General features: G+C 65.6%; 104 protein-coding genes and 2 tRNA genes (1 of these 106 running past the window's edge). 43 read left to right on the top strand and 63 right to left on the bottom strand.

Going from position 1 to position 115,343, the window contains the following annotated elements; genetic code table 11:
• From obgE to ccmA, 28 genes are all read right to left on the bottom strand, one after another.
• Positions 1-728 carry the 5' portion of a GTPase ObgE gene (gene obgE, locus LDN95_RS08355; protein WP_226017201.1) on the bottom strand. Its footprint begins 328 nt before the window's first position, so 728 of the gene's 1,056 nt are visible here — the first part of the coding sequence; the start codon lies at positions 726-728; its stop codon lies off the left edge, out of view.
• 118 nt (positions 729-846) lie between these two features.
• Positions 847-922 (bottom strand) — tRNA-Ala (locus LDN95_RS08350).
• A 154-nt stretch (positions 923-1,076) separates the two neighbouring features.
• Positions 1,077-1,946, bottom strand: coding sequence for a hypothetical protein (locus LDN95_RS08345; protein WP_226017200.1), 870 nt, complete (start codon positions 1,944-1,946; stop codon positions 1,077-1,079).
• Between the two features lie 204 nt (positions 1,947-2,150).
• Positions 2,151-2,906 carry a Bax inhibitor-1/YccA family protein gene (locus tag LDN95_RS08340; RefSeq protein WP_226017199.1) on the bottom strand — a complete coding sequence of 252 codons (756 nt, stop codon included), beginning with the start codon at positions 2,904-2,906 and terminating at the stop codon, positions 2,151-2,153.
• A 143-nt stretch (positions 2,907-3,049) separates the two neighbouring features.
• A complete protein-coding gene (locus LDN95_RS08335; protein WP_226017198.1) occupies positions 3,050-3,871 on the bottom strand; it encodes a pyrroline-5-carboxylate reductase in 822 nt (273 codons plus the stop codon).
• Between the two features lie 62 nt (positions 3,872-3,933).
• Positions 3,934-4,440 (bottom strand): YbjN domain-containing protein, encoded by a 507-nt coding sequence (locus tag LDN95_RS08330; RefSeq protein ID WP_370631670.1) that lies wholly within the window; start codon positions 4,438-4,440, stop codon positions 3,934-3,936.
• Between the two features lie 288 nt (positions 4,441-4,728).
• The gene (locus LDN95_RS08325) at positions 4,729-7,293 is read right to left on the bottom strand and encodes an SPOR domain-containing protein (RefSeq protein WP_226017196.1); all 2,565 of its coding nucleotides are present in this window, start codon (positions 7,291-7,293) and stop codon (positions 4,729-4,731) included.
• A gap of 269 nt (positions 7,294-7,562) precedes the next feature.
• A complete protein-coding gene (ftsZ, locus tag LDN95_RS08320; RefSeq protein ID WP_226017195.1) occupies positions 7,563-9,095 on the bottom strand; it encodes a cell division protein FtsZ in 1,533 nt (510 codons plus the stop codon).
• 24 nt (positions 9,096-9,119) lie between these two features.
• On the bottom strand, positions 9,120-9,263 hold the full coding sequence (locus LDN95_RS08315) for a hypothetical protein (RefSeq protein WP_226017194.1): 144 nt from the start codon (positions 9,261-9,263) through the stop codon (positions 9,120-9,122).
• Positions 9,263-10,546, bottom strand: coding sequence for a cell division protein FtsA (gene ftsA / locus LDN95_RS08310; protein WP_226017193.1), 1,284 nt, complete (start codon positions 10,544-10,546; stop codon positions 9,263-9,265). The genes LDN95_RS08315 and ftsA overlap by 1 nt, the downstream gene beginning before the upstream one ends.
• 3 nt (positions 10,547-10,549) lie before the next feature.
• On the bottom strand, positions 10,550-11,593 hold the full coding sequence (locus LDN95_RS08305) for a cell division protein FtsQ/DivIB (RefSeq protein ID WP_226017192.1): 1,044 nt from the start codon (positions 11,591-11,593) through the stop codon (positions 10,550-10,552).
• A 1-nt stretch (position 11,594) separates the two neighbouring features.
• Positions 11,595-12,554 (bottom strand): D-alanine--D-alanine ligase, encoded by a 960-nt coding sequence (locus LDN95_RS08300; protein ID WP_226017191.1) that lies wholly within the window; start codon positions 12,552-12,554, stop codon positions 11,595-11,597.
• Between the two features lie 25 nt (positions 12,555-12,579).
• Positions 12,580-13,488 carry a UDP-N-acetylmuramate dehydrogenase gene (gene murB, locus LDN95_RS08295; protein ID WP_370631669.1) on the bottom strand — a complete coding sequence of 303 codons (909 nt, stop codon included), beginning with the start codon at positions 13,486-13,488 and terminating at the stop codon, positions 12,580-12,582.
• Positions 13,485-14,909 carry a UDP-N-acetylmuramate--L-alanine ligase gene (murC, locus tag LDN95_RS08290; protein ID WP_226017190.1) on the bottom strand — a complete coding sequence of 475 codons (1,425 nt, stop codon included), beginning with the start codon at positions 14,907-14,909 and terminating at the stop codon, positions 13,485-13,487. The genes murB and murC overlap by 4 nt, the downstream gene beginning before the upstream one ends.
• A complete protein-coding gene (gene murG, locus LDN95_RS08285; protein WP_226017189.1) occupies positions 14,906-16,120 on the bottom strand; it encodes an undecaprenyldiphospho-muramoylpentapeptide beta-N-acetylglucosaminyltransferase in 1,215 nt (404 codons plus the stop codon). The genes murC and murG overlap by 4 nt, the downstream gene beginning before the upstream one ends.
• The gene (locus LDN95_RS08280) at positions 16,117-17,316 is read right to left on the bottom strand and encodes a putative peptidoglycan glycosyltransferase FtsW (RefSeq protein ID WP_226017285.1); all 1,200 of its coding nucleotides are present in this window, start codon (positions 17,314-17,316) and stop codon (positions 16,117-16,119) included. The genes murG and LDN95_RS08280 overlap by 4 nt, the downstream gene beginning before the upstream one ends.
• Before the next feature lie 38 nt (positions 17,317-17,354).
• Complete coding sequence (murD, locus tag LDN95_RS08275) at positions 17,355-18,698, bottom strand: UDP-N-acetylmuramoyl-L-alanine--D-glutamate ligase (RefSeq protein WP_226017188.1); 1,344 nt, start codon at positions 18,696-18,698, stop codon at positions 17,355-17,357.
• A 7-nt stretch (positions 18,699-18,705) separates the two neighbouring features.
• Positions 18,706-19,770 (bottom strand): phospho-N-acetylmuramoyl-pentapeptide-transferase, encoded by a 1,065-nt coding sequence (gene mraY / locus LDN95_RS08270; protein WP_226017187.1) that lies wholly within the window; start codon positions 19,768-19,770, stop codon positions 18,706-18,708.
• A complete protein-coding gene (murF, locus tag LDN95_RS08265; protein ID WP_226017186.1) occupies positions 19,771-21,255 on the bottom strand; it encodes a UDP-N-acetylmuramoyl-tripeptide--D-alanyl-D-alanine ligase in 1,485 nt (494 codons plus the stop codon).
• Entirely contained in the window at positions 21,252-22,715 is a 1,464-nt protein-coding gene (locus LDN95_RS08260; RefSeq protein WP_226017185.1) for a UDP-N-acetylmuramoyl-L-alanyl-D-glutamate--2,6-diaminopimelate ligase, read from the bottom strand. The genes murF and LDN95_RS08260 overlap by 4 nt, the downstream gene beginning before the upstream one ends.
• Positions 22,712-24,460 carry a penicillin-binding protein 2 gene (locus LDN95_RS08255; protein ID WP_226017184.1) on the bottom strand — a complete coding sequence of 583 codons (1,749 nt, stop codon included), beginning with the start codon at positions 24,458-24,460 and terminating at the stop codon, positions 22,712-22,714. Before LDN95_RS08255 ends, LDN95_RS08260 begins: the two co-directional genes overlap by 4 nt.
• Positions 24,457-25,377, bottom strand: a complete 921-nt coding sequence (locus tag LDN95_RS08250; RefSeq protein ID WP_226017183.1) for a hypothetical protein — start codon at positions 25,375-25,377, stop codon at positions 24,457-24,459. Before LDN95_RS08250 ends, LDN95_RS08255 begins: the two co-directional genes overlap by 4 nt.
• The gene (gene rsmH / locus LDN95_RS08245; RefSeq protein ID WP_226017182.1) at positions 25,374-26,390 is read right to left on the bottom strand and encodes a 16S rRNA (cytosine(1402)-N(4))-methyltransferase RsmH; all 1,017 of its coding nucleotides are present in this window, start codon (positions 26,388-26,390) and stop codon (positions 25,374-25,376) included. Before rsmH ends, LDN95_RS08250 begins: the two co-directional genes overlap by 4 nt.
• Positions 26,387-26,884 (bottom strand): division/cell wall cluster transcriptional repressor MraZ, encoded by a 498-nt coding sequence (locus LDN95_RS08240; RefSeq protein ID WP_226017181.1) that lies wholly within the window; start codon positions 26,882-26,884, stop codon positions 26,387-26,389. The genes rsmH and LDN95_RS08240 overlap by 4 nt, the downstream gene beginning before the upstream one ends.
• Before the next feature lie 570 nt (positions 26,885-27,454).
• Positions 27,455-27,880: a hypothetical protein gene (locus tag LDN95_RS08235; protein ID WP_226017180.1), complete on the bottom strand. Its 426-nt coding sequence runs from the start codon at positions 27,878-27,880 to the stop codon at positions 27,455-27,457.
• 17 nt (positions 27,881-27,897) lie between these two features.
• A complete protein-coding gene (locus LDN95_RS08230; protein WP_226017179.1) occupies positions 27,898-28,896 on the bottom strand; it encodes a cysteine synthase A in 999 nt (332 codons plus the stop codon).
• A 59-nt stretch (positions 28,897-28,955) separates the two neighbouring features.
• The gene (gene ccmB, locus LDN95_RS08225) at positions 28,956-29,624 is read right to left on the bottom strand and encodes a heme exporter protein CcmB (RefSeq protein ID WP_226017178.1); all 669 of its coding nucleotides are present in this window, start codon (positions 29,622-29,624) and stop codon (positions 28,956-28,958) included.
• Entirely contained in the window at positions 29,621-30,232 is a 612-nt protein-coding gene (gene ccmA / locus LDN95_RS08220) for a heme ABC exporter ATP-binding protein CcmA (RefSeq protein WP_226017177.1), read from the bottom strand. The genes ccmB and ccmA overlap by 4 nt, the downstream gene beginning before the upstream one ends.
• A gap of 69 nt (positions 30,233-30,301) precedes the next feature.
• On the opposite strand from ccmA, the gene LDN95_RS08215 reads away from it, so the two are divergent.
• Positions 30,302-30,601: a 4a-hydroxytetrahydrobiopterin dehydratase gene (locus LDN95_RS08215; protein WP_226017176.1), complete on the top strand. Its 300-nt coding sequence runs from the start codon at positions 30,302-30,304 to the stop codon at positions 30,599-30,601.
• 134 nt (positions 30,602-30,735) lie between these two features.
• On the opposite strand, the gene LDN95_RS08210 is transcribed toward LDN95_RS08215, so the two are convergent.
• Complete coding sequence (locus LDN95_RS08210; protein ID WP_226017175.1) at positions 30,736-31,536, bottom strand: SDR family oxidoreductase; 801 nt, start codon at positions 31,534-31,536, stop codon at positions 30,736-30,738.
• A 62-nt stretch (positions 31,537-31,598) separates the two neighbouring features.
• Positions 31,599-32,216, bottom strand: a complete 618-nt coding sequence (locus tag LDN95_RS08205; RefSeq protein WP_226017284.1) for a DNA-3-methyladenine glycosylase — start codon at positions 32,214-32,216, stop codon at positions 31,599-31,601.
• A gap of 187 nt (positions 32,217-32,403) precedes the next feature.
• Between LDN95_RS08205 and LDN95_RS08200 the strand changes: the two genes are divergently transcribed.
• Complete coding sequence (locus LDN95_RS08200) at positions 32,404-32,721, top strand: 2Fe-2S iron-sulfur cluster-binding protein (RefSeq protein WP_226017174.1); 318 nt, start codon at positions 32,404-32,406, stop codon at positions 32,719-32,721.
• A 224-nt stretch (positions 32,722-32,945) separates the two neighbouring features.
• The gene (locus LDN95_RS08195; RefSeq protein ID WP_226017283.1) at positions 32,946-34,352 is read left to right on the top strand and encodes an ectonucleotide pyrophosphatase/phosphodiesterase; all 1,407 of its coding nucleotides are present in this window, start codon (positions 32,946-32,948) and stop codon (positions 34,350-34,352) included.
• Positions 34,353-35,342: 990 nt separating this feature from the next.
• Here LDN95_RS08195 and argC read toward each other — a convergent pair.
• Genes argC through LDN95_RS08180 form a run of 3 tightly spaced genes read right to left on the bottom strand, consistent with a single transcriptional unit; the run spans position 35,343 to position 38,122 of the window.
• On the bottom strand, positions 35,343-36,272 hold the full coding sequence (gene argC / locus LDN95_RS08190; protein WP_226017173.1) for an N-acetyl-gamma-glutamyl-phosphate reductase: 930 nt from the start codon (positions 36,270-36,272) through the stop codon (positions 35,343-35,345).
• On the bottom strand, positions 36,269-36,697 hold the full coding sequence (locus LDN95_RS08185) for an SH3 domain-containing protein (RefSeq protein WP_226017172.1): 429 nt from the start codon (positions 36,695-36,697) through the stop codon (positions 36,269-36,271). Before LDN95_RS08185 ends, argC begins: the two co-directional genes overlap by 4 nt.
• Before the next feature lie 30 nt (positions 36,698-36,727).
• Positions 36,728-38,122 carry a M17 family metallopeptidase gene (locus LDN95_RS08180; RefSeq protein ID WP_226017171.1) on the bottom strand — a complete coding sequence of 465 codons (1,395 nt, stop codon included), beginning with the start codon at positions 38,120-38,122 and terminating at the stop codon, positions 36,728-36,730.
• Positions 38,123-38,172: 50 nt separating this feature from the next.
• Between LDN95_RS08180 and LDN95_RS08175 the strand changes: the two genes are divergently transcribed.
• The 8 genes from LDN95_RS08175 to LDN95_RS23235 all read left to right on the top strand — a co-directional run bounded on the left by LDN95_RS08175 (position 38,173) and on the right by LDN95_RS23235 (position 48,366).
• Complete coding sequence (locus LDN95_RS08175; RefSeq protein ID WP_226017170.1) at positions 38,173-39,060, top strand: PdaC/SigV domain-containing protein; 888 nt, start codon at positions 38,173-38,175, stop codon at positions 39,058-39,060.
• A 62-nt stretch (positions 39,061-39,122) separates the two neighbouring features.
• A complete protein-coding gene (gene map / locus LDN95_RS08170; protein WP_370631668.1) occupies positions 39,123-39,953 on the top strand; it encodes a type I methionyl aminopeptidase in 831 nt (276 codons plus the stop codon).
• 274 nt (positions 39,954-40,227) lie between these two features.
• On the top strand, positions 40,228-40,566 hold the full coding sequence (locus tag LDN95_RS08165; RefSeq protein ID WP_226017168.1) for a P-II family nitrogen regulator: 339 nt from the start codon (positions 40,228-40,230) through the stop codon (positions 40,564-40,566).
• A gap of 144 nt (positions 40,567-40,710) precedes the next feature.
• Positions 40,711-42,120, top strand: a complete 1,410-nt coding sequence (gene glnA, locus LDN95_RS08160) for a type I glutamate--ammonia ligase (protein WP_226017167.1) — start codon at positions 40,711-40,713, stop codon at positions 42,118-42,120.
• A gap of 127 nt (positions 42,121-42,247) precedes the next feature.
• Complete coding sequence (locus tag LDN95_RS08155) at positions 42,248-42,607, top strand: helix-turn-helix transcriptional regulator (RefSeq protein ID WP_226017166.1); 360 nt, start codon at positions 42,248-42,250, stop codon at positions 42,605-42,607.
• The gene (locus tag LDN95_RS08150; RefSeq protein ID WP_226017165.1) at positions 42,591-43,082 is read left to right on the top strand and encodes an SRPBCC domain-containing protein; all 492 of its coding nucleotides are present in this window, start codon (positions 42,591-42,593) and stop codon (positions 43,080-43,082) included. Before LDN95_RS08155 ends, LDN95_RS08150 begins: the two co-directional genes overlap by 17 nt.
• A gap of 140 nt (positions 43,083-43,222) precedes the next feature.
• Positions 43,223-43,705 carry a CHAP domain-containing protein gene (locus tag LDN95_RS08145; protein WP_226017164.1) on the top strand — a complete coding sequence of 161 codons (483 nt, stop codon included), beginning with the start codon at positions 43,223-43,225 and terminating at the stop codon, positions 43,703-43,705.
• A gap of 488 nt (positions 43,706-44,193) precedes the next feature.
• Positions 44,194-48,366: a LamG-like jellyroll fold domain-containing protein gene (locus LDN95_RS23235; protein WP_305082579.1), complete on the top strand. Its 4,173-nt coding sequence runs from the start codon at positions 44,194-44,196 to the stop codon at positions 48,364-48,366.
• A 27-nt stretch (positions 48,367-48,393) separates the two neighbouring features.
• Here the strand turns inward: LDN95_RS23235 and LDN95_RS08125 are convergent, their stop codons facing one another.
• Entirely contained in the window at positions 48,394-50,640 is a 2,247-nt protein-coding gene (locus LDN95_RS08125; RefSeq protein ID WP_226017163.1) for a bifunctional diguanylate cyclase/phosphodiesterase, read from the bottom strand.
• 259 nt (positions 50,641-50,899) lie between these two features.
• On the opposite strand from LDN95_RS08125, the gene LDN95_RS08120 reads away from it, so the two are divergent.
• Both LDN95_RS08120 and LDN95_RS08115 read left to right on the top strand, forming a co-directional pair.
• Positions 50,900-52,327 carry an aldehyde dehydrogenase family protein gene (locus LDN95_RS08120; RefSeq protein ID WP_226017162.1) on the top strand — a complete coding sequence of 476 codons (1,428 nt, stop codon included), beginning with the start codon at positions 50,900-50,902 and terminating at the stop codon, positions 52,325-52,327.
• A 233-nt stretch (positions 52,328-52,560) separates the two neighbouring features.
• Positions 52,561-53,358 carry an MIP/aquaporin family protein gene (locus tag LDN95_RS08115; RefSeq protein ID WP_226017161.1) on the top strand — a complete coding sequence of 266 codons (798 nt, stop codon included), beginning with the start codon at positions 52,561-52,563 and terminating at the stop codon, positions 53,356-53,358.
• A gap of 40 nt (positions 53,359-53,398) precedes the next feature.
• Here LDN95_RS08115 and LDN95_RS08110 read toward each other — a convergent pair whose 3' ends face one another.
• From LDN95_RS08110 to LDN95_RS08090, 5 genes are all read right to left on the bottom strand, one after another.
• Positions 53,399-57,628 (bottom strand): translocation/assembly module TamB domain-containing protein, encoded by a 4,230-nt coding sequence (locus LDN95_RS08110; protein ID WP_226017160.1) that lies wholly within the window; start codon positions 57,626-57,628, stop codon positions 53,399-53,401.
• Entirely contained in the window at positions 57,628-59,853 is a 2,226-nt protein-coding gene (locus tag LDN95_RS08105; protein ID WP_226017159.1) for an autotransporter assembly complex family protein, read from the bottom strand. Before LDN95_RS08105 ends, LDN95_RS08110 begins: the two co-directional genes overlap by 1 nt.
• 51 nt (positions 59,854-59,904) lie before the next feature.
• Positions 59,905-60,705: an arginyltransferase gene (locus LDN95_RS08100; RefSeq protein ID WP_226017158.1), complete on the bottom strand. Its 801-nt coding sequence runs from the start codon at positions 60,703-60,705 to the stop codon at positions 59,905-59,907.
• Between the two features lie 244 nt (positions 60,706-60,949).
• Positions 60,950-62,245: a threonine ammonia-lyase gene (locus LDN95_RS08095; protein WP_226017157.1), complete on the bottom strand. Its 1,296-nt coding sequence runs from the start codon at positions 62,243-62,245 to the stop codon at positions 60,950-60,952.
• A 41-nt stretch (positions 62,246-62,286) separates the two neighbouring features.
• A complete protein-coding gene (locus LDN95_RS08090) occupies positions 62,287-62,679 on the bottom strand; it encodes a hypothetical protein (protein ID WP_226017156.1) in 393 nt (130 codons plus the stop codon).
• A gap of 141 nt (positions 62,680-62,820) precedes the next feature.
• On the opposite strand from LDN95_RS08090, the gene LDN95_RS08085 reads away from it, so the two are divergent.
• From LDN95_RS08085 to LDN95_RS08075, 3 genes are all read left to right on the top strand, one after another.
• Positions 62,821-63,744: an NAD(P)-dependent oxidoreductase gene (locus LDN95_RS08085; protein ID WP_226017155.1), complete on the top strand. Its 924-nt coding sequence runs from the start codon at positions 62,821-62,823 to the stop codon at positions 63,742-63,744.
• Entirely contained in the window at positions 63,741-65,456 is a 1,716-nt protein-coding gene (locus LDN95_RS08080; protein WP_226017154.1) for an amidohydrolase, read from the top strand. The genes LDN95_RS08085 and LDN95_RS08080 overlap by 4 nt, the downstream gene beginning before the upstream one ends.
• 85 nt (positions 65,457-65,541) lie before the next feature.
• On the top strand, positions 65,542-66,231 hold the full coding sequence (locus LDN95_RS08075; RefSeq protein WP_226017153.1) for a hypothetical protein: 690 nt from the start codon (positions 65,542-65,544) through the stop codon (positions 66,229-66,231).
• 5 nt (positions 66,232-66,236) lie between these two features.
• Here LDN95_RS08075 and tatC read toward each other — a convergent pair whose 3' ends face one another.
• The 9 genes from tatC to LDN95_RS08030 all read right to left on the bottom strand — a co-directional run bounded on the left by tatC (position 66,237) and on the right by LDN95_RS08030 (position 73,802).
• Positions 66,237-67,046 carry a twin-arginine translocase subunit TatC gene (gene tatC, locus LDN95_RS08070; RefSeq protein WP_226017152.1) on the bottom strand — a complete coding sequence of 270 codons (810 nt, stop codon included), beginning with the start codon at positions 67,044-67,046 and terminating at the stop codon, positions 66,237-66,239.
• Positions 67,043-67,543, bottom strand: coding sequence for a Sec-independent protein translocase protein TatB (gene tatB, locus LDN95_RS08065; RefSeq protein WP_226017151.1), 501 nt, complete (start codon positions 67,541-67,543; stop codon positions 67,043-67,045). The genes tatC and tatB overlap by 4 nt, the downstream gene beginning before the upstream one ends.
• Positions 67,544-67,569: 26 nt before the next feature.
• Complete coding sequence (locus LDN95_RS08060) at positions 67,570-67,851, bottom strand: Sec-independent protein translocase subunit TatA (protein WP_226017150.1); 282 nt, start codon at positions 67,849-67,851, stop codon at positions 67,570-67,572.
• A 56-nt stretch (positions 67,852-67,907) separates the two neighbouring features.
• Positions 67,908-68,519, bottom strand: a complete 612-nt coding sequence (gene scpB / locus LDN95_RS08055; RefSeq protein ID WP_226017149.1) for an SMC-Scp complex subunit ScpB — start codon at positions 68,517-68,519, stop codon at positions 67,908-67,910.
• Positions 68,516-69,328, bottom strand: coding sequence for a ScpA family protein (locus tag LDN95_RS08050; protein ID WP_370631667.1), 813 nt, complete (start codon positions 69,326-69,328; stop codon positions 68,516-68,518). Before LDN95_RS08050 ends, scpB begins: the two co-directional genes overlap by 4 nt.
• Positions 69,325-70,347 carry a beta-N-acetylhexosaminidase gene (nagZ, locus tag LDN95_RS08045; RefSeq protein WP_226017148.1) on the bottom strand — a complete coding sequence of 341 codons (1,023 nt, stop codon included), beginning with the start codon at positions 70,345-70,347 and terminating at the stop codon, positions 69,325-69,327. The genes LDN95_RS08050 and nagZ overlap by 4 nt, the downstream gene beginning before the upstream one ends.
• 137 nt (positions 70,348-70,484) lie before the next feature.
• Positions 70,485-71,282 (bottom strand): SPOR domain-containing protein, encoded by a 798-nt coding sequence (locus LDN95_RS08040; protein WP_226017147.1) that lies wholly within the window; start codon positions 71,280-71,282, stop codon positions 70,485-70,487.
• Between the two features lie 4 nt (positions 71,283-71,286).
• Positions 71,287-73,050 (bottom strand): arginine--tRNA ligase, encoded by a 1,764-nt coding sequence (gene argS, locus LDN95_RS08035; RefSeq protein ID WP_226017146.1) that lies wholly within the window; start codon positions 73,048-73,050, stop codon positions 71,287-71,289.
• A 77-nt stretch (positions 73,051-73,127) separates the two neighbouring features.
• On the bottom strand, positions 73,128-73,802 hold the full coding sequence (locus LDN95_RS08030) for a hypothetical protein (protein WP_226017145.1): 675 nt from the start codon (positions 73,800-73,802) through the stop codon (positions 73,128-73,130).
• 162 nt (positions 73,803-73,964) lie between these two features.
• Here LDN95_RS08030 and ispH point away from each other — a divergent pair, with 162 nt between their 5' ends.
• From ispH to rnhA, 3 genes are read left to right on the top strand one after another with little or no spacing between them, the layout of a single operon-like run.
• A complete protein-coding gene (gene ispH, locus LDN95_RS08025) occupies positions 73,965-74,960 on the top strand; it encodes a 4-hydroxy-3-methylbut-2-enyl diphosphate reductase (protein WP_226017144.1) in 996 nt (331 codons plus the stop codon).
• Between the two features lie 28 nt (positions 74,961-74,988).
• Complete coding sequence (locus tag LDN95_RS08020) at positions 74,989-75,987, top strand: homoserine kinase (RefSeq protein ID WP_226017143.1); 999 nt, start codon at positions 74,989-74,991, stop codon at positions 75,985-75,987.
• Entirely contained in the window at positions 75,984-76,433 is a 450-nt protein-coding gene (gene rnhA / locus LDN95_RS08015) for a ribonuclease HI (RefSeq protein ID WP_226017142.1), read from the top strand. Before LDN95_RS08020 ends, rnhA begins: the two co-directional genes overlap by 4 nt.
• Positions 76,434-76,493: 60 nt before the next feature.
• Here rnhA and LDN95_RS08010 read toward each other — a convergent pair whose 3' ends face one another.
• The 3 genes from LDN95_RS08010 to LDN95_RS08000 form a co-directional block, all read right to left on the bottom strand.
• Positions 76,494-76,679 carry a DUF1508 domain-containing protein gene (locus LDN95_RS08010; protein WP_226017141.1) on the bottom strand — a complete coding sequence of 62 codons (186 nt, stop codon included), beginning with the start codon at positions 76,677-76,679 and terminating at the stop codon, positions 76,494-76,496.
• 82 nt (positions 76,680-76,761) lie between these two features.
• Positions 76,762-77,862 (bottom strand): FAD-binding oxidoreductase, encoded by a 1,101-nt coding sequence (locus LDN95_RS08005; protein WP_226017140.1) that lies wholly within the window; start codon positions 77,860-77,862, stop codon positions 76,762-76,764.
• A gap of 7 nt (positions 77,863-77,869) precedes the next feature.
• Entirely contained in the window at positions 77,870-78,859 is a 990-nt protein-coding gene (locus LDN95_RS08000; RefSeq protein WP_226017139.1) for an alpha/beta hydrolase, read from the bottom strand.
• Positions 78,860-78,918: 59 nt separating this feature from the next.
• On the opposite strand from LDN95_RS08000, the gene LDN95_RS07995 reads away from it, so the two are divergent.
• The 7 genes from LDN95_RS07995 (at position 78,919) to LDN95_RS07965 (ending at position 86,203) form a co-directional block, all read left to right on the top strand.
• Positions 78,919-79,407 (top strand): prepilin peptidase, encoded by a 489-nt coding sequence (locus tag LDN95_RS07995; protein ID WP_226017138.1) that lies wholly within the window; start codon positions 78,919-78,921, stop codon positions 79,405-79,407.
• A 62-nt stretch (positions 79,408-79,469) separates the two neighbouring features.
• On the top strand, positions 79,470-80,504 hold the full coding sequence (gene cpaB, locus LDN95_RS07990; protein ID WP_226017137.1) for a Flp pilus assembly protein CpaB: 1,035 nt from the start codon (positions 79,470-79,472) through the stop codon (positions 80,502-80,504).
• Position 80,505: 1 nt separating this feature from the next.
• Positions 80,506-82,167 (top strand): type II and III secretion system protein family protein, encoded by a 1,662-nt coding sequence (locus LDN95_RS07985; protein WP_226017136.1) that lies wholly within the window; start codon positions 80,506-80,508, stop codon positions 82,165-82,167.
• Between the two features lie 14 nt (positions 82,168-82,181).
• A complete protein-coding gene (locus LDN95_RS07980) occupies positions 82,182-82,862 on the top strand; it encodes a CpaD family pilus assembly lipoprotein (RefSeq protein ID WP_226017135.1) in 681 nt (226 codons plus the stop codon).
• 3 nt (positions 82,863-82,865) lie between these two features.
• A complete protein-coding gene (locus tag LDN95_RS07975; RefSeq protein ID WP_226017134.1) occupies positions 82,866-84,137 on the top strand; it encodes a pilus assembly protein CpaE in 1,272 nt (423 codons plus the stop codon).
• A gap of 49 nt (positions 84,138-84,186) precedes the next feature.
• Positions 84,187-85,158 carry a type II secretion system F family protein gene (locus LDN95_RS07970; protein WP_226017133.1) on the top strand — a complete coding sequence of 324 codons (972 nt, stop codon included), beginning with the start codon at positions 84,187-84,189 and terminating at the stop codon, positions 85,156-85,158.
• A 16-nt stretch (positions 85,159-85,174) separates the two neighbouring features.
• Positions 85,175-86,203, top strand: a complete 1,029-nt coding sequence (locus LDN95_RS07965; protein WP_226017132.1) for a type II secretion system F family protein — start codon at positions 85,175-85,177, stop codon at positions 86,201-86,203.
• 61 nt (positions 86,204-86,264) lie between these two features.
• Here LDN95_RS07965 and LDN95_RS07960 read toward each other — a convergent pair whose 3' ends face one another.
• From LDN95_RS07960 to LDN95_RS07930, 7 genes are all read right to left on the bottom strand, one after another.
• Positions 86,265-86,723 (bottom strand): MarR family winged helix-turn-helix transcriptional regulator, encoded by a 459-nt coding sequence (locus LDN95_RS07960; RefSeq protein ID WP_226017131.1) that lies wholly within the window; start codon positions 86,721-86,723, stop codon positions 86,265-86,267.
• A 148-nt stretch (positions 86,724-86,871) separates the two neighbouring features.
• Positions 86,872-87,540 (bottom strand): TetR family transcriptional regulator, encoded by a 669-nt coding sequence (locus tag LDN95_RS07955; RefSeq protein WP_226017130.1) that lies wholly within the window; start codon positions 87,538-87,540, stop codon positions 86,872-86,874.
• A complete protein-coding gene (locus tag LDN95_RS07950) occupies positions 87,537-88,409 on the bottom strand; it encodes a crotonase/enoyl-CoA hydratase family protein (protein ID WP_226017129.1) in 873 nt (290 codons plus the stop codon). The genes LDN95_RS07955 and LDN95_RS07950 overlap by 4 nt, the downstream gene beginning before the upstream one ends.
• A gap of 69 nt (positions 88,410-88,478) precedes the next feature.
• Positions 88,479-89,264, bottom strand: a complete 786-nt coding sequence (locus LDN95_RS07945) for an SDR family NAD(P)-dependent oxidoreductase (protein ID WP_226017128.1) — start codon at positions 89,262-89,264, stop codon at positions 88,479-88,481.
• A gap of 25 nt (positions 89,265-89,289) precedes the next feature.
• Positions 89,290-90,459 carry an acetyl-CoA C-acetyltransferase gene (locus tag LDN95_RS07940; protein ID WP_226017127.1) on the bottom strand — a complete coding sequence of 390 codons (1,170 nt, stop codon included), beginning with the start codon at positions 90,457-90,459 and terminating at the stop codon, positions 89,290-89,292.
• Positions 90,460-90,560: 101 nt separating this feature from the next.
• Complete coding sequence (locus LDN95_RS07935; RefSeq protein WP_226017126.1) at positions 90,561-91,526, bottom strand: acyl-CoA dehydrogenase family protein; 966 nt, start codon at positions 91,524-91,526, stop codon at positions 90,561-90,563.
• A 15-nt stretch (positions 91,527-91,541) separates the two neighbouring features.
• Positions 91,542-92,681 (bottom strand): acyl-CoA dehydrogenase family protein, encoded by a 1,140-nt coding sequence (locus LDN95_RS07930; protein WP_226017125.1) that lies wholly within the window; start codon positions 92,679-92,681, stop codon positions 91,542-91,544.
• 116 nt (positions 92,682-92,797) lie between these two features.
• On the opposite strand from LDN95_RS07930, the gene LDN95_RS07925 reads away from it, so the two are divergent.
• On the top strand, positions 92,798-93,601 hold the full coding sequence (locus LDN95_RS07925) for a crotonase/enoyl-CoA hydratase family protein (RefSeq protein ID WP_226017124.1): 804 nt from the start codon (positions 92,798-92,800) through the stop codon (positions 93,599-93,601).
• Between the two features lie 33 nt (positions 93,602-93,634).
• Here the strand turns inward: LDN95_RS07925 and LDN95_RS07920 are convergent, their stop codons facing one another.
• On the bottom strand, positions 93,635-94,402 hold the full coding sequence (locus LDN95_RS07920) for a hypothetical protein (RefSeq protein ID WP_226017123.1): 768 nt from the start codon (positions 94,400-94,402) through the stop codon (positions 93,635-93,637).
• A gap of 260 nt (positions 94,403-94,662) precedes the next feature.
• Between LDN95_RS07920 and thiL the strand changes: the two genes are divergently transcribed.
• The 3 genes from thiL (at position 94,663) to LDN95_RS07905 (ending at position 98,885) form a co-directional block, all read left to right on the top strand.
• The gene (thiL, locus tag LDN95_RS07915; protein ID WP_226017122.1) at positions 94,663-95,556 is read left to right on the top strand and encodes a thiamine-phosphate kinase; all 894 of its coding nucleotides are present in this window, start codon (positions 94,663-94,665) and stop codon (positions 95,554-95,556) included.
• 124 nt (positions 95,557-95,680) lie between these two features.
• Positions 95,681-97,780 (top strand): sodium-translocating pyrophosphatase, encoded by a 2,100-nt coding sequence (locus LDN95_RS07910; protein ID WP_226017121.1) that lies wholly within the window; start codon positions 95,681-95,683, stop codon positions 97,778-97,780.
• Positions 97,781-97,964: 184 nt separating this feature from the next.
• Positions 97,965-98,885 carry an acyl-CoA thioesterase II gene (locus tag LDN95_RS07905; protein ID WP_226017120.1) on the top strand — a complete coding sequence of 307 codons (921 nt, stop codon included), beginning with the start codon at positions 97,965-97,967 and terminating at the stop codon, positions 98,883-98,885.
• An 18-nt stretch (positions 98,886-98,903) separates the two neighbouring features.
• Here LDN95_RS07905 and LDN95_RS07900 read toward each other — a convergent pair whose 3' ends face one another.
• The 3 genes from LDN95_RS07900 to uvrC form a co-directional block, all read right to left on the bottom strand.
• Positions 98,904-99,356 carry a hypothetical protein gene (locus LDN95_RS07900; protein ID WP_226017119.1) on the bottom strand — a complete coding sequence of 151 codons (453 nt, stop codon included), beginning with the start codon at positions 99,354-99,356 and terminating at the stop codon, positions 98,904-98,906.
• Between the two features lie 157 nt (positions 99,357-99,513).
• Positions 99,514-100,551 (bottom strand): hypothetical protein, encoded by a 1,038-nt coding sequence (locus LDN95_RS07895; protein WP_226017118.1) that lies wholly within the window; start codon positions 100,549-100,551, stop codon positions 99,514-99,516.
• 261 nt (positions 100,552-100,812) lie between these two features.
• Positions 100,813-102,756 carry an excinuclease ABC subunit UvrC gene (gene uvrC, locus LDN95_RS07890; RefSeq protein ID WP_226017117.1) on the bottom strand — a complete coding sequence of 648 codons (1,944 nt, stop codon included), beginning with the start codon at positions 102,754-102,756 and terminating at the stop codon, positions 100,813-100,815.
• Between the two features lie 134 nt (positions 102,757-102,890).
• On the opposite strand from uvrC, the gene LDN95_RS07885 reads away from it, so the two are divergent.
• On the top strand, positions 102,891-103,289 hold the full coding sequence (locus LDN95_RS07885) for a PilZ domain-containing protein (protein ID WP_226017116.1): 399 nt from the start codon (positions 102,891-102,893) through the stop codon (positions 103,287-103,289).
• A gap of 27 nt (positions 103,290-103,316) precedes the next feature.
• On the opposite strand, the gene LDN95_RS07880 is transcribed toward LDN95_RS07885, so the two are convergent.
• Positions 103,317-105,833, bottom strand: coding sequence for a TonB-dependent receptor (locus LDN95_RS07880; protein ID WP_226017115.1), 2,517 nt, complete (start codon positions 105,831-105,833; stop codon positions 103,317-103,319).
• 289 nt (positions 105,834-106,122) lie between these two features.
• On the opposite strand from LDN95_RS07880, the gene infA reads away from it, so the two are divergent.
• From infA to LDN95_RS07820, 12 genes are all read left to right on the top strand, one after another.
• Positions 106,123-106,368 (top strand): translation initiation factor IF-1, encoded by a 246-nt coding sequence (gene infA, locus LDN95_RS07875; protein WP_226017114.1) that lies wholly within the window; start codon positions 106,123-106,125, stop codon positions 106,366-106,368.
• A gap of 22 nt (positions 106,369-106,390) precedes the next feature.
• On the top strand, positions 106,391-107,008 hold the full coding sequence (locus tag LDN95_RS07870; protein ID WP_226017113.1) for a Maf family nucleotide pyrophosphatase: 618 nt from the start codon (positions 106,391-106,393) through the stop codon (positions 107,006-107,008).
• Positions 107,001-107,993, top strand: coding sequence for a ribonuclease (locus LDN95_RS07865; protein ID WP_226017112.1), 993 nt, complete (start codon positions 107,001-107,003; stop codon positions 107,991-107,993). Before LDN95_RS07870 ends, LDN95_RS07865 begins: the two co-directional genes overlap by 8 nt.
• Positions 107,990-108,172, top strand: a complete 183-nt coding sequence (yacG, locus tag LDN95_RS07860) for a DNA gyrase inhibitor YacG (RefSeq protein WP_226017111.1) — start codon at positions 107,990-107,992, stop codon at positions 108,170-108,172. The genes LDN95_RS07865 and yacG overlap by 4 nt, the downstream gene beginning before the upstream one ends.
• A 112-nt stretch (positions 108,173-108,284) precedes the next feature.
• Positions 108,285-108,360: transfer RNA gene (locus LDN95_RS07855), tRNA-Phe, on the top strand.
• A 164-nt stretch (positions 108,361-108,524) separates the two neighbouring features.
• Positions 108,525-109,775 (top strand): integrase arm-type DNA-binding domain-containing protein, encoded by a 1,251-nt coding sequence (locus LDN95_RS07850; protein ID WP_226017110.1) that lies wholly within the window; start codon positions 108,525-108,527, stop codon positions 109,773-109,775.
• Between the two features lie 79 nt (positions 109,776-109,854).
• Positions 109,855-110,616 (top strand): hypothetical protein, encoded by a 762-nt coding sequence (locus LDN95_RS07845; protein WP_226017109.1) that lies wholly within the window; start codon positions 109,855-109,857, stop codon positions 110,614-110,616.
• A gap of 100 nt (positions 110,617-110,716) precedes the next feature.
• Positions 110,717-110,884: a helix-turn-helix domain-containing protein gene (locus tag LDN95_RS07840; RefSeq protein ID WP_226017108.1), complete on the top strand. Its 168-nt coding sequence runs from the start codon at positions 110,717-110,719 to the stop codon at positions 110,882-110,884.
• A gap of 5 nt (positions 110,885-110,889) precedes the next feature.
• Positions 110,890-111,324, top strand: coding sequence for a helix-turn-helix domain-containing protein (locus tag LDN95_RS07835; protein ID WP_226017107.1), 435 nt, complete (start codon positions 110,890-110,892; stop codon positions 111,322-111,324).
• 60 nt (positions 111,325-111,384) lie between these two features.
• Positions 111,385-111,615, top strand: coding sequence for a hypothetical protein (locus LDN95_RS07830; protein WP_226017106.1), 231 nt, complete (start codon positions 111,385-111,387; stop codon positions 111,613-111,615).
• 88 nt (positions 111,616-111,703) lie between these two features.
• Positions 111,704-112,810 (top strand): site-specific integrase, encoded by a 1,107-nt coding sequence (locus tag LDN95_RS07825; protein ID WP_226017105.1) that lies wholly within the window; start codon positions 111,704-111,706, stop codon positions 112,808-112,810.
• Between the two features lie 54 nt (positions 112,811-112,864).
• The gene (locus tag LDN95_RS07820) at positions 112,865-115,252 is read left to right on the top strand and encodes a type ISP restriction/modification enzyme (protein ID WP_226017104.1); all 2,388 of its coding nucleotides are present in this window, start codon (positions 112,865-112,867) and stop codon (positions 115,250-115,252) included.
• Positions 115,253-115,343: the final 91 nt, after the last annotated feature.

Below are 115,343 nucleotides of genomic sequence, written 5' to 3'. Positions count from 1 at the left end.
AGATGGATCAGCACCCGGCAGCGCTCGATATGGCCGAGAAAACGGTCGCCGATCCCGGCGCCCTCAGCCGCGCCCGCGATCAGGCCGGGAATATCGGCCAACACGAATTCGCGGTTGTGATGCCGTACCACGCCCAGTTGCGGGCGGGTGGTGGTGAAGGCATAGGCGCCGACCTTGGCCTTGGCGTTGGTGATCTGGTTGATGAACGTGGACTTGCCCGCGTTGGGCAGCCCGACCAACCCGGCATCGGCCAGCAGTTTCAGCCGCAGCCAGACGTACATTTCCTGCCCCGGCCAGCCGGGACCGCATTGCCGAGGCGCGCGGTTGGTGGAAGACTTGAAGCTGGCGTTGCCGCGTCCGCCATCGCCACCGCGCAGGAAAACCACGCGCTGGCCGGGCTCGGTCAGGTCGAGCAGCACCGTCTCACGATCATCGTCGAGCACCTGGGTGCCGATCGGCACCCTGATCACCAGATCTTCGCCGCCTGCGCCAAAGCGGTTCTTGCCCGCGCCGCCCATGCCGCGCTGCGCCTTGAAGTGCTGGGTATAGCGGAAATCGATCAGCGTATTGAGGCCGGGCACCGCTTCGAACACGATATCGCCGCCCTTGCCGCCATTGCCGCCGTCAGGACCGCCGTATTCGACGTACTTTTCACGGCGAAAGCTGACCGCGCCACCGCCACCCATGCCGGAACTGATGAAAATCTTGGCCTGGTCGAGGAAATGCATGTCAGGTTCCGGCGGTCTGCGCTGAGCGAGTATTGGTGCGCTGATGAAAAATGCGACGACACCTTTGCCGTCGGGCTGCGCGGCACAACCGGCGGGGTTGGCCAACAGCACTGATACCTGGTGGAGCCGAGGGGGATCGAACCCCTGACCTCGTCATTGCGAACGACGCGCTCTCCCATCTGAGCTACGGCCCCGTTCCCGGTATCACCCCGACGGCGCAGGATCGCCCCTGCACTATCGAGAGCGCGGCCCTTAGCGCAAGGGTTGCGCCCTTGCCAAGTCCCCGCGTCGAATAATTATATCCGAACCAAACCCGCGCCCATCCCGGATGGCGCAGGACAGACCCGATCAGTTGTGCCCGGTGGCAGGCTGCGCCGGCCAGCCCGGACCTGCGCCGTCGCCAGCGCCAAGGCTGGTCGCCGCCCCATAACCGGGCGAAGTGCCAAAAGTTTGGCCATCGGCGGAGGTAGGCGCCAGATCATACGAAATCACCGCGCGCCCCGATGCCAGCAGCGGTTCATACCGGACCTGCCAGTCGGCCAGCGCGATCCGATACTGTTCGTAGCGCGTGAAGAAATCGTCGAAAACGGTTTCGATCAGCGGGATCGTGGCCGTGGCGAACTTCGACAAGTCCGCCGATTTGACCTTGACGCCCTCTGCACTGACGTTGAGCAACGTATCGCAGAATTGGGCCTGCGTCGGCGGCAGCGCATAGTGGTTATAGACGGCGGTCAGATAGGCCTCGCGCATCACGATCGCTTTTTTGCCATAGGTGGCGCGGAATTCGGCATCGACCGCCTTGTTCACCTTGTTCAACGTTCTGGCGTTGGCCTTCAGGAAGGCGCGATAGCGCACGACGATGGCGGCATGCTGCGGCTTGTTGCAATAAAGCGCAGCCACGTTGAAAGCCGAACGCAAGTTCCACACCGACTGCATCGTCGAGATGTTGCGGCTGATCGACTGGCGCTGACCACTGGCATCGAGCGGCGGAATCGCGAAGGTGATCGAGGCACCGTTGGGTGGCGTCGGCTTGGGCGGCACTTGGATCAGCGGCGGCGGAGGGGGCGCGGTCGGGCGCGGCGGAGGAGGCGGCGCCTTGCCGCAAGACGCCAGCGCCACGGCAAGCGCAGTCGCCGCAAACCACTTGGCCGAACGCCGGAAAACAGCTCGCCCGTAAACATTGGAGCGCGTCGGGATACCGGGGATCGTTAGTGCCAAGATTTTCACCGTTCTGTCATGCCCGAAAAATCGGCCGCCAAAAACTCAATCGCCAAAAACTCAATCGCCAAAAAGCTCAATCGCCAAAAACGCAATTTGCGGCTTAGCATACTACGTAGTTAATCAAAGACGCAAACGTCCGGGGAACCCATGGGCTCCCCGGACGTGCCGGTTTCATAAATTCACGTGGAAGAAACGACGCACTCAGCGGCGATCACCCATAAAGCGCAGCAGGAACATGAACATATTGATGAAGTCGAGGTACAGTTGCAGCGCGCCCATCAACACGGCCTTGCCAGCCAGATCGGTGCCGCCGACATAGGCGTACTGGTCCTTGAGCTTCTGCGTGTCATAAGCGGTCAGGCCCGCGAAGATCAGCACGCCGAGGAAGCTGATGCCCCACGACAGTCCCGGCGATTGCAGGAACAGGTTGATCACCGAAGCGATCAGGATGCCGACGACGCCCATGATCAGGAACGTGCCGAAGCCCGACAGGCTTTTCTTCGTGGTGTAACCAAACAGGCTGAGGCCCGCAAAAGCACCGGCCGTGGCGAAGAACGTCGCCGCGATCGAACCACCGGTGTAGACGAAGAAGATCGACGACAGCGACAGGCCCATCGACACGGCAAAGGCCCAGAACAGCGCCTGCAACGTCGCCAGGCTCATCCGGTTGAAGCCGAAGCTGATGGCCATGGTGAAGCCCAGCGGGGCCAGCGCGATCAGCCAGCGCAGCGGGGTGGCGAACACCGCCTCAGCCGCGCCGCTGGCCGCAAACAGCAGCGCGACGACGCCCGACAGCAGCACGCCCGAAGCCATGGTGTTGTAGATCGAAAGCATGTAGCGCCGCAGACCAGCATCGAATACAGCGCTGCCGCCAACGGCACCCGACAGGCCAGCGGACGCGCCGAAGCCCGCCTGCCGAGTCTGGCTCGCGGGGGTTGGGTCGTTCCAGATTGCCATTGCCTTAAACTCTCCAAACGCAGGCCGGGATCGGCCATGCCAATGCAATATCATGTGTCACGCTCGCGCTTTCAAGCGAAACCGGACAAGGACAGCTTTTGACACAATCTTGTTGCATGAAACGTGAACAAGCCAGCGCAATCTCATCCGGATTCGGTCATTCTGGCGCGGCTTTCCGCCGTCATTTCGGCGCTGCGGTCACGCGCACCGCGCAAGGTGTCCTGCATCAGCCGCAGCAAACGATCATCGGCATCGAGCACGTCGATCCCCACTTGCGTCACGCCGCCGGGGCTGGCCACACGGTGGGCCAGTTCGGCAGGCGCGTAAGGTGATGCGGCGGCCAGCGCAGCGGCGCCTTCGACCATGGCCAGCGCCAGCCGGTCGGCCTGCGCACGGTCAAGCCCCAGCGCGGCGGCACCGGACGCCAAAGCGTCGATGAAGCGATAGACGAAGGCCGGGCCCGATCCGGCCAGCGCGGTGACAAGGTCCATCTGCTCCTCGTGCGCCAGCCATTCGGCCTGCCCCAGCGAGCCCATCAGCCGGTCGGTCAGCGCCTGCATATCGCCCGTCGCATCGCCGACCAAGGCGATCGGTGACTTGCCGAGCGCGGCGGCAAGATTGGGCATGACCCGCACGATCGCGCCCGCAGCGGGAAAAGTCCGCCGCAACGTGGCCATGTCGACCCCGGCCAGGATCGACAGCAACAGGGTATGACTGCCGATGTGGGGGCGCACCATGGTGGCCGCTTCGGTCAATTGCTGCGGCTTGAAGCCCAGCAGTACGACATGCGCCGACCCTTCGTCCTGCGGCGGTTGGCGCAGCAACCGGACGCCCGCCGGAGCGCTTTCCAGATAGGGATCGACGATGGTGAACGCCTGCGGATCGAGACCGTCGGCCAGCCACCCGGCCAGCATCGCCCCGCCCATGTTGCCGCAGCCGAATTGCAGGATTGCTGGCGTCGTCATCGCTTGGCTCCGCTAGTGATCAGGGTTGCGCCATGCGCCCGGCGCGGGGGATGCGTTCGCCCTCAGGCCTCGCCCACCGCGTCGACAAGCGCGCTGGCAAGCGCATCGGCCGGGCTCTTGTCGCCCCACAGAATGAACTGGAAAGCGGGATAGAACCGGTCGCATTCATCGATTGCCGCCTCGATCGCGGCCTGCGCCTGCACCAGACTGAGCAGCCCGTCATCGCCCAGCATCAGGCCATGGCGATAAAGCAGCACCCCGCCGTTCGACCAGATGTCGAAGTGCCCGATCCACACCTGCTCGTTGATCAGCGCCATGACTTCGTAGACCGCGGGCTTCTTGTCATCGGCCACCCGGATATCGGGCAGGCAAAGGATCTGCAGCACGCGATCTTCGGGGCGCCACACGCAGCGGATCTGGTAGTTCGCCCAAGACCCTTGAATCTCGCCGTGGATTTCATCGTCGGCAACGAATTCGCACGGCCAGCCGCGTGCCTCGAACAGCGAGGCAAGCATGTCGACCGGAGCGGCATCGTCGCGCTCGCTGTCCTCATGGCCGGTACGCATCATATGCTCTCCAGGGCGGGGGATGATGTCCCCGGCCGTCCCAGGTGGCTTGCGCCGCGCCGTATGCGCGCCGGTTGCCGTGCCTGCCCGTGCGACCAAACCAATTGCTTGGCAAGCGGCTGGCGGCAAGCATCGGGGCAACAAGCGCTGGGCAAAACTCGATAACCCTGTTCAAAAGCTGTGGACAGGCAGTGAACATCGCACGGCGCAATCACCCTGTCGCGCCCCTTGTTTCGGCCCGATGCGCGCGCCGTAACCCGGCCAGACACAATAGGGCGCTGTCCCAACGCCCTATTTCAACGGCAGCGCATCGACGACCTGCCCCGCCGGACTGGTCCACTGGAAGCCGCTGACGCCATCCTTGCGCAGATCGGCAAGGAAGTCCTGCGCCTCGGCCTCGCTGTCGAAGGGCCCGGTCAGCAGCCGGAAGTTGCTCCGCCAGGGCGTCAGGAACGGCTTGTGTCCCTTGAGTGCGCGCGACTGGCGAACCAGCCCGCGCCATTCGCTGGCCATCTTGTCGCGCACACTGCCGGTCAGCACTTGCACCCAGATGCGGCTGGGGTGGCTGAGTGCGGCGCGGGCTTCCTTCTTGTCCTTGGCCGACTTGGCATCCTTGGCGCTCTTGTCCTTGGCGTCCTTGGCGCTCTTGTCCTTGGAATCCTTGGCATCCTTGGCGCTCTTGTCCTTCCCGGCAGCGTCCTTGCCCGTCCGGCCATCCTTGGCGCTGCGATCCTTCTCGTCCTCGGCCGCGCCGCGCACGACCTTGACGTCGCCTTCGGGATCGCGCGCGGTGGTACGGGACACCATCGTCGGACCGTCGGGCCGCGCGTCGCGGCGATCGGCGCGCGCCAGCACGCGGCAGCCTTCGTCCGCTGCGACCGCCGCCTTGCGGCCCCGCTGGTTGCGCTGACGGGACGGCTTTGCAGCGGTGCCGCCAGCGTCCTTGCAGCCGGTATCGAGCACCGCGAGATCGGCGGTCTCGCCACGCGCGCCGGCGCTTTTGGCATCGCGGGTCTTGGCCGCCTTTGCCGCCGGTTGCGGGCTTTCGACGGCCGCGCGCGCCGCCACGGGCGCCGCAGCGACACGCCGCTCGCTCGTCCGCTTGCGCGCGGCGTCAAGCGCCGCAAGGTCGACCGGCGCGACCGTCTGCTTTTCTTCATCAGCAGGCGCGCGGAAACCTTCGAACAGCGCGTGGAAGTCCCCCTCAGGCGCAAGCGCCGCAGCCCCGCTGGCAGGCGGCACCGCGCTGGCGAGCGCGACCGGCGCAGGCGGCGCTCCGGTCGGCGCAGCCCCAGCCGGAGCAACCGTAACCGGAGCAACCGTAACCGGAGCCGTGGCAGCGACCGGTGCGGTCGCGAGCGGAGCGGTTGCGGCAGGCTGGCTGGCGCCTGTCGCGGTGCCGACAGGAGCAGGCACTCCGCCTGATGGCTGCACGCCTGACAGCTGCACGGCTGACGGCTGCACCGTCGTCCGCCGGACGGGTGGCGGCATGTCGATGCGCGCCAGCACGGTCGGTCGCGCGGGCGTTGCGGGCGGACTGGCCGCTGCGGACGCCGCCGCAGGATTGCTTTGTGCCACGACGGCAGCGCCCGCTTGCGGCGTGACGCGGGCCAGATCGAATGTCGATGTGACCGCGCCAGCTGCGGTTCCAGCGGTGGTTGGCGCGGCCGTCGCCGGATTGGCGCCAGCCGTCGCTTGCACTTGCGATGGCACTGGCCTTGCGCTGGCCAGGCGTTGCCCGGCGGTTGGCTGCACCAGAACTGGCGGCGGCGGCGGCGGCGGCGGCGGTAGAGGAATCGCCGTCACGGGCGCAGCCGTCGCGACCACCAGCGGCCGGGCCGTCGGCGTGGCGGGTGCCGGTGCAGGTGCGACCGAACGATCGTTGCGGCGCTTCTTCGACCGATCTTCGGCAATCGGACGGGCGCTGGACGTCGGGCCGAGGGCCAGCGAAACCGTTGCCGGACGGGCGGGACGCGGATGCAGCGCTGCGTATTGCAGCACCCGCACGTCATCGCGCCCGATGTCCGCCGCGCGCGGGAAACGGCCAAGGTTGGCCGCCGCCGCCTGCTGCGCGGGGGTAAGCCTTTGCATGAAGCGCAAATACGGGGCGATGCCCGCCGCCAGATCCTGCGGCATCGAGGCAAAGGCAACCGCCACGGCATCGTCGGCGCTGCCGGTGATCGCCAGAATGAAGGTGCGGACACGCCAAGCGGCGCGCTCCTGGCTCTGGAGCAGAGGCGCAAGCACCTGATCGGCCATGCCGCGATCGCCCGCAATCGCCAGACTCAAGGCATAGCGCCGCGTCGCCTCGGCATCGCGACCACGGGTCAGCGCGAGTTGATACTGACGTTGCGCCGCAGCATTGTCGCCGACAAGATCGAATGCCAGTCCGCGATCGAGCGCCATGGCGGACTGATCGGCACCGGCGCGTTCGGCGTCATCGAACCACCGCAAAGCGCCAACCGGATCATCGCCGCGCAGTTGCGCCCGCGCGATCTGCGCCTTGATCCGGCCGTTGGTCGGAGCGATCTCGTTGGCGCGGGTGTAAAAACCGCTGGCCGCAGCGGTATCGCCAAGCGCCAGCGCCGCATCGCCCGCGTCGGCCAATGCCTGAGGATTGCGCGGTTCGCGCGCCAGCCGCGACAAGGCGGCATTGAGCATCTGCCCGGCGCTTGAATTGCCGCCGCTTGAATTGCCGCTGCTTGCATCAGGAGTGGCCCCGGTTGCCGAGCCTGTGGGCTGGACGATTGGCCGCCCGACCCCGCTTGCCGGTTCCTGATCATCGGCGTCTTGCGCGCTGGGGGCGGAGGGCTGGCTTTGCGCATGGGCCGACAAGGCGCAACCCAGCGCAAACATGGTCCCGAGCAAGCGGATTGAACGCAGCCTGCCACCGCGCTTACGTAGGACCGGGTGTTCAGGCAGAGACGCTCGCTCAGGACAAGGCATGATCATTGCGGACCCCTTAGCGGGCAATTCTCCGCCTGTGACAACACTTAGCCGACCTGCCCTGTCCGCAAGACGGACCGAACGCGGATCGGCCTGACTTCATTGAATGGAGCGCACTGAACGGGCCAAACCGGATGGCAGGCATGCCGGAGCGCTGCGACACTCCGGCATCAGGATGCCTACTGGTTGTTCTGCCGACCAAGGAAACGCGGGATATTGAGCGATGCGCCGCCGCCATCGGGATCATCGTCCTCAGGCTCGGTGCGGGCACCCCCGCGCGACAGGTTCGCCATCCGCTCGAACAAGGTGCTGCCACCCGCCGTCGTGCCGCGCGCAGGCGCGCCGGTCGGCGTGCCGGGTCCGGGTTGCGCCTTGCCGAAGCGCGGCGGCACCGGCGGCTCTTCCGGAAGCGACGCATAGCCGGATTCGGGCGCGGCAACCGGCTCATGCTCGTCGCTGAGGTCCAGCAAGTCGAGCGTCGGTGCAGGCTCGACAGGGGTCGGCTGGACCGGCGGGAAGCCGCGAGCGACGGGCTCTTCGACTGGCGGTTCCACCGCAGGCGGCGGTGCGAAGCGCGGAGCGGCCGGAGCGGGCGCAACGACCGAAACCGGCGGCACGGTCGCCGCAGGTTGAGGCGCTGCGGGCGGTGCGGCGACAGGCGCGCGCGGCGCGCTCGCCCCCGGAATGGCCGGCCCGCGCGAGGCGCCGAACGTCATCGGCCGCGCGGCGATCTCTGCCTGCTCGTTGGTCTGCTCGATGCCGGTGGCGACCACCGACACGCGGATCTTGCCATCCAGATCGGGATTGAACGCCGATCCCCAGATGATGTTGGCGTTGGGATCGACCAGTTCGCGGATATGGTTGGCCGCTTCGTCGACTTCGAGCAGCTTCATGTCGTCGCCGCCGATGATCGAGATGATCACGCCCTTGGCCCCCTGCATCGACACGCCGTCGAGCAGCGGGTTGGCAATGGCGCGTTCGGCCGCTTCAAGCGCGCGGTTCGGACCTTCGCCCTCGCCCGTGCCCATCATCGCCTTGCCCATTTCGCCCATGACCGAGCGCACGTCGGCAAAGTCGAGGTTGATCAGGCCCGGCATGACCATCAGGTCGGTGATCGAGCGAACGCCCTGCTGCAGCACTTCGTCGGCAAGCTGGAACGCCTCCTTGAAGGTCGTTTCGGCCTTGGCCACCAGAAACAGGTTCTGGTTGGGAATGACGATCAGCGTGTCGACGTGCTTCTGCAGTTCCTCGATGCCCGATTCGGCCGCGCGCATGCGGCGCGTGCCTTCGAACAGGAACGGCTTGGTCACCACGCCGACGGTCAGCACGCCCTTGCGGCGCGCGGCTTCGGCGATGACCGGCGCGGCGCCGGTGCCGGTGCCCCCGCCCATGCCCGCCGCAATGAACACCATGTGCACGCCGGCCAGCGACCGCTCGATCTCCTCAAGCGTTTCCTCGGCAGCGGCCTTGCCCACTTCGGGGCGCGCGCCGGCGCCCAGACCTTGCGTGATGTCCGGACCCAACTGGATGCGGTTTTCGGCAATCGAGTTGTTCAGTGCCTGAGCGTCGGTGTTGACGACGATGAAGTCGACACCCTCGATCCGGGCATTGATCATGTTGGCAATGGCGTTGCCGCCAGCACCGCCGACCCCGATCACCGTGATGCGGGGCCGCAACTCGTCGATCGACGGCGGTCCGATGTTGATGCTCATTTCGGTCTCCCTCGCCGGGTAAAATCACGCAAGAAGGTGAATGATCTTCTTTGGCACGGATTGAATCATGGAATCAAAGTCTGACAGCGCTTTTCCACAGGATGGACCACCAATTGACCGCAAATCGGGTGCAATTGTGCTTGTTTGCGCCCGGATGGTCGGTTCCATCAGAAATATTCCCGCAAGGCACGCCACAGTCGGGCGAACAGACCCAAACCCGAATAGGCCTGGTTGGGGGCCCATTTCGACCCGATCGTGCGGATATCGACCGGCTCTGCCGCCGCATAGAGGATAAGGCCGACCAATGTCGACGAGCTTGGCGTGGCGTTGCCCGGCGGCAGGCCCATCATCGTCGGCGGGGTGCCGATCCGTACCGGCCGCCCCAGCGCCCCTTGCACGAAGTCGGCAAGGCCGGGCAATTGCGCCCCGCCCCCGGTCAGGACGACCTGCTGCCCGCGCTGCCCGGTGAAGCCCATCGCCTTGAGCGCGCGGCCCAGTTCGTCGGTGAAGTAGCCCAGTTGCTGGGTGATGACCGACACCAGTTCGGCGCGGGGGATGCGGTTCTTGTCGTCGGCATGGCGCGCGATCTGGCCCGCGCCTTCGGGATCGCCGGGCGCATTGACCGGGATCATCTCGCGGTGGTCGGCCGGGCTGGCGACGGCCGATCCCGACATGCATTTCAACCGCTCGGCCTGATAGCGACGGATACCGAAGGCCGACGCCAGCGCATCGGTGATGTCACCCGATCCGAACTGCAGCACCTGCAGGCCCAGCAGCATCCCGGCAGCATAGACCGAGATCGTCGTCACTTCGGCCCCGAATTCGACCAGCGCCACGCCCAGCTCGCGCTCTTCGGGGGTGAGGCAGGCCATACCGGTCGCGATCGGTGAAGCCACCACGGCTTCCACCCGCAAGTGCGCGTTTTCGACCGTTTCCTTGAGATTGCGCACCGGCGCGCCGTCGGCCAGCATCACGTGGATATCGACCGCCAGCCGTTCGGCATGCAGCCCCTTGGGGTTGGGCACGCCGTGCGCCCCGTCGAGCGTGTAGTGCGCAGGCTGGGCATGCAGCACCGTTCGCCCGTCGGGCTGGATCACCTCGCGCCCGGCGACGAGCAGTTGCTCGATATCGTCGGGCTCGATCCGCCGCCCGCCGATCTCGACTTCGACCCGCGCGGTCGAACTGGCGAGCCCTGCCCCCGCGCAGCCGATCCACACGCCCTGCACGCTGGCATTGGCCATCTTTTCGGCCCGCTCGATCGCATCGCGCACCGAATGGGTGGCCGCCTGCATGTCGGTGACATAGCCGCGCTTGATCCCCTGGCTGGCGCGATGGCCGGAACCGAGCACGACCATCTCGCCGTTTTCCGACAGCCCGGCGATCATCGCCGACGTGCGGAACGAGCCGATGTTGACGGCCGCAAAGACCTTGGTGATACGAGGAACCGCCATCATTCAGTTCCGTGCGGTTGCCGAAGCGTGCTGCAGCACGGCCGCGTTGGCTTGCGTTGCGTGCGCGCCAGTAGCGGCCTTGGCAGTAGCGGCCTTGGCGGTGGCGACTTTGGCGGTGGCGGCCTCGGCCTTGGCGCGCGCCGCCGCTGCCTTTTGCGCGATCACGTCGTCGGCATGGCCGGGCACGCGCAGATACATCTTGTCGGGCGCGCGCATGTCGAACGCCGCCACTTTGCCGCCCAGCAAGCGGTCGACCCCGTCCATCCGCGCGAACGTCAGCAGCGCCGCGGCCGAAGCATCGTCGCCTTCGGGCAAGGCGAGCACTTGTCCGGTCTTGAACGTCAGGTTCCAGCGGCGGTTGCCGACCCATTCGGCTTCGGCCACTTGCGGGCGCAGCGCGGGCGCAGCGCCCAGCAGCTTGCCCAGATCGGCCACGCGCTGTTCGGCCCCGGTGCCCGTCAGCACCAGCAGGCCCTTTGCCCGCGCCTTGCTGACCGTCTCCAGTTCGTGCCCGGTCTCGTCGATCAGCACCAGCTTGTCATCGTGGCGCATCACCGCATGCGGATCACGCTCGACCACATCGACCACCAGCGTATCGGGCAACTGCCGCGAAACGCGCGCATCCTTGACCCACGACAGTTGCAGCAACTGGTCGCGCAAGGCCGCCAGATCGAGCCGGGGCATCGCCTGATCGCGCTGGCCGAGCACCTTTTCATAGATCGCCAGCTCGTTCATGCGGTTGACGCCGCGCACTTCGACGCGCTTCACCTCGAACCCGGCGTCGGCGGCGATCATCGCCGTCTTTTCCTCGATCAGCGCGGGCACCCCGGCCATGTTGGCAACCAGCAGCACCAGCGCCGCCGCGCCGCCAAGAATCGCCGTCAGCAAAATGCGGTGCAGCGTCTCGTCGCTGAACGGCAACCACCGCACCGCCTGTCCGACCATCGTGCCGGTCTGCGCCCGCGCGGTGGCGACGCGCGCCTTGGCCCCGCGCGCAGCCGCGACCCGGCGCACGCCCTTGCCGCCACGACGGATCGTCTGCGCCATGTCAGTCGCCCTTTTCTTTGGCAGGCAGCGCTGGGGCGGCCAGCGCCTCGGCAACGATCGCCTCGACCAGATCGGCATAGTCCATGCCCAGCGCGCGCGCCTGTTCGGGCACCAGGCTGAGCGGGGTCATCCCCGGCTGGGTGTTGACCTCAAGCAGGAACAGCCCTTCGATACCCTGTTCATCGTCCCAGCGGAAATCGCTGCGGCTGGTGCCCTTGCAGCCCAGCAACTGGTGCGCGCGCAAGGCGATGTCGCGGCACGCCTCGGTCACCTCGTCGGGGATGTCGGCGGGACAGATGTGATCGGTCATGCCGTCGGTATACTTGGCGTCGAAATCATAGAAGCCCGACTTGGGCCGCAGTTCGGTGACCAGCAAAGCCCGATCGCCCAGCACCGCCGTGGTCAGTTCGCGCCCGCGAATGAACGGTTCGGCCAGCAATTCGGTGAACTCCTGCCAGGGCCCGCGCGCATCGGCGCTGATCGGATTGCCATAGTTGCCCTCCGCCGTGACGATGGCGACGCCGACCGACGACCCTTCGTTGACCGGCTTGAGCACATAGGGGCGCGGCAGCGGGTCGGCGCGGTACAGCTCGTCGGTTTTGACCACGCGCCCGCCGGGCATGGGGATGCCGTGCGGCACCAGCGCCTGCTTGGTCAGCTCCTTGTCGATGGCGATGACCGACGTGGCGAGGCCCGAGTGCGTATACGTCAGCCCCATCAGGTCCATCAGGCCCTGCACGGTGCCGTCTTCACCGGGCGTGCCGTGGAGCGCGTTGAACACCACATCGGGCGCGGCCTGCGCCAGCTTGACCGCCACGTCGCGGCCCATGTCGATGCGGGTGACGCGATGCCCACGCGATTCAAGCGCCTTGGCCACGCCCTCGCCGCTCATCAACGACACCGGCCGCTCAGCCGACCAGCCGCCCATCAGCACGGCGATGTGGAGTTTGGGCAAAGACACTCTCAAGATACTCCGTTCGCGGCGCTCATTGACGACCGATCCGCTTGATTTCCCATTCCAGTTCGACGCCGAACTGGTCCATCACCCGGCGGCGCACTTCCTCGCCCAGCGCCTCGATCTCGGTGCTGGTGGCGTCGCCGGTGTTGATCAGGAAGTTGGTGTGTTTCTCGCTGACTTGCGCGCCGCCGATGGTCAGCCCCCGGCACCCGGCCTTGTCGACCAGTTCCCACGCCTTGTGGCCGCCAGAAAGTTCAGGGGCCGGGTTCTTGAAGGTCGAGCCGCCGGTCTTGCTGCGCAGCGGCTGGCTGGCTTCGCGCGCGGCGCTGATGCGGTCCATCTCGGCCTGAATCGCGGCGGGTTCGCCCGGTTCCCCGCGAAACCGCGCCGCGACCACGATCGCGCCTTCGGGCAGCTCGGAATGGCGGTAGGTGTAGCCCAGCGCAGGCAGTTGCAACGTCACCATCGAGCCGTCGCGCAGCACCACGTCGCAATCTGACAGCACGTCCTTGACCTCGCGGCCATAGGCGCCGCCGTTCATGCGGCAGAACCCGCCGACGGTGCCGGGGATCGAGCGCAGGAATTCCAGCCCCGCGATGCCGTTGTCGCGCGCGGTCGAGGACACGAGAATGCCCGATGCTCCGCCGCCGCAGGCCAGCGTGACCTCGTCCGCCCTGGCAACCGAGGCGAATGCCTTGCCCAGCCGCACCACCACGCCGGGCACGCCGCCATCGCGGACAATCAGGTTTGAGCCGAGCCCCAGCGCCATGACCGGCACATGCGGGTCCAGCGCGGACAGGAACGCGCGCAGGTCGGCCACGTCCTTCGGTTCGAACAGCCACTGCGCGGTGCCGCCCGACTTGAACCACACCAGCGGCGCCAGCGGGGCGTCGGGCGTCAGTTTGCCGCGAACCGGCGGAAGCGTCAGGTCGATCACACCGCGCTCCGCTCGCGCTCGATCGCGCTGGCAAGACCCGCCGCCCACTTGGTGATGTCACCCGCGCCAAGGCACACGACCATGTCGCCCGGCTGGATCGTGGCCGCCAGTTCCGCAGCCAGCGGATCGGCCCCCGCGATCAGGTGCGCGCTGCGGTGGCCGCGCGCCTTGATGCCTTCAACCATCGCGGCGCTGTCGACGCCCTCGATCGGCGCTTCGCCCGCCGGATAGACCGGCGCGGCATAGACCACGTCGGCATCGTTGAAGGCGCCCTGAAAGTCCTCCATGTGATCGCGCAACCGGGTAAAGCGGTGCGGCTGGACCACCGCGATGACGCGGCCCTTCACCCCTTCGCGCGCGGCGGCGAGCACGGCCTTGATCTCGACCGGGTGGTGGCCGTAATCGTCGATGATCGTGACCGAACCCTCGCCCACGGCGATCTCGCCCACTTTGGTGAAGCGGCGCTTGACCCCGCCGAACTTGGCAAAGCCGGTGCGCACCAGTTCGTCGGACACGCCCATTTCCACCGCCACGGCAATCGCGGCCAGCGCGTTCTGCACGTTGTGGCGGCCCGGCATCGGCAGTTCGATGTCCTCGATCCGGCGGAAGCTGCCGTCGCGCTGGCGCAGCACGGCATTGAAGCGGTTGCCACCGGAAATCGGGGTAACACTCTCGCCGCGCACGTCGGCCTGCGCCGAAAATCCGTACGTGATGACGCGGCGGTCGCGCACCTTGGGGATGATCGCCTGCACTTCGGGATGGTCGATGCACAGCATCGCCGCGCCGTAGAACGGCACGTTCTCGATGAATTCCACGAAGGCGCGCTTGACCTTGTCGAAGCTGCCATAGTGATCGAGGTGTTCGGGATCGATGTTGGTGACGATGGCGATGGTGCCATCCAGCCGCAGGAACGAGCCGTCGCTTTCGTCCGCCTCGACGATCATCCAGTCCGAATCGCCCAGCCGCGCGTTCGAGCCATAGCTGTTGATGATGCCGCCGTTGATCACCGTCGGGTCCACCCCGCCCGCATCGAGCAAGCAGGCGACCAGCGAGGTCGTGGTGGTCTTGCCGTGCGTGCCGGCCACGGCCACGGTGTTCTTCAACCGCATCAGTTCGGCCAGCATTTCGGCGCGGCGCACCACCGGCACGCGCGCTTCCAGTGCGGCGACGACTTCGGGATTGTCACGCTTCACCGCGGTCGAGGTCACGACCACCGACACGCCATCGACGTTTTCGGCCCTTTGCCCGATCATCACCGGGATGCCGCGCTGGCGCAGGCCATCGACGACATAGCTTTCGGCCATGTCCGAGCCCTGCACCGCATAGCCCATGTTGTGCATCACTTCGGCGATGCCCGACATGCCGATGCCGCCGATGCCGACGAAGTGGATCGTCCCGATCTCTACACCGACGCCCTTCACGAGCGGTGCTCCTGCGCGGAACGGGTCGCTGCGGCAGAGGCAGGTGCGCCAGCGGCAGCACCGATCGGCGAAGTCATGCGGATAACGTCCATGATCGGGGAAGCGCCGAAGCTTTCGACAAGGTCGGCAAGGTCGGACACGGCATCGGGCAAGCCGCAGTTCCATGCGGCATGCGCGGCATTGCCGAGCGTTTCGGGGTGCAGCGCCATCGTCTGGATCTGCTTGGCCAGTTCCTTGGGGGTGAAACCGGTCTGGCGGATCGCCCGCGCGCCCCCGGCCTTGACCATCTCGCGGGTGTTGACCGCCTGATGATCGTCGGTGGCGATGGGCAACGGGATCAGGATCGCCGGCCGGCCCACGGCGGTCAGTTCGGCGATGGTCGAGGCTCCTGCGCGCCCGATGAACAAGTGCGCCTCTGCCAACCGGCTCGCCATGTCCTGAAAATAGGTGCCGAGTTCCGCCGGAATGCCATGGCTGGCATAGCGCGCGCGCACCGCCTCAAGGTCTTCGGGGCGGCATTGCTGGGTTACCTGCAGGCGCTGGCGCAGCGCGGGCGGCAGCATGGCAAGGCCGTCGGGCACCACGTCGGCCAGGATCGAGGCGCCCTGGCTGCCGCCGGTCACCAGCACGCGGAACAGGCTGTCCTCGGTGAACGCGGGGAACGGCTGTCCGCGCAAGGACAGCACTTCGGGCCGCACCGGATTGCCCACCAGCCGCACTTTGCCCCACAGCTTGGGATCGAGCCGCTCGACCTCGTGATAGGCGGTGGCGATGGCATCGACCCGCTTGGCCAGAAAGCGATTGACCCGGCCCAGCACCGCGTTCTGTTCGTGGATCAGCGTCGGGATCTTGGCCGCCTGCGCCGCCAGCAGCGCGGGCAAAGCCGGATAACCGCCAAACCCGACCACGCACGATGGCTCAAAGCTGTCGAACAGTCGCAGCGCCATCGAGCGGCCGCGCCAGATCGCCGACAGACCCTTGGCCAGCGCCACCGGGTTCTTGCCCAGCCGCCCGGCGGGCAGCACGTGGGCGGGCAGGAAATCGGGCTTGCCGGGAATCTTCGCCCCGCGCTCGTCGGTCACCAGCGCGACATGGTGTCCGCGCCGGTCAAGCTCCACCGCCAGCGCGAACGCCGGGATCAGGTGGCCGCCAGTGCCCCCTGCGGCCAGAACATAATGACGAGATACCCCTGCGGGTCGCGGCGAATTCATGCGCGTTGGGCTTCCCTGAAGTCGAACGTTTCCCGGCTGAGGAACGGATTGCGCCGGGTGATGGCCAGCAGGAACCCCACCCCCAGCAACAGCGCGATGGTGGACGATCCGCCATAGCTGATCAACGGCAAGGTCATCCCCTTCGACGGAAACAGTTGCAGGTTGACCAGAATGTTGATGAACGCCTGCCCGACCAGCTGCGCGGTCAGACCCGTCGCCGCCAGCACGGTGAACAAGTCGTCTTCGTCGATCAGGCGCAGCAATACGCGCAGGGCGATGGCGCAATACAGAATGACGATAACGGCACAGGCGAGCAGGCCGAACTCTTCACCGATGACCGAGAAGATGTAGTCGGTATGCGCTTCGGGCAGCGCCATCTTGCGCGATCCCAGCCACAGGCCGGTGCCGCTCCACCCGCCGTTGAGCAGCGTGCGCATGGCCAGATCGACCTGATCGAACTCGCTGCCGCCCGACAGGAAGGAATCGATGCGGTGCGTGGCGTTGGGATAGAACAGATAGGCCAGCACGAAGATCAGCAACCCGCCGCCAAAGCTCCACACGATGCGGTTGACCGACAGCCCCGACAGCAGGACCAGCACGAACCACACGCCGCAGAACAGCACGGTCGAACCGAAATCGGGCTGCGCCATCAGCAGCGCGCCGATCAGGCCCATCAGCGCCATCGTGATGCCGATGACCGGAATGTTGGGATCGCGCACCCGCCACGACAGTATCCACGCAACCGCGATGGCAAATCCGGGCTTGAGGAACTCGGACGGCTGCAGGCTGAACCCGATGTTGAGCCAGCGCCGCGCCCCCTTCACTTCGCTGCCCAGCAGCGGAACCAGCACCAGCCCCACCAGCATTGCCCCCGCCAGCAGGATGGCGAGGCGCCGCGCGGTTTCCTTGGGTAGCAGCGAGGCGACGAACATCGCCACCAGCCCCACCGCCAACCAGCGCAAGTGCAGCCAGAAGAAATAAAGGTCACCCAGCGACTTGTGGCTGGTCGAAAGGCGCTGCGAACTGGCGGGCGATGCGGCGGCCACCGCAATCGTGCCGATCACCACCAGCATCAGGATCAGGCTGAGCAGCACGCGGTCGATCTCGCGCCACCAGATCACCAGTTCGCTGCGGCGGCTGCGGCGATAGCGGTTGGTCCGCCCGATCACGCGCACGCCGCCATCGCGGGTCGGCACCGGCACCGCGCGGGTGCCGCTGGCGGTGTTGAGCGTGCTCACGACGGCACCACCGGGTCGGTCGGACAGGGCGATGAGGGGTCTTCGGTCAGCGCCTCGACGATCTGGCGAAAGCTCTCGCCGCGCGCCTCGAAATCGCGGAACTGGTCAAAGCTGGCGCAGGCGGGCGAGAGCATCACCACATCGCCGGGTTGCGCCGCGTCGATCGCCTGCCGCACCGCATCGCACATCATCTCGCTGCGCCGGACCGGCATCACCGGCTCCAGCAGTTCGGCAAAGCGGGGCCCCGCCTCGCCGATGGTGTAAGCCTGCACCACGTGGTTGAACCAGGGCGCGCAATCATCGAGGTCATCCCCCTTGGGCAGGCCGCCGACGATCCAGTGAATGCGCGGATAGGCCGCCAGCGCGGGAGCGGTCGATGCCGGATTGGTCGCCTTGCTGTCATTGATGAACAGCACGCCGCCCGCTTCGGCCACGCGCTCCATGCGGTGCGGCAGCCCGCGAAAGCTTTTCAGCCCCGCCTCGATCGTCGCCTCGTCCAGCCCCAGAAAGCGCACCGCGCCGACCGCCGCGGCCGCGTTGGCGCGGTTGTGCGGCCCTTGCAGCGAGGGCCAGTCGGCCTGATTGCCCGGCAGATCGATCCCGTCGATGAACCGGAAGGCATGATCGTCGGGGGCAAAGCGCATCACGTCGAGGTCAACCTCGGCGCGATAATCGACCAGCGCGAGTTGCCCCAGCCCCTGCATCCCGAACAGCCGCGCTTTCGATGCGACATAGCCATCGAACCCATCATAGCGGTCAAGATGGTCGGGCGTGACGTTCAACAGCACCGCAACCTCGCAGTTGAGGCTGTGGGTCAGGTCGATCTGGTAGCTCGACAGTTCAAGCACATAGACCGGATCGCCTGCCGCGTTGGGCTGCAAGGGTTGTTGTTCAAGGATCGGCAAGCCGATGTTGCCGCCCATCAGCGCAGGCAGCCCCGCTTCGCGCAGCAAATGGGTGGTCAGCGCCGTCGTCGTCGATTTGCCGTTGGTGCCGGTGATGCCGACCACGCGGTGACGCGGCAGGGCCGCGCGCGCTTGCGCAAACAATTCGATGTCGCCGATCACCGGCACGCCATATTGCGCGGCGTGGGCGCGGATCGGGTGGCGGTTCAGCGGCACGCCGGGCGAGACGACGATGCCGGCATAGCCCGTCAGATCGAGTGTCAGCGGATCGGCGATGGTGGCGCGGCCTTCGACCAGCGCGCGCGGTTCCTCGCGCCCGTCCCACGCGGTGACCTCGGCCCCGCTGGCCAGCAAGGCTTCGACACTGGCCAGCCCCGAGCGGGCAAGGCCAAGCACCGCAAAGCGCTTTCCGGCAAAGGCGGGCGAGGTGATCATCGGCAGGTCAGCGAACCTTCAACGTGGCAAGGCCAAGCAGCGCCAGCACGATCGAGACGATCCAGAAGCGGATCACCACGGTCGATTCGCGCCAGCCGAGCTGTTCGAAATGATGATGGATCGGCGCCATCAGGAAAACCCGCTTGCCGGTGCGCTTGTAGACGAACACCTGAATGATGACCGAAACGGCCTCCATCACGAACAGACCGCCGACGATGGCCAGCACGATCTCGTGGTGGACCGAAACCGCGATCACCCCCAGAGTGCCACCCAATGCCAGCGATCCGGTATCGCCCATGAACACGGCGGCAGGTGGCGCGTTGAACCACAGGAACGCAAGTCCCGCCCCCATCACCGCGGCGCAGAAGATCGCCAGCTCACCCGCGCGCGGCACGTGCGGAATGCCCAGATAATGCGCATAGTCGGCGCGTCCGGCCAGATAGGCGATGATCGCGAACGTCCCGCTGGCGATGATCACCGGCATGATCGCAAGGCCATCGAGCCCGTCGGTCAGGTTCACCGCGTTGCCCGCACCCACGATCACGAACGCGGCGAACACATAATACACCGGCCCCAGCGGGATATAAAGATTGCTGAATACCGGCACGTAGAGGTTGGTTTCGGTGACCACCAGCGCCGCCGCGATGCCTGCGACAAGGAACTCCCCGGCCAGCCGCACTTTGGCCGAAACGCCCTTGTGCGCGTACTTGGTGACCTTGTCGTAGTCGTCGAGGAAGCCGATCAGCCCGAAGCCCAGCGTCACCGCAAGGCACGCCCAGACATAGCGATTGCCGAGGTCCATCCACAGCAACAGCGCGATCGCCAGCGCGATCACGATCATCAGCCCGCCCATCGTCGGCGTGCCGCGCTTGGACAAGTGGCTTTGCGGACCGTCCTCGCGGATCGGCTGGCCCTTGCCCTGCCGCATGCGCAGCATGTTGATGAAGCGCGGCCCGATGATCAGGCCGATCACCAGCGCGGTCATCAACGCCGCGCCAGCGCGGAACGACTGATAGCGGATCAGGTTGGCAAGACCTTCGAAATGCAGCCACTGCGCAAGGATGTAGAGCATTCAGCGTTCCCTGATCGTCAGCGCGCGCACCAACGCGCCCAGCCCGACCGAATTCGACCCTTTGATCAGGATGGCATCGCCGCCGCATGGGGCATAGCCAGCCAGGCATTCCGCCGCTTGTGCAGCGCTGGCCACATGATCGACTTGACCGGGACGGGCAAGCGCCGAGCCCGCCGTTTTCCCCAGCGCCTCGGCCAGCACCGCCATTTCATCGCCCACCAGGATCACCCGGTCGACATTCGCGTCCAGCAACGGTTCGGCCAGCGCGGCATGGTAGGCGTCGCTGCCGGCGCCCAGTTCCTTCATCGCGCCCAGCACGGCGATGCGCCGCGCGGCAGGGGTTGCGCCCAGTTGCGCGATGGTCACCCGCATCGAGGCGGGATTGGCGTTGTAGCTTTCGTCGATGACCAGCGCCTCGCCCGAACCGTCGCCATCGGGCGCGGGCAGGCGATGGCGCGCACCGCGTCCGGCAAGCCCCTCCATCTCGGCCAGCGCCAGTCCGGCGGCGCCCAGATCGCCACCCACGGCCAGCACCGCCGCCATCACCGCCAGCGAGTTGATCACCCAATGATCGCCCGGCTGCGCCACCGTGTAGCACAGCTTGTTCCCGGCAATGTCGGCGGTCACCAGCGAACCGCCGCCCATTGCGGGCACCACGTCGAGCAAACGCACGTCGGCATCGGCGCTGCGCCCGAACGCCATGATGCGGCTCGCGTGGCGTTCGGCAACCGCGCGCAGCAACGGATAGTGCGCATTGTCGGCCGGGATGATCGCCACGCCGCCCGCCGAACCGTCGGCCGCTTGCAGCCCCTCGAAGATCTCGGCCTTGGCCTGCGCGATCGCTTCCTCGCCCGAGAAGTGGCCGATGTGGGCGGGCGCGATGGTGGTGACGATGGCCACGTGCGGGCGCACCAGCCGGGTCAGCGCGGCCAGCTCGCCGCTGTGGTTCATGCCCATCTCGAACACGCCGAAGCGGCTGCGTTCGGGCATCCGCGCCAGACTGAGCGGCACGCCGACATGGTTGTTGTAGCTTTTGACCGAGCGGTGCGCGCGGCCCCGGCTGCTGCGGTCGAGCGCGGCAAAGAGCGCTTCCTTGACCCCGGTCTTGCCCGCCGATCCGGTCACGCCGATGATCTGCGCAGCCACCCGCGCCCGCGCCGCACGGCCCATCGCTTCAAGCGCCAGGTTCGTGTCCGCCACCAGCACATGCGGATAGGCGACCGGACGGTCGACGATGGCCGCCGCCGCGCCGCGTGCAAAAGCGCCCTCGACAAAGCGGTGGCCGTCAGCCGTTTCGCCCTTCAGCGCGAAGAACAGGTCGCCTTCCATCACCTCGCGGCTGTCGATGGCGCAGCCCGATACCGCAAACGCGGTGGATGCCGTTCCGCCCGTGGCCAAGGCGATGGCATCGGACGACCACAGCGCGGTGCCGCGATCATCGTCGGCGGTCACCGGCCAGTCGAGCATGGCAGGATGCAGGTTCATGCCGCGCACTCCCGCGCCACTTGCACATCGTCAAACGGCAATATCCGCACGGAATCGCCGCGCCCGATGATCTGGCCCTGTTCATGGCCCTTGCCCGCCAGCAGCACGATGTCGCCCTTGCCCGCCTCGGCGATGGCGGCGGCAATTGCCTCGCGCCTGCCACCCACCTCGCGCGCGCGGCCATCGCAGCCTGCCAGCACGGCGGCGCGGATCGCGGCGGGGTCTTCGCCGCGCGGGTTGTCGTCGGTGACGATGACCACTTCGCTGCCCGCGCACGCCGCGCGGCCCATCGCGGGGCGCTTGCCTTCGTCGCGGTCGCCCCCTGCGCCGAACACGGTGATCAACCGCCCGGTCACGTGCGGGCGCAGCGCCGCGATGGCGGCTTCAAGCGCGTCGGCGGTGTGGGCATAGTCGACATAGACCGGCGCGCCGCTGGCGGTGATCGCGGCGCGTTCAAGCCGCCCGCGCACCGGCTGCAACCGTGCAAGGCCATCGAATGTCTGCGCCGGATTGCCGCCGCTGGCCAGCACCAGCCCCGCCGCCACCAGCGCGTTCGCCGCCTGATAGGCCCCGATCAGCGGCAGCGTGACCTTGCGGACGGTGCCTGCGTGGTCAAGTTCCAGCACCTGCCCCAGATGGGTGGGCACACGCGACACCAGCCGGATCGCCTCGCCCGCCGCGCCCACGCTCAACAGGCGCAATCCGCGCGCGCGGGCATGGTCGATGGCCTGCGCGCTCCACGCATCGTCGGCCCAGACCACCGCCGCGCCGCCCGGCTCGACCACTTCGTCGAACAGGCGCATCTTGGCCGCGAAGTAGGACTCCATCGTGTCGTGGTAGTCCAGATGATCGCGGCTGAGGTTGGTGAAAGCACCCGCTGCGACCCGGGGCCCTTCGTTGCGGAACTGGTCAAGCCCATGGCTCGACGCTTCATAGGCGACATGGCTGACCCCTTCGCGGGCAAGCCCAGTCAGGTTGGCCAGAAACGTGACGATATCGGGCGTGGTCAGCCCGGTGGACACGCTTTCGTCCGCCGTGGTGACGCCCAGCGTGCCGATCGAGGCTGCCGAGAACCCGGCCATCCGCCACAACTGGCGCACCATCTCGACCGTCGACGTCTTGCCGTTGGTGCCGGTCACCGCGACCAGCGTGGCGGGCACCGGCTGAAAGAACCGCGCGGCAACTTGCGCAAACAGGCGACGCGGGGTGGCGTCGGCAAGGTGCAGCGCGCCGGTCACCTGCGCCTCGGGCCGGGCGACGACCGCGATCGCCCCGGCCTTCACCGCATCGGCGATGAAGTCCTCGCCATTGAAACGCGCGCCCGGAAACGCGCCGAACACCGTGCCGGGCGCCACCTTGCGATGGTCGATGGCAAAGCCGGTGACGTTCGCCTCGGCAAAGGGAGACCCCTGCACACCGGCATCGATACCCAGCGGCGCAAGCAGGCTGGCGAGCTTCATTCACCCTCTCCACTGCCCACAAGAGGGCTCAGGTCGGTAATGTCGACGTCGCGCTGGGCATCGGGAACGACGCCCAGCATCGGGCCGATGCGCGGCACCACACGGCCGACGATGGGCGCGGCGTTCCACGCGGCGGTGCGCTGGCCGCTGGTCGCCTGCGTGGCCTGTGGTTCATCGAGCATCGCGATCACCACATAGCGCGGCTTGTCCATCGGAAACGCGGCGGCAAATGTCGCCACCAGCGAGGTGCGGTTATAGCTGCGGCCATTGGGCTTTTCCGCCGAGCCGGTCTTGCCGCCGACGCGGAAACCCGGCGCATCGGCCTTGCGTCCGGTGCCATCGACCACGATCAGCCGCAGCAACTGGCGCAACCGCGCGCTGGTGGCGGCCTTGAACACGCGGCGCCCCGCAGGCAAGTGCGCCGGATCGACCTTGAACAGCGTGGCCGGGCGCCAGATGCCGCCATTGACCAGCGCGGCATAGGCGGCGGCCAGGTGCAGCGGCGTGACGGCGATGCCGTGGCCATAGCTGACCGTCATCGTGGTGATCCGCGACCAGTCGCCGTGGTTTTCGCCACGCGGCCACAGCGGAAAGCCGCGCGCGGGCAGTTCGATGGTCGGCCGCTCGTTCATGCCGAGCGCCTCCATCGTGTGCTTGAGCGCGGGCCCACCCAGCTTGTCGGCCACTTGCGCGGTGACGATGTTGGACGAATGGATCAGCGCTTCGGGCACGTTGAGCGAGCCGCCGAAATCGTGGCTGTCATGGATGGTGTAGCCGCCGATCTTGATCTGCGCGGTGGGGTAGCGCACCGCAAGATCGGTGATCGTCCCGGCGTCGATGGCCGAGGCGACGGTGATCGGCTTGAAGGTGGAGCCCAGTTCGTAAACCTGGTTCGACACGCGGTTGAACACGGTGGCGTTGCGGGCCAAGTCCCAGCGGTTGGGGTTGAACGAGGGCAGCGAAGCCAGCGCGATCACTTCGCCCGTATCGGCGTCAAGGATGATGCCCGCCGCGCCCTTGGCGTTGGTTTCGAGCATGCCGCGATTGAGTTCGTCCTCAAGCGCCCCTTGCGCGCGCGCATCGATCGACAGCGCCACCGGGGCGCCGCGCTGTGCCGGATCGAGCAGGCGGGGCTCAAGCACCTGTTCCATCCCCAGATGCCCCTTGCCATCATCGTCGACGAAGCCAAGCACGTGCGCGGCAAGCGAGCCTTGCGGATAATAGCGCTGGTTTTCGCGCGGGAATTCAAGCGCCGGTTCGCCCAGTGCGAACACCTTGTTCGCCTGTTCGGGCAGCACCCGGCGGCGCAAGTAGCACGGCTTGCCCGCCTTCAGCCGCGCCACCAGATCGGCCTGATCGGCATCGGGGAAGATCACCATCAGCGCGCGCGCCACTTCCTCGGGCGACTTGACCAGCGGTTGACCGCCCTTGCCCAGCGCCGCCGGATTGAACCACAGCGAATAGGACGGGAACGCGCGCGCCAGCGGGATGCCGTTGCGGTCGATGATGTCGCCGCGCGCAGGCAGCAACGCTTCGGCCATCGACGTGCGCTCGGGCGTCTGCTGGAACACGCCCAGCTGCGCCACCCGCACCAGCGCGGTCAGCGTGACGAACACGAAGATCAACAGCACCCACAGCACGCGCACTTTGGCGGTCACCAGCGACTGCTGGCGCACGTTCGCGAGCCGGACGGCCCGCGTCGCGTTACCAGAGGCGATTGCGGCCGAGGCGGTCAGCGTGTTCACTTCGCGAGCTTTGCATCCTTCAGTGCGATCTTGATCGGCCTGCCCGATTCCGGCCGTTCACGGGAGTCCGGCTTGTGCGGCGCAGCTTTGGCCAGCTTTTGGTCATGGCCAGCGCCCGCCTTCGCCTTGGCGGTTGACTTAGCGGAGGCCAAAGCACCGGTGGAAGCCCCGCCGCGCGGTTTCTCCCCCGACTTTGTTGCGTGTGCGCTATCGCGCTTGCGTTCTGCGTCGCTGCCTGCGGGTTTCGTCTTGGTCGTGGCCTTTGACGCAACAGCCGTGCTCTTGTCGGCTTTGCTGGCGCGGTCGGACTTGTCGGACTTGCCGGCCCGGTCGGACTTGTCGGCCCGGTCGGACTTGCCGGACTTGCCGCTCTTGTCCTTCTTGCTGCTCGTGGCCGTCGGCTCGTCGGCAGCATCGTCGGCGAAGTGGCGGACTTTGCCCAGGTTTTCGCCCAGCGCGGCGGTGGCGGTGGCGTGGTCGACGTGCGCGGCGCTGTCGGTGGTTTCCGCGTTGACCGACTTGCCGGTCAGCGGAGAGACCATCGCCGGGAATGCGGCTGCGGCGACGACGCTGTCATCCATGCTGGCCACCCGGATCGGCGCGGGCGCGCCCACCTCGTCGGGCTTCGACAGCACCGCCAGCTGGCGCTCGTTCTCAAGATACTGGTCGGAACTTGGCGCGACATAGCCGAATTCCACGTCGTTCCAGTTCTTCAACTGTTGCTGGTTGGCGCGGGTTTCCATCTCGGTTTCAAGATAGATCTTCTCCTGCCGCAGGGCGACGATCCGTTCCTCGGCGCGGTGCACCTGGCTGCGCAGGGCGTTGACCCGGAACGCCATCACCATCACCAGTGCAAAGCACACCAGCAGCAGCGCGATCCAGCCGATCGAACGCAGGCGGTTGGCGGAAACGATCATGCTGCCGGGCTCCGATCGAGACGCGCCGGGGCGGCGGTGCGGACCGCCCAGCGCAAGGTGGCGGATCGGGCGCGCGGGTTGCGCGCCTCTTCCTCGGGGGTGGGACGGATCGCTGCCGAAGGCTTGCCGAATACCGGCTGCTCGGCGCTGGCGACGACGGGCAGGTGGCGCGAACCGCCAGCCTTGGTGCCCGATGAATCGCGCAGGAACTGCTTGACGATGCGGTCTTCCAGACTGTGGAAGCTGACCACGACCAGCCGTCCGCCCGGTGCCAGCACGCGTTCGGCAGCGGCAAGGCCGGCCATCAGTTCGTCCAGTTCGCCGTTGACGTGGATGCGCACCGCCTGAAAGCTGCGCGTCGCCGGATCCTTGGGCATGTGCGGCTTGTGACCCAGCGCGCGCCGCACCACGTTGGCAAAGTCGCCGGTCGTGACCAGCGGCCGCGCCGCCACCACCGCCCGCGCAACCCGGCGCGATTGCCGCTCCTCGCCATACGTATAGAGCACGTCGGCGATCGCCTCTTCACTGGCGGTGTTGAGGAAATCGGCGGCGCTTTCACCGTCCTGCGACATGCGCATGTCGAGCGGGCCGTTGCTGGAAAAGGCAAAGCCGCGCGCGGCCTGATCCAGTTGCATCGAACTGACCCCGATGTCGAAGACCACGCCCTGCACCTGACCCACGCCGACCTCGGCAAGCCCTTCGGCCAGCTCGGAAAAGCGGCGCGGATGCAAGGTCAGCGGCGGGCGCGGGGTCTGCGCCTGCAACCACGTCTCACCGGCGGCAATCGCATCGGGATCGCGGTCGAAGGCATGGACTTGCGCCCCGCAGCCCAGAATGGCGCGGGTGTAACCGCCCGCCCCGAACGTGCCATCGACCACCACGTCGCCCGGTTGCGGCGCCAGCGCGGCAAGCACTTCGTCGAGCAGCACGGGAATGTGCGGGGCCGCAGCAATAGGGCTGACCGGAGCCGGGCTGACGGGAGTCGGGCCGAGAGGGGAGTCCGCACCGCTCATTTGCGCTTGCTCCGGGCGGCGTCGGCCATTTGCGCGCGGCACTTGGTCTTGGCCGCATCCCAGCCCGCGGGCATCGTGAACAGCACTTCGGGCGCCCAGATGGTGAAGCTGTCACCGGCGCCGTTGAAGTAGATGCCCTCACCGATGCTGGCGTGGTTGGCCAGCGCTTCGGGCAGGATGAACCGCCCCGAATCGTCGAAGTTGGTCGTCTCGAACGCGTAGATCTGGTTTTGCAGCGTATCGCGGTCGAACTTCTCGCCCACGGCCAGCGCCGCCGCTTCGCTGCGCGCGATCAGGTCGTCGAACGAATCGACCCGCGAAAGGCCAAAACCGACCAGACACGGCAGGCTGTGGTGAACGTCGAGGCACAACGTGCGCTGACCGGCCGAGGCTTCCTTGACGGCGCTGCGGAAGCATGCGGGAAGCACAAAGCGGTTCTTGTCGCCGCGCGACGAGAACCCTTGCCCCACATACCGCGTCGAAACAGCCGCCACCCCTTGAACCCCGGTTCGCGGACAAATGCCGTCGCGCAGTGGCGCGCATGCTGCACGCCCCGCTTCACCCCCATGGATGCGACATGGAATCCGTCCTGATGGATTGGAGCTTAACTCGGGACGGAGCGGGCCACAACGGGAAATTGCGGGAAATCATGCCCCAAAGCTGCATTTCTGCGGGAAATGCGCACAAATCGCCGCGCCAAGACTATCTGGGGAAGGCGTTGAGATCGTAGACAAGCACCTGAAAATAGGTATTTTTTACTATAGCGCTGCCATTGCTGGCCAACTCTCCCGTACTTTCCCGCATGATTTGCGCCACCATGGCGGTTGTCGGGTAAGGCGCGATCGACCGGCCTGTGCTGGGCAATCAGGCCGCAGACCGGCCGTCCGTTGGACCGGGAAAGCGCAAAATCGGGCGCAATCAGCGCAATTCGGCGCCCGACTCGGCTGGCGACGACTTGTGCCTGGTGGTCACAGGGCCATGCATCGAATCGCCCAACCGGTTCGACCGGCGGCCTGCTTCCCGTATTTTCCCGCAAGAACGCCGCGCGCCCGCCGCGCGAAAAATCAGGGCTTGCTGGCGCCGGTCCGCGATGGCGAAGAGGGCGTCGCCGGGGCCGTCTTGGCACCGACCGGCAGTTCGGGCGCAACGCCCAAGTCGACCAGCGGATCGTTGACCGGGGTCGCGCTGGCGGTTGTGCCGGGCCCTGCGGCGGTGACATCGAGGACGGCCGCCCGGTCGACCAGCTTGGCCCGCTCCATGATGACATTCGCCAGACTGACCAGCAGCAGCATGGCCGAAAGCCCGAACAGGCCCACTTGCAGGCGGTGCACCACTTGCGCGCGCAATTCGCGGGTGGTCGGCCCATGCTGGCCCAGCGCGAGATCGGTTGCCTGCGCGCCGCCGCCGGACATGCTGACGACCGACTGCCCGGCCTGAGGCTTGGCCCGTGAGCGTCCGTAGCGCGCGGTAGTCCTGTCAAACAGTCCCATAGGCGAAGCAGTCTATCTTATTGCTGCAACCATGGGAAGACCGGCAGGCCCTTCGCCTCAAGCCAGGCCGGGTTGTACAGCGACGACAGGTAACGGAAGCCGGTGTCGCACAGGATCGTGGCGACCCGGCTGCCCTTGCCCAGTTGCCGGGCCAGCGCCACCGCGCCCGCCACGTTGATCCCGCTCGACAGGCCAAGGCACAGCCCCTCTTCGGCAAGCAGGCGGGTGACCCAGTACAGGCCTTCCTCATCCGAAATGCGGAACTGCGTGTCGATCGGCGCGCCTTCAAGGTTGGCGGTGATGCGGCCCTGCCCGATGCCTTCGGCCACCGAACTGCCCTCAGCCCGCAATTCACCGTTGGCGTAATAGTTGTACAGCGCCGCGCCATGCGGGTCGGTCAGCGCGATGGTGATCGCTTCGTCGAATTCCTTGAGCCCGAGGCCGGTGCCCGCAATCGTCCCGCCGGTCCCGGCGGCACACGTAAAGCCGTCGATGCGCCCTTCCATCTGCGCCCAGATTTCGGGCGCCGTGCTTTCGATATGGGCGCGGCGGTTGGCGATGTTGTCGAACTGGTTCGCCCAGATCGCGCCCTCGGTCTCCTCGGCAATGCGGCGCGAGGTGTGGACGAAGTGCCCCGGATTCGAGAACGGCGCGGCCGGCACCAGCACCAGTTCGGCGCGAAGGGCGCGCAAGGTGTCCATCTTTTCGCGCGATTGCGTTTCGGGCATCACGATCACGGTCTTGTAGCCCAGCGCATTGGCGACCAGCGCCAGCCCGATGCCGGTATTGCCCGCCGTGCCTTCGACAATCGTGCCGCCGGGGCGCAGCGCGCCGCGTTCCTCGGCGTCGCGCACGATCCACAGCGCGGCGCGATCCTTCACCGAAGCGCCGGGATTGGCAAATTCGCATTTGCCATAGATTTCGGCGCCAGCCGCCTCGCTCGGCCCCTTGAGCAGGACCAGTGGCGTGTTGCCGATCAGGGAAAGCGTGTCGGGCAGGGAAGCAGGTGCGGTCATGGCGGCACGAGGTAAGGCGTCATGCGCCGCTCGGCAACGAATTTGCGCTTGGGGGCGGTTTAGCCTGACTCGCGCCCGGCCCGGATCGCGCCGCCGCCCGCGAACGGCGCAATCGCCAGCGCGGCCAGCGAACAGGCCGCCAGCAGGCCCAGACCGCCCTCACCGCCCGGCTGCAGCGAGCCTGCGCCAAAGATCAGCAGCGGCACCGTCAGCGGGATCGCCAGCAGCCCGCCCAGCGCCGAACCCGCACGCAAGCCTGCGGTCAGCGCAGCGATGGTGACGCCGATCGCGGCAAGCCCCGGCGTGCCCAGCAGCAGCCCCAGTTCCACCGTCGCCAGTTGCCCGGCATCGAGCGACAGCAGTCCCGCCGACAGCGGCGCGGCCAGCAGCAGCGGCACCCCGAAGCTGAGCCAGTGCGCCGCGATGCGGACCAGCACCAGCGCCTCTTCGGAAATGCCTCGCAAGGCCCACTGGTCGAAGAACCCGGCCTCGACATCGGGTTCGACCAGCCGGTCGAGCGGCAGGATCGCGGCGAGCAGGGCCGCCACCCAGATCACGCCCGCCCCGGTGCGCGCCAGCAGCCGCGCGTCGGGCCCCACCGCGAAGGGATAGAGCATGGCGACCGCCAGAAAGAACAGCAGCGGCAGCACTGCCCCGCCCCGCCCCATCGCGCCGCGCAGCAGGATCGCCAGATCGCGCCGGAAGATCACGCCCAACGTGCGGATCATGCCGCGTACTCCGCCAGCGCGAGCGTCCGCAGATGGTCCAGCGTCAGCGGCTGGTGCGAGGCGATCAGCGCAAGGCCGCCCGCAGCAAGGTGCGCCGCGATCGCGGCTTGCGCGGCAAGCGCCCAATGCGCGTCCAGCCCGTTGAGCGGTTCGTCGAGCAGCCAGATCGCCGCCCCGCTGGCGGCCAGCCGCGCCAGCCCGGCGCGCTTGCGCTGGCCGGTGGACAAGTAGCGCACCGGCACGTCAAGCAGATCGTCCAGCCCGAACGGATCGGCCCGGCCCCCCGTGGTCGTCGGCGGCGGCGCGGCGTGTTGCGGCTGGGCGCGGTCGATCCGGCGCCAGAAGTCCAGCGCCTGCCCCAGCGGCAGATGGCCATCGAGCGCGGGCCGCTCATCGAGCAGCGCCAGCGCGCCCTGACGCTCCACGGTTCCGGCATACGCCTCACGCAAACCGGCCAGAATGCGGATCAGGCTCGATTTGCCCACGCCGTTCGGCCCGGCCAGATGCAGCGCCTCACCAGCCTGAAGCGCAAAGTCCAGCCCGCGAAACAGGATGCGATCGCCGCGCCTGCAGGCCAGTCCCTGCGCAGAAAGGGTTGTTACGGTCACGAGAGCGGGCACACTTGCATGGACCGCGGCGATAGGGGAAAGCGGCGCAACTGCCAAGGAGAGAGCCTGATGGGAATCGCCTGCCTTACCGATGCCGAACGCGATGCCGCGCTGGCCGAACTGACCGCATGGACACTGCGCGACGATGGCCTTGCGATCACGCGCACGCTGCGTTTTGCCGACTTTGCCCAAGCGTTCGGCTTCATGGCCAGAGTGGCGATCGTGGCCGAAAAGGCCGACCACCACCCCGAATGGTTCAACGTCTACAACCGCGTCGAAATCACCCTGACCACCCACGATGCAGGCGGGCTCTCGGTGCGCGACGTGGAACTGGCACGCCAGATCGACGGCTTCGCATCGGCGGCGTGACCGGATCGTAACCACACGCAATCTGCTCCTCCCCCGTTCGGGGGAGGCCGGGAGGGGGCGCGCGGCGCTCACAGGAAACCGCAAAGCCCCTCCCCCAGCCCCTCCCCGCCGGGGAGGGGAGCAAGGCCGCCGCCTCACCCCAGCGGGCGGCCCGACGAGCGGTTGCGCTTGCGGATCAGGCCGGGCAGCCAGCGGGCGGCGAACTGCGCGCTGGTGGCGGTCTTGCCCACCAGCGTGTGCAGTTTTTCGCCGTGTACCGCGCTCCACGCCGCGTCGGCCACGGCCTCGACCGGGGTGATCTCAAGCCCCGAAGGGATCACGCGGTCGCGGATCGCCTCGTTGCTCTTGCGGTTGGGGGCGATGTCGAGCAGCGGGGTGTCGATGAAGCCGGGCATCAGATCGCGCACCGCGATGCCGTCTGCCGCCCATTCGCCGTCGAGCGATTCGGTGATCGAGCGCACCCCGAACTTGGTAGCCGAATAGACCGACCCGCCCGGCACGCCATAGATGCCCGCCGCGCTGGCGGTGTTGAGCAGGCACGAGCCCGGCGCGCTGGCCTTGAGGTACGGATAGGCCGCCTGCGCGCCGAAGATCACACCCTTCAGGTTGATGTCGAGCGTGCGCTCCACTTCCTCGGACGAAAGGTCGACGATCGGGCCGCCGATGGGGATGCCGGCATTGTTGAACACCACGTCGATCTTGCCGCCCGCCGCCTCGGCAAAAGCCGCCAGGGCCGCGTCCCACGCCGCGCGGTCGCGCACGTCGAGCCGTGTCGTCCAGCAACTGCCCGGCGGCAACAGCGCCAGCGTTCCGGCCATGCCTTCATCGCTGATGTCACCGATGCCGACGAACCAGCCTTGCGCGGCAAACTTGCGCGCCGCTGCGCGACCGATGCCCGACCCGCCCCCGGTGATGAAAATCGCCTTCCTTGCCATGCGTCCTGCTCCCGACGTCGTTATGAACGTTCGGCAGCTACCTTACAGCCTTGTCAGCAAGATCAAAGCGCCGGATTGTCGTAGCAGTGCCAGGTGAAGATTGCCGCCGCGCCGCGGTGCGGGCGCCAGCTTTCGGCCAAGGCCCGCGTCGTCTTTTCGTCGGGGCGGTCGGGCAGGCCGAGCAGTTTGCCCAGTCCCACCTGCACCGCCAGATCGCCCGCTGGCCAGATGTCGGGCCGCCCTTCGGCGAACAGCAGATAGATTTCGGCTGACCAGCGACCGATGCCCTTGATCCGAATCAGCTGCGCGATGGCTTCCTCGTCGTCGGCGGGCAAGGCTTCCAGATCCAGCTCGCCCGCCACCACCAGTTCGCACAGCGAGCGGGCATAGCCCTGCTTTTGCCGCGACAGGCCGCAGCCGCGCAGATCGTCGAAACCCGCATCCAGCAGCACCTGCGGATCGCAATCCTCGCCCAGCAAGGCTTCCAGCTTGGCCCAGACCGAACTGGCGGCGGCCACGCTTACCTGCTGGCCCACGATCGTGCGCAGCAGCGTGCGATAGCCGCGCTCGCGGATGCGCGGTTCGGGATGGCCGACTTTGCCGAGCGCCTGTCCGATCGACGGGTTAATCGCCGCGATATGGGCAAGGCCCGTGGCAATCTGTTCGGCGCTCAATCCCATCGCGGCATCCTTGTTGCGGTATTCGCGGCTCACCCACGTGGGCCGCCCCCTTTTTAGGCCCCTATTGCCAAAGGCCGGGGCACACGATAGCAGCCCGGCCCAAAGACGGATAGACAACCATAGACCGTTAGCCACGGGTTCGCGTCTCGCCAGCGATGCGAGGCGGCCCGATCAGGAGACCAGGACGATGCCGAAGCTGATTGTCGTGAACCGCGCAGGCGAAGAAACCGAAGTCGAAGCCGCTGCCGGCCTGTCGGTGATGGAAGCCATCCGTGACAACGGCTTTGACGAATTGCTGGCGCTGTGCGGCGGCTGCTGCTCGTGCGCCACGTGCCACGTCTATGTCGACGCCGACTTTGCCGACAAGGTCAGCCCGTTGAGCGAAGACGAAAACGACCTGCTTGACAGCTCGGACCACCGCACCGCCGCTTCGCGCCTGTCGTGCCAGGTGCAGATCACCGACGCGCTTGACGGCCTGCGCGTGACGATCGCTCCCGAGGACTGATCGTCCAAGCGGTCTCGCTTGTCGCGCAGACCCAGCCAAAAACCCGCTGTTTCCGGTCGGAAACGGCGGGTTTTCGCGTTGACGGGCCGCTGCGCTTGCAGGATGACCCACAAGACCATCGCAACCGGCTGCGGGAGCGGCTAATGCAACGCTGGCTCCGACCGGGCGATTCCGGCAGGTGCATCGCGCCGTATCGACACCACGCTGAAAGTAGGCTTCCGATGATCCGCAAGCTCCCGCTGCTGACCCCTGCCACCGCCCTTGCAACCGTCCTTGCCAGCGTCCTTGCCACCGGTGCGATGCTGGCTCCGGCTGACGCCTCTGCCCGTGCCGCTGCGGCAGGCGCGGGGCACCCGCTGCTGCTGATCTCGATCGACGGCCTGCGCCCTGGCGACGTGGCCGATGCCGCCGACCGGGGGCTGAAAGTGCCCAACTTGCGCAGCTTTCTGGCTGAGGGCAGCTATGCCAGCGGCGTGGTCGGGGTGCTGCCGACGCTGACCTATCCCAGCCACACCACCTTGCTGACCGGGGTTGCGCCCGCGCGCCACGGCATCGTCAACAACACCACCTTCGATCCCACCGCCATCAACGAAGGCGGCTGGTACTGGTATGCCGAGGACAACAAGGCGCGCACGCTGTGGGACGCCGCGCACGATGCCGGGCTGACCACCGCCAACGTGCACTGGCCGGTCTCGGTCGCCGCGCGCAACGTCACCTGGAACCTGCCGCAGATCTGGCGCACCGGCCATCCCGATGACGCCAAGGAACTGCGCGCGCTGTCGACGCCGGGCCTGACCGGCGAGCTGGAGACCGCGACCGGCACCGCCTATGCCGACGGCAAGGACGAGAGTCTGGCGGGCGACCGCAACCGCGCGCGCTTCGGCGTCTCGCTGATCGAGCGGCACCACCCCGGCTTCGTCACCGCCTACCTGACCGCGCTCGACCACCAGCAGCACGGCACCGGCCCCGGCTCTGACGAGGCGCATGCCACGCTCGAAGTGATCGACGGACTGGTCGGCGATCTGGTCGCGGCCGAACGCAAGGCGCACCCCGACGCGGTGATCGCGGTGGTCAGCGACCACGGCTTTGCCAGTGTCGATACCGCGATCAACCTCTACCGCCCGTTCATCGATGCCGGACTGGTCAAGGTGGATGCGCTGGGCAAGATCGCATCGTGGGAAGCAACGCCGTGGGCCTCTGGCGGGTCGTTCGCGATCGTGCTGGCCCGGCCCGACGATCAGGCGCTCCGGTCGCGGGTGATCGACGTGCTGGCCAAGTTGCAGGCCGACCCTGCGGCCAGGATCGACTCGGTGCTCAACCCCCCAGCCATTGCCGCCGCCGGTGGCAATCCGCAGGCGACGTATTACGTCAACCTGAAGCTGGGCGCGGTGGCGGTGCCGTTCATCAACGACAAGCTGCCGCTGAGTTTCCCCTCGCCGGTCAAAGGCATGCACGGCTATTTCCCCGCCGCGCTCGAACTGCGTTCAACCTTCCTGATCAAGGGCCCCGGCGTTGCCCGCGGCCGCAACCTTGGCGAGATCGACATGCGCGCGATCGCCCCGACGCTGGCCAAAGTCATGGGCGGCACGCTGCCCAAGGCGGAACAACCGGCGCTGGCGCTGGACAAATAAAGCACTGATTTAGGTCGTAAACTCATAAATGGCGCCTTCGAGGCACCCGAACGGCGAAGATATCGGACGGAAGCGACCGCCGGGAAGGCTGGTTGCCTTTCCAAGGTTGCTTTCGTTCGAGATCGAAGCCGTTCGGGTGTCCCTTCGGGATTTGACCAAAACGGCCCATTGCGGCGTCGGAAAGGCTTGAGATATCGACATATCCCTGCGCCTTCCCTCCTTGCACTGAGCCGTTTTGCTTCAAACCTCGATGGCGCGATTTATGAGTTTACGACCTAATATACTTTATTCACTCGCCACCCCGGACTGCGCCAACCTGGCGGCAAGCACACGTGGCTCCTCCCCCGTTCGGGGGAGGTTGGGTGGGGGTGCGCGGTGCCCGCAGGGAACCGCATGACCCCCTCCCTCCGCCCCTCTCCGCCGGGGAGAGGCGTTGGCTGGAGTCAAGCCCAAGCCACCTTGACAAAACAAACCAAATAGGTTATTTGCCGCAACTGGATCGGGTGCGGGGCCAAGGCCGGCTTCGCTTTCGCATCTTCCGAGGCGGTGGAACCATTCCCCGCTTCGACGCGACCGGTGCGGGGCGCGGGGCCATTGACGGAGGCGGTACCCCTCAGTCCTGGCCGGGCGATTACTGCGCCAGCATGAAGGGTTTGTGGTCGGGGCGCTTGATACCAGCGTCCCCACGCGCCGGGCCGTTTGCGAGCCGCCGCCCGGCGGGGATGCCGCTTTCCTTCGTATCAGGCCGAGCCGGGACCGTTCCAGCCGTCCACCCCGGCCAGTCGCAACAGAGCATGGCCCCCGCCCACCGTCATACCCGGCTCCGTGCCTTCTCGGCAGGCGCCGCACCGGTCGCGCGATTCACCCGTCTGGTTCCCCTGTCCTGACTTTGCAGGACAGGTGCGCCTGCTTTCCGCACAAAAAAGCCCCCGACCGCACCGCTGCGGCCGGGGGCTTTTTTGTGCCTGAAACGCAGTCCCTGAAGCGCGGTCAGAGCCGCAGGCCCGCCGTCTCGTCAAGGCCCGCCATCAGGTTGAGGCTCTGCACGGCGGCGCCGCTGGCGCCCTTGCCCAGATTGTCGAGCCGCGCGACCAGCCGCGCCTGCTCGCCATCGGCGCTGCCGATCACGTGCAGTTCCAGCCCGTCCCACGGCGCCATCGAGGCGCGCAGCAACAGCTCGCCGCCAGCGGGAAAGTCCTGCGCCACGCTGACGATGGGCGATCCGGCATAGAACTCGGTCAGCGCCGCGCGCAGCACATCGGCAGAGGGCGCGCCGGGAATGATCGACAGCGGCAGCGGCACTTCCACCACCATGCCGCGCATCGCAGCGATCACCGCCGGGCTGAACAGCGGTGCGATGGCAAGGTGCGCATAAGCCTGCATCTCGGGCACGTGCTTGTGGCCGAATGCCAGCCCATAGCCGCGCCAGGCGATGTCGCGATCGGCCTCGAACCGCTCGATCAGCGCCTTGCCCCCGCCCGAATAGCCCGACACCGCATGGCACGAATAGGGCCACGCCACCGGCAGCAGGTTGGCGCGGATCAGCGGCGCCAGCAGGGCGATGAACCCGGTCGGATAGCAACCCGGATTGGCCACGCGCTTTGCCGCGGCCACCGCTTCGCGCCCCACCACCTCGGGAAAGCCGTAAGTCCAGCCGGGAGCGACCCGGTGCGCGGTGCTGGCGTCGATCACGCGGGTGCGCGCGTTGGCGATCATGCCGACCGCCGCCACCGCCGCATCGTCGGGCAGGCACAGGATCACCACGTCGGCATCGTTGATCGCCTCGCGCCGGGCCGCGTCATCCTTGCGCCGCGCCTCGTCCAACGTGATCAGGGCGAACTCCTCGCGACCCGCCAGCCGCTGCGCGATTTCGAGCCCGGTGGTGCCGACCGCGCCGTCGATGAACACCTGCACGGTCATGCCGCCACCAGCGCGCTCAACGGGACATAGCCGACAAAGCCGACCTCGCCCTGCTGGCCCCACGCCCATTCGCCCGCCATGTCGAGCACGTTGAACACGGCGCCTTCGGCCAGTTCGGTCAGCACCTCGGCATCAGCGCGGCCCGCCTTGCGCAAGGGTGCGCCACCGGCAAGCACCACATGCGGCATCGGCACCGCGTAATGCGGAACGAACACGTGCCCGGCACAGCGGATATGCGCCAGATCGCCGCGTACCGGACGGTGCAGCGGATCGACCGGCTCGGCCGGGCGGGTCAGCGCAAAGTCGCGCGGCGTGTCGGCTGAACCGACGATCAGGTCGTTTTCGAAGGGCGCGGGGCCGGAAGTGCTGAGCATAAGGTTCGCGCGCTTACCGGCATCGCGCCCGCTGTTCAAGGCATCGTCCATTTCTGCCCCCTTACGGCACGGATCGCGCGGTCAGGCGAAGCGTTGCTGCACCAGCCCCCATGCCGCGCGCAAGCCGAGCGCCTCGCCGCCGCGTGGCCGCCCCGGCTTGCTCACCGGTCGCCAGGCGAACGTGTCGAAATGCACCCAGTCGATCCCTTCGCCCACAAACCGGTCAAGGAACAGGCCCGCCACGCTTGCCCCGGCAAAGCCCGTGGCGTGCGCATTGACCAGATCGGCCACATCGGACTTGAGGTATTCGCGATAGCCATCGTGCAGCGGCAACCGCCATGCCGGATCGTCACGCTCCAGCCCGGCGCGCAACAGCGCCTCGGCGGTGTCGTCCCTGCGGGTGAACAGCGCGGGCAGATCGGGGCCAAGCGCCACACGCGCCGCGCCCGTCAGCGTGGCGAAGTCGATCAGCAGCGCGGGTTTGCCTTCGCTCGCGCGGGTCAGCGCATCGCCAAGGATCAGCCGTCCCTCGGCGTCGGTATTGGTGATCTCGACCGACAGCCCCTGCCGCGTGCGCAATACATCGCCGGGGCGGAAGGCATTGCCCGAAATGGCGTTCTCGACCGCCGGGACAAGCAAGTGCAGATGGACCGGCAGGCGCGCCGCCATGACCAGTCCGGCCAGCGCCAGCGCGTGCGCGGCCCCGCCCATGTCCTTTTTCATCAAGGCCATGCCCGACGACGGTTTGATATCGAGCCCGCCCGAATCGAAGCACACGCCCTTGCCCACGATGGCAAGGCGCGGATGCTTGGGATCGCCCCATTCCAGTTCGATCAGGCGCGGCGCATGGTGGCGCGATGCGGCACGACCGACCGCGTGGACCATCGGATAGTCGCGCTCCAGCGTGTCGCCGGTCACGACATGGACCGTGGCATGGTGCGCCTTGGCCAGTGCCCGCGCCTCGGCCTCGATCTGGGCGGGGCCCATGTCCTCGGCCGGCGTGTTGACCAGATCGCGCACGGTCATTACCGCGCCCGCCTCGGCCAGAGCGGCGTCGATCGCCTTCAGTTCCTGCACCAGCAGCACGCGCGGATCGACCGGCTTGCCCTCGGTGCGGTAGCGGTCGAAGCGATACTGGGCGAGCAGCCAGCCATGAAACGCGCGGGCCAGCCCCCCGACAGCGCCCGCATCGGCAATGCGATAGATGCCGCCCGGCAAGGCCTCGGCCACGCGCGCCAGACACCAGCTGGTCAGGGCGGCCGTCTTTTCGACCCCCGCCACGGCCAGCCAGCCATCGCCTTCGGGCAGGATCGCGACCTCTCCTGCCGCCGCTTCAAAGCGCTGGCCGGTCAGCACCGCGCGCTGCGCCGGGGTGAAGCGCCGCAGCAGGGCATCGAGCCCCGCCTTGTCGCAGATATGGATCGCTGTGGCCTTTTGCCCGCGATCGGGCTGGATCAACGCGTTTCGTTCGGTCATCGTGGCGCAACCTTGCCGCAGGCATCCGCCAAGTGCGAGAGGAAAGTGTCATGACCAACCATCACCGCTTCGTTGCCTGTGCCTCCCTGCCCCCGATCCTGCCCCAGATCCTGCCCCAGATCCTGCCCCCGATACTGCCACTGATCGCGCTGGCCCTTGCCCTGACCGCCTGTTCGGCCAAGCCCGGCCCTGCCGCACCAACCGGCAGCGCTTCGGCCGCAGCGGAAAGCCCGCCGCCAGCCCCTCCTGCACCGCCTGCTCATGCCGCTGCCGCGCGCAAGGTCAGCGTCAGCAACGACCTCTACCAGTTCGACTATGCCTATCCGGCAGCGGCCGCCGCGATCCCTGCGCTCAAGGCGCGGCTCGATGCCGACCTCGACAAGCAGCAGGCCGACCTCGCCACGCAGGCGCGCGATGCGCAAAAGGATGCCAAGGCCAACGACTTTCCGTTCCACGCATGGAGCCGCTCGGCCGACTGGCAGGTTGTCACCGAACTTCCCGGCTGGCTCAGCCTCTCGACCATCCGGGGCGAATTCACCGGCGGGGCGCACCCGAACTATGCCTTCGACACGCTGCTGTGGGACAAGGCGGCGGGCAAGCCGCGCACCGCGACCGACCTGTTCACCAGCCAGCGCGCGCTTGGCGATGCGGTGCGCAAGGACTTCTGCGCCGAGCTTGACCGCCAGCGGCTGAAAAAGCGCGGGCCCGACAGCCAGGGCAGCGGCATCGACGAATTCAACGCCTGCATCGATCCGCTCGAACAGACGATCATCCTCGGCTCGAAGGGGCACAAGGGCTTCGACCGCATCGGCTTCCTGATCGCGCCCTACAACGCCGGGCCTTATGCCGAGGGCGATTATCAGGTGACGCTGCCGGTCTCGCCCGCGCTGCTGGCGACGGTGAAGCCCGAATATCGTGCGGCGTTCGCGGCACCTTGACGCGATGGCCTTGACACGATTGTCCGGGGCATCTCGCAATTTCGGCGCAACCGCGCTACATGATGGTCATGAACCAGTATGTGATCGCTGACGAGACCGAGACCCTGCCCCGCGACGGGTCGATCAAGCTGCATGGCCCCGCAGGGTTTGAGGGCATGCGCAAGGCCGGGCGGCTTGCCGCCGAAATCCTCGACGCGCTGGCGCCGCTGGTGCAGCCGGGCGTGGCCACCGCCGCGCTCGATGACGTGGTGCGGCAGATGACGCTGGACGCAGGCGCGATCCCCGCCACGCTGGGTTATCGCGGTTATGCCCACTCGTGCTGCATCTCGATCAACCACGTGGTGTGCCACGGCATCCCTTCGGACAAGGTTCTGAAGGAAGGCGACATCGTGAACATCGACGTGACCCCGCTGCTCGATGGCTGGCACGGCGATTCCAGCCGGATGTATCTGGTCGGCGACGTTGGCCTGAAGGCGCGGCGGCTAGTCGAGGTGACTTACGAATGCCTGATGATCGGGATCGAGCAAGCCCGCCCCGGCGCGCGCCTCGGCGATATCGGCGCGGCGATTCAGGCGCATGCCGAACGCCAGCGCTATGGCGTGGTGCGCGAATTCTGCGGCCATGGTCTTGGCCGCCTGTTCCACGATGCGCCCGAGGTGATCCACGCCGCGCGCGCCGGAACCGGGCCGGAACTGCGCCCGGGCATGTTCTTCACCATCGAACCGATGATCAATCTGGGCAAGCCGGCAGTCAAGATCCTCGAGGATGGCTGGACGGCGGTAACGCGCGACCGTTCGCTGTCGGCCCAGTTCGAACATTCGATCGGCATTACCGAGACTGGTTGCGAGATATTCACCGCCAGCCCCGCCGGACTGCACAAGCCGCCCTATTGATCGGCGCCTGCGCGCCCCTGCTCAATATTTAAGCAGGGGCTGCGCAAATTTTGTGCATTAATCGTTCGTATCCGCGCAATTAGCAGAATGCCGTTTGCGCCAATGCCGTTCATTTCTTTCAGACCTCAAGCATTTCCCGCTTTCGCACCCGCCGATCATGGCCTAGGGATTGTGAGCAAGCCGTGGCACGATTCTTGTTAGGGAGTCAGCCACACGGGATAAACGTCGGTGTCCTGCTCCTGTTGGCACACCGCCCTCGCAGAGGTCTGATCGAGTGAAGAAGGTCGAAGCGATCATCAAGCCCTTCAAGCTGGACGAAGTGAAGGAAGCGCTGCACGAAATCGGCGTGTCCGGCATCACCGTGACCGAGGCGAAGGGCTTTGGCCGGCAAAAGGGCCATACCGAACTTTATCGCGGCGCCGAATATGTCGTCGACTTCCTGCCCAAGGTGAAGCTTGAGGTGGTGGTGAGCGATGCATTGGTCGAACGCGTGGTCGAAGCGATCGCCTCGGCGGCGCAGACCGGGCGCATCGGCGACGGCAAGATCTTCGTCATCCCGGTCGAAAGCGCATTGCGCATCCGCACCGGCGAGCGCGACGACGCCGCAATCTGAATTGGTGCGCCGTTTGCCCTATGCCAGGGGCGCGGCGCTTCATGCTCGGGGGGGTAGCCTTAGGGACGGGCGGCCTCCACTGTTATCCACCCCTGGATGCCCTGCCGGTTCTCCCCCGCGCAGGGTCAAGAAGAAGGACCAGTGATGGCAACTGCAAAGGACATCCTCGCCAAGATCAAGGACGAGGAAATCGAATGGGTCGATCTTCGCTTCACCGACCCCAAGGGCAAGTGGCAGCACCTGACCATGGTCGCCTCGGTGCTCGGCGAAGACGAATTGGAAAGCGGCCTGATGTTCGACGGTTCGTCGATCGAAGGCTGGAAGGCCATCAACGAATCGGACATGATCCTCAAGCCCGACCTTGATGCGACCTACATCGATCCGTTCTCGGCCTCGCCGATGCTGATCCTGGTTTGCGACATCGTCGAACCCTCGACCGGCGAACTCTATGCCCGCGATCCGCGCTCGACCGCCAAGCGCGCCGAAGCTTTCGTCAAGACGACCGGCATCGGCGACACCGTCTATGTCGGCCCCGAAGCCGAATTCTTCGTGTTCGACGACGTGAAGTTCTACGACGGCTATGACGGCAACGGCTTCAAGATCGACGACATCGAGCTGCCGACCAACACGAACCGCGACTATGAATCGGGCAACCTCGGTCACCGTCCGCGCGTCAAGGGCGGTTACTTCCCCGTCGCGCCGGTCGACAGCCTGGTCGATATCCGTGGTGAAATGGTCAAGACCATGCTCGACATGGGCCTGCCCTGCGACAAGCACCACCACGAAGTCGCCGCAGCGCAGCACGAACTGGGCCTGACCTTCGGTACGCTGGTGACCACCGCCGACCGCATGCAGGTCTACAAGTACGTCGTCCATCAGGTCGCGCACGCTTATGGCAAGACGGCAACGTTCATGCCCAAGCCGATCAAGGGCGACAACGGTTCGGGCATGCACACCCACATCTCGATCTGGGATTCGGGCAAGCCGCTGTTCGCCGGTAACGGCTACGCCGGTCTGTCGGACTTGTGCCTGTACTTCATCGGTGGCGTGATCAAGCACGCCAAGGCGCTGAACGCCTTCACCAACCCGACCACCAACAGCTACAAGCGTCTGGTGCCGGGTTATGAAGCGCCCGTGCTGCTGGCCTATTCGGCCCGCAACCGTTCGGCTTCGTGCCGCATCCCCTATGGCGCCGGTGCCAAGGCAAAGCGCGTGGAATTCCGTTTCCCCGACGCCATGGCCAACCCGTACCTGTGCTACGCCGCGCTGCTCATGGCCGGTCTCGACGGGATCAAGAACAAGATCCACCCGGGCGAAGCCATGGACAAGAACCTGTACGACCTGCCGCCGGAAGAGCTGTCGCTCGTCCCCACGGTCTGCGGTTCGCTGCGTGAAGCGCTCGACTCGCTGGTTGCCGACCACGACTTCCTGCTCGACGGTGGCGTGTTCACCAAGGATCAGATCGAATCCTACATCGAACTGAAGTGGCCGGAAGTGTACCGTTGGGAAACGACCCCTTCGGCGGTCGAATTCGACATGTACTACAGCGCCTGATCGCATTTCGATCGGCCTGCATAGGGCCTGCAATGGGGGGCGTCCGGACCACTGGTCCGGGCGCCCTTCGCGTTTGGCGCGCAGCGGACTTGCCGATCGAACGGACTTCGCCTAAACACTGAACCATATGGTTCAGTGTTATACTCCTGCCCTCGACCTCTCCTTCGCAGCGCTGTCCGACGCGACGCGGCGCGGGATCATCGCCATGCTCGGCCGGGCACGCGAAGCGTCGATCACCAGCCTGGCCGAGACGTTCGAGATGACGCTGACGGGGATGAAGAAGCACGTGCAGGTGCTGGAACGCGCCGGTCTGGTGGTCACGCGCAAGGTCGGCCGGGTGCGGACCTGCCGGCTGGGAACGCGGGGACTTGCCGCCGAGGCGGAATGGATCGAGGCGCACCGCCGCCTGTTCGAGGCGCGCTTTGCCGCGCTGGATGACATCCTCGACGAACTGCAACGGGAGAAGGACGATGGCACAGCAGGATGACCGGGCCGCAACGACGGCCGTCGAAGCACGGGGCGAGCGCGAACTGATCGTGATGCGGATCTTCGCCGCGCCGCCTGCGCTGGTGTTCCGCGCCTGGAGCGAGGCCGACCTGTTCCGGCGCTGGTGGATGCCGCAGTCGGTCGTGGGCGTGGAACTGGTGGGATGCACGATGGACGTGCGGACCGGCGGCACCTACCGGCTGGAATTCGCTGTCGGCGGCGGCGAACCTGTTGCCTTCCACGGGCGGTACCTGGAAGTCGTGCCCGGCGCGAAGATCGTGTGGACCAATGACGAGGGCGAGGACGGCGCCGTCACGACGGTCACTTTCGCCGACCATGGCGGCGGGACACTGCTGACTTTCCACGAATTGTACCCGACGCGAGAGGCGCGCGACGAGGCGCTGCAAGGCGGCGCGGCGGCCCTTCCCGAACAGCTTGACCAGCTGGGCGAGGTGCTGGCGAGCCGGGGCGGATAGGCGGATTTCCACGCGCGCCACGCCCTCCTGCCATTTGTTCCACAGCCGCGCGCCGAACCGGGACAAACCGTTATTGCTGCAAGGTGAACGGAGCGGCCGCGGACTCGCCGAATCCCCGCCGATCCTTAGTAATGCTGCACATGCTCAGAAACGCCATCGCCGCTCTTGTCGCCCTGCTCACCATCGCGGTCCTTCCCGCCACTGCGCAGGCCCGCATTCAGTGTGTGGCATTTGCCCGCGCCAATTCGGACGTGCAGCTTTCGGGCAACGCGCGCGACTGGTGGGGCCATGCCGATGGCGTGTATGATCGCGGCGTGGCACCGCGCGCCGGAGCCGTGCTGGCCTTTGCGGCCAACCGTTCGATGCCGATGGGCCACGTTGCCGTCGTCAGCAAAGTGATCGATGCGCGCCACGTGCTGATCAACCACGCCAACTGGTCGCGCCCCGGCATGGTCGAGCGCGGCGTGATGGCGGTTGACGTTTCGGACGCTGGCGACTGGTCGCAAGTGCGCGTCTGGTTCGCTCCCACCGGCTCGCTCGGCCTGCGCCCCTCACCCGCGCACGGCTTCATCTACCCGGCAACGGTCACCGCCAGTGCTGAGCGCCAATCCAACGCGGGTTAACCCCAACGCGGGCTAAACTGCGCCTGCGATCGAAGCAGTCCTGCGGATTCGACACACTTTATCGCGCGCCCCCGTTACGAACAGCCTGATAGCGCAAAGCCCAAGTCGGCGCGCAGCAACGCCTGTCGCTGCTGAGGCCTGATCTGGCCTGCTTTGGCGCGCGGCTCGATCCGCTGGATCGCCCGACCTGATTTGCGCAAACACCGTTAAGTTCCCGGTCTTTGCGCCAGTTCGTCCCGAAATAAGCACGAATTTCCCGCCAATCTGGCGCGGTTTTCGACCGCTTTACCGCGCCGACAAACCCGCCCGGCGCGCCGTTGGTTTTATTCCAGCCACTTACGTATTTGCCCTCATTGGTTAAGAACCACCAGGCGTTCCTCCGGTCATCTTTCCTGAACCACGCGCAGGCAGCATTCTCGCATTCGGACAGTGGGCGCGACCGGTAAGGGAACCGGCCGCGTGGGGACTCCAGCGGCGGGACGCAAACGATGGCTAACAAGGGATCGACGGGCACCGGGCTCGACCAGACGGTTGACCTCATTTTCAAGGACTATGGCCTTAACCACCGCATTGCCGGATCGCATATTCGCGCAGGGGCCGCCTCGGCCGACGGCATCGACGCGATGATCGTCGAGGCGATCCGCGCACGGGGCCTTGCCAACGATGGCCAGATCACCACGTCCGATGTCTATTCGATCAACGATTACATCCGCGGCCACTACCTGACGAAGATCACCGCGCTGCACGGCGATGACGAAGGCGGGATCGAGACCGGTTTCCACAACGTGCAGGGTGATGGCGGCACCACCCGCATCTTCGGGCAGGACGCGGTCAACACCGTGCTCGACGGGATGTTCCACATCGGCTTCAAGATCGTCGACGGGCGCTTCCAGAACGAGGACGGCAATGCCAACGCCAGCGTCGAGGACGTGGCGTTCTGGATCAATTCGTTCCTTGCGGGCGATCTTGCGGCAGGCACGCTGGTCAACAAGCCGGCCGATCCGCAAGTCCACGGCACATCGGGCACCGGGCTCGACACCTTGATCGAAAAGATCGTCGATGACGAAGGGCTCAACCACGAAATCGGTCAGGCCGCCATCAACGCCGGCGCCACTGCCGCCGATGGCATGGCCAAGATCATTGTCGAGGCGATCCGCGCGACGGGTGTGGCCAACGATGGCACGCTGACCGCGCAGGATCTGGTCGACGTGAACCACTGGATCCGCGCCAACCGGCTGGCGCAGTGGACCGCGTTTCACGGGGACGACGAGAACGGCGTCGAAACCGGCTTTCACCGCGTTCAGGGCGACGGCGGGCGCGGCTATTTCGACGGGCAGCGCACTGTGGACACGGTGGCCGACGGCATCTTCCACCTTGGCTTCAAGATCAGTGGCGACCGCCTGCTGAACGAGGATGGCAACGCCAATGCCACCTTGAGCGACGTGTCCGACTGGCTGACCTTGCTGTTGCACGATGATCTGGCGTCGGGCGCGCTCAAGAGCAGCAAGCCCGCTGCCGATCCTGCCAGCCTGACCGGGTTCAAGGTGCTGGGTGGCCCGGCCACCGTGACCGATAACGGCAGCACCGGCGCCGCCAACCTGGGCGTAGCCAAACCGACCCAGCTGGCCAGCGAAACGATCGCGCTGGACTTCAAGCTCAACCACCCCGACGACGGCAAGACCCATGTGCTGTTTTCAAAGGACGGGGCAAGCGCGACCGCGGGCGACGTCACGGCGTGGGTGAGCGGCGGCAATCTCTATCTGCTCTATCAGGATGGCACCAACGATCACTGGATACAGGCCGATGGCGTGACCATCGCCGCCAACCAGAACTATTCGCTGGCGGTCACCTTCGATGGCAACGGCATCGGCATCTTCCTTGACGGCGAACGGGTGGCCTCGGACGCCGGTGCGATCGGGGGCCTTGCCAAGAATGCACGCGAACTGGTGATCGGAGCCGGCACCTGGGGCCGCTCGGCCAGCAATCCTGCGGCCCTGTGGGATCACGCCGATGGCACCATCTCGAACTTCACGGTCTATAACCGGGCGCTCGATCCGTTGCAGGTCGCAGCGCTCAACCATGCGGGCACGCTTGCCGACAGCTGGACCGGCACGGCGGCAGTCACCGGCGCGCAACCGGCGGTGAAGGCCGGAACCGGGCTGGTCGGCGACATTTTCGACCGTTCGACGGCGTTCAACGCGATCGACGACCTGATCGCGCAGGCCGCAACCAAGCCCGCCGACGGCCATTTCACCGCCAGCAAGGTCGACTTCGGCGGGCACATGCAGGACGGCACGCTCGGCCAGTTCCTCGGCAACAACGGCACGCTGACCAAAGGCGATGCCGCCACGGCCTTCAACACCATCGGCATGCATGTAACCGGCTATCTGTGGCTGGGCGCAGGTACCCATCTGGTGACCGTGCGTTCGGATGACGGCTTCCTGCTGAACCTCGGCGGCAGCGAGATATCCGAATATCCGTGGGGTCGCGGGTTCGACGCCACGAGCAAGCAGATCACCGTCGGCACAGACGGGCTCTATGCGCTCGACCTCTATTACTACGACAACTTCGGGGCCGAAGGGCTGCGGCTTGAAGTCGACGGCCAGACGGTCGGCGCGGATCAGTTGTACGCCTCGGTCGCCGACTACCAGAACGCGCTGACCGCCAATGGCGCGATGCCGGCGGGCGGACTGGCCGACACGTATGACGGTCCGGTCGGCACCACCGGCACCGGACTCGACAGGCTGATCGACATCATCGGCCACGACCAGGGGCTGGCCAACAGCATCTCCAGCGCGCAGATCGCGGCAGGTGCGGCCGCCGCCGACAAGATCAACCATTTCATCGTGGAGGCGGCCGACGCCGTCGGGGCGCTGGACGACGGGGTGATCACCACGTCCGAAGTCTATGACATGTCCGACTATATCCGCGCCAACCACCTTGCCGAATTCACCGCAGCGCACGGCGATGACGAAAACGGGGTGGAAACCGGCTTTCACAATATTCAGGGCGACGGCGGAACCAGCTACTTGTTCGGTCAGGATGCCATCAACACGATCATGGACGGCATCTATCACATCGGCTTCGACAACGCCGACGGGCGTTTCCTGAACGAGGACGGCAACGAGAACCAGCGGGTCGAGGACGTGGCATGGTGGCTCAACAGCTTGCTTGGCGACAGCAGCACCTACACGCCGGGACCGGCCATCGGCCCGCTTGGCAGTGCGGCTGCGCCCACCGTGGCGGTGACCAGCGGATTGAACACCCAGCTTGCCCCCGGCGCGTTGACGCTGATGCTCAACGGTACGGCGGTGAACGGCACCGGCAATGCGCTTGACAACACCATCGTCGGCAACGCCTCAGCCAACCAGTTGGACGGCGGCGCGGGCAACGACAAGCTGAGCGGCGGCGCGGGTGACGACACGCTGATCGGCGGCACCGGCAAGGACGACATGACCGGCGGCACCGGCAACGATACGTACTTCGTCGACAACCTGGGTGACGTGATCCATGAATCCGGCGTGTCGACCGGCGGGATCGATACGGTGATGCTCGATGGCGACACGCTGCCGACCTACACCATCGCCGGTGGTGTGGAGAACCTGCGGTATCATGGCGTCCACGATGTGTTCGTTACCGGCAACGTGCTGGCCAATGATATCGAGACCGGCAGTGGCAACGACAAAGTCGATGGTGGCCTTGGCAACGACACCATCGAAACCGGCGATGGCAACGACACCCTGTATGGCGGTGCGGACAACGACCGGCTCGACGGGGGTGCAGGCGCTGACAAGATGATCGGCGGCACCGGCAACGACACTTATGTCGTCGACACCGTCAACGATGTCGTGATCGAGAGCGTCGGCGAGGGCAACGATCGTGTCGAGTCCGGGATCAACTACACGCTGGGCAGCAACGTCGAGGAACTGGTCCTGACCGGCAATGCCTATTATGCGGGCGGCAATGCGCTCGACAACCGCCTGTGGGGCGACAAGATGAACAACCTCATCGATGGGGGCCTCGGTGCCGACACGATGACAGGCGGCATGGGCAACGACGTCTACAAGGTCGACAATGCCGGTGACAAGGTCATCGAACTGGTCGGCGAAGGGACCGATCAGGTCGATGCCACTGTCACGTATGCGCTTGGCCCGAACATCGAACTCCTGCGTCTGCTCGGCACCGATGCGATCGACGGGACCGGAAATGGCCTGGCCAACACCCTGCTCGGCAACAACGCTGCCAACGCCCTCGCAGGGCTGGACGGCAACGATACGCTGACCGGCGGCGGCGGGAACGACACCCTGACGGGCGGTCTTGGCGCGGACCGGCTGACCGGTGGCACCGGGGCCGATCACTTCGTGTTCCTGACCGTGGGCGATTCGACCGTGGCGACGGCCGGCCGCGATACCATCGCCGATTTCTCGCACGCCGACGGTGACCTGATCGACTTGTCCGCGATCGACGCCAATGGCGCGCTGGCTGGCGACGGCGCGTTCCATCTTGCCGCCAAGCTGGATGGCGGCGTGGGTGCGCTGGCGATCACCGGTTCGGCCGGAAACTGGATCGTAAGTGGCGATATCAATGGAGACGGCATCGCCGACTTCGCATTCCTGATGCAAGGCGCGCTCGCGCCGATCTCCGCCGACTTCGTGCTATGAGGTGACGATCCGCGGCTGCCGTTCGGCTCAACCCACCCGGCGCAGGCGGTTGGCCGACGGCAGCAGCAGATCGCGCGCCTCTGCCCCCGACAGCGCGGGCCAGAACAGGAAGCCCTGCACCAGCTCGCAGCCTGCGGCCTGAACCAGTCGGCGCTGGGTTTCGGTTTCCACCCCCTCGGCCACCACCTTCATCCGCAAGGTGTTGCCCAGCGCCACGATGGCGCACAGGATCGCATGGGCATCAAGATCGGCCTCGATGTTCGAAACGAACGAGCGGTCGATCTTGATCCGGTTGAACTGGAACGAGCGCAAGTAGCTGAGCGAGGAATAGCCGATCCCGAAATCGTCGAGCGCGATGCGGAAACCAAGCCGCGCCAGCCCGCGCAGCACCACGACCACGTGCTCGCTGCGATCCAGCATGACGCCTTCGGTGATCTCAAGGATGACCCGCTCCGGGTCTATCCCGGTCTCGTCGATCAGCCGCTCCATCGTCTGCAGGAAATCGCCCGCCATGATCTGCAACGGCGAGAGATTGACCGAAATGTCGCTTTCGGGCCAGTGGCGCGTTTCGGTAAACACGCTGCGCAGCATCCACGTGCCCAACGACACCATCAGCCCACCCTGTTCGGCGATCGGCACGAACAGATCGGGCCTGATCGCGCCGCGCTCGGGATGGTTCCAGCGCAACAGGGCTTCAAACCCTTTCACTTCACCCGAAGCGATCCCGACGATCGGCTGATAGGCCACGGTCAGTTCATTGTGCGCGATCGCGCGGCGCAGTTCGAGTTCCATTTCGCGCCGCAGTTTCAGGCTTGCGTCCATATCGCGCGTGAAACGGCGATAACGCGCCCGCCCACGCTGCTTGGCGCGATAGAGCGCGATGTCGGCGCGGCGCAGCAGTTCGCCGGGATCCTCGCTATGCTCGGGCCCCCAACTGATCCCGCAGCTGCAACTGATATCCAGCTTGGTTCCCGAAATCAGGAAAGGCTCGCGCATCAAGGCCAGCACTTCCTCGCCCAATGCGTCGGCCGCTGCCTTGCCGCCTTCGCCATGCCGCAGCAGCACGAATTCATCGCCGCCAAAGCGCGAAATGAAGTCGCCGACCGGCAACTTGCGCCGCAAGCGGTGCGCCACCTGCCGGACGAGTTCGTCGCCGACATGGTGGCCCAGCGTATCGTTGACCACCTTGAAGCTGTCGATATCGAGATAGGCAACGAACACGTCGCCCGGTTGGCGCCCATCGATGCAGGCGGTCAGTTCGGAGCGCAGCCGCTGCATGAAGTGGGTGCGATTGGGCAGCCCCGACATCGAATCATGCAGCGCGTTGTGCTGGGCCTGTGCTTCGCTGGCAGCCAGTTCGTGCGCGGCGCGGCGGGTGCGTCCGAAGATCGTCGCGCCCCCCACGACCACACCGATAAAGAACATGATCCACACGATCAGCAAGGGAGTCGTCCGGCGATAGATCGTCGGTCCCGGTTCGCGCGGCTCCCAGTGCAGCACGCCCAGCGGCGAGCCATCGACCGCGAACAGCGGCAGCGCATTGCGCCCGCCGATCGCGCTGTTGTTGTCGGCAAACCTCACCACCGGCAACGCCAGATCTTCGCTCATCCGGGCCAGCACATGCTCGTTGAGCGGCTGGATCGTCACCAGAAAGTTCGGCACCTCCTGCAAAAGCAATGGCCTGCGATCAGGTACGATCGAGGCCACGGTGATGATCGATGGGCGATTGGCCACGCTGGCAATGCCCGATTCCCACAAGGCATTGGGCATTCCGGCCGCGTTCGTCGGCCAGCTTCGGCCACCGGGCAGCTTCATCGTGCCAGCGCGTTGATCCAGCGTGTGGGCACCGTTCAGCGCCTTGGCGATCAACCCTTCGATCTGCCAGCGCAAATGGGCATAGGGCAGATCGTTTGCGCGCCGCCCGTCGCGCCAGCCGCGCAGCAAGGTGCCGTCCGGCGCGACGAGCAGGATCGTGGCGATGCCCTGGGTATTGCCGACGAACTTGCCGAACTCGCGGTCGGTCCAGACCGGATCGACTTTCAACACCGCATGTTCGAAGGTTTCGTCCCAGCCGATGAGTCCACGCTGCGACTGCGCGCCGGTTTCCATCGCACGTTGCAGAAACCGCGCCACGTGGACACGCTCTTCCCGGCGGGCAAGGTCATCGGCCACACTGGTGGCGTGCTGGAAGGCGGCGGCCAGCGCCACGGACAAGGCCATAAGCGCCATCAAGGTCGCAAGCGCGACCCCGCCAACGCGCAGATTGCCCGTCATGATCGGCGCCTTGCGCGCACGCTTGCCAGACCTTGTCCCCATCGCGTTCAGCGATAGGCGAAATGATCCCAAGAAATCGTTAGCGCTGGTGATGTAATGCGAATGAGATTTGCTCACCTTGGCGGCAAATCGGACGAATTCCGACCAGCCCGCCACAAGGGCATCCGGTGCCACAGCGGGTTGCAATCTGCCACTTGTACTGCAATGCTCGTGTCTGATTCCAAGGCCATACCGGCCCATACGTTTCGGGAGATCCGCAATGCGCGAGTTGCTGCAACACTATATCGACGGGCAATGGGTCGACAGCGAAGGCGGTACCCGCCACGAAGTCATCAACCCGGCCACCGAAGAACCTTGTGCGGTCATCACGCTGGGCTCGCAGGCCGATGTCGACAAGGCCGTGGCCGCCGCGAAAAAGGCATTCGCCAGCTACAGCCAGTGGCCGCTGGCCGAGCGCAAGGCGCTGCTCGAACGCATCATTGCGGAATACAAGGCGCGTGCCGCCGACTTTGGCGCGGTGATCAGCGAAGAAATGGGCGCGCCGATCAGCTTTGCTTCCACCGCACAAGTCGGCGCCGGGATCGGCTATCTGGCTGGCGCGCTCGAAGCGCTTGAAATCTTCAAATGGGAAGAGCCGGTCCTCCACGCGCCCAACGCGCGCATCGTCTATGAACCGATCGGCGTGGTTGCCGCGATCACCCCGTGGAACTGGCCGCTCAACCAGATCTGCGCCAAGATCGCGCCGTGCATCCTGGCGGGCAACACCGTGGTGCTCAAGCCGTCGGAGGAATGCCCCTCCAACGCCAAGATCTTCGCCGAGGTGCTGCATGCCGCGGGCGTTCCGGCGGGCGTGTTCAACTTGGTGCAGGGCGATGGCCCCGGCGTCGGCGTGGCGCTGACGGTTCACCCTGACGTCGAAATGGTCAGCTTCACCGGGTCAACCCGCGCGGGCATCCAGATCGCCAAGAACGCCGCCGACACGGTCAAGCGGGTGCATCAGGAACTGGGCGGCAAGTCGCCCAACCTGATCCTCGAAGATGCCGATTTCGCCGCCGAACTGCCCGGCACGCTGTCGGGCGTGATCGCCAACACCGGCCAAAGCTGCATCGCTCCCACGCGCATCCTCGTCCCCGCTTCGCGCAAGGCCGAGGCTGAGGAGTTCGTGAAGAACTACTTTGCCGCCGTTCAGGTGGGCAGCCCGGCCGAAGCCGGTGGCCACATCGGCCCGGTCGTCAACAAGGCGCAGTGGACCAAGGTGCAGGGTCTGATCGACGCCACCATCGACGAAGGCGGCACGCTGCTGCAAGGCGGCCCCGGCCTGCCCGACAACGTCAACCGTGGCTACTTCATCCGTCCGACCGTGTTCTCCGACGTGACCCCCGACATGACCATCTTCCGCGAGGAAACCTTCGGTCCGGTCGCCACGATCACCACCTATGACGGGATCGAGGACGGCATCGAACTGGCCAACCGTACGGCCTATGGTCTTGCCTCCACCATCACCGGCCCGACCGAATCGGCCAAGCCGATCGTCGGCAAGCTGCGCGCGGGTCTGGTGTCGGTGAACACCTGGGGCGGCGTGAAGGGCGGCTCGTTCGGCGGCTACAAGCAGTCGGGCAACGGCCGCGAAGGCGGTATCCACGGCCTCAAGGACTTCCTCGAAGTGAAGACCATCGTCAACGCCTGACGACTGGCGCTTTGCTGGCAAGGCATGGAAAAGCCCGCGTCACCAAGGTGGCGCGGGCTTTTCCTTTGCCCGCGTGATGGCCTGGCGCGCCACGGCTGTCGTGCAGTCACATGCTTGTCACGCGGCGGAGAACTTGCTCTATCTGCGCGCGGATCAGTCAGCTAGGCTGGGGTCGCAGTGCGTTCCATGCGCGACAAGGCGCAGGAACAGCAGGTACTTATCGGGGGGGATACATGTCTGAACGCAAGGCCTTGATCGGCGAACTCATCTCGGAATGCATGGCCGTGGCGATCATCATCACGATCGGCAATTCGGTCGCCGCGATGTACACCCTCTACGACCCCAGTCCCTACAAGCTCGCCTACTGGGGCGTTTGCATCACCTGGGGCCTTGCGGTCACGATCGCGATCTACGTCACCGGGGCGGTTTCGGGCACCCATGCCAACCCCGCCGTAACCCTTGCGCTGGCGCTCTATCGCGACTTTCCGTTGCGCAAGATCGTGCCCTACTGGCTGGCGCAAGTAGCAGGCGCGATCATCGGCGCGGCGCTCGTCTACCTGCTCTATGGCCCGGTCATCGACGCCTACAACCTGACGCAGGGCGTGACGCGCGAAGCGGGCGGCGCGGCGGGCGTGTTCTTTACCCATCCGGGCGCGGGGATCACCCCGATCCACGCCTTCGTCGACGAAATCGTGCTGACCGGCATTCTGGTGCTCGGCATTTTCGCGATCACCGACGAATACAACACGCAGGCCCCACAAGCCAATTCCAGCGCGCTGATCATCGGCCTGCTGATCGCGATGATCGGCGCGTCCGCCGGCTATCTTGAAGCGTGGCCGCTCAACCCCGCGCGCGATTTCGGCCCGCGCCTGTTCTGCTACTTCACCGGCTGGGGCGCTGCGGCCTTCCCCGCTCCGCTGAACTATTGGTGGGTGCCCATCGCCGGACCGCTGGTGGGCGGCGTTGCAGGTGCGACCGTGTACCAGTGGCTGATCCGGCCCTATCTGCCCGCGCGGAACAGCGCGGCCTGATCACGCTGAGCGGCCCATGGCAAGAGAACCGGGCCGCCGCTCAGTAATCCTTGCTCGCTTTCAGGTTGATCTGTTCGTCGCCGATCGTTGACAGCGTGCCGAGCAGGGCCAGCCAGCGGGTGATGCGGAATTCGACCGAGGTGGCGCTGTATCCGCGTCCGTCGGTGACGAGTTCGACGAAGATACGGCGGCCCAGATACTTGCCCACGGCGATCGCGGTGCCCTGTCCGGTGGTGGCGTCGGGGCTGACGATGCGCAGCCGGTCTAGCCCGATGGCATTGCGCAGCTTGTTGATCGGATCGAGCCCCCCGCCCCCGCGCAAGCTTGCCAGCGCGGCGGCCAGTTGCACCGCTTCGGGCGCGGAAATCTGCGTGATCGAACTGCCGAACAGCATGCGGCTGAGCACTTCTTCCTCGGGCAGAGCGGGCACCGAGGAGAAGGTGATTGCGGGCTTTTGCGCCGATCCCAGAATGCTGATCGTGGCGGTGTAGCCGTTGGCATCGCCGGTGGCGCCGATGTCCACTTGCGGATCGATCGGCACTTCGCCGGTAAAGCGGATGCGCCCGCGCGTCAGTTCGAAGCGCTTGCCCGCAAACTCATACCCGCCGCGCACCACGGTGGCCTGCCCGAAGATCTGCGGGTTGGCGGTGTCGCCGCGCAATCGCACGTCGGCGCCCCATTCGCTGTCGAGTCCAAGCCCGCGCACGTCGATGCGGTTGGCGCCCGCCGCATCGATCAGGAACCGCCAAGGCGTGTTGCGCGCGCGCGGCGGGGCAATGTCGGCACGACCATTGATCTCGGTCGTGGCGATGGTCGGCAGGTCGAGCGCCGCACCCGCCCGGCCCAGCGTCCAGCGCGCGCCGTCGATGTGGACCCGCCCGGCAATCGTGCCGCCAATGCCGGTCGACACCACGCGCAACGGGCCGGTCACGGTCGCGGCCATCTCTGGCCGGTTGATCAGTTGCGCGTGGGTTGCGGCCAGTCGCAGATCGAGCGCGACACCGTTGGTGGCAATGTCCGACAGATCGATGGTGCCACTGCCGCTGACTTTGCCGCCGCCGGGCGTGGTTCCGGCAAAGCGTTGCAGCGCCAGACGCGAATCGTGAAAGCTGCCGACCGCCTCGATATCGCGGATATCCGATCCGGTAAGCGAGCTTTGCACCCGCAGCGCCTTCGTGGCGAGCGCGCCTGAAATGACCGGATTGTCGATGGTTCCGGTAATGTCGGCGGCGGCACCCAATGGCCCGGTCAGGTCGAACACTTCGACCCCGGACAGCCGCCACAGCGCATCGGCCGGTCCGCCATAGCGCAGTTGCGCGCGCAACTGGCCGCCGCGCAACCGGCTCAACACGTTGCCGCCGCGCGGCAGGTCGGACACGATCATCTGCAAGCGGCCGCGCGTGGCGCTGCCTTCGCGGGCCACGGCGCGCGCCTGCAGCCTTGTTGCATCGAGCGCGGCAACCAGCGAGATGTCGAGCGGACGCGAACTGAGCACCAGCCCCGAACGGGTCAGCCCTTTCACCTGCAGCGCAGCGCGACCCGATGGCGCGCCCGTATTGTCGTTGCGATAGCTGATCAGGCCCGAAGCCAGTCCCCCCAGCCCAAGATCGGGCAGCACGATATCGACCACCGACAGCGGCATGCGCGACACTTGCAGGTCCACTTGCGTCGGCCCGCCCAGCACGTGGCCCGACGCGATCACGGCACCGCTGCCGAAGTTGATCTGCGTGGGGTTCAGCTTCCAGCCAAGGTCCGCCGCAGCGCCTTTGCCCCCCGCGCCATCGCCCGTCCCGTCGCGCTCAAGCACCATGCGGCGGGGCATCGAAATGCCTTGTCCGGCATAATCGCCCGCGACAAAGGCCACGATCTTGTCGGGCTGGAACGCCGCTGTACCCTGCAAGGCAAAGCGGGTGCCGCGCCGCCCGGCGAGCGAGGCAGTGACCGAACCGCTGCCATTGACGATCGTGGCATCGGCGCGCAGTCGTCCGATGAACAGCCGTCCCAATGACAGGCCCTGCGCCTGAACCCCCGCCTGAATGGTCGAATTGCCGTTGCCGAACTGGGCATCGACGGTGACCTTGGCCTGCCCGATGGCGATGGGATTGTCCCCGCCGAACTTCGCATTGTGCGCGTCGATGTTGGCCAGCACGCTCTGCCCGCCATCGCGCGGAGCAAGCGTGACATCGCCATTCAGCCCGCCCCCCGCGACGGTCAGCTTGCCGCTGGCCCCGCCCTCGCCCAGCACCAGCGCGCCGGTGGTTTCGGTCTGGAACACGGCGAAACGGCGCACGTCGATCCGCGTCGGGCCATCCTTGGGGATCACCAGACCGAGCAACCCGTCGAGCGGCCCCAACCGCGAATCGCCCTTGGCAGTGATGACGAAGCCATCGCCCTCGGGCTCCAACGTCACTTTCAGGTCACGCACCCCCGCCGCGGGCAGCGGATCGGCAAAGACCAGCGCCGCGTGCGGGCCATCGGACGCAATCGTTCCTTCGACGCTGAACGGTCCATAGTCGGACTGACGCCCCTTGCCGGTAAGGGTCGACGTACCCTGAGCGTTCATCCGCGCATCGAACGCCATGTCGAACTTCGGTCCGTTGAGCACCCCGCGCTTGATCTGCAAAGGCAATTTCTGGCCGATCACCAGCCCGGCCCTGGCCTTGAGCCAACCACCCGCAAGGTTGGCGATCGTGGCGTTGGTCGGGTGCGGCAACGCGGCCGAGACATTGGCCTGAAGCGCCCACGGCACCGCCTTGCCCACCTTGAACAACACGCCAGCCAGCGCATCGACTTCGCCCACGCTGGGCACCGGGATGCGCTGCGCGCGCGCCTTGCCCGCCAGCGCGTAAGCGCCGTTTGCGATATCGCCGCGCAGCACCAGCCGCGCGTCGGCATTCTTCAACGTGACGACCAGATTGTCCGAATTGATCGCCTTGGCCGACAGCGCCAGATCGCCGGTGATCCGCGCACCGACAAGGCGCTGGTCCAGTTCGGCCTTGCCGGTGCGGGCCTGCGCGGCGCTGAGCGCCAGCGGCAGGCGCAGCACTTTGCCGTCCCAGTGGGCGGTGCCCGCCGTGCGCAAGCCTTGCGCCGCGAACCCGTCGGTGCGGAACCGGTCGAGCGTGACCACGTGCGCGATGGCAAGATCGGTGAAGGGTCCGTCCAGCCGCGCGCTGATGCGGGCCTGCTGCAGGTCGGGCGCGCTGACAAACGGATCGCCGCGCGGCACTTGCGCTTCGATGGCAAGCCCGTGCGCGGCATTCTTCGTCAGATCGACCTGCCCCTTGGCATCGGCGCGGAAGGTCGAGCCATGCAGGGCGAACGCGCCGTCGAGCGTGCCAGCCTGAAACAGACCGTCATAGCGCACCGCCAGTTGCGGCCCCAGTGCGCGTGCCAGGGCAGCAGGCGCCACTGGTTCCGGACGCAGCGTGCCATCGATGGTGAACCGCCCGCCATGATGATCGATGCGCAGATCGGCGATGGCGTGTGCGTCGCTGGTCGCTGCAGCGGTGCCGCGCCAATCGGCAAAGCGCCCCTTGCCCGACACCCGCGCGGTAACATCGTGCCGCACACCGGTGATCGCCGCCAGCAGACCGTCGCGCGGTGCCTGATAGTCAAGCGCAAGGTCGAACTTGTCACGGTCGGGTTCGCTGTCCAGCCGCGCCATCAGCCGATCCTTGCCACCGACCCGGCCATCAAGGCTGACGATGGCCCGGCCACCGCGAATGTCCGCCCGTCCGGTAAAATCAAGCCTGCGGCGCTCGCCGATCACACCGGGCGCCAGCGTCAGGCCGCGGGCCGCAAACCGATCGATCCGGATATCGAAGTCGGGGAGGATCGGCTGGTTGGGGTCACCGGGCCGCAGCGCGGGCAGGCGCAGCAGAGTGGCGCGGCGCAGTTCGAGCAGGCGGATATCCAGCCCACCGCCGCGCACCCACGTCAGCGGACGCCAGTCGAGCGTCGCCTCGGGCACCGTCAGGAAGCGGCCTTTGGGATCGCCAAGGACAAGCTCGGACACTTCGGCCTTGCCGAACAGCGACCCTTCGATCCGTCCGATGCGGATGGTCAGCCCGTTGCTGGGGCGGATCGTGGCGATCTGATCGGCCACCACCCGGTGCCCCAGCGGCGAATCGAGCACGACCGCGCCCAATCCCGCCACCACCAGCGCCAACAACAGCAATTGGACGAAAAAGCGCCGCCAACTGCCACGATGGGGCGGCCGAGGCGTCGACGGCGCGGCGGGATCGGCTCGGGTCGTATCGTCCGCCATCAGAACGCCTGTCCAAGCGAGATGTAGACACCGATGCGGCTGTCACCCTGCCGCCGGTTGAGTGGCGTGCCAAGGTCAAAGCGGATCGGGCCGAACGTGGTCTTGTAGCGCAAGCCCACCCCGGCGCCGATGCGCAGGCCCGACAGCGTCGGCGCGCTGCTGGTGCCGACGGTCCCGGCATCGACGAAGGGCACGATGCTGACCGCGCCGCCCATCAATCCGGTCTGAACGCGCGCTTCGAGCGAGAATTCACTCAGCGAGCGCCCACCGATCGGATCGCCGTTCACGTCCTTGGGGCCCACCGCCTGATAGCCGAAGCCGCGCACCGATGCCCCGCCACCGGCATAGAACCGGCGCGAAGGCGCGATGTTGTCGAGCGCGGTGCCTTGAATCGTGCCAAGCCGGGTGCGCGCGGCCAGCACCAGCCGCTTGCCTGCGGGCAGATACCCGCTCGCATCGAACTGCACTTTGGCATAAGTCGATTTGGTGCCCGATTGCACCGATACTTCGGGCGAAACGCGCAGGGCCACGCGGAATCCGCGTTCGGGATCGAGCAGATCGTTGCTGCCGTCATAGCCCATGCGCAGCGGCAGCGCTCCGATGAAATACGTCGTGCGCGGGCTGCCCGGCGCTGCGGTGGCCGCAAGTTCGCTGGTCGCCAGTATCTCGACCCCGCCCGAATAGACCCACGGCTTCTGGAAGATCAGCGTCGTCTGCTTCTCGATCCCCGCCAGAAACGAGACGGTGCGCGCATCGTAGGCATCGGTGCGCTTGGTCTGGGCATAGAAATCGGCGGTAAGCACCTGATCGCGGGCGAGGAAATTGCTGCGGCGGAAGGTGACCCCGGCCAACTGCTCGCGCGATCCGGCAACGCCCCGAACCTTGAGCGCGCCTCCGGGCGGGAAGAAGTTGCGGTTTTCCCAGCTTGCTTCCAACCGGACACCCTCGCCGCTGGAAAAGCCGATCAGCCCGGCAATCGTGCGGCGCGGCGCCTTGGTCAGCGCCACATCGACCGCCACCGTGCCGGGTTGCCCGGCGACAGGTTCCGCCACCGGGCGCGTGGTGACATTGACCGACGAGACCAGCCCGGTAGCCAGCACCGCCTTGCGGAAATCGTCGAGCAGCAGCTTGTCGTACATCTGGCCGGGGCGGAACCGCGCGATCCGCTGCAAGTGGCGCGAATTGAGATAAGCGGGCAACAGGCTGGTGACCGCGCCGAACCGATACGTCCCCCCAGTGGTCACCGGCAGCGAGAGCGCGCCATTGCGCTGGTCGTGGTCGATCTGCAGCGCCGGTTCGCCCACTTTGGCAAAGGCAAAACCGCGATGGCCCAACGCTTCGACCAGATGGCCGCGCTCTTCCACGATCCGGTCGGAATTGATCGGATCACCCACGGCAAGCGCGAAGCTGGTGCGCAGGGCGGCAGCGTCACCCGATTGCGCGATGTCGCCCAGCGCGATCGACGCCAACTGGTAGCGCGGTCCGGGCTGGATATCGAAACGAACGACGACCTTTTCGCCATCAGACGACTTGGCGTTTGCGTCGGTTGCCTTGGCCTGCCCGATCTGATCGCCCAGCCCGACCAACGACTGTACCACTTCGCTGTCGTAATAGCCGTAAAGCCGCAGCACCTGCTGGATCAGATCGTTATCCTCGCGCGCGCGCCGCGAAAGCTGGGCAAGGCTGTCATCCGCCTTGTCCAGTGCCTTGAGCGAGGACAGTCCGGCAAAGCGCGCCACGATTGCCTCGCGCTCGGGCAAAGTGGCATCGGGCGGGAACGCCAGCAGAACTTGCGCGCCGACATGTTCGACCACCGCATTGGCGATCTGGGCACCGTCCCGGCCGGTTGGCGGGACAGCCTGATTCAGCGCGGAATTGGCCTGTTTCACCGCATCTTCGGCCGCACCGATATCGGGATCGGGGGAGAGCGGCTCGACCGGCGCCAGATCGGCCGAATCGGGCCAGAGGATCGAGATCTGCGGCAGGTCGGGCAGCGGCGGAAGGTCTGCCGCAAAGTCGGTCAGCCCGGCGATGTCGGGCTCGCTCTCATGCGCGGCGGGCGTGTCGCGTGCCCACGCGGCCGGGTCGGCCAGCGCGGCATCGGGGATGAGCGCCTTGAGTTCCTGATCGGTCTGCTGCGCCTGCGCGAGGGCCCGTTCCGACAGCAGCGCCTGCCCCGGCAACAGCGCCACCATGGCCAACGCCCATCCGGCGCCTGCACGCATCGGGCAGCGCCGGTCAGGCGCGGCGGCGATCCGTCGGTTCGACCAGATCCTTCACCCGCCAACCACGTCGACGGGGCGGTGGCTGGCGACGGCACGATCGATGGCCACGGACTGTTCAGCGGGGTCAAAGCGGACCCAGCCATCGCGGCCCAGCTTTTCCATCGGCCGGAACCGGACCTTGTATTGCATCCGTGCCGACCCTTCGACCCAGTATCCCAGGTACACGAACGGAAGGCCTTCGCTTTGGGCCCGGGCGATGTGATCGAGGATGATGTAGGTGCCAAGCCCGGTCCGCGCTTCGTGATGGGGATCATAGAAACTGTAGATCATCGACAGCCCGTCACCCTGCTGGTCGGTCAGGCAAGCGCCCACCAACCGGCCTGGCCTGCCATCGACAGAAGGTTCCCGGTACTCGATGACATGACTGCGAACCGGTGTGTGCTCCACCATATCCGCAAAATCCATCTCGTCCATCGCTGCCATGCCACCGCCCGGATGACGAACCGAAAGATAACGCTGCAACAGCTCATATTGTTCCGGGGTCGACCACGGTTTGCACACGGTGGCGACCAGATCGGCATTCTGCCGTGCGGTCTTGCGTTGCGAGGCCGAGGCCACGAACTCGCCCGCGACGACGCGAACCGAAACGCAGGCCGAACATTCGATGCAACTGGGACGATAAGCCACCGTCTGGCTGCGCCGAAAGCCGATTCGGCCAAGCGCGTCGTTCAGATCGTCGGCATTGGGGCCTTTCAGCTCGGTAAAGACCTTCCGTTCGGTCCGACCGGCCAGATAGGGGCACGGCATCGGGCTGGTGACGAAGAAGCGGGGGAAACGAACGGGCGCAGTCACGACCTTGGCATGTTCCTTGAGCCCGCCAGCCGACCCGGCGGAGCGTCGAAACAGACCATGCCTCAGCAATACGTTTCGTAAAAGAGGCTTAACCATGATTGATCATTAACGCGCAAGAATTGACAGGATCTTGTCCGGTTCGGTTCGGTTCTGTCCCGTTCACGGACACCTTGCGCGTCTCCAATCCCCAGGTTGCGTCGCAACGTTATCCGACCCGGAACCAGCAAGGCAAGCGTTACGCTGCCTAACCCAGTTCGACCTGTTCGATCTGATAGCCCTTTGCCCGCAACGCATCGACCAGCAGGTCGATCTGCCCGCGATCGCGTGCCTCGCACTCGATCTCGGCGGTCAGCCCCTTGGCCGGCAACGAGGTGAAGATGCGCTGGTGCCACACTTCAAGGATGTTCACCTGATGACGGTTGAACTCCTCGACCACCTTGAACAGCGCGCCGGGACGGTCCTGCAGCACGATGCGCAAGCGTCCGAGTCGGCCCGACCGCGCCAGATCGCGCAGCAAGACGTTGGCCAGCAGGCGCGTATCGATGTTGCCTCCGGTCAGCACGATGCCGACCTTGGCCCCGACGAACATGGCTGGATTGGCCAGAACTGCCGCCAGCCCGGCCGCGCCTGCGCCTTCGACGACGGTCTTTTCGATCTGCAACAGGCGGGCGACCGCGTGTTCCAGATCGGGTTCGTCGACCAGCAGCACGTCATCGAGCAGATCGGCCAGCACCGCCGAAGTGAATGTACCGGGCTCGGTCACCGCGATGCCTTCGGCCAGCGTGTCACCCCCGCACGGCAGCGTTTCGTGCTTCAGCTTGTCGTACATCGAGGGGAACAGCTTGGCCTGCACGCCGATGATGCGGATCGCGGGGTTGAGCGCGCGCGCGACCGTGGCCATGCCGCTGAGCAGCCCGCCCCCGCCGATCGGCACCACCAAGGTATCGATCTGCGGCACGTCGGCCAGCATCTCCAGCGCGACGGTGCCCTGCCCCGCGGCGACCTTGGGATCATCGAAGGGATGGACGAACGTCAGCCCCAGTTGCCGCTCCATCGCACGGGCATAGGCGTAGGCTTCGTCAAAGCTTTCGCCTTCGAGCACGACATTGCCGCCAACCTGTTCAGTCTGCTGCACTTTCACCATCGGGGTGGTGCGCGGCATCACGATGGTGACCGGGCAACCCAGCCTTGTGCCATGATACGACAGCCCTTGCGCATGGTTGCCCGCCGACGCCGCGATCACGCCACGCGCGCGCTGTTCCTCGGTCAATTGCAGCAAGGCGTTGAGCGCGCCGCGCTCCTTGTAAGCCGCGGTGAACTGCAAGTTTTCGAACTTCAGCCAGATGTCGGCCCCGGCCATCGCGCTCAACGTACGGCTGTGATCGGTGGTCGTGCGCACGACATGCCCGGCAATCCGCTCTGCCGCCGCGCGCACATCGTCAATGCTCAACCGCGCACGGGCATCGGCGCTGGCCGACGTGGGGGCGATGGCATGAGTCCGAGGCTCACGGGTGTGCTGCACAGGCGCTTGGTTCGACATGCCCTGCCCCTAGTGCAAAGCCGGGTGAATGGAAACCGGGTTCAGGTGTCCATCCGTGCCGTACCGCGGACGTTCTGCCACAACGCCATGGTCCCCAGCGCCAAAACGAGCGCGACCATATCGGCCACCCAATCGCGAACATCGCAAGTGCGGTGCAAGGCGGGAATGGCCTGAATCACCTCGATCAAAGCTCCCACCAGCGACAGCGCAACCAGCAATTGCCACAGTGGCGCGCGCGGCCATGCCGCAGCGGCCAGTACCGCCAGCGCGAAGAAGGCCGACATATGTTCCACTTTGTCGCCATAGCGGTCGAGCGGGAAACGGGGGGGATGGGGCGACAGCGCCATCATCACGACCATCGCCAGGACCACCCAGAACAGCGGCAGGACAATCAGGCGAGGCAGAAAGCCGAAGCGTATCAGGCGCGTTTTCATGATCGATCTGCTATCGCGTTGCAGTGCAGCAAGGCAATGACGATCGCCATGAATTCCGAGCAATCTCGCCACCGGGCAAGCGCATCTGCTCCTGCGCAAACGGGACTGGCATCGCCCGGCAAAGCGGCTAAACACCGATCCATGACCGACACCACGCCCGCAGCGGCCACCGCCCCGCTTTCCGTCTCGTTCCTTGGCCTTGGCGTGATGGGAGGGGCGATGGCCCGCCATCTGGGCAAGGCCGGGCACCGGCTGACCATCTACAACCGCACCGCTGCGCGCGCCGAGGCATGGCAGGCGGCCAATCCCGGCCTTGCCATCCGCGTTGCAAGCTCTCCCGCCGAAGCGGCCGAGGGGGCCGACGCGGTCATCACTTGCGTGGGCAACGACGACGATCTGGCCGACGTGGTGCTCAGCCCCACCGGCGCTTTTGCAACGTTGCGCCCCGGCGCGGTGTTCATCGATCATACAACCGTTTCGGCGCGAATTGCCCGCCAGATCGCGGTCGAAGGGCGCGACAAGGAACTGCTCTGCGTCGATGCCCCGGTCACCGGCGGCCAGTCGGGCGCGGAAGCGGGCACGCTGTCGATCATGTGTGGCGGCAGCGAGAAGGCGGTCGAAACCGCCCGGCCAATCCTCGCCGCTTATGCCAAGCGGGTCGTCCATGTCGGCAAGTCGGGCGCTGGCCAGACCGCCAAGATGGCCAACCAGATGTGCATCGCAGGCGCGCTGGCCGGCCTGTCCGAAGCGGTGCGCTTCGCGCAGGCCGCCCATCTCGACCTTGACCGGGTGTTCGAGGCGATCAGCGGCGGCGCGGCGCAAAGCTGGCAGATGGACAACCGCTGGCACACGATGGCCAAGGACGAATTCGACTTCGGCTTTGCCGTCGACTGGATGCGCAAGGATCTGGGCCTTGCCATCGACGAAGCGCGCAGTCTGGGCGCTGCGGTGCCCACCACCGCGCTGATCGACCAGTTCTATGCCGATGTGCAGGCATTGGGCGGCGGGCGCGAGGATACCAGCGCATTGATCCGCCGCCTGCCGCGCAAGGGCAGCGCCGCATGAAGCAGGCGTTGCGCACGCTCGTCGCCGCCTTGCTCGCCGCGGCGCCGCTGCCAGCGCTGGCCGACACGCTGATCGACAACGTGCGCGGCGAAACCATCGGCGCCGACGGCAAGCTGGAAACCTTCACCGCGCTGCTGTTCGACGATGGCGGCACGATCAAGGCGGTCTATCACAAGGGCGACAAGGCCCCCCGCCGCAAGGACTACCAGTACCGGCTTGACGCGCAGGGCAAAGTGCTGCTGCCCGGCCTGATCGATGGCCATGGCCATGTCCTGCAGACCGGCTTTGCCGCACTGTCGCTCGACCTGTCGAACACCACCTCGCTTGCCGATGCGCTTGAAAAGATCCGCAACTTTGCCGCCGAACACCCCGACCGGCCGTGGATTCTGGGCAGCGGCTGGAATCAGGAGCGTTGGGGTCTTGGCCGTTTTCCCACCGCCGCCGATCTCGACAAGGCGGTACCGGGACGCCCGGTCTGGCTCAACCGCGCCGATTTCCACGCCGGTTGGGCCAACACCGTCGCACTGAAAGCTGCCGGATTGACCGCTGCAAAGCCCGATCCCGCAGGCGGGCGGATCGAGCGCCTGTCCGACGGAACTCCGGCGGGCGTACTGGTCGACAATGCGCAAGACCTGATGACCCCGGCGATCCCGCCGCCGACCCCGCGCGACTATGACTTTGCCCTGCAAACCGCGCAGCGCGAACTGTTCCGGCGCGGCGTCACTGCCGTTGCCGACATGGGCTCCGAGATCAAGGACTGGCAGGCATTCCGCCGCGCGGGCGATGCCAACAAGCTCTATGTACGGATCATGAGCTACGCGCTCGGGCTCGACAACCTGCTGCTGATCGGCGGCCCTGCCCCTTCGCCATGGCTCTATTCCGACCGGCTGCGGCTGAACGGGATGAAACTGGTCCTGGACGGCGCGCTGGGTTCACGCGGAGCGCGGCTCAAGCAGCCCTACGCCGACAAGCCGGGGAGCACCGGCCTGTCGCTCTACAGCGAGACCCAGCTTGGCAACCTGATGAGCCGCGCGGCGATGGACGACTTTCAGGTGGCGGTCCACGCCATCGGCGATTCGGCCAATGCCACGCTGCTGCATACCATCGACGACCTGACGCAGACCTATCATGGTGACCGTCGCTGGCGGGTGGAGCATGCCCAGATCATCGACCCCGCCGACTGGCCGGTGGTCACGCACATCGCGGCCAATGGCGGCATCATCGCCTCGATGCAGCCGGTGCACCAGACTTCCGACCGCACCATGGCCGAAGCCCGGCTGGGGCCTGACCGGCTGAAGGGCGCTTATGCCTGGGCCTCGCTCAAGGCGGCGGGGGCGACACTGGCGTTCGGCTCGGATACCCCGGTCGAACTGCCCGACCCTTGGACGGGCTTTGCCGCCGCGATCACCCGGCAGGACGCCAGCGGCGCACCCGAAGGTGGCTGGCAACCGCAGGAAAAGGTCGATCGCCTGACCGCTTTGACCGCCTACACCACCGGTGCCGCCTATGCCGGGTTTGCCGAAAAGCGCTTTGGCCGGATCGCGCCGGGCTATCGTGCCGACTTCGTACTGGTCGATACCGACCCGATGACCGCCACGCCCGAGCAGATCCGCAAGACCCGCGTGCTGCAAACCTGGGTCGGCGGCGGCCGGGTGTGGGATGCGGACCATCCCGAAGGCGGCGCACCACCGCCGGAACCGGCAAAGCATTAACCGCCAATAGGGTCTATCGCGGCTGAAACCGACGCGCCGTTTGCCGTTTCAAGGTATTGTCCGCAATACCGTTGGAGCACCGGCGATGACCACGATCGGCAGATACACGGCGTATCAGGACCGGGCGACGTATGCCCAGCACCTGTCCGAAACGCGTTCGCGCGGCGGTTCGGACCCGGCTTCGGCCGAAGAATCAGCGCGCCAGTTGGACGAACAGGACCGGCAGACCTTACGCAATCAGGAGAGCGAGGTAGGCTGGGCGCGTGGTGAAGGCGTGATCGTCGGCATCGGCGGCGGCAACGTCTCCGTAAAGCTGTTCATGCACGACACTGCGCACCCCGAGGTGTTCGAACACGCGATCAGCCGCCTGCCGGATGGAACGCCGCAAGAGTTCAATGCGATGAACGCCGACTTCGTGGTGCAAAGCCATGACCAGCTTTACGGCCACGATCTGCGCGGCATCGCCAGTTATGCCGACTACGACCCCAAAGTGATCGAGGAGGCCAAGCGTCTTATCGCGATGGCGACCAAATCCGGAGAGCCAGCCAAACCGCTTGCCATTGCCCTGCAGCAAGAGCCGACCGAATGGGTTCATGCCGATGCCGGTGACCTGAAGGCGCGGATCGTCGCCGCGCTTGCGGTCGAAACAAACGCGGGCCACGCCGTAGGCTTCACCGCCCAGGATGTTGCCCGCAACCTGAACCTGATGATCGGGAACGGCCTCGAACAACCCGAGCGGTCCAACCCCCAAGCGCCCGCCAGCGCCGCAGCCTGAGGTGTTCAGACAGTCAGGTCGGTTGCCGCTGTTGCCGCTGCTTCCGCTTCGGCCTTCGCCTTTTCCTCGGCGTCCTTGTTCTCGACAATGCGCATGACCACCAGCGTGCCTTCGAACAGGATATACAGCGGGATCGCCAGCATCAGTTGCGACACGACATCGGGCGGGGTGATCACCGCGGCCAGCGCGACAATCCCGACGATGACATAGCGGCGGGCGGCGACAAGCTGCGCGCGCTGGACGATCCCCGCGCGATTGAGCAGCATCAGCAGCACCGGCAGCAGGAAGCTCACTCCAAACGCCAGAATGAACTGCATCACCAGATTGAGGTATTCCTCGATCCCCGGCAGGGCTTCCAGCTTCAGCCCGCCCTTGTCGCCTTCAAATCCGATGAACCACTTGAAGGCGGTCGGCATGACGACGAAGTAGGCAAGGCTCGCGCCCATCGTGAACAGGATCGGCGTGGCGATGAGGAAGGGCAGAAACGCCTTCTTCTCGCGCGCATAAAGCCCCGGTGCGACAAACGCCCACAACTGGTTGGCCAGCACCGGAAAGCTGCACAGGAAGCCTGCGAACATGGCCACTTTCAGGTTCACGAAGAACGCCGAATAGAGCTTGGTGTAGATCAGCTTGCCGTGCCCGGCGGGGAACGCCAGCGTCAGCGGGTGGACCAGCACCGCCAGAATGTAATCGACGAAATAGTAGCTGACGATCGAGGTGATCGCGAGCGCATAGACACAGCGCAACAGCCGGGTGCGCAGCTCCAGCAGGTGATCCATCAGCGGCGCCTGCGATTCGTCGATATCGCGAATCACGAGGCCGCTCCCCGTTCCTGACCGAGCGAGGGCGGCGCTATGGCCAGCGGTTCGGTCGGCGCATGTTCGGCGATGGCAGGGTCGATCGCAGGGGCGTGTGCCGCTGCCGCCGTGGCCAGATGCTGGTCGGCCGCATGTTCGGGCGTCTGCCCCGCTGCTGGATCATACGCCGGATCAAACATCGGCTGCGTCCCCGGATGCGCATGGGCGCCATCGTGCGGCAACGGCATTGGCTGGGGTGCGGGCTGCGCCGCATCGGCAGACGGGTTCGCCGCCATGATCGCGGCGTTCTGTTCGCGCCACTTGCGCTCCATTTCCTCCATTTCCGCTTCACGGATCATGGTTTCGATCCCTGCGCGGAAATGGTTGGAGACACGGCGGATACGACCGATCCACCGCCCGGCCGTGCGCAAGGCAAGCGGCAAGTCCTTGGGGCCGATCACCACGATCGCGACGATGGCGATCAGCAGGAACTCGGATGGGGCGATGTCAAACATGTGTCTGGCCGGGACCGGGAATCAGATCAATGGCTGCCCGGTGTCCCCTGCCCTTCGACCGGCGCGGCAACAGGAGCCTGCTGCTGCGCAGGAGCCTGCTGCTGCGCAGGAGCCTGCGGCGCGGTGCCTTGGGCGATCTGGGCCGGAGGCGGCGTGACGGGACGATTGGTTTCCTCGCTCATCCCTTCCTTGAAGCTTTTGATACCTTTACCGAAATCACCCATCATCTCAGAAATCCGGCCACGGCCGAACAGGATCAGGACCACCAGCGCCAGGATGATCAGGTGCGGTAGGGAAAGACCACCCATCGAAATTCTCCTTCGCGCCCCAGATAGGCGCATTCCATCCACTTCGCCAGACCCGCTCAGGACAATTCGTCGTCCTTTTGTGGGCTTGCATCGGGCGGCTCGTCGCTACCGCCGGTCAGCGCGGCAAAGGCGGCATCCACCGGGTCAAGCAGCCCGGCGGCGCGCAGTTCATCGATTCCGGGCAGATCGCGCCGCGTTTGCAGCCCGAAATGGGTGAGGAATGCCGGTGTCGTGGCATAGATCGTCGGCCGTCCGGGCACTTCACGCCGCCCCGCCACGCGGATCCAGCCCGCCTCAAGCAGCACGTCCAACGTCCCCTTGGCGGTCTGCACGCCGCGAATGGCCTCGATCTCCGCCCGGCTGACCGGTTCGTGGTAGGCGACGATCGCCAGCGCCTCGGTCGCCGCGCGCGACAGGCGCCGCACGTCCTCGCGGTCGCGTCGCAGCAGGTGGGCCAGATCGGGCGCGGTCTGAAAGAGCCAGCGCCCGCCGCGCTCGACCAGCTCGACCCCGCGCCCGGCATAGTGCTCCGCCAGCGCCGCCAGGGCCGGGCGCACCGCCGCCCCGCCCAGGTGGCGCGACAAGTCCTCAGCCGTCATCGGTTCATCAGCGGCAAACAGCGCGGCCTCCACCGCGCGCTCCAGCGCATCGGGCGGGGCGCCGCTCATCCTCGCGCCGCGCGCAGCAACAGCGGCCCGAACACCTCGCGCTGCATCAGTTCGGCGCGGCCCTGCTTGGCCAGTTCCAGCGCCGCGACAAAGCCCGAGGCCAGCGCCGAACGCCGCAAGCGCGGATCGACCGGCACCTCGCCTTCGGCAGCGCGGGGCAGGAAGGCGCGCAAGTCGGTCCATTCGATCGCCGTGCCCAGCATCGCCGCGACACGGGCAAGCGCGGCCTCCAGCGTCACCACCGGCCGTTCGCGCACCATGTGCACCACCGGACGGGTGCGCGCGCGGACCTGGCCATAAGCCTGCATCAGCGCAAACAGATCGCATTGCCACAGCGCCTTGCGATCGACCCGCAGCCCCTCGGGCGCACCGCGCGCGAACACATCGCGGCCCAGCCTGTCGCGCGCCATCAGTCGTCCCGCCGCCTCACGCATGGCCGCCAGCCGTTGCAGCCGCAGTTGCAGCTTGAGCGCCAGTTCCTCGGGGCTCGGCTGCATTTCGGGATCGCGCGGCAGCAGCAACAGCGATTTGAGATAGGCCAGCCACGCCGCCATCACCAGATAGTCCGCTGCAAGTTCAAGCCGCAACGCCTCGGCGCGATTGATATAGACAAGGTATTGATCGACCAGATCGAGGATCGACAGTTGCAGCAGATCGACCTTTTGCCGCCGTGCCAGATCGAGCAGCAGGTCGAGCGGCCCTTCCCAACCATCGAGTTCGAGGTACAGCGCCTCATCCCCGCCGGGCCGGGTGGCAAGGCCATCCCAGCTTTCGTCCAAGGCCGGGAGGGTCGCCGCCGTCTCGGTCACGCAGCGGCCAGCGCCAGCAAGGCATCACGCTTGGCGAAAAGCTCGGCCTGCCGCGCCATGTCCACGGCCTCGGCAAAGTCGCGGGTCGGCGCAAGCGCCCTTTGGAGGCGGTTTGCCGTCTGCACACTCATCGGGGCGAGACGCGCGGCGATGCCTTGCATATCGGCCATCTTTGCCCAGCAGTTGAGCACCACGTCGCACCCCGCCGCCTGCGCGCGCACCGCACGGTCGGGCACGCTGCCCGACAGCGCTTCCATATCAAGGTCATCGCTCAGCAGCAGGCCGTCAAAGCCGATGCGCCCACGGATCATGCTGTCGATCACGAATGGCGATTGCGTGGCCGGATTGGCCTCATCCCACGCGGTGTAGACCACGTGCGCCGACATTGCGATGGCAGCCCCGGCAAGCGTCACGAACGGGGCGAGGTCGGTTTCCAGTTCCTGCGCGCTGGCGGTAACGACGGGCAGTTCCTTGTGGCTGTCAGCTTGCGCGCGGCCATGGCCGGGAATGTGCTTGACCACCCCCGCCACCCCCGCGCGCGCCAGACCGTCGAGCGTCGCCCGGCCCAGCGCCGCCACCCGCAAGGGTTCGGTGCCCAATGCGCGGTCGCCGATCACGTCATGCGCACCGGGCTGGCGCACGTCGAGCAAGGGCAGGCAATCGACCGAGATTCCGGCCTCGGCCAGATCGAGGCCCAGCGCTTCGGCATTGGCGCGCGCCGCCTCGATCGCGCTGGCCGGGGCAATTTCCCATAGCCGGTCGAAAGCGGCACCGGCGGGATAGGCCGACCAGACAGGCGGCTTCATCCGCGCCACCCGCCCGCCTTCCTGATCGATGCAGATCAGCAGGCGGTCGCGCCCGTGCAGCGCGCGCAAGTCGTCGGTAAGGGCGCGCAGTTGCGCCCGGCTTTCGACATTGCGGCCAAACAGGATGTATCCGGCGGGCTGCACCTCGGCAAAGAAGGCACGCTCGTCAGCCGTCAGTTCAGGACCGGAAAGGCCGAAAATCGCAGGAAGCATGGCACAGACGTCGTCAAAACGTTCGGCCTTGGCAAGGGCGAGCGCGGCGAAGGTGGGGGAAAAGCGGCAAGCCGGTGGCCCGCAGTCCCTCTCCCGACGATCAGGGGAGGCTGCGGGCTTGCCGCGAACCGATCAGTTCAGCGCTTCACCTGACACTTCAGACCGCCCGCCTGCAGCGCGCTGCACAAGCTGTTGGCAGCGCCCGCGTCTGCGGACACGGCTTGCAGGCGATAGACCGTGCCCATGTCGGCCTTGCCCTCAACCACGCGGTGCGACAGGCCCTTGAGCGGTTCATGCGCGGCAGACAGCTTGGTCCATGCGGATTCGGCGGCGGCATTGCTGGAAAACGCGCCGATCTGCACGCCGACGCCGCCCGATGCGGCGGGCGCTGCGGGAGCCGCAGCAGAAGACGGCTTGGCCGCAGGAGCAGGTGTTGCAACGGGCCCGGCGCTGCTTCCGGCGAGCGCGGCGACGGGCTTTTCACCCTCGCTTACCTTGAAACTCGAATCGCCGGTGCCCTGGAACGTCTTGCCGCCCGGATCCTTGGGCGCGACCTTGTAGGGCTCGCGGCTGGCCTCAATCAGGCTGCCATCGGCGCTGGCCGCAGGCGACGGTTCGCGATGGGTCAGCCAGTAGATGCCGCCGACGATTGCCGCCAGCAGCACCAGCGACAGCACGCCCAGCCCGATCAGACGCCCGTGATCGGGGCCAGCGGCTTCGGCGTCGACATCCTCGGCGCTTTCCAGCCAGGGCAGGCGCTCTTCATCGCCCAGCGCCAGACCTGGTGCTTCTTCGAACGCGCGCTGGGCGTGACCTGCAGCCCCGTCAAAGCCATGCGCGCTGGTGTCAGCGGCCCACTGTCCGGCTGCTTTTACGTCGGATTCCACTGGTGGAAGCGGTGCGTTCCACTGGTTGTCCTGACCCCCGTTCATCATCGCCTCACAGTTCTTGGGCGGCCTCTACACCCAGCAAGGCCAGCCCGTTACGGATAACTTGCCCGATATGGGACGCAAGGAAAAGCCGCGCGTTGGAAACCGCCGCATCCTGTCCCACAATGAACCGCTTTTCGGGGCGATCGTTGCCCAGATTGTAAAACGAGTGAAAGGCCGAGGCCAGATCATGGAGGAAGAACGCGATGCGGTGCGGTTCGCGCGCCGCCGCCGCCGCCTCGACCTGACGCGGGAATTGCGCCGCCAGCTTGATCAGCGCCAGTTCTTCCTCGCCCAGCAGATCAAGGTGTTCGGCCGCCGGGGCCAAGCCTTCATCGGCGCCCTTGGCGATGTTGCGGCAGATACGCGCATGGGCATACTGCACATAGAATACCGGGTTGTCCTTGCTCGCCTCGACCACTTTGGCAAAGTCGAAGTCCATCTGCGCATCGGGCTTGCGGGTGAGCATGGTGAAGCGCACCACGTCCTTGCCCACTTCGCTGACCACATCGGCCAGCGTCACGAACGTGCCCGAGCGCTTGGACATCTTCACCGGTTCGCCATCGCGCAGCAGTTGCACCATCTGCACCAGCTTGATCTCGAACGGCTTGGGCGCATGACCTTCGGCCCCGGTTAGCGCGGCGACGGCGGCCTTGATCCGCTTGACCGTACCGGCATGGTCGGCGCCCCAGATATCGACCAGCGCGTCGGCATTCTGCGCCTTTTGAAAGTGATAGGCGAGGTCCGCGCCGAAATAGGTCCACGCACCGTTCGACTTGCGGATCGGCCGGTCCTGATCGTCGCCGAAGCGGGTCGAGCGGAACAGCGGCAGTTCCACCGCCTCCCAATCCTCAAGCGTCTTGCCCTTGGGCGCTTCGAGCACGCCATCATAGACCAGATCGTGCGCGCGCAGCCAGGCTTCGGCTTCATCCACCTTGCCCGAGGCTTGCAGTTCGGCTTCGGAACTGAACAAGTCGTGATGGATGCCCAGCAGCGCCAGATCGCTGCGGATCATCACCAGCATCGCGGCGACCGCGCGGGTGCGGAACAGCACGAGCCATTCCTCCTCGGGCGCGGCGGCATAACGCTCGCCGAATTCTGCCGCCAGCTGCTCGCCGACCGGGATCAGATAGTCGCCGGGATAGAGCCCTGCCGGGATCTCGCCCACCTCGTGACCAAGCGCCTCGCGATAACGGACATGCGCCGAGCGGGCGAGCACGTCGACTTGCGCGCCGGCATCGTTGACATAGTATTCCTTGACCACCCGGTGCCCGGCAAACGCCAGCAGCGTGGCCAGCGCATCGCCCACCACCGCGCCGCGGCAGTGGCCCATGTGCATCGGCCCGGTCGGGTTGGCCGAGACATATTCGACGTTGACGACGCTGCCCTGCCCCAACGTCGAGCGGCCATAGTCGGCCCCCGTCGCCGCGATCAGCCGCAACTCGTCAAGCCACACGCCGTCCGCCAGTCGCAAGTTGATGAAGCCCGGCCCGGCGATCTCGGCCGAAACGATGCGCTGATCTTTGCCGAGTTCAGCGGTGAGCAGCGCGGCGAGCGCGCGCGGATTGGTTCCGGCGGGCTTGGCCAGCACCATCGCCGCGTTGGTGGCGATGTCGCCATGCGCCGGATCGCGCGGCGGCTCGCAGGTCACCGCCGCGCGCGGCAGGCCTGCGGGCAAAGTGCCTTGCGCGACCAGCGCATCGAGCGCCGCGTCGATCACGAGCGCAATGGTGGCGAACGCCGGAAGGGCGGAAACGGTCGGTTGATCAGTCATGGCCGCGCCGATAGCGGATTTGATGGCGGAAGGGAAATACCCCTTCCCGCCCAACCGCTCCAACCGCTCCCGCTCGTTCAACGCGTGGCGTTGTAGGCGAGTTGCCCTTGCGTCAGCTGGAAGCCGACCAGTGTCTCGAACCCGGCGCGGGCCAGCGCGGCGCGCACGTCGGGCTGGGCCAGCGGATCGACCGCCGCGTCAGGATCACCGGCGCGGCGCTTCTTGGCCAGACGGCGGCGGATTTCGTCGGGCAAGGTCGCCTCAGCCCGATCGACCGTGCTGGTGGCAGTGGCGTGGCCGGTGGCGCGCTCCTGTCCTGCCGCGAAATCAATCACGACATTGCCGATGCGCTTGGCCACGACTTGCGTGCCGCCGCGCATCACCACGGTAAAGAACGGGATTTCCAGACGGCGCGGCAGATCGACGCTGCCGCGGCGCGCCAGCACGTCGAAGCTGACGTCGGTGACCAGCTTGGGCTGGCCGGCGGCATCGTTGCAGGTGCTGCGCAAGTTGGTGATCGAGGCGGTCAGGTCGATGGCCCCGGCGTCGGTGCGGCCGGGAATCAGCGCGGTCAGATCGCCGGTCAGTTCGGGTACCGCCACGGTCGGGCAAGGGCTGCGCAATGCGGTGACACCCACGCTGTCATCGACCACCAGTTCGCCATGATTCTTTGAACAACCGGTCAGCACGCCGGTCAACACGATCGCCGCAAGCGGGGCCAACAGGGCAAGGCGGCGGGGGGCAAAGCGCATCGACGGGTTTCCTTGGAACAACGGTCACTGGAACAACGGTCACTGTGGCGCGCCACGCATGAACGCGATAGATTTCGCTCACCTCTACCGGGCACAGCCAAGATGGGCAATCCGCCGCGCGCGGGTTTGTGATGAGCGTCGCGCGCTGCTAAGGCTCGGATCATGAACGTCAGCTTTCCCGAACCGGACTCCGCCCGCACCGTTGCCGAACCGCACGGCGACCGCCCCCCCTTGCGCCTGCTGATCGCCGCTCCGCGCGGCTTCTGTGCCGGGGTGGACCGCGCGATCGAGATCGTCGAGCGCTCGATCGAACGCTATGGCGCTCCGGTCTATGTCCGCCACGAAATCGTGCACAACAAATTCGTGGTCGATTCCCTGAAGGCCAAGGGTGCGGTCTTTGTCGAGGAACTGGATGAAGTGCCCGACGGCGTGCCGGTGGTGTTTTCAGCGCATGGCGTGCCCAAGGCCGTGCCCGTTGCCGCCACCACGCGCGGGCTGGAATGGCTCGACGCCACCTGCCCGCTGGTCAGCAAGGTCCACCGTCAGGCCGAACGCCGGGTCGAAGCGGGCAGGCACATCCTGTTCGTCGGCCACAAGGGCCACCCCGAGGTGATCGGCACGATGGGCCAGGTGCCCGATGGCGCGATCTCGCTGGTCGAAACGCTCGACGATGTCGCCAAGCTCGACTTTCCCTCGGACACTCCGCTTGCCTTCCTGACGCAGACCACGCTGTCGGTTGATGACACTGCCGAGATCGTGGCCGCGCTGCGCGCCCGTTTCCCGGGAATCGCTGGCCCCAAGGCCGAGGACATCTGCTATGCCACGTCCAACCGGCAGGCTGCGGTCAAGGCGATCTCGCACCAATGCCAGCTGGTGCTGGTGATCGGCGCGCCGAACAGCTCCAACTCGCTGCGGCTGGCCGAAGTTGCCCAGCGCGAGGGAACCACCGCCTATCTGATCCAGCGCGCCGCCGATATCGATCCGGCATGGCTGGAAGGCGTGGAGACGATGGGCCTCACCGCCGGGGCCTCGGCCCCCGAAGTGCTGGTGCGCGAAGTGGTCGAACGGCTGGGTGCGTGGCGCACCGTGACCGAGGAAACCGTGCGGACGGCCGAAGAGAACATGGTGTTCAAGCTGCCACGTCAGCTCGCCGACTGATCGCAGCCTACCAGACCACGGACCGGACATGGCAGTCTACACCCACCTCGGCGCCGAACAGATGGCGGCGCTGATCACCCATTTCGACGTCGGCACACTGGTATCGGCCAAGGGCATCGCCGAAGGGGTCTCCAACAGCAACTGGCTGATCGAGACCACCGGGCGCCCGGATCGCGATGGCGGCGCAGGCAGTGCGCGCTTCATCCTGACGATGTACGAATTCCGCATCGACATCGGCGATCTGCCCTATTTCCTGTCCTTGCTCGATCATCTGGCCGCGCACGGCTGTCCGGTGCCGCGCACGATCCATGACCGTGACGGCGCGCTCTATCGCCGCTGGCCCGACGACAGCAGCGACAAGGCCATCGCGCTGATCGAATTCCTGCCCGGCGTATCGGTGAGCGAGCCGACCGTGGGACAGGCGCGCGCGACCGGGGCCGAACTTGCCCGCCTGCATCTGACTGCCGCCGACTTTCCCGCAAGCCGCGCCAACGGGATGGGGCTGGATGAATGGCGGCGGCTGGCGGCGGAATGCGGGCCCAAGGGCCTCGCCGCGATCGATCCCTGGCTGGCCGACCTTGTCGCAGCCGAACTGCCGCGACTTGCCGCGCAGTGGCCCCAAGGTCTGCCCGCAGGCGTGGTCCACGCCGATCTGTTCCCCGACAATGTGCTGGTGCTGGGCGACACGGTGACCGGACTGATCGACTTCTACTTCGCCTGCAACGATCTGTACGCCTATGATCTGGCGATCACGCATCTGGCGTGGTGCTGGGACAGCGCGACCGGAGCCTTGCGCGATGACGTGTCGGCGGCGCTGGTCGCGGGGTACGAAAGCGTGCGGCCCCTGTCACCGGCCGAGCGCACCGCGCTGCCGCTGCTGGCGCAAGGCGCGGCGATGCGCTTCATCCTCAGCCGCGCGTTCGACTGGCTGAACACGCCCACCGACGCGCTGGTCATGCGCAAGGATCCCTTGCCACTGGCCCGGCGGCTGGTCGCCTATCGCGACAATCCGGAGATCTTCGCATGACCGCCGACCTTCGCCTGAAGTCGGTCGACGTTTTCACCGACGGCGCGTGCAAGGGCAACCCCGGCAAGGGGGGCTGGGGGGCGCTGCTGCGCATGGGCGATCGCGAAAAAGAGCTTTCGGGTAGCGAGCGCGAGACGACCAACAACCGTATGGAGATGACCGCGGTGATCCGCGCTCTGGAAGCCTTGAACCAGCCCTGCATGGTCCGGCTGCACACCGACAGCCGCTATGTGATCGACGGCATCACCAAATGGGTGTTCGGCTGGCAGAAGAAGAACTGGAAGACCGCCGATAACAAACCCGTCAAGAACGAGGACTTGTGGCGCACGCTGCTGGCGGTGACCAAGCCCCACCGCATCGACTGGATCTGGGTAAAAGGCCACGACGGCCACATCGAGAATGAACGCGTCGACAAACTGGCCAGCGACGCGGCAAAGGCAGCCTGACAGGCAAAGGCGGGCGGCGCCGGGTCTCCGCCAGAAGACGACGGCGCCTGCTGATTTTGCTCAATCCGCCAGCGTGGTGTCGACCACTTCGGCGTCGGGGCCGTTCTTCAGGATCGATTCGATGGCGTTCTTGGCGCTGGCCTTCGACGCGTAGCCCTCTGTCCAGAAGATCGTTTCGGCGTTGTGGACGAAGTAGGCCACGAACTCGCCAGCCTTGTTCTTGCGGATTTCAAAACGGTGCGCCATCACGACTCTCCCAAGAAGTGGTTAAGGATCCCGTTTAACCATAGCAGACCCCGGCTCCGTTGCGAGAGCGGATCGAATTGGGTCAGACGCCAGTAGAACGGGCCGGGGAATACCACGTAGCGTCGAGCGCTTCGGTCATCGCGTCGCGCGCAAGGCCCAGCAGCAGTTGCGCCGCCAGTCGCGCTGCCGCCGGGGCCGTCTGGATGCCGAAGCCGCCCTGCCCGGCAAACCAGAAGAAGCCATCGACACGCGGATCGAAGCCATAGACCGGCAGGCGGTCAGGCGCGAAACTGCGCAGGCCCGCCCAGCGGCGCTCCAGCGCCTCGATCTTCCAGTCGAGCACGTGGCTCATCCGGTCGATCGCGATGGCCACGTCCAGTTCCTCGGGCGCGGCATCGCGCGCAACGTCGGGTGTCTCGTCGTGCGGCGACAGCCAGAGCCGCCCACCTTGCGGCTTGAAATAGAAGTCCTCGTTGATACCGAAGGTCAGCGGCAGATTGGCCGGCGGTTCAGGATCGGTGCGCAACTGTGCGATCGTGCGCCGCAATGGCGCGATGCCCAATGCAGAGGCACCCGCAAGCCCGGCCAAACCATCGGCCCAGGCCCCGGCGGCATTGACCAGCAACGCGGCGCGCGCCTGACCGCCTCGCCATTCCAGTCGCCAGCCGGCCCCGTCGCGCTCCAGTCCTTCGACCCGCGCCCGCACGCGCAGCACGGTACCGGTGCGCTTGCTGGCCGCCAGATAGTGCTGATGCAACGCCGCCACGTCGATATCGGCGCAATCGGGCTGCGACGAACCGACGACCCAATCGTCCTTCAGCCCCGGCACGATTCCGGTCAGTTCGCTGCGTCCCACCAGCCGCACGTTGACGCCAAGCTCGGCAAAGCGGTCGACAAACGCCTCGACTTTGGCGCGATCCTGCGCCTGCCCGATATTGAGCGCGCCACGCGGGGCAAGATAGCCACCGTCCTGCAGGAACCGGCCCGAGGCCGCGGTCAGCGGATAGATGCCCGTTCCGCCGTACGTTTCTTCCCAGAACGCGGCGGACCGGCCGGTGGTGTGATAGCCGGGCACGTCCTCGGCCTCGACCAGCAATACGCGGGCATGGGGCGCACATTCGGCGGCCAGACTGGCGCCGGCCATCCCGGCACCGATAATCGCTACATCGAAAGAATCTGTCATTGCACCGTCAGGCTTTGCCCGGCGGCGCCACGCGGTCAAGGAACTCGTCGATTGCGGCCAACACCTTGTTGCGCACCGGATCGGCCTCGCGCAGCAGTTCGTGGGCCGCTTCGGGCCCGAACGACACGACTTCCCCTTGGGGCAGGCGGGGCACGGCGCGCTCTATCGCAGACCATGCGACCAGTTGATCCGCTTTGGCGGCAACCACCAGAACGGGCGGTTTCACCGCTTCGAGCGCGCCCTGGCGGCGCATGAGGGCGTTCGATTGCGCCGCGCGCAGCACCCAGCGCCAGGTTGGCGGCCCCAGATCGAGCTGGGGCCGATTCTCGCGCCACCATTGTTCGTCGGCATAGCGCGCCGCGTCATGGGTAAGCAGCGCGGCGCGGCCTTCCGGCGTGCTGCCAGGCTTTTCGCTGTCCTGCCATGCCAGCCGCGCAGGGCTGCCGATCAGGCACATCAGCTGACCGAACGCGGGCTGCAAGCCATCGGGGATGGGCGTGTGAAAGCCCAGCATCGGTGCGCTCAGCACCGCCGCGACCGGTTCGATCGCGTGTTCGGCCAGAGCCCGCAGCACCAGATGCCCGCCCATCGAGTGGCCGACGATGACATGCGGTCCCGGGGTAGTGACGATCCATTCGCGCCAGAAAGCGCCAAGATCGGCGATCCATGTGGCGAAGTCGTCGACGTCCCCTGCGCGCCGGTCCGCCCCGAAGCGGCCCGATCCGGCCTGCCAGCGCCAGTCGAGCGCCGTCACGCGCCAGCCGCCGCGCTGCCATCGATCAAGCGATTCAAGGTACTTTTCGTAAAAGTCCGCACGTCCGGGCAGAAACAGCAACGATCCCCGCCGCCCTCCGCCCGAGAGCACCGCACCTGCCCAATCGATGCGGCGGACGCGTTGTCCATCGCGTGCCGACCATTCGGACTCAAGCGCTTCGGCAGGAATCGCGCGCCTGTCGAACAATGACGACAGGTGCGCACCAGAGTCATGCGGATCCATTGTTCGCGCCCGATTTCGTGGTTACTGTTTGGTAAGTGCTCTTCCCGTATGACCCGGGTATGAACTCAGTCACGATAGTTTACGGGTTGGTGGCAGGATTGGCAATCGCTCTGCTGATTGCCGCGATCACTGATATTCGGCGCAGACAGATCGACAACTGGCTGAACGCCACGGTCGCATTGGCAGCACCTTTGTTCTGGTGGGCTTCCGGCCTGTCGCTGTGGCCCGATATAGCGCTGCAACTGGGCATCACTATTGTGACGTTTGCGGTGCTGACCGGCCTGTTTGCGTTGCGGGCGATGGGGGGCGGCGATGTCAAGCTGCTGACCGCTCTGGCACTGTGGCTGCCCTGGACGCTGTTCCTCAAGCTGTTGCTGATCATGGCGCTGGCAGGCGGCGTGCTGACCGTGGTGCTGGGCATGTGGCACATCGCCCACCGCCGCAAGGATCACCTGAAAATCCCCTACGGCGTGGCCATCGCGCTGGGTGGGCTGTGGGTGATCGGCACGACGGACTGGGCCGCGTTGCACGTCGGCACGCTGGGTTAGGCAAAATCTTTACCACTTTCCGCGATGAATGCGGATCGGGGTTCGATGTTGGACGGTAGATCATGGACAAGAAAAAGCTGTTTCTGCTGATAGGGGCGCTGTTCGTTGCGATCGTATCGACCCTTGCCGCACGGACCCTGTTCGCCGGGGCCGGGACGCCTCAGGCAGACGCTGCGGCCAAAGTCACGGTCGGCCCCAAGGTGCTGGTGGCGCAACGCGCGCTGCCCGTCGGCACCATCATCTCGGCCGATTCGGTCATCTTCCAGCCATGGCCCAAGGATCTGGTGCAGGACGCCTACTTCATGGAAGGCACTGCCGACATGCAGAAGCTGCTTGGCACCGTGGTACGCAATCCCATCACCGCAGGACAGCCTTTGACGCAAGGCTCGCTCGTCGCCCCCGGCGATCGTGGTTTTCTTGCCGCTGCGCTCGGAGCGGGCATGCGCGCCGTCACCATTCCGGTGAGCGCGCGGACCGGCGTTGCCGGCTTCGTGTTCCCCGGTGACCACATCGATGTGGTTCTTACCCAATCGGTCAAGTCCGGCGACGGTCTGGCACTGAAGGCATCGGAAACGATCCTGCGCAACTTGCGGGTGCTCGCCACCGACCAGTCCGCCGAATCCGAACAAGTCGAAGGCAAGACCCGCGTCCGCGCCTTCAGCACCGTGACCGTAGAGGTCACGCCCAAGATCGCCGAGAAGATCGCGGTGGCGCAGACGATCGGCACGATCAGTCTGGCGCTGCGCTCGATTGCCGACAATGCGTCCGAACTGGATCAGGCGATCGCCTCGGGCGCCGTCAAGGTACCCGCCAACGCCTCCAAGCAGGACGAGGAGAAGCTGCTCAAGTCCGCGCAGGGCAAGCCGCTCGATGCGACCGGCGCCAGCAGCGCCACCTTTGTCACCGGCGGCGACGTGTCGCGCTTCCAGCGCCGCACGATCCCTTCCGCCGACATCAACGGCGGTAGCCGGTCCGGTCCACCCTCGCCGCAAGCAGCGATGCCGGTGAGCGGGCCGATCCGCGTCGCCCGCCCGGTTCCGACCGTGCGCGTGTTCCGCGGCAAGGATGCGCAGGACGTGCCGGTGGGGATCAACTGAGATGACGACGCGCCCCGCTCAACGCCACCCGATCCGCTTTCCGAAAGGCACGACGATGAAAGTCCGCCTCGCTTCCACCCTCGTGTCGGCAGCCATGCTGGCCGGGCCGGTCGCCCTCGCCGGGCTGGCTGCCAGTGCCACCGCCCAGACGGTGACGGCGCCTGCCCGCAGCATCGCCTTGTCGATCGGCCGAGGGCAACTGGTCACCCTGCCCGGCAAGATGGCCGACGTGTTTGTCGCCAACGAACAGATCGCCGATGTGCAGGTCAAATCGGGCAACCAGCTTTATGTCTTTGGCAAGGGCGGCGGCGAAACCACGGTCTATGCCAGCAACGCGCATGGCGATGTGATCTGGTCGGCCAACGTCCGCGTGGGCACCAACATCGACAGCATCGACCAGATGCTCCACCTTGCCATGCCCGAGGCGCGCGTCGCCACTTCGACGATGAACAACACGGTGCTGCTCACCGGCACCGTCGCCGCGCCCGAGGATGCCGCCGAGGCCGAACGGCTGGTCAAGGCCTTCGTCGGTGACAAGATCTCGGTCATCAGCCGGTTGAAGATGGCCACTCCGATGCAGGTGAGCCTGCACGTGAAGATTGCCGAAGTGAGCCGCACGCTGTTGCGCAATATCGGCGTGAACCTGACCAGCATCGATGGGTCCAGCGGCTTCATGTTCGGTATCGGCCAGGGCCGCTCGGGGTTTACCTCCACCATGCGTGCCGGCAGCCCGTTTGGCCAGGCGCTCGGCACGGGCAGCAAGGTCACTTTTCAATACCCTGACATCAACAATCCCGGCAAATACATCACGGTGGACGGCTCTGCGGTCAATCCGTTGAGCGGTGCGACCACGTTGGCCGGACAAGCCAAGCTGTTCGGGCTCGATCTGCTCGGCGCGCTCGATCTTGGCGAGACGATCGGCCTTGCCAGCACGCTGTCCGAGCCCAACCTGACCGCATTGTCGGGCGAAACCGCCGACTTCCTTGCCGGTGGCGAATACCCGATCCCGATGAATTCGGGTCTGGGCACGACCTCGATCGAGTACAAGAAGTACGGCGTCAGCCTGTCCTACACCCCCACGGTTCTTGCCAATGGTCGCATCTCGATGCGGGTGCGGCCCGAAGTGTCCGAACTGTCCAGCGACGGCGCGGTATCGTTCAACGGCTATTCGATCCCTTCGCTGACCATTCGCCGCGCCGAAACGACCGTGGAGCTGGGTTCTGGCCAAAGCTTCATGATCGCCGGGCTGATGCGCAACGGCAACCAGAACACCATCACCAAGATGCCTGGTGCGGGCGACATCCCGATCCTTGGCGCGATGTTCCGCTCCACCGCCTTCAAGAAGGGTGAAACCGAGTTGGTCATCGTCGTCACCCCGTATCTGGTCAACCCCGTCGATGCGTCCGAAATCAAGCTGCCGACCGATGGCTTGAAGAACGCCAACGTGGCGCAGCAGGTCATGGGGCTGATGGAAAGCGATCCTGCCAGCGTCAAGGACCGGCCCAAGCCGACCGAACGCACCGCGCCCGGCGCCGCCCCATCGGTCGAGCCCGCGCCGACAGGCCGCAAGGTCGGGATGGCCACCGACACGCCCGCCCCTGCTCCCAAGGGCCGTCATGACCGGCAGGCCAGCGCGGCCCAGCCCGGCTTCAGCTTCCAGTGAAAGAGGGAACCGCCATGGCCACCTTGTCGCCCCGCTCCGCCAAACCGCGCCGGATGCTTGCCTCGGCCGCACTCGCGCTTGCACTGACCGCTACACTGGGTGGTTGTGGCGGTGTGCCGAACAACCGCATGCTCGACAGCGTGCACCAGCCAGTGGTCGAAAAGACCTCGTACACCTATGACCTCACCACCCTGTCGGGCGGCGGTCTGCCGATATCGGAACAGTCCCGGCTGGCCGACTGGTTCGGCACGCTGGATTTGCAGTACGGTGATCGGATCGCGGTCGACGATCCCGACGCCTCGCCCGTCACCACCGCCGCGATCGGTGCGATCGCCGCCCGCTTCGGCTTGCTGCTGGCCGACATCGCGCCGGTAACCAGCGGCACGCTTTCGCACGGTTCGGCTCGCGTCGTCGTGACCCGCTCGGTCGCCAGCGTGCCCGGATGCCCGGACTGGACAGCCCATTCGGACGCCAATCCGGCCAACGCCACGTCCACCAACTATGGTTGCGCGGTCAACAGCAACCTGGCCGCGATGGTCGCCAACAAGCAGGATCTTGTCCACGGCGCGCGCAGCACAGGCGTCACCAGCGCGATGACCGCCAGCAAGGCCATTCAGGCCTATCGCGACAAGCCGCCGACCGGAGCCGGTGATCTGAAGCAGGTTTCGAGCAAGTCCACCGGCGGGGGGAACTGAGTCATGAACGCACCGTGGAAGAACAACCGCGATGTCTTTGCCGCCTATCTGTGCGACGACGCCGCCGTGGACGTCGTGCGCACGGTCGTGATGGACATGGGCTGGCAACCGGAAAAGTGCAATCGGGGCGGCTTGCGCAACGCGGTCCAGTCTCTGTCGATCAGCGCCAGCCCGTCGATCCTGCTCGTCGATCTGTCTGAAAGCGGTGATCCGCTGCACGATATCAATGCTTTGGCCGAAGTGTGCGAGCCGGGCACGGTCGTTATCGCGGTCGGGCAGGTCAACGACGTGCGGCTGTACCGCGATCTGCTGGCCTCGGGCATTCAGGACTATCTGCTCAAGCCGCTCGGGGCCGCCCAGTTGCGCGACGCTCTGTCGCAGGCGCAGACCATCCTCACCGCGCCAAAGAACATCGATGGCGCGGCCACGCGTCGCCACGTCACCACGGCAGTGGTCGGCACCCGCGGCGGCGTGGGCGCATCGACGCTGGTCACCTCGCTGGCGTGGTTGTTCAGCACCGATCATCGCCTGCCGACCGCCCTGCTCGACCTTGACGTGCATTTCGGCACCGGCGCACTGACGCTCGACCTTGAGCCGGGGCGCGGTCTGACCGACGCTATCGAAACGCCCAGCCGCATCGACGGCCTGTTCATCGAGCGCGCGATGATCCGCGCGAACGACAATCTGGCGCTGTTGTCCGCCGAAGCCCCGATCAGTTCACCGTTGATGACAGATGGCAGCGCGTTCGTGGCGCTGCAGGAGGAGTTCCGCCAAGCCTTCGACATGACGCTGGTCGATCTGCCGCGCAACATGCTGATCAACTTTCCGCATCTGCTGGCAGACGTGAACGTGGTCGTGGTCACCACCGAATTGACGCTGGCGGGTGCGCGCGACGCCATCCGTTTGCTGTCGTGGTTGAAAACCAACGCTCCGCACGCGCACACTCTGGTCGTTGCCAACAAGATCCACGCCGGCGTCGGCGAGATCAGCCGGTCCGACTTCGAAAGCTCGATCGAGCGCAAGATCAACTTTCAGGTGCCCTATGACATCAAGGCGGCGGCCAATGCGGCCAAGCTGGGGCAAACACTGGTGGCCGCCAACCGAGGCTCGAAGGCGGCTGCAGCGTTGCGCGACATCGCCAATGCGGTGATCGCGCTGCAGGGCGAAACCGATGGCAAGACCGGCCCGGCCAAGGCGCCCAAGACCTCGCTGCTCGGCAAGTTCGACCTCAAGAAGATGCTCCCGTCCAAGAACAAGGCCGGCGTCCCGGCGTGAACCAAGGCAGGCCTGTGATGGACGGCGCAACCGGAAGGCAGGAGCGGCGATGAACCCGATGCAGTTGGCCGTGCTGGGCCTGGGCTTTGCTCTCGTGCTTCTGATGGGTCTGGCCGCGTTTGCCGGTCCCAACCCCGCGCGCGAAGGCAACCGGCGGTTGCAGTCGTTGCGCCTGCGCCATTCGGATAGCGCCAAGGACAAAGTCGAGGCCCAATACCGCAAGGCGATCGCCTCACGCATGCCGCGCACCTACCGGGTGGCGGGCTCGGGTTCGCGGATCGAGGCGCTGGCGCTGCGGCTGCACCGCACCGGCAAAGGCTGGACGCTGAGCCAGTATCTCTATGTCTCGCTCGGGCTTGGCCTGACGGTAGCATTGCTGGTTTTCATGAAAACCGGCGCGGCGGTGCTCGGCCTGTTCATCGGCCTGTTCGTCGGCGCGGGCGTTCCGCACTTTCTGGTCGGACGCGCGATCAACAAGCGGCTGGCTGCATTCGTCGCCCGCTTTCCCGATGCACTTGAACTGCTGGTGCGCGGGCTTCGCTCGGGCCTGCCGATCACCGAAACGTTAGGCATCGTGTCAAGCGAACTGCCCGGTCCGGTGGGTGAAGAGTTCAAGGCGGTGACCGACCGGATCAAGGTCGGCAAGACGATGGAAGAGGCATTGCAGGACACGGCTGACAGGCTCGACATGCCCGAATTCAGCTTCTTCTGCATCACGCTGGCGATCCAGCGCGAAACCGGCGGCAACCTGGCCGAAACGCTCGCCAATCTGGCCGACGTGCTGCGCAAGCGCGCGCAGATGCGGCTCAAGATCAAGGCCATGAGTTCGGAAGCCAAGGCTTCGGCCTATATCGTCGGCGCACTGCCGTTCATCGTGTTCTTCCTCATCTGGTCGATCAACCCCGGCTACATCGGCAAGTTCTTTGTCGATCAGCGGTTGATGGTGGCAGGCCTTGGCGGGCTCGTGTGGCTGTCTCTGGGCGGCTTCATCATGGCCAAGATGGTCAACTTCGAAATCTGATCGAGGCACGCGAGACATGAACCCCGCCACCGCCGCCCTTGCCGCCCAGCCTGCCGGCCCAAAGCTGCTCGGGATCGACGTGATCGCGGCTGGATCGCTGCTCGCGGCGCTGGCGGCGCTCGCGGCCATGCTGGCGATCTATGCGGCGATAACCGTGCGCGATCCGATGACCAAGCGCGTGAAGGCGCTCAACGAACGGCGCGAACAGCTCAAGGCGGGGATCATCACCCCCACCTCGCGCAAGCGCGCCAGCATCGTGCGCGGCAACCAGACGACCGATCTGATCCGCACGTTCCTCGAATCGCTCAAGGTGCTGCAAGACAGCCAGCTGACCGAGGTACAGCAGAAGCTGGCTCAGGCAGGCATCCGCAAGAAGGAATGGGGCGTTGCGATCATTCTAGGCCGGATGATCGGGCCAATCGTGCTCGGCGGCCTTGCCGCGCTGTTGATCTATGGCGTCAACTATTTTCCCGAATGGAGCGCGTTCAAGAAGTTCGGCGGCTTTGCGGTGATGGTTATCGCCGGGTACAAGGGGCCGGATATCTGGCTTGCCAATCTGATCGGCAAGCGCACCCATGCCATTCGCAAGGGCCTGCCCGATGCGCTGGATTTGCTGGTGATCTGCGCCGAAGCGGGCTTGACCGTCGATGCCGCTTTTGGCCGGGTGGCCCGCGAACTGGGCCGGGCTTATCCCGAACTTGGCGAGGAATTCGCACTGACCGCCATCGAGCTGTCGTTCCTGACCGAGCGGCGCCATGCGTTCGACAATCTGGCCTATCGCGTCAATCTGGAAGCGATGCGCGGCGTTGTGACGACGATGATCCAGACCGAGCGCTATGGCACTCCGCTGGCCTCGGCCCTGCGGGTACTCTCGGCCGAATTCCGCAACGAACGGATGATGCGCGCCGAAGAAAAGGCCGCACGCCTGCCCGCGATCATGACCGTTCCGTTGATCCTGTTCATCCTGCCGACGCTGTTCGTGGTGATCATCGGCCCGGCTTCGTGCTCGATCAGCGACAACTTCATCAACCGCAAGGTCGGGTGATCGTCCGCGCAGAGCGTCTGCGACAGGCCTGCCAATCCTTGAACAACCGGCTGCGCGGTGATCAGCCCTCACCCTCCTCCAGCGCCTCGACCCGCGCGAACAGCTTGTCGAGCAGTACCGCCAGCCGCTCGGTCTCGCGCGGGGACAAGGCCGCAAAGATCCGCTCATAAGCGCCCACCGCCTGCGGCCAGATCTTGCCGTGCAGTTCCACGCCCGCAGGGGTGAGTTCCAGATGGTGCGAACGGCCGTCGGATTCGTTCGGGCTGCGCCGGATCAGTTCGCGCTCGTCGAGTACCTTGCAGGCGCGATTGACCGCCACTTTGTCCATCAGGGTCGCCCTGACCAGATCGCGCTGGGTCAGCGGTCCGGCATCGCCCAGCACCGCCATCACCCGCCATTCCGGGATCTTCAGGCCGAATTCGTTGCGGTATTCGCCCGCGATCATTCCGCTGATCGCATTGGACGTCACTGCCAGACGATACGGCAGGAAGTGTCTGAGGCGGGTCTTGCTACCGGGCATCGCGATCTGGGCCTTGCTGCAATTGCCGACGCACAAGTCGACGGAAAATGTCGCCTTGGCGGGCGAGGCGCACTAGATCGTTCGCCATCGCGCCACCAAACGACATTTTCTTTATGCGCTTGTCCTCTCGCTTGTCACCTTCTTCCAGTCATTGGCTGGTTTGACGGTCGGGAGCCAAAATCCCCGCCATCACGAAATCGACGGTGTGTTCGCGGTAGCGATCGCGCAATTCCTCGGTCAGCGTGTCCTGATCGAAGCAATGGCGCAGCACCAATCGCGCCGAGAAGAAGCGGTCGGCCGCACCCGTCACGGTGAAATAGAACAATTGCGAATCGATCGGTCGGAACACGCCCGCCTTCACGCCCGAGGCGATGAGCTTTTCGTAAGCCCGCCCCAGCGGCGCCAGATACTTGTCGGCAATGCGTTGCGATTCGGCGTGATCGCTGTCGCGCACCAGCCGCATCAGCAACCGGTTGAGGTAGGGATAATTGTAGTAGGTATCGATCACCTTGCCGATGTGACGACGCAGCTTGGCTTCGGGATTCATGTGATCCTTGGCCAACAGCGCATCGACCGATTTGACAATCGCCTCCATGTCGCGATCAAGCAAGGCCTTGAGCATGCCTGCCTTATTGCCGAAATAATACTTCACCAGCGCCGAATTCAGCCCCGAGCGCAAGGACAGTTCGGACAGCGAGATGTCGACGAGATCGCCTTCGCGCATGATCTGCGAAGCAGTGTCGAGCAAAAGCTCGCGAGCGCCGGATTGCTCCGGGCTGTCCTTGGCCACTCCGGCCGTTACGGTTGTATCGTTCATTCCCAACCCGGTTCTTCCCACCAAGGATAAAAGGACGGCATATCCGAAGAAACGCGCGCAGGGTAGCGGGGAGCGCGCTTTTCAAGGAAAGAAGCCACGCCTTCCGTAGCGTCCGGCCCGCGCGACAGCGTGTAGATCGCCCGGCTGTCGATGTGATGCGCCTGCATCGGATGATCGAACTGCGGATTGTGCCACAGCATCGCCCGCGTCATCGCGACGGATACCGCGCTGGTATTGTCGGCAATCTCACGCGCAAGCGCATTGGCGGCGGGCAACAGATCCTCGGGCTCGTGCACCGAACGGACCAAGCCGCCGCGCAAGGCTTCCTGCGCGTCGAAGATGCGGCCGGTCATGCACCATTCCAGCGCCTGTGGCAGGCCGACGATGCGCGGCAGGAACCAGCTCGACGCCGCTTCGGGCACGATCCCGCGCCGGGCAAATACCAGCCCGAAGCGCGCCTTGGTGCTCGCCAGACGGATGTCCATCGGCAATTGCATGGTTACGCCAACGCCTACCGCCGCGCCGTTGATCGCCCCGATCAGCGGCTTCTTGGACTGGTAGAGCCGCAAGGTCAGCAGCCCCCCGCCGTCGCGCACGCGCGGATCGGACAAGTCCGCCACCGCATCGCCGCTTGAAAAAACATGCTTGCCATCATCGGGAGTGAGATCGGCCCCGGCGCAGAACGCGCGTTCGCCCGCTCCGGTGAAGATCACCGCACGGACGTCGTCGTTGGCATCGGTGTGGTCGAGCGCCGCGTTGATTTCCTGCCCCATGATGCCGGTATAGGCGTTCATCTTCTCGGGCCGGTGCAACGTGATCGTGGCGACGCCTTCGTCTATATCCAGACGGATCTGCGTGAAGTCGGACATCGGCTCTCTCCCGGAGGCGTAAAAGTAGGGGGCCGCGAATGCGTTGCCGCAGCCCCCATGTGCTTTGGTTCAGCGCGGCGCCATGCGGATGGCACCGTCAAGACGAACGTCTTCACCGTTGAAATAGCTGGTTTCGATCATGGTGAGCGCGAGCGCCGCATATTCCTCGGGCAGGCCGAGCCGCTTGGGGAATGGCACCTGGGCAGCCAGCGCCGCCTTCACGTTGTCGGGCGCACCCTGCAGCAGCGGGGTATTGAAGATGCCCGGCAGGATGGTGTTGACGCGAATGCCCTCGCTCATCAGGTCGCGCGCGATCGGCAGGGTCATGCCGACTACGCCACCCTTCGACGCCGAATAAGCCGCCTGACCGATCTGACCATCCTCGGCCGCAACCGATGCGGTGTTCACGATCGCGCCGCGTTCGCCGAACTCGTCGACGGGATCGAGCGTCAGAATGCCAGCCGCCGACTTGGCGATGCAGCGGAAGGTGCCGACCAGATTGATCTGGATGATGCGGTCAAAGGCGTCGAGCGGGAAGTGCTTGACCGAACCGTCCTCCTTCGAACGGCTGACGGTCTTGATGGCGTTGCCGGTGCCCGCGCAGTTGACGAGAATGCGCTCCTGCCCGATCGCGGCGCGCGACTTGGCAAACCCGGCGTCGACGCTTTCGTCGCTGGTCACGTTCACTTCGCAGAACACGCCGCCGATTTCGGCAGCAAGCGCCTCACCCTTTTCCTTGTTGAGGTCGAACAGCGCAACCTTCACGCCCTTTGCCGCAAGCGCGCGCGCCGTTGCCGCGCCAAGGCCCGACGCGCCGCCGGTGACAACGGCCGAAATGCTGGAATCAAGTTTCATGGACAGTCTCTCCCTGGAATGTGGTTCAGAGCAATTCGACGATGGTCACGTTGGCGACGCCGCCGCCTTCGCACATCGTCTGCAGGCCCCATTTCTTGCCGCGCGCCTTCAGCGCATGGAGCAGCGTGGACATCAGCTTGGTGCCCGAGGCGCCCAGCGGATGGCCCAGCGCAATGGCGCCGCCATTGACGTTGAGCTTTTCAGGATCGGCCCCGGTGTGCTTGAGCCAGGCCATCGGCACCGACGCGAACGCCTCGTTCACTTCGTAGAGGTCGATGTCGCCGATCTTCATGCCGGCGCGTTGCAGCGCGCGGTCGGTGGCGAACAGTGGCTCTTCGAGCATGATCACCGGATCGCCCGCCGTCACCGTCAGGTTGTGGATACGGGCCAGCGGGGTCAGGCCGTAACGCTTGAGCGCCTCTTCCGAAACGATCAGCGCGGCGCTGGCGCCATCGCAGATCTGGCTGGAACTGGCAGCGGTCAACGCGCCGTCGGGGCTGAGCAGCTTGACGCCCGCGATGCTTTCCAGCGTGGCGTCAAAGCGGATGCCTTCGTCCTGCGTATGCACAGCCGCACCATCGGCGGTCTCGATCTCGATCGGCACGATCTCGTCGGCAAAGGCGCCGCCATTGGTCGCGGCAATCGCCTTCAGATGGCTGGACAGCGCGAACACATCCAGATCGGCCTTGGTGAAGCCGTGCTTCTTGACGATCATTTCCGCGCCGACGAACTGCGACCAGTTGATGCCGGGGTACTTCGCCTCAAGCCCAGGCGACTTGTAGTTGCCCAAGCCCTCTTTCATGTGAAAGATCGCGGTCGAGCCCATCGGCACGCGGGTCATGCTTTCGATGCCCGCCGCGATGACCACGTCCTGCGTGCCCGACATCACCGCCTGCGCGGCGAACTGGATCGCCTGCTGCGACGAACCGCACTGGCGGTCGATCGTCACGGCAGGAACCGATTCGGGCAGTGAGGACGCCAGCACGATGTTGCGGCCGACTTGCCCGGCCTGCTGCCCACCCTGGCTGACGCAGCCCATGATCACGTCGTTGATGGCGGTCGGATCGATGCCGGTGCGCGCGACCAGTGCATCGAGCGTGCGCGCGCCCAGATCGACCGGGTGAACCCCTGCGAGCCGACCATTGCGCCGCCCCCCGGCGGTGCGCACGGCATCAACGATATAAGCGGTAGCCATCTTTCCGACTCCTCTCGGACGGTTTATTTAACCGAACGATTAAGGAGCCCTGCAGCGCTGTCAAGCCATCGCTTGGGTCAGGTTGGTGGGTATGCGTGGAATCAACCGCTTGCGGCGACCTGCCGGTCCGTGCGCGCGGCCACTTCGTGCCACAGCCCCTTGCCGCCCAGCTTTGCGACCGCACGGCCCAGCCGCTCGGCCCAGAAGGAATCGCTGCCGAACTCGCTGCGCCAGCCCATCAGGCGGCGGGTATGATGATTCAGCGCATATTCGATCGTAAACCCGATCGCGCCATGGACCCGGTGCGCGATCGGCACGCTGCGATCGATGGCGATCCCGGTGCGCAGCTTGGCTGCCGCGATCTCGAACCCGGCATCGCCATGGTCCAGCGCCGCCGCACAAGCCGCTGCCGACGCATCGACCGCCGCCGCTTCTTCCGAGAACTCGGCAAGCGCCTGCTGCACCGCCTGAAACTTGGCGAGAGCGCGGCCGAACTGGACGCGGGTGTTGACGTGATCGATCGACAGGGTGAACGCCGCTTCGAGCGCGCCCGATGCCTGCGCCACCCGTGCAAACGCGCCCAGTGCCAGCAAGTCGATGTCGCTGGCGACAGAGGCGACGGGCTCACCGGTGAAGTCCACCGCATCCCACGGCTCTCCGGCGGGGGACGTGCCTTGGGTCACGGAATAACTGCCCGGCAGGTACAGCGCCACAGCGCCGTCGCCCGCGCGAACGATGCCGTCGGCATGGCGGGCAAAAGGCACCCGCTGGCCCGGCGCGGCAATGGTCAGCAAGCCTTCAGGCGCAGCGATTCCCGCCTGCGCCAACAGGTGATGCGCCAGGATCGGCTCGGCCAGCGGCGCTGCCAGCGCGTTGAGCCCGGCCAGCCGCAGCACCGCCAGCACATCGCCCCAATCGCCGCCAAAGCCACCCGCATCCGCCGGAACCAGCAGCGAGGCAAAGCCCGCTTCGGCCACGCGCGGCCATGCGCTGGCGAACTCGGCGCCGGAAAGGTCGGCAAACAGGCCTTCGGCCATCTCGACCAGCAGGGTACGGTTCTCGCTCATGTCAATTCCGCTCCCTCAACGCAGCCCAAGGCCCTTGGCGATGATCCCGCGCAGCACTTCGGGCGTGCCGCCGCGCAGGCTGAAGCTGGGCGAGGTCAACAGGAACCAAGCCAGCAGCCGCGACAGGTCGGATGGGCCGGCCAGATCGACCTCGACCGCCGCCTGTACCAAGCGGGGCAGCGCCTGTTCATAGGCATTGCCCAGATCCTTGACGATGGCCGCTTCGACCACCGGGTCTTCGCCCGCCGCCAGCTTGGCTGCGGTAGACAGCGACATCTGGCGCAATGTCCACATCTCGGCGGTCAAGCGCCCGATCAGTTGCGCCACGTCGGGCGCAGGCTCGGGTCCGACCGCATCGATCAGCGCGATCAACAGCAAGTGGCTCGACAGATAGCGTTCGGGGCCGGACCGTTCGAGCGCCAGCTCGGCGGTCACCTGCTTCCAGCCCTGCCCTTCGGTGCCGACCAGCGCGCCCAGCGGAACCAGCGCGTCGTCGAAGAATATCTCGTTGAAGTGGTGACGCCCGGCCATGTCGATGATCGGGCGGACGGTGACGCCCGGCGTATCAAGGTCGATCATCAACTGAGACAAGCCCTGCTGCCGCTCGCTGCCTTCTTCGGTGCGCAGCAAAGTGAGTGCTGCGTGGCAATGATGCGCGCCGCTGGTCCACACCTTCTGGCCGTTGACACGCCAGCCTTCGAGCGTCTTGCGCGCAAAGGTGCGCACGCTGGCAAGGTCCGACCCGGAATTCGGTTCGGACAGGCCGATACAGGCATATGTCTCGCCCCGCGCCATGCCGGGCAGATATTTCTCGCGCTGTTCTTCGGTGCCATAACGCAGCAGCAGCGGGCCGGTCTGGCGATCGGCGATCCAGTGCAGTCCGGCAGGGGCCCCGCCGGCCAGCAGCTCCTCAAGCACGATGTACCGCTCCAGCATCGAGCGTTCATGGCCGCCGTATTGCTTGGGCCAGGTCATGCCCAGCAGCCCAGCCGTCCCCAGCGCGCGCGAGAATTCGGCGTCGTTGCCGAACCACGTGTCGGCGCGCTGTTCGATCGTCCAGCGCGGTTCGTGCGCGGTGATCAGATCGCGAACCTGTTGACGCAGTGCCGGCACATCGCCCGGCGGGGTGAAGGGGTGGAGCGGGAATATTTGCATCACGAAGCTCCCTATGGCAGCGCACTTTTAATCGCAAACTTAACTTTGCGTCGGCAATCGCCTCTGGGGGCAGTGGCGGCCAAGCTGACGCACGTTTCGAAAAGGATGTCCGGCCAATGACCCCGTTCCTGACCGTCGAGCGCCGCGGGCGCGTTGCCATCGCCACGATGAACCGTCCCGAATCGCTCAACGCCATCGGCACGCTGGAGGATTGCGATTCGATCGTCGACACGTTCTTCGCGCTGGGCAACGACCGTTCGGTCAGCGCCATCGTGCTGACCGGTACGGGCCGCGCCTTTTCCACCGGCGGCAACATCAAGGGGATGCAGCAGCGCCAAGGCATCGGCGTACTGGAGCAGCCCGATTCGACCCGCGCCAACTATCGCCGGGGGGTGCAGCGCGCCACGCGGGCGATGCTCGATTGCGAAATCCCGATGATCGCCGCGATCAACGGCCATGCCATCGGGCTCGGACTGGACCTTGCCTGCCTGTGCGACCTGCGCGTTGCCGCACAGAGCGCCAAAATGGCCGCCAGCTTCATCAAGGTCGGCATCGTCCCCGGCGATGGCGGAGCGTGGACCCTGCAGAAGATCGTCGGCTATTCCAAGGCGGCCGAACTGTTCCTGACCGGCCGGACCTTCGATGCCGCCTATGCCCAGTCGATTGGCCTTGTCGGCACGGTCGTGCCCGATGCGGACCTGCTCGAAACCGCGATTGCACTGGCCGAGGAGATCGCCGCAAACGCGCCGCGCGCACTGCGCCTGACCAAGAAGCTGCTGCGCGAGGCCCAGCACGCCCGCGCGCATGACGTGCTGGAACTGTCCGCCGCGTTTCAGGCCATCGCGCACGAGACGAAGGATCATGCCGAGGCCGTCGCCGCCATCCTCGAAAAGCGCCCTCCGGTATTCACCGGCGACTGAGCATCGTCACACGGCACGGCCCTGCCCTTCCGCTCAGGCGGGGCAGGTCTGCGCGTTATAGGGTAGCCAGATCTCGACCATGCCGGACTTCACGTTGCCATAGCGCCCGGCAAGGTTGCGCAGGTAGACCGAGGGCGCGCGCAAGGTGTCACCCAACAGTTTAGCGGCAAACTGCGCGGCGTCCGCATCCTCGGCATGGAAAAAGCGCACTTCGGGTTCGCTGCGCGCAAGCTTTTGCAGTGTCGCCGCCTGATCGGGGTGCTTGGCCACCACATTTTCCGACCCCGGCGCGGGTACACCGGCATTGAGCAGCGCCTGCTTGATCTGATCGGCATCGCCCTGCTGTCTGGCGCAATAGAACTGGATGTAAGCCACGCTCGGCTTGGCAGATGTCACCGGGTTGACCGGAGGCAATTGCGCGGTGGCGGTTGACGTGGCGGGGCCGGTCGGCGGCGGGGTCAGGTTGCGTTCGACCGTGTCGGGACGGGACAGCGCCTTGGCCGCCGCCGCCGCACCTTGCGCTCGGGTGGCCGGATCAAGCGCGGTCTGCGCCCGCGCGTTGGCGGCGTTGGTGATCGAATCAAAGAACTTCGCGAGCGCCGGGCTCTGATCTTTTTCGTGCCGGCTGCGGGTATAGTTGATCGTGGCAAAGGCCAGATTCTGGACCACCGGATCGGGCTTCGAAAGCGCCTCGAACTGGGCGGTGACCAGCTTGATGTCCTCCTGAAGATCCTTCGCATCAGCGCGACGGCTGTCCTGTTCGTGCGCAAACGCATTGTACGTAAGCGAAGATATCGCCACGAACGCCGATATCACCGAACTCACCAATGCGACAAACAACGGCCTGTCGAACAAACTTTTGCCAGCCTCGACCTGAACTTTTTTGGAACTACTGGTGTCAGATGAAGTGTTTTCATTGTCCGGCATCGCCTCGACTCCGAAAATCCGCTCAAGTAAACAAAATGTACTCGTTTTATCGGAGTTCGGAAAGCGCTCAGTCCGGCTGCGGGACTTGGCGGCTTTTGCCTTGCATCGCGCGGCCAGCCGCTTACCCCTTGCGCATGACCACCGAAGCCGCCTTCATCGCCGCCTTGCGCGCGCTTGCCCCGCATCCAGCGGCGCGCGGACTGGCCGATGATTGCGCTGTGCTGGACTTCGGCAGCGAAACGCTGGTGGCGACCCACGACATGATGGTCGAAGGCGTCCATTGGCTGCGTGGACAGGACTTGGCCGACGTGGCGTGGAAGCTGGTGGCGACCAATTTGTCCGACCTTGCGGCCAAGGGTGCGGAACCGGTCGGCGTGCTGCTGGGCTACACGCTTGGCCAGGACAACACGCGGTTCCTTGTCGGCCTTGACGAGGCGCTCGACGCCTTTGGCGTGACGCTGCTGGGTGGCGATACGGTCCGCGGACTGGCGGGCGGGCAGGCGCTGGGGCTGACCGCGCTGGGCCGCGCCACGTGCCAGCCAGTGCCCGCCCGCGATGGCGCGCAAATCGGCGACCGGGTGTGGATCACCGGCCCGGTCGGCGCGGCGATGCTGGGGTTCGAGGCTCTGCGCGACGACAAGGCGGGCGTGGACACCACCGCCTTCCGTCGTCCGACGCCACGCCTTGCCGCAGGGCGCGCGCTGGCCCCACTGGTCAGCGCGATGATGGACGTGTCAGACGGCCTGTTGCTCGATGCGCAACGCCTCGCTCAAGCCAGCAAGGTGACGATCGCACTGGATTCGGCGGCGATTCCCGTGCCTGCGAACCTGCCGTCAGACCGCCTGCGCGACGCGCTTGGCTGGGGGGACGACTACGAACTGCTGTTCACCCTGCCTGCGCACTTGCAACCGCCAACGCTCGCATATGCGATAGGGGTGGTGACAGAACAGGGCGTTGCCCCGCTATTGCTCGATGGTGCGCCGCCGCACGGAAAACTGGGCTTCGAACATGCCTCCGCAACGGCTTGACAGTCGTCAAGGAAAGGCTTGCCCACGCTGAATTAGACGATAGCCTCCCGTCCACCGCCGCAACGACGGCGCTCCGACATACACCGGATCAAAGCCGGGTCGGGTACAACAAGGGGATGCCATCGTGAGTCTAGTCCAGATTGCAATCGTTCTGGGATTGCTGGCCGTGCTCTACGGCTTTGTCACCAGTCGGCAGGTGCTTGGGGCGCCCGCCGGCAATGCCAAGATGCAGGAAATCGCCGGCGCCATTCAGGAAGGCGCGCAAGCCTACCTCAAGCGCCAGTACACCGCCATCGCGGTCGTCGGCGTGGTCGTGGCGATCGTCGTCGCGCTCGCTCTGGGGCCGATCGCCGCCACCGGCTTCGTGATCGGTGCGGTGCTTTCGGGCGCCACCGGGTTCATCGGCATGAACGTGTCGGTGCGCGCCAACGTCCGCACTGCCGCCGCCGCACAAGCCGGATTGCAGCAGGGGCTCACGCTGGCGTTCCGCGCCGGGGCGATCACCGGGCTGCTGGTGGCAGGCCTTGCGTTGCTCGCGATTGCGGGCTTCTTCTGGTACCTGACCGGTCCTGCCGGCCACGCTCCGTCCGACCGTATCGTGATCACCGCGCTCAGCACGCTGGCGCTGGGGGCCAGCCTCGTCTCGATCTTCGCGCGACTGGGCGGCGGCATCTTCACCAAGGCGGCCGACGTCGGCGCCGATCTGGTCGGCAAGGTCGAAGCCGGTATCCCCGAGGATGACCCACGCAACCCCGCCGTGATCGCCGACAACGTGGGCGACAACGTCGGCGATTGCGCAGGCATGGCCGCCGACTTGTTCGAAACATACGTCGTGACCGTGGGGGCCACGATGGTGTTGACCGCCCTGCTGCTCAAAGGTGTGGGCGATCTGCTGCTGCCGTTGATGAGCCTGCCGTTGCTGATTGGCGGGGTCTGCATCATCACCTCGATCATCGGCACCTATTTCGTCAAACTGGGCAAAAGCAACAACATCATGGGCGCGATGTACAAGGGCTTCCTTGTCACCGCCGTGCTGTCGATCCCGGCGATCTGGTTCGCCATCAACTATGCGCTGGGCGACATGGAAGCGGCCATCGGCGGTGAGACTTACACTGGGCGCACGCTGTTCTATTGCGCCTTGGTGGGTCTTGGCATCACCGGGCTGATCATCTGGATCACCGAATATTACACCGGCACACAGTTCCGCCCGGTCCGCTCGATCGCCAAGGCTTCGGTCACCGGCCACGGCACCAACGTGATCCAGGGGCTGGCCATCAGCCTTGAAGCCACCGCGCTGCCCACGCTGGTGATTTGCGCCGGCATCATCATCGCCTACCAGCTCGCCGGGCTGATCGGCATTGCCTATGCCGCCACCGCGATGCTGGCGCTGGCCGGGATGGTCGTCGCGCTCGACGCTTACGGGCCGGTTACCGACAACGCCGGTGGCATCGCCGAAATGGCGGGCCTTGAAGACTCGGTCCGTGAAAAGACCGATGCGCTCGATGCGGTGGGCAACACCACCAAGGCCGTGACCAAGGGCTATGCCATCGGTTCGGCAGGGCTTGCCGCGCTGGTGCTGTTCGCCGCCTATACCACCGACTTGCGCGAGTTCTTCCCCGCGTTGAAGGTCGATTTCAGCCTTGAAAACCCCTACGTCATTGTCGGGCTGCTGCTCGGCGCGCTGCTGCCCTATCTGTTCGGGGCGATGGGCATGACCGCGGTCGGCCGCGCGGCGGGCGACGTGGTCGTCGACGTGCGCGAACAGTTCGCCAACGATCCGGGGATCATGGCCGGAACCAGCCGTCCGGACTATGCCCGGACGGTCGATCTGGTGACCAAGGCGGCGATCAAGGAAATGATCATCCCGTCGCTGTTGCCGGTGCTGGCCCCTGTGGTGGTCTACTTCGTGATCACCGCCGTGGCCGGGCAGACCAACGGCTTTGCCGCGTTGGGTGCATTGCTGCTGGGCGTGATCGTCAGTGGCCTGTTCGTGGCGCTGTCGATGACCTCGGGTGGTGGCGCCTGGGACAATGCCAAGAAGTACATCGAGGACGGCCACTACGGCGGCAAGGGTTCCGACGCCCACAAGGCAGCGGTGACCGGCGATACCGTCGGCGATCCCTACAAGGACACCGCTGGTCCGGCCGTGAACCCGATGATCAAGATCACCAACATCGTGGCCCTGCTGCTGCTGGCGGCGCTTGCGGCACACGCTGCTGGTTGAACCCGTTCGACCGACGGGCCACCGGCGCTGACCGGCCGCCCGATCAGGTTGGGGAGGGGAACCCCGTCCGGAGCGATCCGGGCGGGGTTTTCCATGCGCGACGCCAGCCTTCCGGGGGTCGGCTCGTCAGGTTGCACTGATACATTCCGTTGACGTAAACGGCGGGTGGAGTCATGGCGAGCGCATGGCCGATCAAGAAACAGCTCCGCCCGCCCTTCCCGCCACCCAGCCCGACGGCGCCACGCTGGTCGCAGGATTGCTGAAGCTTCTGGATGTCAGCGATCTTGGCGATGACCGCTTTCAGGGCGCGCGTAAGCCGGGTGGGGTTGGCCGGGTGTTCGGCGGACAAGTGATCGGACAGGCGCTGGCCGCCGCCGAACGCACCGTGCCGGATGATCGCCCGGTGCATTCGCTGCACGCCTATTTCCTGCGTGGCGGGAACGAGGACTATCCGATCGACCTTGCCGTGATGCGCGATCTTGATGGCGGCAGCTTTTCCAACCGGCGGATCGTCGCCTCGCAGCAGGGCAAGCCCATCCTGACGATGGTCGCTTCGTTCCATCGGCGCGAGGACGGGGTCCACCACGCCGATCCGATGCCGCAGGTTCCCGCGCCCGAGGACTTGCGCAGCGAGGCCGAACTGGTCGCCGAATACGCCGATCGCATGGCGGAGGGTGCGCGGGCGAACATGTTGCGCCCCCGCCCGATCGAACTGCGCCCGGTCGAACCGCGCCACTGGATGAGCGCCGAACCGCGTGAGGCGCGCGCCCACACCTGGTTTCGGGCCGCCGCGCCGCTGCCCGCCGACGAAAAACTGCACCGCGCTGTGCTGGCCTATGCCAGCGACATGACGCTGCTTGGCACCTCGACCATCCCTCACGGCATCAGTTGGACCGCCGGCAACCTGATGGGCGCCAGCCTGGACCATGCGCTGTGGTTCCATGATGATTTTGCCGCCGATGAATGGCTGCTCTATGTCTGCGACAGCCCTTGGGCGGGCCGCGCGCGCGGGTTCAATCGCGGGCGGATCTATAGCCGCGATGGCAGGCTGGTGGCCGAAGCCGCGCAGGAAGGCCTGATCCGCAAGCTGACGCCAAAGACCTGAGCGGCGGTCCTGAGTCTGTCACGGTTTTTCGGCCGGGCAGAACCGTTCTTCAAGCGTCGGCCGCGCCACCAGCCCGGTGGCGATGACCGACAACATGTCGATTTTGCCCGCCGCCTTGATGCTGGCCTTGGTCAGCACGAAGTCGAACTGGCGGCAACCGACCAGATTGGTGTTGCCGCCGCCATACTTGTTGGCGATGATCGTCGAGAGCAGATCAAGGCTGCCCTTGTGCGCCACCTGCACGCCCAGCTTGTCGGTGAAATAATGTTTCAGCAAGCCGGTCGCCTCATCAAACCGCGCGCGCTGGGCCGCCTCAAGCTGGCCGAAGTGATCCTGCATCGCGACGCCCACTTTGGAACACCGCAGCATGATCGATTGCATCATGATCTCGAATTCATGAAGCCGGGCCGCCATGCGCACGGGTTCATCGATGCAAGCGGCCTGTACCGGTTGGGTTGCAACCAGGGCCATAGCCCCCACAAACGCCACGAATCTTCGTATCATGCCTCACCCCTGCGATGTGGTTATCGCGGATTGCGGTCAAATCAAGCTTAACCCGGTCGTAAACTGCGATGAAACCCGCCGAAATGTGCCAGAATTGGGCCTGAAAAGGCCTCAAATGATGACTTTATTGGCCTTTATCGCAAGCGACGATCGGCACCGCCATGATCGCGGGATAGAGGTGCACCAATCCGTCAAGCGTATCGAACGCAGCCTGCGCCTGTGGTTCATAGGTCCGCGAAGCCTCGACCAGCGCGTTCTGCGCGGCCGCATTGTCGCTCAGGTGGTATTGTTCGTACATCGCGTTGAGCTTCGCCATGTAGGTGATCGCCGCCTGATTGTTGCGCCGTGCTACCGCGATAACCGGAGCGTACTGCGTACTGTGAAAGGTGTTGCGGGCCACATCGCTGCAGAAACGGGTCGGCAATGATATCGGCGTCACGAACGCCAGCACTGGCGGCGATGGAATCGCGACGCCGTTGATCACGCGGACGAGCGGGCCGGTCGTCGGCGCGACCACTTGCGCGGCAACCACAGGTGCGGAAGGAGGTGGCGGTGCGGCGTCAGGTGGCGATGCGGAGGCGGCCGCCGCGCTTGCCCCCGGTGAAGGCTGCACCGGCAAGCTGATCTGCGAATTCGACAGATCCTGCAGCGTGCGGTTGAGTTCCTGCAACTGATCCGCGCCCGAGGGTGCAACCGTTGACGAGTCGGCCGCAGGCGGGGCAACGGCCGCAACCGGCGGTGGCACTGACGCCGCAGCAGGCGGCACCTCTGGCACTTGAACCGGCGGAGGCGCAGGCGGAAGCGGAGGCGGGGTGACAGGCACCGGATTGACAGGCACCGCAACCGGCGCAGGCGCCTGAACCGGGGGCGGGACGACAGCGACCGGCGCCGGTGCCGTCGTTGTTGCCGGAACTGGCACCGCGGTCGGCGCTGGCACCGCTCCGCGCAACTTGGTGATCTTAAGGCGCGCCACATCGGCGAAAACGCCGTTGGGATAGCGCACCAGATAAGCCTCATAGAGGGCCGGATCATTGTTGCTGTCGATCGATTGCCACAGCGTCAGTTCGATCTGGCGTTCAACCCCGCTGGCGTTGTCCGGTTGTGCCGCGACGGTTCCACACGCGGCGAATGTGCCCGCCAGCAGGCCCAGCGCCATCGCCACACAGGTGCGCCGACAAAACCCGAAGGGATGCCTCAGTCCGCCACCGTTCGCACTGCGCACCAGTTGCCCCCTCAGACCGCGCCTGCCGACACAGGTCGCACGCCAACCTTGCAAATCTTCACGTCAACGGCAATTCAGCCGCTTCGTTCGCAAGGCAAACCGTTGCCTATGGGTGGCAGGGCGAGTCTTCAAGCGCAAAACGCCCTGTGCGACTCGTCACAGCATCGCTCTGCTCAAACTGGTTCGTCCAGGCGACCCTGATCACCCGGCAGGATGGTAGAAGTCATAGACCGTCTGAGCGACCGCGCTGCTAACCCCCGGCGCACGTTGCAGATCCTCAAGGCTGGCCGCACGCACTTTGCCCGCCGTGCCGAAGTGCAGCAGCAGCGCCCGCTTGCGCGCGGGACCGATGCCGGCAATTTCGTCAAGCGGACTGGCAGTGATCGCGCGGCTGCGCTTTTCGCGGTGCGCGCCGATGGCAAAGCGGTGCACCTCGTCGCGCAGCCGTTGCAGGTGGAAGAGCAGCGGCGAATTGACCGGCAGCATCTTTTCGCGTCCGTCGGGAAAGTGAAAGACCTCGCGCCCCTCGCGCCCATGGTGCGGTCCCTTGGCGATCGCGATCAGCGGCACGTCCTCGATGCCCAGTTCATCCAGCGTTTCTCGCACCGCGCTCATCTGACCCTTGCCGCCGTCGATCAACACCAGATCGGGCCAGGTGCCGTTCTCGCGCTCGGGATCCTCTTCCTGTGCACGGGCAAAGCGGCGCTGGAACACCTCACGCATCATGGCAAAGTCATCGTTGGTCTGCGCGACCTTGATGTTCCACTTGCGGTACTGCCCTTTCAGGAACCCCTCGGGCCCGGCCACCACCATCGCGCCCAGCGCATTGGTGCCCTGAATGTGGCTGTTGTCATAGATTTCGATGCGCTGAGGCACTTCGGACAGTTCAAGGAACTCGGCCAGATCGCGGTTGGTGCGCGCCTTGGTGCCGCTTTCGGCCAGCCTGCGCTCCAGCGCCTCGGTGGCATTGCGGCTGGCCTGCTCCATCAACCGGCGCCGATCGCCGCGCTGGGGCACCGAGATCTCGACCTTGCCGCTTGCCGCCCCGTGCAACGCCTCGGCCAGCAGATCGGCTTCGGGCAATTCGCGGTCGAGCAGGATCAGCCGGGGCGGCGGCACTTCCTCATAGAACTGGGCGAGGAAGCTGGTCAGCACTTCGCTATCGTCCAGTCCGTCGGTGTGGCTGGGGAAGAATGCGCGATGCCCCCAGTTCTGCCCGCCCCGGATGAAGAAAGCCTGGATTCCCACCTGACCGCCGGTGTTTGCCATTGCGAACACGTCGGCATTGCCCACGCCTTCGGCATTGATCGCCTGGCTGCCCTGAATGAAGGTGGCCGCGCGCAAGCGATCGCGGAGCCTTGCCGCCCGCTCGAAATCGAGCGCCTCGGCGGCCTGCGTCATCTCTGCCTCGATCTCGCGCTGGACCGCGCCCGATCTGCCGCCCAGGAAGTCCTTGGCCTGACGCACCAGTTCGGCATAGTCGGCTTCGCTGATGCGGTCGACGCACGGGGCCGAGCAGCGCTTGATCTGATAGAGCAGGCACGGCCGGTCACGACGGCTCATGAAACCATCGTTGCAACTGCGCAAAAGGAACAGCTTTTGCAGCGCGTTGATCGTGGTGTTGACCGATCCTGCGCTGGCGAACGGGCCATAATAGTTGCCCTTGGCCTTGCGCGCGCCGCGATGCTTGGTCAGCCGGGGAAAGGCATGATCGGCGCGCAGCAGGATGAACGGGAACGATTTGTCGTCGCGCAGCAGCACGTTGTAGGGCGGACGATAGCGCTTGATCAGTTGCGCTTCGAGCAACAGCGCCTCAGCCTCGGAATTGGTGGTGACGATGGTCATGCTGCGGGTCTGGCTGACCATGCGCCGCAGCCGGTTGGGCAAGCGGTCGACCTGCGTGTAATTGGCCACCCGGTTCTTCAGCACCCGAGCCTTGCCGACATAGAGCACATCGCCGCGCACGTCGCACATGCGGTAAACCCCCGGCCGCGCGGGCAGCGTACGCACGGTGTCGCGGATGGTTTCGACACCGCGCTCAAGGTCGGGCTGGTCCCCGCCACGCACGGCATAGGTGGCCTTGTCCTCGTTGAAGCGTTCGGCGCCGTTGGGCGTGGCCGGCGTACCGGCGGGTGTGCGTGCCATAGCGTTGGCAGATAGGACGTTTTGCAGCGAATTTGGAGAGCGGCGCGGCAGTTTTCCCGAACAGTCTATCCGCAGTCATACCGATGGCCCCGGAATGCAGCCCTTCACCGCTCGGGAACGAAGCTGGCTGGACCATGTCCGTTCACGTTCCTCCGCCCGTTTCCGCAAGCCATCGTATCGGACGGCGCAAGGCTGCGCGCGTCCGCCTCGGCATTCCGGTCACGCTGATCCTACTCGATGGCCACCACAAGTGCTGGTTGCTTGACCTGTCGCAAAGCGGTGCGGGCATTCTGGCCACCGGCATCAGCGCGCGTCTGGGTGAAAGCGCGGTCCTCGAAGCCTGCGGGCATGAAGCCTTTGGCATCGTGGTGCGCCGCCACGCCGACCTTGTCGCGCTTGAGTTCGAGGAATTGCTGCCGATGCCGGCCATCGTCGAAATCCGCAACTTCTCCGATAGCTATCGCGCCTATGAGCAGGCGCAGCAGCGCCGCCACGCACGCGAGTTCGTACAAGGGCGCAAGAGCCGCTGCTGACCGGTCATCCCGCCGTTCGCATGCAGGTCAGAACTGCTTGCGGAACTCCAGCTTGATCACCCGTCCCGCCGGATCGAGATACCCCGACTGATAGCGCAGCGGAGTCTGCCCGGTGGCATCGGTGACCTTTTGCTGGCCGTCGAACAGGTTGTCCGCCGCCAGCGTCAGCCGCGCGCCTTTCAGGAAGCCATGCGAGCCGGGCGGCAGATGCGCGATCTGCTCAAGGTTGGCGAACAGGCGCAGATTGACCGTGGCCAGCGGACCGAAGCGCAGCCGCCCCGCCGCCGGAATGTCGGTCGAATCGACATGGGTGCCGCTGGTGTAGGTGCCATTGGCGCGCAAGCCGAAGCCGCGATAGAACACCCCGGCATCAAGCTGGATGCTGTGTCGGGCCACGCCGCTGGTGGTCAAGGCGTCGCCCCTCAGCAGGTCGAGCACGGTGCCCCCCGGCACGATCTGCGCGGTATTGGTCAGTTCGATCGAATGGCTGAGCGACAGGTTCCACCGCCCCCGGCCGTCCGCAGGAGGAGGACCGCCACCAAATCCGCCGGGACCACGGCCTCCGCCAGGTCCGGCGCCAGGTCCGGCGCCTGCTCCACCACCCGGACGCGCGCCCGCGCCGCCAAAGCCGCCCGGCGGCCTGCCCAGCCCGGCACCGCGCAATGCGCCGAATGCGCCGCGCCGCTGTTGCACGCTCGGGTCGGGCTTGCCGAAGTTTCCGCCCAGATTGAGCGTGGTGCGCAGCCGCGAACTGTGCGTCTGGGCAATCGTCACCGGACTGCTGTCGATCGACACGATCCGCCCGGTCACCGCATCGCGCACCACCCGGCCGGGGAACGCAGCCTCGACCTCGGGTGTCAGCCAGGGGAAGCTGCTGGTGGCGTTGTTCGAAGCGTTGCGGAAGTATTCCAGAACCAGCGAACTGTTGGCGAGGAACGGCAGAGTCCATTCGGCCGCCAACTTGATGTCGCGCTGCCGTTCGCGCGCCAGCGAGCGGTTGCCGCCGCTGATGCTGGTGACGACCACGCTTTGCCCGGTGCTGAAGTCATAGACCGTCACCCCCGGCGTCACCACCGTCGGTCCGCCAAGGTCGGACAACCCCGGCGCCGCCTGTGTGCCGATGTAGCTGGCCGAAAGGGCCAGCTTCTCGACCGGTTTCCACGTCAGTCCCGCGCCATAGTCGGTCAGATCGCCGAAGTCGGACAGATGGTGTACCTCGGCATTGACGTTGAACGACAGGTCGCCCAGCGCCGCACCGAAGCCTTCGCGGCGGCTGGTGAGCGGCAGATCAAGGCTGAAACCGACCTGACCATCGCCGCGCTGCAAGTGCGAATCCGTGGCCGCCGTGCGCGTGCTGGTGCCGATGATGCCCGACCAGGCAAAGCCCACTTTGCCGGTCAGCGACACCTCGCCGCCCGGCAGTCGCACCGGCGACCCGCTGAGCGTGGCGAGCGAGGTCACGCTGTCGGTGCGACTGCGTGCGCGATAGGGGTCGGCCGCGTCGGCGGTGTCGATCATGCTGGTGGCATCGACATGGCTGGCATCGAGCGTGGCCGCCATCTGCCAGCTGCCCAGCGGCTTGTTGAGAGCAGCGCCGCCCGAGACCGTGGTGGTGCGCTTGATCGTGTTGAGCGACAGGACCGGATCATCGGACTTCAGCCCGTTCATGCTGTCGCTGCTGTCGCGCTGGACCAACGCATTGAGAGTCAGCCCGGCGCCACCGCTCAGCGGGCGCGCGACCGTGGCGTTGAGCGAGCCCGACCGGGTCGATGCCAACAGGGTGCGATAATCCGCCGGGTTGGCCGATCCGGATGTCGGCGTTGTCGCATAGGCGATGCCGCGCTCGGCCTCGGTCAGGGCGGAACGCTGTTGGTAATCGCCGGTGATGTTGATCCGCGCGCCCTTCTCGATGCGCGTCAGGGTCGCCTCCTCCTCGGCTTCGGCATAGCCGCCGCGCGCGGGCAGGTTCAGGCTGGTTTCGCTGCCAAACGAGCGAAAATGATCCTTCAGGATGAAGTTCACCACGCGCTGATCGGGGCGATAGCCGTATTTCAGCGAGACTTCCTCGGGCAGCACCTCGACCCGGCGGATCGCTTCGGGGGGAAGCCCGCGCATCTCGCGGAAGCTGCTGATCCGCATCCCGTTGAGCAGGATCACCGGCGTGCCGTCACCGCGTCCCCGCCCAGTCCCGGTCTGCGGGACCAGCGCCGCCAGCAGTTCCTGCAGGGAACCGACGCCATAGGCCGCGATATCGGCTTCATCGAGCGTGACGATCGGTGGCTGCTCGGCCTTGACCTGTCCCTTCAGGAATGGCCGCGCGATCACGAGGATCTCCCCGTTGTCGTCCACACCGTCGCCGTTGCGATCCACCGCCAGCGGCTCACCCGACACCGACAGCCCCGCATCGGGTGCGGCTTGTGGAGCGGCCGGCGCATCGGCAAACGCATCGGCAGGCGCCATCGGCAACGCATTGGCGGCAACGACAGCAGGGGTCATGCCTATCGCCGCCGCAGCCAGCGACATTGCTCCACGCAGTTCGATCACGGGTACTCAAACCTCATCGTTGAAAGGCAACCTTGCGGTCGCCTGCAGTCCCGCCGCCTCACTTGTCGATCGACCGACCCGGCGACAACGCAGAAAGCGTATCATTTTGTCGCATTGCAGCATGCTGAACGGATCGGAGCGTGTCAGCATGGCGCAACAAGCCTGTAACGCAGCATCTTCCCTTTTGCGCGCGCGCCCGCTATGGGCGCCACGCGCGGCCCATTTGCCGATTGCCGCGCTATCCACGATACGTTCGGCAACCAGGCACAAAGGCAACCGAAAGCGCCCGATGGCGAAAGAAGAACTCCTCGAGATGCGCGGCACCGTGGTCGAACTGCTGCCCAACGCGATGTTTCGCGTAAAGCTTGAAAACGACCACGAGATCCTCGGCCACACCGCCGGAAAGATGCGCAAGAACCGTATCCGCGTGCTTGTCGGCGACGAAGTGCTGGTGGAACTGACACCCTATGACCTGACCAAGGGGCGGATCACGTACCGCTTCATGCCCGGTCGCGGTGGTCCCGGCCAATTCTGACCCTTTTCAGCCCGGTCGTGACGTGACCGCCTCGGATGTGCCGACAAACGGTGTCGCTGATCCGCGCCCGCCACTGATCCTTGCCTCTGCCAGTCCGCGCCGCCGTGATCTGCTGGCAAGGCTTGGCGTGGTGGCAGATGGCGTTGCCCCCGCCGATATCGACGAAAGTCCTCTGCCGGGTGAGCTTCCCCGCGCGCATGCCGTGCGCCTAGCCGCTGCAAAGGCGCGCGCCGCTGCCGCTCTTGCGCCCGGCGCGCTGATACTGGCGGGCGACACGGTTGTCGGCGCAGGCCGCCGCATCCTGCCCAAGGCCGAGGATGAGGCAACCGCGCGCGCCTGTCTGGCGCTGCTTTCGGGCCGCCGCCATCGCGTGTTTTCCGCCGTCGCCCTGCTCTACCCGGACGGCACGCTGCGCGAGGCGTTGAGCGAAACGATCGTCCGTTTCAAGCGCCTCTCCGACGCCGAGATCGAAGCCTACATCGCTGGTGGCGAATGGCACGGCAAGGCCGGGGGTTATGCCATTCAGGGCGCGGCTGAGGGCTTTTGCGGCTGGCTTGCAGGCAGCCATTCGGGCGTGGTCGGCCTGCCCTTGTTCGAAACGCGCCGCCTGTTGCAGGCAGCCGGAGTACCCCTTGCCTGAATGGCTCATCGAGGAAGGCATCGCCGAAACGCGCGCCATCCTGGTCGAGAACGGCGAAATTCTGGCCAGTCGTGTGGTCTGGGACGACGAGCCATGGCGCGCGGGAGCAGTGACCAGCGCCAGCCTGCTGCACCGCGTGGGCGGCACCCGGCGCGGCGCGGTGCGTCTGCCCGACAACAGCGTCGCCCTGATCGACGGCCTCGACGGCGGCCTGACCGAAGGCGCCGCGCTGATGGTGCAAGTCACCCGCGCCGCCATGGCCGAACGGGGCCGTTCCAAATTGCCGCAGGTGCGCCCCGCTCCCCAACGCCAGCCCACGCCAGCACCCACGCTCGCCGAGGAATTGTCCGCAGGCCCCCACCCGGTCCGCACGCTGCGCATCACCGACCGCAGCTTTGATGTGGCGGGCTGGGACGACCTTGTCGAACAGGCGCTGACCGGTGAGGTGGCCTTCTCTGGCGGAACGTTGCTGGTGTGCCCGACCCCGGCCATGACCCTGATCGACATCGACGGCGCGCTGCCCCCTCGCGCGCTCGCGCTGGCGGCCGTGCCTGCCATCGCAGGAGCCCTTGCGCGCCTCGACATCGGCGGATCGGTCGGCATCGACTTCCCCTCGCTCGAACATCGGGCAGATCGCCAAACGGTCGACGCTGCGCTGGCAGAGGCCCTGTCCGGCTGGCGCGGCGAGCGGACCGGCATGAACGGCTTCGGCTTCGTGCAGCTCGTCGCGCGGCTTGAAAGGCCCTCACAGGTGGCGCGCTTTGCTCTCAACGCTGCGGGTGCTGCCGCCCGCCGCTTGTTGCGTCAGGCGGAGCGGGTGCAAGAGCCCGGCGTATTGCTGCTAACCGCAGCGCCTGCCGTTTTGCGCGCGCTACGCCCCCAATGGGAGGCAGAGCTTGCCCGCCGCAGCGGACGCTCGGTCCGCCGGGTCGAGGACGCAAGGCTTGCACTGCATGCCGGTTTCGCGCAGGCGGTGGTGCCATGACCTCCGCTTCTTCACCCTCGCTTGTTCCGGGCAAGCGCTGCCCCATCTGCGGTCGGCCGCGCGTGGTCGAGCACAGTCCGTTCTGCTCGACGCGGTGCCGCGATCGCGACCTCATGCGCTGGCTGGACGACGGTTACGCCGTGCCCGGCCCACCGGTCGAGGTCGACGAGCAGGACTGACGCAAAACTATCAAAAAAATGCGCCGCCGGGACTGGACAAGCCTCCCCCGCTTCGCCATAGGCGCGCTTCCGATCGCCGGTCGGCCTCTCCAAGGCCCCTCCGGCGCCCGATGCCCGGGTAGCTCAGTTGGTAGAGCACGTGACTGAAAATCACGGTGTCGGCGGTTCGATTCCGTCCCCGGGCACCATTGGCCTGTTCGCCAACATCCGCTAAAACTTGAAAAAATGGCTGAAATCCGCCATGTTCTACGTCGGCCTAACCGCTGATGTCCGCCTATGCACGCCCTTAGCCGGGTGATTCCGGGGGCCACCTTGGGGGCCAGTTTGAAACCGGCGAAAGGCGTGGCCCCCAATGGCACTCACAGACACTGCGATCCGCAATGCGAAGCCCCAAGCAAAACCCTACAAGCTTACGGATGAAAAGGGCCTGTTCCTTTTGGTCCAGCCATCCGGTGGAAAGCTTTGGCGCTTCAAGTTCCGCGTCGATGGCCGTGACGAAGATGGCCAGCCCAAGCGCATCGAAAAGAAGGTAGGCTTCGGCACCTATCCAGACGTGAACCTGAAGGACGCCCGGCGGATGCGAGACGACGCGCGCGCCACTCTGGCGGCTGGCGTTGATCCCGCCGAAAAAAAGCGGCGCGATGCGCATACTGCAAAGGTAAGCGCCGCCAACTCGTTCGAAGCCGCAGCACGCGCCTACATCGACAAATGCAAACGCGAAGGCCGTTCGGAGCGCACCAGCGAAAAGCAGGAATGGTTCCTGAAGCTTCTGGATCGCACCATCGGCCAGCGCCCTGTTGCGGAAATCCAGCCGTTCGAAATGCTCGAAGCGGTGCGGAAGTATGAAACCACCGGACGCACCGAAACGGCGCACCGCGCCATGCAGTTCGCCAGCCAAGTCTTCCGCTTCGCCATCGCCAACCAACTGGCCCCGTCCGACCCGACCCGCGATCTGCGTGGAGCATTGACCAGCCACAAGTCAAAGCATCACGCCGCCATCCTTGAACCGACGAAGGCCGGTGAACTTCTGCGTGCGATCGACGGATATGACGGCCACCCTGTTACCCGTTTTGCCCTGCAAATGGCCGCGCTGGTCTTCGTGCGCCCCGGCGAACTGCGCTATGCGGAATGGTCAGAGTTCGATTTTGACGCCAACGTCTGGCGCATTCCGGCTGGAAAGATGAAAGCCCGCGCCGAACACGTCGTGCCGCTGTCACGCCAAGCGCTGGACCTGCTGGCAGAATTGCGCGCCCTGACCGGCGATGGCCAGTATGTCTTCCCGTCGATCCGCACGCACCTTCGCCCGATGTCGGAAAACACCGTCAACGCCGCGCTTCGCCGCATGGGCTACGCCAACGATGAAATGACCGGCCACGGCTTTCGCGCAATGGCCAGCACGCTCTTGAACGAATCCGGCAAGTGGTCGCCCGACGCCATCGAACGCGCACTGGCGCACAAGGACAAGGATGCGGTGCGCGCCGCATACCATCGCGGGGCGCACTGGCAGGAGCGCGTCGATATGGCGCAGTGGTGGGCCGACTATCTCGACACGTTGCGCACAGGGGCGGACATTCTTCGCTTCCCGAAACAGCAAGCGAGTTAAGACCAACGGCAACCGAGGCTGTTGATAAAGAGGGATACGCCAGCGTCCGCCCTTGTGCATTCCCGTTCTGTTCCACAGAATGGTGGTCATGCCTTCCCCAAAACGTGCGCCAAGCGCATCGAAGCAGGTTGATCAGCGGCGCGAGTGGATCGCTTCTCGCGAAGCTTTGCGCCTCGTGAGTGAGGCCTATGCGCTTCACGATACCGCAGAATACGAAACCACGGCAAAGCGGCACCATGCCGCGATGGCCAAGGCCGCCGATGCGTTGATGCGTCGGCTGACAGAGGGGTCATTGCTGGCCCGCCCGGTCTGGTACCGCTTTGTGCAGGGCAACCATGACAATGGCGAAGAGCATCTAATTCAACTGCAAGAGCAAGACCGGGCGATAAGCCCCAACTTCTGGCGCAACCTGCAACGCTTGCGAAGGTCCGCCGATATTGACTGGATTGCGGGCGACTTCTCGTTCGAAGACAACGATGCAGGTGTTTACGCCACCGGTTCTGCCAACAGTGTGAAGTTCGATCGTTCTGGCTTACCGGCCATTGATCGCCTGACTTCAAAGCCCCCGTCCAACCCCAGCGGTGCGCCACGCAAGTGGGATTGGGACGGGGCACTGCTGCATCTGGCCGCGCTTGCGCATGGAAGCCCCGACGGGCTGTTTCGTGATGACGGCAAAGACCCCAACCAGTCTGACATCGCCCGCCACTTGCGGGCGTGGTTCATCGATACCCACGGTGATGCGCCCGAAACCAGCCAGTTACGCGACTATGGCAAGCGCTTCATGGCGGAACTGAATGCCGTAAAACTGCAGGGTGCCAATAACCTCCGGCACCCGGAGTAATTGGCAGTTTCTGGCAGTTGTTGGCCGACACCCTGCCCGGATTCGCTGATGTTCCATTGCACCCGCTGGCACCCGCCACGGTCCAATTGGAGCCACACCGATGGAACGCATTGCCTACTCGATCAACGAAACCGCGCGCACGCTTAGCCTTGGGCGCACCTCGATCTATGCGATGATCGCTGATGGAAGGCTGGAAGCGTTCAAGCTGGGCCGCCGCACGCTTATCAAGGCGGAATCCATCCGCCGTCTGGTGGCGGGGCAGGAGTAAGGCCGATGCCTGCCCGCCGGGTCAATCCCTACCGGGTGAAGCTGCACCGCATCTATAGCGTGCAGGAACTGGCCGAATGCCTTGGCGTTCACAAGAACACCGTGCGTCACTGGCAGGGCGATGGCCTTCAGGCGATCGACGGCAACCGGCCAACCTTGTTCGAAGGCGCAATCGCAAGGGCATTTCTGCTGGCCCGCCAGACCAGCCGCAAGCGCCCTTGCCCGCCGGGCACGATCTACTGCTTCAAGTGCCGCGAACCCCGCCTGCCCGCCTTGGGCATGGTGGAGTTCATCCCCGGCATGGGCAGCACCGGCAACCTGATGGCGCTTTGCGATGCGTGCGGCACGATGATGCACCGCCGTGCCAACATGGCCAAGATTGCCACGATCATGCCCCGGCTGGCCGTCCAAATCAGGCCACAAAGCAGAGAGGCACCTTGACGGCTAATGGAGCGCGCACGCCCCTCCCTGCATTGTGACAAACCGAAGGACTGACAGCCGATGGCAAAACACAACGCCGCGAACGTCCGGATCAAGGAAATAGACTGTCGCAGCAAAGCGTCGATCGATGCCGTTGCCAAGGCGTCGGAACACAAAAACGGCCCCGCCGCGCCTGATGCCGCATTGCCGAATCCCAAATCCGGAGCGCGCACCAATCGCAGCGAAGCCGCACCCGCAAAGATAGGTTCCTTGGCGGACTCCAGCAATGTTTACTTTCGCCCGACCGGCTGATGCGAAAAGCCCGCCCGCCAGCCGGTATTTGCCTGATGGAGCGCGCGCCACCTAACCAAACAGTGACAAACCGAAGGACTGACAAGCCATGGCAAAGCCCAACGCCGCCAATGCCCGGATGAAGCGGGAATACTTCCAGTATCTGAAGGAAGCGGGCCGTCGCAGCGAAGCGTCGATCGATGCCGTTGCCAAGGCGCTGGACCGCTTCGAACAGGCAAACGGACACAAGGACTTCCGCAAGTTCCACCGCCAGCAGGCCGTCGCGTTCAAGCGCAAGCTGGACGACGAACGGGCCGTGCGCACCGGCAAGCCCTTGAGCCGCGCCACCGTCAATTCGACGCTTTCGGCCTTGCGCGCGTTCTTCGTCTGGCTGGCGGGCCAGCCGGGTTACAAGTCCTGCCTGCGCTATGGCGATGCCGACTATTTCAACCTGGCCGAAACCGAAGTGCGCATTGCCAAGGCGGTGCGGCACAAGGCCTTCCCGTCGCTGGAACAGGTGCATCATGTCTTGTCGGCCATGCCCTGCGAAACCGACATCGAAAAGCGCAACCGCGCGCTGGTGGCCTTCGCGTTGCTGACCGGCGCGCGCGACGGGGCGCTGGCTTCGTTCCGGCTGAAGCACGTCGATCTGCAAGAAGCCCGCGTCGATCAGGATGCGCGCGACGTGCGCACGAAAGCCAGCAAGACCTTTTCGACGTGGTTCTTCCCCGTTGGTGGCGATGCGCTGGCGATCGTGCGCGACTGGTGCCAGCACTTGCGCTCCGTCCTGCTCTGGTCCGATGAAGACCCGCTGTTTCCGGCAACGCGTGTGGCGCTGGGCACAAGTGGCGGCTTCGTTGCGGCGGGCTTGCGCCGCGATGGCTGGACCAATGCCGGACCGGTTCGCAAGATTTTTGCCGATGCCTTCGCTGCGGCTGGCTTGCCCTATTTCAACCCGCATTCGTTCCGTGACACGCTGGTCCAGCTTGGCGAACGCGTGTGCCCCAACATCGAAGCGTTCAAGGCGTGGTCGCAGAATCTGGGCCACGCCCACGCCATGACCACGCTGACCAGCTACGGCACGATGTCTTCGCACCGGCAGGCCGAATTGATCCGGGGCATTGCGGCGGACCGGTCAACCCCGTCGATCGATCCCGCCACCTTGGCGCAAGTCATGGGCATGTTGCAGAAATTGGGCGGCAAAGGCTTGGCGTAACCCCTTGGCGCGGCGGCGGCGGCACTGCTAAGCCTTGCGCAAAGGGGCAAGACTTTGAGCCGTCAGCTAATCAACGAATATCGCGCCGAACTTGACCGGCTGCGCACAGTGTCCGGTAGCCGCCGTGAAAGCGTGCTGCGCGAGGCGTTCAAGGATTTGCTAAAGCGGTGGGGACGGTCGCAAGACCTAAGCTTTGTGCCTGAGCACGATATTGTAACACCGCAAAAGAACCGCATCTACGTCGATGGCGCTCTTTTACACGCCCTGCGGGTTCCGTTCGGATATTGGGAAGCCAAAGACGCTGACGACGATCTGGACGCGGAAATTGCGGCGAAGTTCCGCAAGGGATACCCGCGCGACAATATCATCTTCTCTGACGATCACACCGCCGTGCTGGTGCAGGACGGCACCGAACTGGCCCGCGTGGCCATGGACGATACCGACGCGCTCTATGGCCTTCTGACGCGGTTCTTCGCGCATGAACGGCGCGAGATTGCCGAGTTCAACAAGGCGGTGAAGCAGTTCGCGGCGGACCTGCCAGCCGTGCTGGACGCACTACGTGCCCTTATTGCTGACAAGCGCAAGGCTTCGAAGGATTTCGACAAGGCCGAGAAAGCCTTCCTGAAGCACGCACAGGACGCCATCAATCCGGCAGTGAGCCGCGACGATGTGCAGGAAATGCTGATTCAGCACGTCCTGACCGAAGACATCTTCGCCAAGGTTTTCGACAACCCTGACTTCCACCGCCAGAACAACGTGGCGAGCGAGCTTTACAAGCTGGAGGACAAGCTCTTCGCGCGCGGCGAGAAATCGATGCTGCTGCGCGCGCTTGCCCCCTACTATTCGGGCATTGCCGCCACGGCTGCGGTGATTTCCACTCATTCGGAAAAGCAGGGCTTTCTCAAGGGCCTCTACGAGAACTTCTACAAGGTCTACAATCCGAAGGCGGCGGACAAGCTGGGCGTGGTCTATACGCCGGGCGAGATCGTGCGGTTCATGATCCGCAGCACCGATTGGCTCTGCGAAAAGCACTTTGGCAAGAACCTGATAGACCGGGGCGTCGAAATACTCGATCCGGCCACCGGCACTGGCACGTTCATCGTGGAACTGCTGGAAAGCTTTCGCGGGCATGGCGACAAGCTGCGCCACAAATACAAGGAAGAGCTGCACGCCAACGAGATTGCGATCCTGCCCTATTACGTGGCCAACCTGAACATCGAAGCAACCTATCAGGCGATCACAGGGCAGTTTGCCGAGTTCGAGAACCTGTGCTTGGTCGATACGCTGGACAATGTGGCGGCCTTGGGAATCTATTCGGGCCACCAGTTCGATATGTTCGGTTCGATCACGGATGAGAACGTCGAGCGGATTAAGCGGCAGAATCGGCGCAAAATCAGCGTTATAATCGGCAATCCGCCTTATAATGCGTGGCAGGAAAACTATAATCAGGACAATGCTAACCGAGCTTATGCGCGCGTAGATGAGCGTATCAAGCAGACTTACATCAAAGAGGGCACGGCGCAGAACAAAAGCAGCGTCTATGACATGTATACGCGCTTCGTTCGTTGGGCATCTGATCGCATTCCAGATGATGGCATTGTCGCATTCGTCATAGGCCGAAAGCCTATTGCAAAAGCAGCTTATGACGGTTTCCGCAAAGTGGTGGCGCGGGAATTCAATGAAATCTGGCTGATGGACTTAGGCGGAGACGTTCGAGAGAATCCTAAGCTTTCCGGCACGACGCACAATGTCTTTGGTATTCAGACGGGCGTGATGATCGCGCTCATGGTCAAACGAAAAGGCAAATCCGGCGCACGTATACGTTATGCGCGTCGCCCTGAGATGGAGACTGCTGAGGATAAGCTATCTTGGCTCGCTCACACACAATCCATTGGCGGATTGGAGACAGAAGAAATTAGGCCAGATGGAAAGCACGATTGGCTGAACCAAGCTGAAGACTCTTGGAGCGAATTTTTGCCACTCGTCGACGTGAATACGAAAACTGACGCGAGGTCTACAGCTACAAGGGCCATTTTCAAACTCGTTTCAAGCGGCGTTCAGACCAAACAAGACGAGTGGGCCTATGGAGACGGGGCCGCTTCAGTCTCGGACAAGATGACCTATCTAATCGCTGCCTACAACCGAGCGCTAGTGACCGGCAATAAATCGAGCACAGACATTAAATGGCACAGAGAATTAGATAAGCGCCTTGCGTCTCGTACAGAGATAAAATTTGAACAGACCAAGGTTAAGTCCGCGCTCTACAGGCCATTTATGAAGAAGTTTCTCTACTTTGATAGAGTCACAAATAGCCAGTCTTTTCGAATGCACGAGGTTTTTCAGGATACCGATAATCCCTCCATAACGTTCTTAGGTAAAGCATCCTCAAATCTGCTTGCGGTCTTAGAGCCCGAGCGAAAAGTGGTTGAGCGATATCAGTAGGTTGTGATTCAGCGTCGTTGTCGAGACGATGGAGGAAGCACATGCCCTGGACTGATACCGCTCGCCGCAAGCATATGCGGGAAGGTGCGGG

Source organism: Novosphingobium sp. FKTRR1 (genome assembly GCF_020404405.1).
Classification (GTDB): Bacteria; Pseudomonadota; Alphaproteobacteria; order Sphingomonadales; family Sphingomonadaceae; genus Novosphingobium.
The sequence above is the reverse complement of the archived record's forward strand: the minus strand, read 5'-3'. Positions and strand labels throughout refer to the sequence as shown.

Bases quoted from the DNA above. Each gene is read 5' to 3' on its own strand.
- LDN95_RS08210 (WP_226017175.1), bottom strand. From the start codon at position 31,536: ATGGCAAGGAAGGCGATTTTCATCACCGGGGGCGGGTCGGGCATCGGT.
- LDN95_RS07905 (WP_226017120.1), top strand. From the start codon at position 97,965: ATGGCCGATCAAGAAACAGCTCCGCCCGCCCTTCCCGCCACCCAGCCC.
- LDN95_RS08095 (WP_226017157.1), bottom strand. From the start codon at position 62,245: ATGTCGAACCAAGCGCCTGTGCAGCACACCCGTGAGCCTCGGACTCAT.
- LDN95_RS08110 (WP_226017160.1), bottom strand. From the start codon at position 57,628: ATGGCGGACGATACGACCCGAGCCGATCCCGCCGCGCCGTCGACGCCT.
- rsmH (WP_226017182.1), bottom strand. From the start codon at position 26,390: ATGAGCGGTGCGGACTCCCCTCTCGGCCCGACTCCCGTCAGCCCGGCT.
- LDN95_RS07930 (WP_226017125.1), bottom strand. From the start codon at position 92,681: ATGCAAATATTCCCGCTCCACCCCTTCACCCCGCCGGGCGATGTGCCG.
- LDN95_RS07840 (WP_226017108.1), top strand. From the start codon at position 110,717: ATGGAACGCATTGCCTACTCGATCAACGAAACCGCGCGCACGCTTAGC.
- LDN95_RS07940 (WP_226017127.1), bottom strand. From the start codon at position 90,459: ATGGCTACCGCTTATATCGTTGATGCCGTGCGCACCGCCGGGGGGCGG.
- mraY (WP_226017187.1), bottom strand. From the start codon at position 19,770: ATGCTCTACATCCTTGCGCAGTGGCTGCATTTCGAAGGTCTTGCCAAC.
- LDN95_RS07925 (WP_226017124.1), top strand. From the start codon at position 92,798: ATGACCCCGTTCCTGACCGTCGAGCGCCGCGGGCGCGTTGCCATCGCC.
- LDN95_RS08325 (WP_226017196.1), bottom strand. From the start codon at position 7,293: ATGTTTGCGCTGGGTTGCGCCTTGTCGGCCCATGCGCAAAGCCAGCCC.
- LDN95_RS07995 (WP_226017138.1), top strand. From the start codon at position 78,919: ATGAACTCAGTCACGATAGTTTACGGGTTGGTGGCAGGATTGGCAATC.
- nagZ (WP_226017148.1), bottom strand. From the start codon at position 70,347: ATGCTTCCTGCGATTTTCGGCCTTTCCGGTCCTGAACTGACGGCTGAC.
- LDN95_RS08010 (WP_226017141.1), bottom strand. From the start codon at position 76,679: ATGGCGCACCGTTTTGAAATCCGCAAGAACAAGGCTGGCGAGTTCGTG.
- LDN95_RS07830 (WP_226017106.1), top strand. From the start codon at position 111,385: ATGGCAAAACACAACGCCGCGAACGTCCGGATCAAGGAAATAGACTGT.
- ccmB (WP_226017178.1), bottom strand. From the start codon at position 29,624: ATGATCCGCACGTTGGGCGTGATCTTCCGGCGCGATCTGGCGATCCTG.
- LDN95_RS08085 (WP_226017155.1), top strand. From the start codon at position 62,821: ATGACCGACACCACGCCCGCAGCGGCCACCGCCCCGCTTTCCGTCTCG.
- LDN95_RS08175 (WP_226017170.1), top strand. From the start codon at position 38,173: ATGACCAACCATCACCGCTTCGTTGCCTGTGCCTCCCTGCCCCCGATC.
- LDN95_RS08340 (WP_226017199.1), bottom strand. From the start codon at position 2,906: ATGGCAATCTGGAACGACCCAACCCCCGCGAGCCAGACTCGGCAGGCG.
- LDN95_RS08335 (WP_226017198.1), bottom strand. From the start codon at position 3,871: ATGACGACGCCAGCAATCCTGCAATTCGGCTGCGGCAACATGGGCGGG.
- LDN95_RS07835 (WP_226017107.1), top strand. From the start codon at position 110,890: ATGCCTGCCCGCCGGGTCAATCCCTACCGGGTGAAGCTGCACCGCATC.
- LDN95_RS08260 (WP_226017185.1), bottom strand. From the start codon at position 22,715: ATGAAGCTCGCCAGCCTGCTTGCGCCGCTGGGTATCGATGCCGGTGTG.
- LDN95_RS08145 (WP_226017164.1), top strand. From the start codon at position 43,223: ATGCTCAGAAACGCCATCGCCGCTCTTGTCGCCCTGCTCACCATCGCG.
- tatB (WP_226017151.1), bottom strand. From the start codon at position 67,543: ATGTTTGACATCGCCCCATCCGAGTTCCTGCTGATCGCCATCGTCGCG.
- LDN95_RS08000 (WP_226017139.1), bottom strand. From the start codon at position 78,859: ATGGATCCGCATGACTCTGGTGCGCACCTGTCGTCATTGTTCGACAGG.
- murD (WP_226017188.1), bottom strand. From the start codon at position 18,698: ATGATCACCTCGCCCGCCTTTGCCGGAAAGCGCTTTGCGGTGCTTGGC.
- LDN95_RS07950 (WP_226017129.1), bottom strand. From the start codon at position 88,409: ATGTCCGACTTCACGCAGATCCGTCTGGATATAGACGAAGGCGTCGCC.
- LDN95_RS08235 (WP_226017180.1), bottom strand. From the start codon at position 27,880: ATGGGACTGTTTGACAGGACTACCGCGCGCTACGGACGCTCACGGGCC.
- LDN95_RS08150 (WP_226017165.1), top strand. From the start codon at position 42,591: ATGGCACAGCAGGATGACCGGGCCGCAACGACGGCCGTCGAAGCACGG.
- LDN95_RS08075 (WP_226017153.1), top strand. From the start codon at position 65,542: ATGACCACGATCGGCAGATACACGGCGTATCAGGACCGGGCGACGTAT.
- LDN95_RS08020 (WP_226017143.1), top strand. From the start codon at position 74,989: ATGGCAGTCTACACCCACCTCGGCGCCGAACAGATGGCGGCGCTGATC.
- LDN95_RS07885 (WP_226017116.1), top strand. From the start codon at position 102,891: ATGTCCGTTCACGTTCCTCCGCCCGTTTCCGCAAGCCATCGTATCGGA.
- cpaB (WP_226017137.1), top strand. From the start codon at position 79,470: ATGGACAAGAAAAAGCTGTTTCTGCTGATAGGGGCGCTGTTCGTTGCG.
- LDN95_RS08080 (WP_226017154.1), top strand. From the start codon at position 63,741: ATGAAGCAGGCGTTGCGCACGCTCGTCGCCGCCTTGCTCGCCGCGGCG.
- murG (WP_226017189.1), bottom strand. From the start codon at position 16,120: ATGAATTCGCCGCGACCCGCAGGGGTATCTCGTCATTATGTTCTGGCC.
- map (WP_370631668.1), top strand. From the start codon at position 39,123: ATGGTCATGAACCAGTATGTGATCGCTGACGAGACCGAGACCCTGCCC.
- LDN95_RS07850 (WP_226017110.1), top strand. From the start codon at position 108,525: ATGGCACTCACAGACACTGCGATCCGCAATGCGAAGCCCCAAGCAAAA.
- LDN95_RS08200 (WP_226017174.1), top strand. From the start codon at position 32,404: ATGCCGAAGCTGATTGTCGTGAACCGCGCAGGCGAAGAAACCGAAGTC.
- LDN95_RS23235 (WP_305082579.1), top strand. From the start codon at position 44,194: ATGGCTAACAAGGGATCGACGGGCACCGGGCTCGACCAGACGGTTGAC.
- rnhA (WP_226017142.1), top strand. From the start codon at position 75,984: ATGACCGCCGACCTTCGCCTGAAGTCGGTCGACGTTTTCACCGACGGC.
- LDN95_RS08040 (WP_226017147.1), bottom strand. From the start codon at position 71,282: ATGATGAACGGGGGTCAGGACAACCAGTGGAACGCACCGCTTCCACCA.
- LDN95_RS08005 (WP_226017140.1), bottom strand. From the start codon at position 77,862: ATGACAGATTCTTTCGATGTAGCGATTATCGGTGCCGGGATGGCCGGC.
- yacG (WP_226017111.1), top strand. From the start codon at position 107,990: ATGACCTCCGCTTCTTCACCCTCGCTTGTTCCGGGCAAGCGCTGCCCC.
- LDN95_RS08305 (WP_226017192.1), bottom strand. From the start codon at position 11,593: ATGGCGCAGACGATCCGTCGTGGCGGCAAGGGCGTGCGCCGGGTCGCG.
- argS (WP_226017146.1), bottom strand. From the start codon at position 73,050: ATGACTGATCAACCGACCGTTTCCGCCCTTCCGGCGTTCGCCACCATT.
- LDN95_RS08090 (WP_226017156.1), bottom strand. From the start codon at position 62,679: ATGAAAACGCGCCTGATACGCTTCGGCTTTCTGCCTCGCCTGATTGTC.
- LDN95_RS07970 (WP_226017133.1), top strand. From the start codon at position 84,187: ATGAACCCGATGCAGTTGGCCGTGCTGGGCCTGGGCTTTGCTCTCGTG.
- LDN95_RS08230 (WP_226017179.1), bottom strand. From the start codon at position 28,896: ATGACCGCACCTGCTTCCCTGCCCGACACGCTTTCCCTGATCGGCAAC.
- LDN95_RS08185 (WP_226017172.1), bottom strand. From the start codon at position 36,697: ATGGACGATGCCTTGAACAGCGGGCGCGATGCCGGTAAGCGCGCGAAC.
- LDN95_RS08155 (WP_226017166.1), top strand. From the start codon at position 42,248: ATGGTTCAGTGTTATACTCCTGCCCTCGACCTCTCCTTCGCAGCGCTG.
- LDN95_RS08030 (WP_226017145.1), bottom strand. From the start codon at position 73,802: ATGCGCTTTGCCCCCCGCCGCCTTGCCCTGTTGGCCCCGCTTGCGGCG.
- LDN95_RS07960 (WP_226017131.1), bottom strand. From the start codon at position 86,723: ATGCCCGGTAGCAAGACCCGCCTCAGACACTTCCTGCCGTATCGTCTG.
- LDN95_RS07900 (WP_226017119.1), bottom strand. From the start codon at position 99,356: ATGGCCCTGGTTGCAACCCAACCGGTACAGGCCGCTTGCATCGATGAA.
- ftsZ (WP_226017195.1), bottom strand. From the start codon at position 9,095: ATGAGCATCAACATCGGACCGCCGTCGATCGACGAGTTGCGGCCCCGC.
- ispH (WP_226017144.1), top strand. From the start codon at position 73,965: ATGAACGTCAGCTTTCCCGAACCGGACTCCGCCCGCACCGTTGCCGAA.
- thiL (WP_226017122.1), top strand. From the start codon at position 94,663: ATGACCACCGAAGCCGCCTTCATCGCCGCCTTGCGCGCGCTTGCCCCG.
- LDN95_RS08060 (WP_226017150.1), bottom strand. From the start codon at position 67,851: ATGGGTGGTCTTTCCCTACCGCACCTGATCATCCTGGCGCTGGTGGTC.
- LDN95_RS08205 (WP_226017284.1), bottom strand. From the start codon at position 32,216: ATGGGATTGAGCGCCGAACAGATTGCCACGGGCCTTGCCCATATCGCG.
- glnA (WP_226017167.1), top strand. From the start codon at position 40,711: ATGGCAACTGCAAAGGACATCCTCGCCAAGATCAAGGACGAGGAAATC.
- LDN95_RS08250 (WP_226017183.1), bottom strand. From the start codon at position 25,377: ATGATCGTTTCCGCCAACCGCCTGCGTTCGATCGGCTGGATCGCGCTG.
- scpB (WP_226017149.1), bottom strand. From the start codon at position 68,519: ATGAGCGGCGCCCCGCCCGATGCGCTGGAGCGCGCGGTGGAGGCCGCG.
- LDN95_RS08115 (WP_226017161.1), top strand. From the start codon at position 52,561: ATGTCTGAACGCAAGGCCTTGATCGGCGAACTCATCTCGGAATGCATG.
- LDN95_RS08315 (WP_226017194.1), bottom strand. From the start codon at position 9,263: ATGGAACCGACCATCCGGGCGCAAACAAGCACAATTGCACCCGATTTG.
- LDN95_RS08105 (WP_226017159.1), bottom strand. From the start codon at position 59,853: ATGCGTGCAGGCGCCGGATGGGCGTTGGCCATGGTGGCGCTGTTGCCG.
- LDN95_RS07975 (WP_226017134.1), top strand. From the start codon at position 82,866: ATGAACGCACCGTGGAAGAACAACCGCGATGTCTTTGCCGCCTATCTG.
- LDN95_RS07965 (WP_226017132.1), top strand. From the start codon at position 85,175: ATGAACCCCGCCACCGCCGCCCTTGCCGCCCAGCCTGCCGGCCCAAAG.
- uvrC (WP_226017117.1), bottom strand. From the start codon at position 102,756: ATGGCACGCACACCCGCCGGTACGCCGGCCACGCCCAACGGCGCCGAA.
- murF (WP_226017186.1), bottom strand. From the start codon at position 21,255: ATGAACCTGCATCCTGCCATGCTCGACTGGCCGGTGACCGCCGACGAT.
- LDN95_RS08180 (WP_226017171.1), bottom strand. From the start codon at position 38,122: ATGACCGAACGAAACGCGTTGATCCAGCCCGATCGCGGGCAAAAGGCC.
- infA (WP_226017114.1), top strand. From the start codon at position 106,123: ATGGCGAAAGAAGAACTCCTCGAGATGCGCGGCACCGTGGTCGAACTG.
- LDN95_RS08125 (WP_226017163.1), bottom strand. From the start codon at position 50,640: ATGACGGGCAATCTGCGCGTTGGCGGGGTCGCGCTTGCGACCTTGATG.
- LDN95_RS07935 (WP_226017126.1), bottom strand. From the start codon at position 91,526: ATGAGCGAGAACCGTACCCTGCTGGTCGAGATGGCCGAAGGCCTGTTT.
- ftsA (WP_226017193.1), bottom strand. From the start codon at position 10,546: ATGGCGGTTCCTCGTATCACCAAGGTCTTTGCGGCCGTCAACATCGGC.
- LDN95_RS07845 (WP_226017109.1), top strand. From the start codon at position 109,855: ATGGTGGTCATGCCTTCCCCAAAACGTGCGCCAAGCGCATCGAAGCAG.
- LDN95_RS07980 (WP_226017135.1), top strand. From the start codon at position 82,182: ATGGCCACCTTGTCGCCCCGCTCCGCCAAACCGCGCCGGATGCTTGCC.
- argC (WP_226017173.1), bottom strand. From the start codon at position 36,272: ATGACCGTGCAGGTGTTCATCGACGGCGCGGTCGGCACCACCGGGCTC.
- LDN95_RS07825 (WP_226017105.1), top strand. From the start codon at position 111,704: ATGGCAAAGCCCAACGCCGCCAATGCCCGGATGAAGCGGGAATACTTC.
- LDN95_RS07945 (WP_226017128.1), bottom strand. From the start codon at position 89,264: ATGAAACTTGATTCCAGCATTTCGGCCGTTGTCACCGGCGGCGCGTCG.
- LDN95_RS08120 (WP_226017162.1), top strand. From the start codon at position 50,900: ATGCGCGAGTTGCTGCAACACTATATCGACGGGCAATGGGTCGACAGC.
- LDN95_RS07985 (WP_226017136.1), top strand. From the start codon at position 80,506: ATGACGACGCGCCCCGCTCAACGCCACCCGATCCGCTTTCCGAAAGGC.
- LDN95_RS07955 (WP_226017130.1), bottom strand. From the start codon at position 87,540: ATGAACGATACAACCGTAACGGCCGGAGTGGCCAAGGACAGCCCGGAG.
- LDN95_RS08330 (WP_370631670.1), bottom strand. From the start codon at position 4,440: ATGATGCGTACCGGCCATGAGGACAGCGAGCGCGACGATGCCGCTCCG.
- LDN95_RS08215 (WP_226017176.1), top strand. From the start codon at position 30,302: ATGGGAATCGCCTGCCTTACCGATGCCGAACGCGATGCCGCGCTGGCC.